Origin of the sequence: Pseudomonas brassicacearum (assembly GCF_000585995.1) — a bacterium.
GTDB lineage: Bacteria > Pseudomonadota > Gammaproteobacteria > Pseudomonadales > Pseudomonadaceae > Aquipseudomonas > Aquipseudomonas brassicacearum_A.
Window position 1 is genome coordinate 3,715,929 of sequence record NZ_CP007410.1, and the last position, 115,343, is coordinate 3,831,271.

Annotated in this window: 100 protein-coding genes and 3 pseudogenes (1 of these 103 only partly in view); 52 read left to right on the forward strand and 51 right to left on the reverse strand. The window is 60.6% G+C overall.

The window, feature by feature from the left end:
- Positions 1–200: 200 nt before the first annotated feature.
- Complete coding sequence (locus CD58_RS15605; protein WP_025213929.1) at positions 201–5,813, forward strand: putative Ig domain-containing protein; 5,613 nt, start codon at positions 201–203, stop codon at positions 5,811–5,813.
- Between the two features lie 670 nt (positions 5,814–6,483).
- On the opposite strand, the gene CD58_RS31130 is transcribed toward CD58_RS15605, so the two are convergent.
- From CD58_RS31130 to CD58_RS15630, 5 genes are all read right to left on the reverse strand, one after another.
- Positions 6,484–6,639 carry a hypothetical protein gene (locus CD58_RS31130; protein ID WP_158482157.1) on the reverse strand — a complete coding sequence of 52 codons (156 nt, stop codon included), beginning with the start codon at positions 6,637–6,639 and terminating at the stop codon, positions 6,484–6,486.
- A gap of 143 nt (positions 6,640–6,782) precedes the next feature.
- Positions 6,783–8,132: a TolC family outer membrane protein gene (locus tag CD58_RS15615; protein WP_025213930.1), complete on the reverse strand. Its 1,350-nt coding sequence runs from the start codon at positions 8,130–8,132 to the stop codon at positions 6,783–6,785.
- A gap of 2 nt (positions 8,133–8,134) precedes the next feature.
- Positions 8,135–9,505, reverse strand: a complete 1,371-nt coding sequence (locus CD58_RS15620; RefSeq protein WP_025213931.1) for an HlyD family type I secretion periplasmic adaptor subunit — start codon at positions 9,503–9,505, stop codon at positions 8,135–8,137.
- Positions 9,498–11,219, reverse strand: coding sequence for a type I secretion system permease/ATPase (locus CD58_RS15625; RefSeq protein ID WP_025213932.1), 1,722 nt, complete (start codon positions 11,217–11,219; stop codon positions 9,498–9,500). The genes CD58_RS15620 and CD58_RS15625 overlap by 8 nt, the downstream gene beginning before the upstream one ends.
- 359 nt (positions 11,220–11,578) lie before the next feature.
- Positions 11,579–12,979, reverse strand: a complete 1,401-nt coding sequence (locus CD58_RS15630; protein WP_025213933.1) for an amino acid permease — start codon at positions 12,977–12,979, stop codon at positions 11,579–11,581.
- Between the two features lie 379 nt (positions 12,980–13,358).
- Here CD58_RS15630 and CD58_RS15635 point away from each other — a divergent pair, with 379 nt between their 5' ends.
- On the forward strand, positions 13,359–13,970 hold the full coding sequence (locus CD58_RS15635; RefSeq protein WP_025213934.1) for a TetR/AcrR family transcriptional regulator: 612 nt from the start codon (positions 13,359–13,361) through the stop codon (positions 13,968–13,970).
- 48 nt (positions 13,971–14,018) lie between these two features.
- Here the strand turns inward: CD58_RS15635 and CD58_RS15640 are convergent, their stop codons facing one another.
- From CD58_RS15640 to CD58_RS15650, 3 genes are all read right to left on the reverse strand, one after another.
- The gene (locus CD58_RS15640; protein WP_025213935.1) at positions 14,019–15,122 is read right to left on the reverse strand and encodes a polyamine ABC transporter substrate-binding protein; all 1,104 of its coding nucleotides are present in this window, start codon (positions 15,120–15,122) and stop codon (positions 14,019–14,021) included.
- A 38-nt stretch (positions 15,123–15,160) separates the two neighbouring features.
- On the reverse strand, positions 15,161–16,495 hold the full coding sequence (locus CD58_RS15645; RefSeq protein WP_025213936.1) for an alginate export family protein: 1,335 nt from the start codon (positions 16,493–16,495) through the stop codon (positions 15,161–15,163).
- A gap of 119 nt (positions 16,496–16,614) precedes the next feature.
- Positions 16,615–17,877, reverse strand: a complete 1,263-nt coding sequence (locus CD58_RS15650) for a serine hydrolase domain-containing protein (RefSeq protein ID WP_025213937.1) — start codon at positions 17,875–17,877, stop codon at positions 16,615–16,617.
- Between the two features lie 277 nt (positions 17,878–18,154).
- On the opposite strand from CD58_RS15650, the gene CD58_RS15655 reads away from it, so the two are divergent.
- Positions 18,155–18,535, forward strand: a complete 381-nt coding sequence (locus CD58_RS15655; protein ID WP_025213938.1) for a response regulator transcription factor — start codon at positions 18,155–18,157, stop codon at positions 18,533–18,535.
- A gap of 205 nt (positions 18,536–18,740) precedes the next feature.
- Complete coding sequence (locus CD58_RS15660) at positions 18,741–19,844, forward strand: sigma-54 interaction domain-containing protein (RefSeq protein WP_025213939.1); 1,104 nt, start codon at positions 18,741–18,743, stop codon at positions 19,842–19,844.
- A 49-nt stretch (positions 19,845–19,893) separates the two neighbouring features.
- Here CD58_RS15660 and CD58_RS15665 read toward each other — a convergent pair whose 3' ends face one another.
- The 8 genes from CD58_RS15665 to msuE form a co-directional block, all read right to left on the reverse strand.
- Positions 19,894–20,655 carry an ABC transporter ATP-binding protein gene (locus tag CD58_RS15665; RefSeq protein WP_025213940.1) on the reverse strand — a complete coding sequence of 254 codons (762 nt, stop codon included), beginning with the start codon at positions 20,653–20,655 and terminating at the stop codon, positions 19,894–19,896.
- A gap of 57 nt (positions 20,656–20,712) precedes the next feature.
- Positions 20,713–22,038 carry an ABC transporter substrate-binding protein gene (locus CD58_RS15670; protein WP_025213941.1) on the reverse strand — a complete coding sequence of 442 codons (1,326 nt, stop codon included), beginning with the start codon at positions 22,036–22,038 and terminating at the stop codon, positions 20,713–20,715.
- Between the two features lie 71 nt (positions 22,039–22,109).
- Complete coding sequence (locus CD58_RS15675; protein WP_025213942.1) at positions 22,110–23,177, reverse strand: branched-chain amino acid ABC transporter permease; 1,068 nt, start codon at positions 23,175–23,177, stop codon at positions 22,110–22,112.
- A gap of 12 nt (positions 23,178–23,189) precedes the next feature.
- Complete coding sequence (locus tag CD58_RS15680) at positions 23,190–24,071, reverse strand: branched-chain amino acid ABC transporter permease (protein ID WP_025213943.1); 882 nt, start codon at positions 24,069–24,071, stop codon at positions 23,190–23,192.
- Between the two features lie 67 nt (positions 24,072–24,138).
- Complete coding sequence (locus CD58_RS15685; protein ID WP_025213944.1) at positions 24,139–24,921, reverse strand: ABC transporter ATP-binding protein; 783 nt, start codon at positions 24,919–24,921, stop codon at positions 24,139–24,141.
- 13 nt (positions 24,922–24,934) lie between these two features.
- Positions 24,935–26,089: an AMP-binding protein gene (locus CD58_RS15690; RefSeq protein ID WP_025213945.1), complete on the reverse strand. Its 1,155-nt coding sequence runs from the start codon at positions 26,087–26,089 to the stop codon at positions 24,935–24,937.
- Positions 26,090–26,103: 14 nt separating this feature from the next.
- Complete coding sequence (gene sfnG, locus CD58_RS15695; protein WP_025213946.1) at positions 26,104–27,201, reverse strand: dimethylsulfone monooxygenase SfnG; 1,098 nt, start codon at positions 27,199–27,201, stop codon at positions 26,104–26,106.
- A 38-nt stretch (positions 27,202–27,239) separates the two neighbouring features.
- Positions 27,240–27,803, reverse strand: a complete 564-nt coding sequence (gene msuE / locus CD58_RS15700) for an FMN reductase (RefSeq protein ID WP_025213947.1) — start codon at positions 27,801–27,803, stop codon at positions 27,240–27,242.
- Between the two features lie 375 nt (positions 27,804–28,178).
- On the opposite strand from msuE, the pseudogene CD58_RS15705 reads away from it, so the two are divergent.
- A pseudogene (locus tag CD58_RS15705) lies at positions 28,179–29,423 on the forward strand (acyl-CoA dehydrogenase family protein).
- A 132-nt stretch (positions 29,424–29,555) separates the two neighbouring features.
- Here CD58_RS15705 and CD58_RS15710 read toward each other — a convergent pair.
- The gene (locus tag CD58_RS15710) at positions 29,556–30,431 is read right to left on the reverse strand and encodes a LysR family transcriptional regulator (RefSeq protein ID WP_025213948.1); all 876 of its coding nucleotides are present in this window, start codon (positions 30,429–30,431) and stop codon (positions 29,556–29,558) included.
- Positions 30,432–30,551: 120 nt separating this feature from the next.
- Here CD58_RS15710 and CD58_RS15715 point away from each other — a divergent pair, with 120 nt between their 5' ends.
- The 6 genes from CD58_RS15715 to CD58_RS15740 all read left to right on the forward strand — a co-directional run bounded on the left by CD58_RS15715 (position 30,552) and on the right by CD58_RS15740 (position 34,512).
- Entirely contained in the window at positions 30,552–31,601 is a 1,050-nt protein-coding gene (locus tag CD58_RS15715) for an SDR family oxidoreductase (RefSeq protein ID WP_025213949.1), read from the forward strand.
- 42 nt (positions 31,602–31,643) lie between these two features.
- Entirely contained in the window at positions 31,644–32,231 is a 588-nt protein-coding gene (locus CD58_RS15720) for a histidine phosphatase family protein (RefSeq protein ID WP_049866960.1), read from the forward strand.
- Between the two features lie 69 nt (positions 32,232–32,300).
- Entirely contained in the window at positions 32,301–33,023 is a 723-nt protein-coding gene (locus CD58_RS15725; RefSeq protein WP_025213951.1) for a CPBP family intramembrane glutamic endopeptidase, read from the forward strand.
- Positions 33,024–33,065: 42 nt separating this feature from the next.
- Positions 33,066–33,443, forward strand: a complete 378-nt coding sequence (locus CD58_RS15730) for a hypothetical protein (RefSeq protein WP_025213952.1) — start codon at positions 33,066–33,068, stop codon at positions 33,441–33,443.
- A 21-nt stretch (positions 33,444–33,464) separates the two neighbouring features.
- On the forward strand, positions 33,465–33,977 hold the full coding sequence (locus tag CD58_RS15735) for a GNAT family N-acetyltransferase (protein ID WP_025213953.1): 513 nt from the start codon (positions 33,465–33,467) through the stop codon (positions 33,975–33,977).
- 82 nt (positions 33,978–34,059) lie between these two features.
- Complete coding sequence (locus CD58_RS15740; protein ID WP_025213954.1) at positions 34,060–34,512, forward strand: thiol-disulfide oxidoreductase DCC family protein; 453 nt, start codon at positions 34,060–34,062, stop codon at positions 34,510–34,512.
- Between the two features lie 32 nt (positions 34,513–34,544).
- On the opposite strand, the gene CD58_RS15745 is transcribed toward CD58_RS15740, so the two are convergent.
- On the reverse strand, positions 34,545–35,672 hold the full coding sequence (locus CD58_RS15745; protein WP_025213955.1) for a saccharopine dehydrogenase NADP-binding domain-containing protein: 1,128 nt from the start codon (positions 35,670–35,672) through the stop codon (positions 34,545–34,547).
- Positions 35,673–35,948: 276 nt separating this feature from the next.
- The gene (locus tag CD58_RS15750; protein WP_025213956.1) at positions 35,949–37,136 is read right to left on the reverse strand and encodes a XylR family transcriptional regulator; all 1,188 of its coding nucleotides are present in this window, start codon (positions 37,134–37,136) and stop codon (positions 35,949–35,951) included.
- Positions 37,137–37,289: 153 nt separating this feature from the next.
- Between CD58_RS15750 and xylA the strand changes: the two genes are divergently transcribed.
- The 4 genes from xylA (at position 37,290) to CD58_RS15770 (ending at position 42,705) form a co-directional block, all read left to right on the forward strand.
- A complete protein-coding gene (gene xylA / locus CD58_RS15755) occupies positions 37,290–38,606 on the forward strand; it encodes a xylose isomerase (RefSeq protein ID WP_025213957.1) in 1,317 nt (438 codons plus the stop codon).
- A gap of 216 nt (positions 38,607–38,822) precedes the next feature.
- Positions 38,823–39,824 carry a D-xylose ABC transporter substrate-binding protein gene (gene xylF / locus CD58_RS15760; RefSeq protein ID WP_025213958.1) on the forward strand — a complete coding sequence of 334 codons (1,002 nt, stop codon included), beginning with the start codon at positions 38,823–38,825 and terminating at the stop codon, positions 39,822–39,824.
- 187 nt (positions 39,825–40,011) lie between these two features.
- On the forward strand, positions 40,012–41,568 hold the full coding sequence (gene xylG / locus CD58_RS15765; RefSeq protein ID WP_025213959.1) for a D-xylose ABC transporter ATP-binding protein: 1,557 nt from the start codon (positions 40,012–40,014) through the stop codon (positions 41,566–41,568).
- Positions 41,569–42,705 carry a sugar ABC transporter permease gene (locus tag CD58_RS15770; protein WP_025213960.1) on the forward strand — a complete coding sequence of 379 codons (1,137 nt, stop codon included), beginning with the start codon at positions 41,569–41,571 and terminating at the stop codon, positions 42,703–42,705.
- 7 nt (positions 42,706–42,712) lie between these two features.
- On the opposite strand, the gene CD58_RS15775 is transcribed toward CD58_RS15770, so the two are convergent.
- Positions 42,713–43,321 (reverse strand): LysE family translocator, encoded by a 609-nt coding sequence (locus CD58_RS15775; protein ID WP_025213961.1) that lies wholly within the window; start codon positions 43,319–43,321, stop codon positions 42,713–42,715.
- Between the two features lie 107 nt (positions 43,322–43,428).
- Here CD58_RS15775 and gcvA point away from each other — a divergent pair, with 107 nt between their 5' ends.
- From gcvA to CD58_RS15805, 6 genes are all read left to right on the forward strand, one after another.
- On the forward strand, positions 43,429–44,349 hold the full coding sequence (gcvA, locus tag CD58_RS15780) for a transcriptional regulator GcvA (RefSeq protein ID WP_025213962.1): 921 nt from the start codon (positions 43,429–43,431) through the stop codon (positions 44,347–44,349).
- 31 nt (positions 44,350–44,380) lie between these two features.
- Positions 44,381–44,842, forward strand: coding sequence for a GNAT family N-acetyltransferase (locus tag CD58_RS15785; RefSeq protein ID WP_025213963.1), 462 nt, complete (start codon positions 44,381–44,383; stop codon positions 44,840–44,842).
- Positions 44,843–44,859: 17 nt separating this feature from the next.
- Positions 44,860–46,011 (forward strand): epoxide hydrolase family protein, encoded by a 1,152-nt coding sequence (locus CD58_RS15790; RefSeq protein WP_025213964.1) that lies wholly within the window; start codon positions 44,860–44,862, stop codon positions 46,009–46,011.
- Between the two features lie 473 nt (positions 46,012–46,484).
- Positions 46,485–46,766, forward strand: coding sequence for a hypothetical protein (locus CD58_RS15795; protein WP_025213965.1), 282 nt, complete (start codon positions 46,485–46,487; stop codon positions 46,764–46,766).
- A gap of 389 nt (positions 46,767–47,155) precedes the next feature.
- The gene (locus tag CD58_RS15800) at positions 47,156–47,674 is read left to right on the forward strand and encodes a cysteine hydrolase family protein (RefSeq protein WP_025213966.1); all 519 of its coding nucleotides are present in this window, start codon (positions 47,156–47,158) and stop codon (positions 47,672–47,674) included.
- Positions 47,675–47,734: 60 nt separating this feature from the next.
- A complete protein-coding gene (locus tag CD58_RS15805; RefSeq protein ID WP_025213967.1) occupies positions 47,735–48,055 on the forward strand; it encodes an isochorismate lyase in 321 nt (106 codons plus the stop codon).
- A gap of 176 nt (positions 48,056–48,231) precedes the next feature.
- On the opposite strand, the gene CD58_RS15810 is transcribed toward CD58_RS15805, so the two are convergent.
- The 5 genes from CD58_RS15810 to CD58_RS15830 all read right to left on the reverse strand — a co-directional run bounded on the left by CD58_RS15810 (position 48,232) and on the right by CD58_RS15830 (position 54,373).
- Entirely contained in the window at positions 48,232–48,453 is a 222-nt protein-coding gene (locus CD58_RS15810) for a formate dehydrogenase subunit delta (RefSeq protein WP_025213968.1), read from the reverse strand.
- Positions 48,450–51,326, reverse strand: a complete 2,877-nt coding sequence (gene fdhF, locus CD58_RS15815; protein WP_025213969.1) for a formate dehydrogenase subunit alpha — start codon at positions 51,324–51,326, stop codon at positions 48,450–48,452. The genes CD58_RS15810 and fdhF overlap by 4 nt, the downstream gene beginning before the upstream one ends.
- Positions 51,323–52,882 carry a formate dehydrogenase beta subunit gene (locus tag CD58_RS15820; RefSeq protein ID WP_025213970.1) on the reverse strand — a complete coding sequence of 520 codons (1,560 nt, stop codon included), beginning with the start codon at positions 52,880–52,882 and terminating at the stop codon, positions 51,323–51,325. Before CD58_RS15820 ends, fdhF begins: the two co-directional genes overlap by 4 nt.
- Positions 52,876–53,358, reverse strand: coding sequence for a formate dehydrogenase subunit gamma (locus tag CD58_RS15825; protein ID WP_025213971.1), 483 nt, complete (start codon positions 53,356–53,358; stop codon positions 52,876–52,878). The genes CD58_RS15820 and CD58_RS15825 overlap by 7 nt, the downstream gene beginning before the upstream one ends.
- A 445-nt stretch (positions 53,359–53,803) precedes the next feature.
- A complete protein-coding gene (locus CD58_RS15830; RefSeq protein ID WP_025213972.1) occupies positions 53,804–54,373 on the reverse strand; it encodes a carboxymuconolactone decarboxylase family protein in 570 nt (189 codons plus the stop codon).
- 73 nt (positions 54,374–54,446) lie between these two features.
- Here CD58_RS15830 and CD58_RS15835 point away from each other — a divergent pair, with 73 nt between their 5' ends.
- Positions 54,447–54,782 carry a winged helix-turn-helix transcriptional regulator gene (locus CD58_RS15835; RefSeq protein ID WP_025213973.1) on the forward strand — a complete coding sequence of 112 codons (336 nt, stop codon included), beginning with the start codon at positions 54,447–54,449 and terminating at the stop codon, positions 54,780–54,782.
- Between the two features lie 51 nt (positions 54,783–54,833).
- The gene (locus CD58_RS15840) at positions 54,834–55,874 is read left to right on the forward strand and encodes an alpha/beta hydrolase family protein (protein WP_025213974.1); all 1,041 of its coding nucleotides are present in this window, start codon (positions 54,834–54,836) and stop codon (positions 55,872–55,874) included.
- A gap of 21 nt (positions 55,875–55,895) precedes the next feature.
- On the opposite strand, the pseudogene CD58_RS15845 reads toward CD58_RS15840, so the two are convergent.
- Positions 55,896–56,436 (reverse strand): annotated as a pseudogene (locus tag CD58_RS15845) (cytochrome b).
- 203 nt (positions 56,437–56,639) lie between these two features.
- Here CD58_RS15845 and CD58_RS15850 point away from each other — a divergent pair.
- From CD58_RS15850 to CD58_RS15880, 7 genes are read left to right on the forward strand one after another with little or no spacing between them, the layout of a single operon-like run.
- Positions 56,640–57,317 (forward strand): thermostable hemolysin, encoded by a 678-nt coding sequence (locus tag CD58_RS15850; RefSeq protein ID WP_025213975.1) that lies wholly within the window; start codon positions 56,640–56,642, stop codon positions 57,315–57,317.
- The gene (locus CD58_RS15855) at positions 57,307–58,788 is read left to right on the forward strand and encodes an AMP-binding protein (protein WP_025213976.1); all 1,482 of its coding nucleotides are present in this window, start codon (positions 57,307–57,309) and stop codon (positions 58,786–58,788) included. Before CD58_RS15850 ends, CD58_RS15855 begins: the two co-directional genes overlap by 11 nt.
- A complete protein-coding gene (locus CD58_RS15860) occupies positions 58,785–59,459 on the forward strand; it encodes a TenA family transcriptional regulator (RefSeq protein ID WP_025213977.1) in 675 nt (224 codons plus the stop codon). The genes CD58_RS15855 and CD58_RS15860 overlap by 4 nt, the downstream gene beginning before the upstream one ends.
- Positions 59,446–60,255, forward strand: a complete 810-nt coding sequence (locus CD58_RS15865; protein ID WP_025213978.1) for an SDR family oxidoreductase — start codon at positions 59,446–59,448, stop codon at positions 60,253–60,255. The genes CD58_RS15860 and CD58_RS15865 overlap by 14 nt, the downstream gene beginning before the upstream one ends.
- Positions 60,252–60,896, forward strand: coding sequence for a tetratricopeptide repeat protein (locus tag CD58_RS15870; RefSeq protein ID WP_025213979.1), 645 nt, complete (start codon positions 60,252–60,254; stop codon positions 60,894–60,896). The genes CD58_RS15865 and CD58_RS15870 overlap by 4 nt, the downstream gene beginning before the upstream one ends.
- A gap of 11 nt (positions 60,897–60,907) precedes the next feature.
- Entirely contained in the window at positions 60,908–61,570 is a 663-nt protein-coding gene (locus CD58_RS15875; protein WP_025213980.1) for a response regulator, read from the forward strand.
- The gene (locus CD58_RS15880) at positions 61,567–62,934 is read left to right on the forward strand and encodes an ATP-binding protein (RefSeq protein ID WP_025213981.1); all 1,368 of its coding nucleotides are present in this window, start codon (positions 61,567–61,569) and stop codon (positions 62,932–62,934) included. Before CD58_RS15875 ends, CD58_RS15880 begins: the two co-directional genes overlap by 4 nt.
- A gap of 38 nt (positions 62,935–62,972) precedes the next feature.
- Here the strand turns inward: CD58_RS15880 and CD58_RS15885 are convergent, their stop codons facing one another.
- Entirely contained in the window at positions 62,973–63,608 is a 636-nt protein-coding gene (locus CD58_RS15885; RefSeq protein ID WP_025213982.1) for a YopT-type cysteine protease domain-containing protein, read from the reverse strand.
- A gap of 209 nt (positions 63,609–63,817) precedes the next feature.
- On the opposite strand from CD58_RS15885, the gene CD58_RS15890 reads away from it, so the two are divergent.
- Positions 63,818–64,687 (forward strand): AraC family transcriptional regulator, encoded by an 870-nt coding sequence (locus CD58_RS15890; RefSeq protein WP_025213983.1) that lies wholly within the window; start codon positions 63,818–63,820, stop codon positions 64,685–64,687.
- A 53-nt stretch (positions 64,688–64,740) separates the two neighbouring features.
- On the opposite strand, the gene CD58_RS15895 is transcribed toward CD58_RS15890, so the two are convergent.
- The gene (locus CD58_RS15895; RefSeq protein WP_025213984.1) at positions 64,741–65,748 is read right to left on the reverse strand and encodes an aldo/keto reductase; all 1,008 of its coding nucleotides are present in this window, start codon (positions 65,746–65,748) and stop codon (positions 64,741–64,743) included.
- 92 nt (positions 65,749–65,840) lie between these two features.
- On the opposite strand from CD58_RS15895, the gene CD58_RS15900 reads away from it, so the two are divergent.
- Both CD58_RS15900 and CD58_RS15905 read left to right on the forward strand, forming a co-directional pair.
- The gene (locus tag CD58_RS15900; RefSeq protein WP_025213985.1) at positions 65,841–66,752 is read left to right on the forward strand and encodes a LysR family transcriptional regulator; all 912 of its coding nucleotides are present in this window, start codon (positions 65,841–65,843) and stop codon (positions 66,750–66,752) included.
- 34 nt (positions 66,753–66,786) lie between these two features.
- On the forward strand, positions 66,787–67,092 hold the full coding sequence (locus CD58_RS15905) for a hypothetical protein (RefSeq protein WP_080712638.1): 306 nt from the start codon (positions 66,787–66,789) through the stop codon (positions 67,090–67,092).
- Here the strand turns inward: CD58_RS15905 and CD58_RS15910 are convergent.
- Positions 67,049–67,606, reverse strand: a complete 558-nt coding sequence (locus tag CD58_RS15910) for a DUF488 family protein (RefSeq protein ID WP_025213987.1) — start codon at positions 67,604–67,606, stop codon at positions 67,049–67,051. The genes CD58_RS15905 and CD58_RS15910 overlap by 44 nt on opposite strands.
- A gap of 222 nt (positions 67,607–67,828) precedes the next feature.
- Here CD58_RS15910 and CD58_RS15915 point away from each other — a divergent pair, with 222 nt between their 5' ends.
- Together CD58_RS15915 and CD58_RS15920 are read left to right on the forward strand one after the other, a co-directional pair.
- Entirely contained in the window at positions 67,829–69,472 is a 1,644-nt protein-coding gene (locus CD58_RS15915) for a methyl-accepting chemotaxis protein (protein ID WP_025213988.1), read from the forward strand.
- Between the two features lie 114 nt (positions 69,473–69,586).
- Positions 69,587–70,810, forward strand: a complete 1,224-nt coding sequence (locus tag CD58_RS15920) for an HD-GYP domain-containing protein (RefSeq protein ID WP_025213989.1) — start codon at positions 69,587–69,589, stop codon at positions 70,808–70,810.
- Positions 70,811–70,885: 75 nt separating this feature from the next.
- Here CD58_RS15920 and CD58_RS15925 read toward each other — a convergent pair whose 3' ends face one another.
- The 4 genes from CD58_RS15925 to CD58_RS15940 form a co-directional block, all read right to left on the reverse strand.
- Entirely contained in the window at positions 70,886–71,329 is a 444-nt protein-coding gene (locus tag CD58_RS15925) for an HIT family protein (protein WP_025213990.1), read from the reverse strand.
- 132 nt (positions 71,330–71,461) lie between these two features.
- Positions 71,462–73,516 carry a pyridoxamine 5'-phosphate oxidase family protein gene (locus tag CD58_RS15930; protein ID WP_025213991.1) on the reverse strand — a complete coding sequence of 685 codons (2,055 nt, stop codon included), beginning with the start codon at positions 73,514–73,516 and terminating at the stop codon, positions 71,462–71,464.
- A 1,039-nt stretch (positions 73,517–74,555) separates the two neighbouring features.
- On the reverse strand, positions 74,556–74,918 hold the full coding sequence (locus CD58_RS15935; RefSeq protein ID WP_025213992.1) for a response regulator: 363 nt from the start codon (positions 74,916–74,918) through the stop codon (positions 74,556–74,558).
- Positions 74,915–76,717: a PAS domain S-box protein gene (locus CD58_RS15940; RefSeq protein WP_025213993.1), complete on the reverse strand. Its 1,803-nt coding sequence runs from the start codon at positions 76,715–76,717 to the stop codon at positions 74,915–74,917. Before CD58_RS15940 ends, CD58_RS15935 begins: the two co-directional genes overlap by 4 nt.
- Positions 76,718–77,231: 514 nt before the next feature.
- Here CD58_RS15940 and CD58_RS15945 point away from each other — a divergent pair.
- From CD58_RS15945 to CD58_RS15955, 3 genes are all read left to right on the forward strand, one after another.
- On the forward strand, positions 77,232–77,882 hold the full coding sequence (locus CD58_RS15945; protein WP_025213994.1) for a response regulator: 651 nt from the start codon (positions 77,232–77,234) through the stop codon (positions 77,880–77,882).
- A gap of 371 nt (positions 77,883–78,253) precedes the next feature.
- Positions 78,254–78,769 carry a hypothetical protein gene (locus CD58_RS15950; RefSeq protein WP_025213995.1) on the forward strand — a complete coding sequence of 172 codons (516 nt, stop codon included), beginning with the start codon at positions 78,254–78,256 and terminating at the stop codon, positions 78,767–78,769.
- Between the two features lie 235 nt (positions 78,770–79,004).
- The gene (locus CD58_RS15955; protein ID WP_025213996.1) at positions 79,005–80,639 is read left to right on the forward strand and encodes a hybrid sensor histidine kinase/response regulator; all 1,635 of its coding nucleotides are present in this window, start codon (positions 79,005–79,007) and stop codon (positions 80,637–80,639) included.
- A gap of 53 nt (positions 80,640–80,692) precedes the next feature.
- Here CD58_RS15955 and CD58_RS31880 read toward each other — a convergent pair whose 3' ends face one another.
- The 5 genes and pseudogenes from CD58_RS31880 to CD58_RS15975 form a co-directional block, all read right to left on the reverse strand.
- Positions 80,693–81,289, reverse strand: coding sequence for a methyl-accepting chemotaxis protein (locus tag CD58_RS31880; protein WP_419178842.1), 597 nt, complete (start codon positions 81,287–81,289; stop codon positions 80,693–80,695).
- Positions 81,281–82,048: pseudogene (locus tag CD58_RS31885) on the reverse strand (PAS domain-containing protein); the annotation flags it as partial. The gene CD58_RS31880 and the pseudogene CD58_RS31885, both read right to left, overlap by 9 nt.
- Before the next feature lie 127 nt (positions 82,049–82,175).
- Positions 82,176–83,006 (reverse strand): amidohydrolase family protein, encoded by an 831-nt coding sequence (locus CD58_RS15965; RefSeq protein WP_025213998.1) that lies wholly within the window; start codon positions 83,004–83,006, stop codon positions 82,176–82,178.
- A 24-nt stretch (positions 83,007–83,030) separates the two neighbouring features.
- Complete coding sequence (locus tag CD58_RS15970) at positions 83,031–84,323, reverse strand: MFS transporter (protein ID WP_025213999.1); 1,293 nt, start codon at positions 84,321–84,323, stop codon at positions 83,031–83,033.
- A 134-nt stretch (positions 84,324–84,457) separates the two neighbouring features.
- Positions 84,458–85,189 (reverse strand): GntR family transcriptional regulator, encoded by a 732-nt coding sequence (locus tag CD58_RS15975; RefSeq protein ID WP_025214000.1) that lies wholly within the window; start codon positions 85,187–85,189, stop codon positions 84,458–84,460.
- Positions 85,190–85,447: 258 nt separating this feature from the next.
- Between CD58_RS15975 and CD58_RS15980 the strand changes: the two genes are divergently transcribed.
- Positions 85,448–87,163 (forward strand): amidase, encoded by a 1,716-nt coding sequence (locus tag CD58_RS15980; RefSeq protein ID WP_025214001.1) that lies wholly within the window; start codon positions 85,448–85,450, stop codon positions 87,161–87,163.
- Between the two features lie 51 nt (positions 87,164–87,214).
- Here CD58_RS15980 and CD58_RS15985 read toward each other — a convergent pair whose 3' ends face one another.
- Positions 87,215–87,880, reverse strand: coding sequence for a polysaccharide lyase family 7 protein (locus tag CD58_RS15985; protein WP_025214002.1), 666 nt, complete (start codon positions 87,878–87,880; stop codon positions 87,215–87,217).
- 340 nt (positions 87,881–88,220) lie between these two features.
- Between CD58_RS15985 and CD58_RS15990 the strand changes: the two genes are divergently transcribed.
- Positions 88,221–89,582, forward strand: a complete 1,362-nt coding sequence (locus CD58_RS15990; protein WP_025214003.1) for an OprD family porin — start codon at positions 88,221–88,223, stop codon at positions 89,580–89,582.
- 6 nt (positions 89,583–89,588) lie between these two features.
- Here the strand turns inward: CD58_RS15990 and CD58_RS15995 are convergent, their stop codons facing one another.
- On the reverse strand, positions 89,589–90,443 hold the full coding sequence (locus CD58_RS15995) for a LysR family transcriptional regulator (RefSeq protein ID WP_025214004.1): 855 nt from the start codon (positions 90,441–90,443) through the stop codon (positions 89,589–89,591).
- A gap of 74 nt (positions 90,444–90,517) precedes the next feature.
- Between CD58_RS15995 and CD58_RS16000 the strand changes: the two genes are divergently transcribed.
- Positions 90,518–91,480 carry a DMT family transporter gene (locus CD58_RS16000; protein ID WP_025214005.1) on the forward strand — a complete coding sequence of 321 codons (963 nt, stop codon included), beginning with the start codon at positions 90,518–90,520 and terminating at the stop codon, positions 91,478–91,480.
- Here the strand turns inward: CD58_RS16000 and CD58_RS16005 are convergent.
- Complete coding sequence (locus tag CD58_RS16005) at positions 91,472–92,398, reverse strand: transcriptional regulator GcvA (protein WP_025214006.1); 927 nt, start codon at positions 92,396–92,398, stop codon at positions 91,472–91,474. The two genes, CD58_RS16000 and CD58_RS16005, sit on opposite strands and share 9 nt — an antisense overlap.
- Before the next feature lie 148 nt (positions 92,399–92,546).
- Between CD58_RS16005 and gstA the strand changes: the two genes are divergently transcribed.
- Complete coding sequence (gene gstA, locus CD58_RS16010; protein ID WP_025214007.1) at positions 92,547–93,158, forward strand: glutathione transferase GstA; 612 nt, start codon at positions 92,547–92,549, stop codon at positions 93,156–93,158.
- Between the two features lie 36 nt (positions 93,159–93,194).
- On the opposite strand, the gene CD58_RS16015 is transcribed toward gstA, so the two are convergent.
- Positions 93,195–94,103, reverse strand: coding sequence for a LysR substrate-binding domain-containing protein (locus CD58_RS16015; RefSeq protein ID WP_025214008.1), 909 nt, complete (start codon positions 94,101–94,103; stop codon positions 93,195–93,197).
- A 93-nt stretch (positions 94,104–94,196) separates the two neighbouring features.
- On the opposite strand from CD58_RS16015, the gene CD58_RS16020 reads away from it, so the two are divergent.
- Positions 94,197–95,180 carry a DMT family transporter gene (locus CD58_RS16020; protein ID WP_025214009.1) on the forward strand — a complete coding sequence of 328 codons (984 nt, stop codon included), beginning with the start codon at positions 94,197–94,199 and terminating at the stop codon, positions 95,178–95,180.
- Positions 95,181–95,221: 41 nt separating this feature from the next.
- On the opposite strand, the gene CD58_RS16025 is transcribed toward CD58_RS16020, so the two are convergent.
- Positions 95,222–95,992, reverse strand: coding sequence for an EAL domain-containing protein (locus tag CD58_RS16025; RefSeq protein ID WP_025214010.1), 771 nt, complete (start codon positions 95,990–95,992; stop codon positions 95,222–95,224).
- Between the two features lie 164 nt (positions 95,993–96,156).
- Complete coding sequence (locus CD58_RS16030; protein WP_025214011.1) at positions 96,157–96,411, reverse strand: Lpp/OprI family alanine-zipper lipoprotein; 255 nt, start codon at positions 96,409–96,411, stop codon at positions 96,157–96,159.
- A gap of 241 nt (positions 96,412–96,652) precedes the next feature.
- On the opposite strand from CD58_RS16030, the gene CD58_RS16035 reads away from it, so the two are divergent.
- Together CD58_RS16035 and ftsH are read left to right on the forward strand one after the other, a co-directional pair.
- Positions 96,653–97,300 carry a BON domain-containing protein gene (locus CD58_RS16035; protein WP_025214012.1) on the forward strand — a complete coding sequence of 216 codons (648 nt, stop codon included), beginning with the start codon at positions 96,653–96,655 and terminating at the stop codon, positions 97,298–97,300.
- Between the two features lie 60 nt (positions 97,301–97,360).
- A complete protein-coding gene (gene ftsH / locus CD58_RS16040; protein ID WP_025214013.1) occupies positions 97,361–99,190 on the forward strand; it encodes an ATP-dependent zinc metalloprotease FtsH in 1,830 nt (609 codons plus the stop codon).
- Positions 99,191–99,230: 40 nt separating this feature from the next.
- On the opposite strand, the gene CD58_RS16045 is transcribed toward ftsH, so the two are convergent.
- Positions 99,231–99,920 carry a phosphoribosyltransferase gene (locus tag CD58_RS16045; protein WP_025214014.1) on the reverse strand — a complete coding sequence of 230 codons (690 nt, stop codon included), beginning with the start codon at positions 99,918–99,920 and terminating at the stop codon, positions 99,231–99,233.
- 339 nt (positions 99,921–100,259) lie between these two features.
- Here CD58_RS16045 and fnr point away from each other — a divergent pair, with 339 nt between their 5' ends.
- The 3 genes from fnr to CD58_RS16060 all read left to right on the forward strand — a co-directional run bounded on the left by fnr (position 100,260) and on the right by CD58_RS16060 (position 103,268).
- Positions 100,260–101,012, forward strand: a complete 753-nt coding sequence (fnr, locus tag CD58_RS16050; protein ID WP_025214015.1) for a fumarate/nitrate reduction transcriptional regulator Fnr — start codon at positions 100,260–100,262, stop codon at positions 101,010–101,012.
- A gap of 141 nt (positions 101,013–101,153) precedes the next feature.
- Positions 101,154–102,647, forward strand: a complete 1,494-nt coding sequence (arcD, locus tag CD58_RS16055; protein ID WP_025214016.1) for an arginine-ornithine antiporter — start codon at positions 101,154–101,156, stop codon at positions 102,645–102,647.
- 87 nt (positions 102,648–102,734) lie between these two features.
- Complete coding sequence (locus CD58_RS16060) at positions 102,735–103,268, forward strand: Hsp20/alpha crystallin family protein (RefSeq protein ID WP_025214017.1); 534 nt, start codon at positions 102,735–102,737, stop codon at positions 103,266–103,268.
- A gap of 231 nt (positions 103,269–103,499) precedes the next feature.
- On the opposite strand, the gene CD58_RS16065 is transcribed toward CD58_RS16060, so the two are convergent.
- From CD58_RS16065 to CD58_RS16075, 3 genes are all read right to left on the reverse strand, one after another.
- Positions 103,500–104,855 (reverse strand): MBL fold metallo-hydrolase RNA specificity domain-containing protein, encoded by a 1,356-nt coding sequence (locus CD58_RS16065; RefSeq protein WP_025214018.1) that lies wholly within the window; start codon positions 104,853–104,855, stop codon positions 103,500–103,502.
- Between the two features lie 100 nt (positions 104,856–104,955).
- Positions 104,956–105,846 carry a universal stress protein gene (locus CD58_RS16070; RefSeq protein ID WP_025214019.1) on the reverse strand — a complete coding sequence of 297 codons (891 nt, stop codon included), beginning with the start codon at positions 105,844–105,846 and terminating at the stop codon, positions 104,956–104,958.
- 67 nt (positions 105,847–105,913) lie between these two features.
- Positions 105,914–108,286 (reverse strand): phosphoketolase, encoded by a 2,373-nt coding sequence (locus CD58_RS16075; RefSeq protein ID WP_025214020.1) that lies wholly within the window; start codon positions 108,284–108,286, stop codon positions 105,914–105,916.
- A 183-nt stretch (positions 108,287–108,469) separates the two neighbouring features.
- Between CD58_RS16075 and CD58_RS16080 the strand changes: the two genes are divergently transcribed.
- Positions 108,470–109,453, forward strand: a complete 984-nt coding sequence (locus CD58_RS16080; protein ID WP_025214021.1) for a zinc-dependent alcohol dehydrogenase family protein — start codon at positions 108,470–108,472, stop codon at positions 109,451–109,453.
- On the opposite strand, the gene CD58_RS16085 is transcribed toward CD58_RS16080, so the two are convergent.
- On the reverse strand, positions 109,443–110,336 hold the full coding sequence (locus tag CD58_RS16085) for a universal stress protein (protein WP_025214022.1): 894 nt from the start codon (positions 110,334–110,336) through the stop codon (positions 109,443–109,445). The two genes, CD58_RS16080 and CD58_RS16085, sit on opposite strands and share 11 nt — an antisense overlap.
- A gap of 245 nt (positions 110,337–110,581) precedes the next feature.
- On the opposite strand from CD58_RS16085, the gene CD58_RS16090 reads away from it, so the two are divergent.
- Complete coding sequence (locus CD58_RS16090; RefSeq protein ID WP_025214023.1) at positions 110,582–111,145, forward strand: GNAT family N-acetyltransferase; 564 nt, start codon at positions 110,582–110,584, stop codon at positions 111,143–111,145.
- 52 nt (positions 111,146–111,197) lie between these two features.
- Here the strand turns inward: CD58_RS16090 and CD58_RS16095 are convergent, their stop codons facing one another.
- Both CD58_RS16095 and CD58_RS16100 read right to left on the reverse strand, forming a co-directional pair.
- Positions 111,198–112,109 carry a universal stress protein gene (locus tag CD58_RS16095; RefSeq protein ID WP_025214024.1) on the reverse strand — a complete coding sequence of 304 codons (912 nt, stop codon included), beginning with the start codon at positions 112,107–112,109 and terminating at the stop codon, positions 111,198–111,200.
- A 107-nt stretch (positions 112,110–112,216) separates the two neighbouring features.
- Positions 112,217–113,461, reverse strand: a complete 1,245-nt coding sequence (locus tag CD58_RS16100; protein ID WP_025214025.1) for an MgtC/SapB family protein — start codon at positions 113,459–113,461, stop codon at positions 112,217–112,219.
- A 246-nt stretch (positions 113,462–113,707) separates the two neighbouring features.
- Here CD58_RS16100 and CD58_RS16105 point away from each other — a divergent pair, with 246 nt between their 5' ends.
- Both CD58_RS16105 and CD58_RS16110 read left to right on the forward strand, forming a co-directional pair.
- Complete coding sequence (locus CD58_RS16105; RefSeq protein ID WP_025214026.1) at positions 113,708–114,631, forward strand: universal stress protein; 924 nt, start codon at positions 113,708–113,710, stop codon at positions 114,629–114,631.
- A gap of 101 nt (positions 114,632–114,732) precedes the next feature.
- Positions 114,733–115,343: the 5' end (the start) of a cation-transporting P-type ATPase gene (locus CD58_RS16110; RefSeq protein ID WP_038436650.1), read on the forward strand. The gene runs 2,101 nt beyond the window's last position; only the first 611 of its 2,712 coding nucleotides appear in the window; its start codon is at positions 114,733–114,735; the stop codon falls past the right edge of the window.

The following is a 115,343-nucleotide window of genomic DNA, read 5'->3' on the forward strand; positions in this document are numbered from 1 at the left end:
CATGGTTGACCTCCCAAGAAAGCGTCAACAAAACGTTACATCCCGCTTCCCCCATACAACCACTTATCCGGTAGTCAGTTTTTTTGACACTTTCTCCGACATTCGGTCACAACTTTTGCGCTCCGCTGAGTCATAACACCGAGGTTGCCGATGGAATATTGGCATCTAGCGCGGTTAAAGCCAGATACGGAGATAAGCTCATGATTTTCAACGTACAAGATTTTGGCGCCAAAGGAGATGGCATCACCGATGACACGGCGGCGATACAAAGTGCGATTGATGCGGCGGCCGCGGCAGGTGGAGGTCAGGTGTACATGCCGACCGGAACTTATATCGTTTCGGCAGGCGAGGAACCGTCCGACGGCTGTTTGATGCTGAAAAGCAACGTCTACCTGTACGGCGACGGCATGGGCGAGACCACGGTCAAGGTGGCTGATGGCTCCGACACCAAGATCACCGGCGTTATCCGATCGGCCTATGGCGAGGAAACCCACGATTTCGGGGTCAGCAACCTCACCATCGACGGCAACCGCGACCACACCACCGGCAAGATCGACGGTTGGTTCAACGGCTACATTCCCGGCGAAGAAGGCTACGACTCCAACGTCACCCTCGACAGCGTCGAGATCAAGGATTGCTCCGGGTACGGTTTCGACCCGCACGAGCAGACCGTCAACATGGTTATCAAGAACAGCGTGTCCCACGGCAACGGCCTGGACGGTTTCGTCGCGGACTTCCTCAGCGACAGCACCTTCGAGAACAACGTCGCCTACGACAACGACCGCCACGGTTTCAACGTCGTCACCAGCACCCACGACTTCACCATGACCAATAACGTCGCCTACGACAACGGCGGCAATGGCATCGTGGTCCAGCGCGGCAGCGACGACATTCCCTCCCCCAGCAACATCACCATCACCGGTGGCGAGGTGTACGGCAACGGTGCCGAAGGCGTGCTGATCAAGCTCTCTAGCGAAGTCACCGTCACCGGTATCGACATCCATGACAACGCCAGCGCCGGGATTCGCATCTACGGCAGCAACCACGTCGAGGTCATCGACAACACCCTCAACAACAATTCCCTGGGCAGTGCCGTACCGGAAATCATCATCCAGTCCTACGACGACACCCTGGGCGTGTCCGGCAAGTACTTCAACGGCAGCGATAACCTCATCCAGGGCAACATCATCAGCGGCAGCGACCTGTCGACCTACGGCGTCGCCGAGCGCAATGAAGACGGCACTGATCGCAACGCGATCATCGCCAATACCATCAGCCACACCAGCAAGGGCGCCACGCTGGTCTATGGTGACGGCAGCTATGTCAGCGCCACGGTGCCGATGACCACCGTGCAAGGCACGGCTGGCAATGACACCCTGCTGGGCAGCAGCGCCAGCGAGATTTTCTACGGCGCGGCCGGCAACGACACCATCAACGGTGGCGCCGGCAACGACATTCTGGTGGGCGGCGCGGGCCTCGATAAACTCACCGGCGGCACGGGCGCCGATACGTTCCGGTTCGTCGCTCAGTCGGATAGTTACCGCAACGCGACCACCAGCTTCGATGACACCATCACCGACTTCGATGTCACCCAGGACAAGATCGACCTCGCCGGCCTCGGCTTCACCGGGCTGGGCAATGGCCGTGGCGGCACCCTGCAGGTCAGCTACAGCGCCAGCAACAACCGCACCTACATCAAGGACTTCGACGCCGATGCCAGCGGCAATCGCTTCGAGCTGATTCTCTCGGGCAACCTGGCCAGCACCCTGACGGCCAGCAACTTCATCTTCAACCGGGTGATCACCGGCACCAGCGGCAGTGACTCGCTGTTAGGCAGCGATGCGGCCGACACCTTGCTCGGCCTGGCGGGCAATGACAGCCTCAGTGGCGGCGCCGGCGACGACAAGCTCGACGGCGGTGCCGGCATGGACACCCTCACCGGTGGTGCGGGGGCGGATACCTTTGTGTTCGCCAATCGCCTCGACAGCTACCGCAACTACAACACCGGTGGCGCCAACCTCGGCGACCTGATCACCGACTTCAACGTCAGCGCCGACAAAATCGACCTCTCGGCCATGGGTTTCACCGGCCTGGGGGATGGCAAGAACAACACCGTGTACCTGGTACTCAACAGCGCCGGCACCAAGACCTACATCAAATCCCTGGAGGCCGACGCCAATGGCAACCGCTTCGAAGTGGCGCTGGACGGTAATTACCTCAACACCCTGACCAGCGCCAACTTCGTCTTCGCCACCACGTCGCCGACCAACCAGGCGCCCGTGCTGGCTACGCCGCTGGTGGATCAGAACGCCACCGAAAACACCCCGTTCAGCTACGTGGTGCCGGCCACCAGCTTCACCGATCCAGATAACGACAGCCTGAGCTACACCGCCAAGCTCGCCAATGGCAGCGCCCTGCCCAGTTGGCTGACCTTCGATGCCGCCACTCGCACCTTCAACGGCACGCCGCCCGACACCGCGTCGGGCACCTACTCGATCCAGGTCACGGCCACCGATGGCAGCAACGCCACCGTCAGTGACAGTTTTACGCTCGCCGTGCAGGACGTCCCCGCCGCCATTGTGATCAATGGCACGCCGAACAACGACACGCTGACCGGCACTGCGGCCAATGAACAACTGTTCGGTGGCGCGGGCAACGACACCCTCAATGGCGGCGCCGGCAACGACATCCTGGTCGGCGGCACCGGGGTCGACAAACTCACTGGTGGCACTGGCGCCGATGTGTTCCGCTACACCTCGAAACTCGATAGCTACCGCACTAGTTCCACCAGCGCCAGCGACCAGATCCTCGACTTCGACGTGACCGCCGACAAGATCGATGTGTCGGCCCTCGGCTATACCGGCCTGGGTAACGGGCTCAACGGTACTCTTCAGGTCACTTACAGTTCGTCGACCAACCGCACCTACCTCAAGGACCTCACGGTCGACGCCAACGGCAACCGGTTCGAGATCTCGATGGCGGGCAACTTCGTCAGCAGCCTGACGGCCAATCACTTCGTCTTCGCCGACCAGACCAACCCCACCAACGTGGCCCCGGTCGTGGCCACCCCACTCCTGGACCAGAACGCCAGTGAAAGCACGCCATTCAATTACACCGTGGCGAGCAACAGCTTCACCGACGCCAACCAGGATGTGCTGACCTACACCGCGACCCTCGCCAACGGCAACGCCCTGCCCACCTGGCTGAGTTTCAATGCCACCAGCCTGACCTTCAGCGGCACGCCAACCAGCACCGCTGCGGGCAACTACGATGTACTGGTCAAGGCTACCGATCCCTCAGGCGCCTCGGTCAGCGACAACTTCAGCCTGGTGGTGGCCGATGCGCCCGCCAACACCATTACCGGCACCAACAACGCCGAAACCCTCAACGGCACGACAGGCGCGGACCTGATCCTCGGCCTCGGCGGCAACGATACGATCAAGGCCGGTACCGGCGCGGACATTGTCGACGGCGGCGCCGGACGGGACTCGTTGTACGGTGGCGATGGCGCTGACACGTTTCGCTACAACAACCTGTCCGACAGCTACCGCGACTACGACACCGGTGGTGTCACGGCCACCGACACGATTTACGACTTCACCGTTGGCGTCGACAAAATCGACGTGTCAGGGCTGGGCTTTCTCGGCCTCGGCGATGGCAGCAACGGCACGTTGTACATGACCCTGAACGCGGCTGGCGACAAGACCTACATCAAGTCCGCCGAAGCCGACGCCGATGGCAATCGCTTCGAGATCGCCCTCAACGGCAACTACCTCAACACCCTCACCGCCAATGACTTCGTCTTCGGCGAACGCGCCCAGCAGGACATTCTCTACCTGCCAACCCTCGGCCAATCCAATGCGCGCCTGTTGCGCATGACCGAGGACGACGACCAATCCGGCACCTCGATGCTGGTCAATGACCTGAACCGCTACACCACCTACGACGTGCGCAGCCAGTTCACCGATGCCGATGGCAACGGTATCGACATCGCGGTCGGCGGCAGCACCGTCAACGGCCTGTCCACCCTCAGCCCCGAGGAACTCCAGCTGTGCTGGTGGCTGACCGACACCAACCAACCCGGGCCGGCACTGTTGCGGGCGGTGACGTTGCTGCGCGACCAGCGCACCGAACTGCAGTCGATCGACAACGTGACCATGGGCATCATCTGGGGCCAGGGCGAGGAAGCCGCCCAGGAAATCGCCCGCGCCACGGACAAGGCCGCGGCGGCAGCGGCCTACAAGGCTGCAACCTTGAAGGTGTTCGATTACCTGCACGCCCAGTTCGGCAACTTCAGTGTGTACATGATGGAGACCGGGCACTACGAGCAGGACGCGGCGCGTGCCCGCGGTTACTCGGAAGAGAAGATTGCCTCCATTGTCGAGGGCGTCGGCTATGTCCGCGCCGCCCAGGAAGCCATCGCCGCCGAACGCGCTGACGTCAAGCTGGCGGTGGACTACACCGACCTGCCCTTGCGCTACGAAGTCGATCCGCTGGTGTATCCCGACGACGTCTGGCACCTGCACGAAGAATCAGCGGAAATCGTCGGCCAACGCCTGGCCGACTACATCGCCGATGACCTGGGCTTCCAGGGCAATCCCAACGACAACAACAGCGTGCAGGACATTTTCGACAACGCTCAGAACCAGGGCGGACAGATCTCCGGCACCGACCAGGACGATACCCTGGTGGGCAGCTCCGGCAACGACAAGATCGATGGCGACCTGGGCGCCGACACCATGACCGGCGGCGATGGCAACGACATCTACGTGGTCGACAACGCGTTCGACAGTGTGGTGGAAACCAACACCTCGGCCTCGCAGATCGACACCGTGCAGGCTTCGGTCAGTTGGACCCTGGGCGCCAACCTCGAGAACCTGGTACTCACCGGCATATCGGAGATCGACGGCACCGGTAATGAGCGGCGTAACTTCATCACCGGCAACGCCGCCCATAACGTGCTCGATGGCGCCGCCGGGGCCGATAGCCTGAGCGGTGGCGATGGTGACGACACCTATTACGTCGATAACACCAGCGATACCGTGATCGAGACCAACAGCAATGCGGTGACGGGAGGCATCGACAGTGTGCACAGCAGCCTGGCCGCCTATACCCTGGGTAGCAACGTCGAGAACCTGTATATCGACAGCACTGGCGCTGCCAATGGCACGGGCAACGCACTCGACAACACGCTGTTCGCCGGCGCCGGCAACAACATCCTGGATGGGCGCGATGGCAACGACACGGTGTCGTTCGAACGAGCCCTGGCCGCTGTTACCGTGAACCTCTCGACATCGGCGCAACAAAACACGGTGGGTTCCGGGCTCGACACCTTGAAATTCATCGAGAACCTGACGGGAAGCGCCTATGCCGACAGTCTGTCCGGTAACAGCGCGGGGAACATCCTGGATGGTGGTGCAGGCAACGATACGCTGGTGGGCGGTTCGGGCGATGATCGGCTGATTGGTGGTGCAGGCACCGATAACCTTACCGGCGGCACGGGCGCGGATACCTACGCGTTCAACGCGCTGTCGGACATGGGCGTCGGGGCTTTGCGCGATGTGATCAGCGGTTTCAAGAGCGCGGAGTTCGACAAGCTGGACCTCACTGGGTTGGACGCTAATCCGTTGACCGCCGATGTCGATGCCTTCACTTTCATTGGCAGTAATGCCTTCGACGCTACCAACGCCACCGGCCAGTTGCGCTTTGCCGATGGCATTGTCTACGGCAGTACCAATGCCGACGCCACGCCCGAGTTTGAATTCGAGCTCGTGGGCGTCAAGGAGCTGCATGCCAGTGACTTTACCGCCTGAGTCTTGAGCGCTGCTACGGCGAGCTAGCTTCCTCGCTACAGGCAGTGCTGTTCACTTAAGAAAACGGTGCTTCTTCCTGGGGGGGCGCCGTTTTTTTTTGGGGGGGGTTTGGACTTTTGATTTGTGTGTATATCCGTTTTTTTGGTAACGGCGACTTATGGTTCCGCTCTTACAGCGGCTCACTTTTGAGAAGCGCAAAAGTAAGCAAAACGCTCTTGCCCCACCACTCGGCACCTCGCCTAGGCTCGGTGTGCCCTCACTCCGGCATTGCTCCGTGGGCCGCCGCGAAGGGCCATCCATGGCCCAGCGCGGCTAACCCGGCATCCATGCCGGGTTGCCCACTGCGCAATACCTGCGTTCGGCCAGCGTGGTTTAACGGGGCGCCTAAGATCAAAAGCCGGGCGAGGCGGCCTGATAGCCGACCTGGTTCAGGTGGGACCGCGTTCTTCCTGTGGGAGCGGGCTTGCTCGCGAAAGCGGAGGGTCAGTTTGTGGTGATGTTGGCTGTGCTGACGCCATCGCGAGCAAGCTCGCTCCCACAGGTTTTTTGTGTTGTTTGCAGATGCCATGAACGCCCACAACCCCATGTGGGAGCGAGCTTGCTCGCGATAGCGGTGGTACAGCCACATAGATGCTGGATATACCCCACTCTTGCTTTGCTTTGCTTTGCTTTAGATCTTGATCTTGATCTGGGCGCCCCATAAAACCACGCTGGCCGAACGCAGGCATTGCGCAGTGGGCATCCCGGCATGGATGCCGGGATAGCCGCGCTGGACCATGGATGGTCCTTCGCGGCGGCCCACGGAGCAATGCCTGCGTTCGGGCATGCCGAGCCTAGGCGAGGCACCGAGTGGTGGGGCAAAGCGCTTTTGGTTACTTTTGGCGCTCTTCCAAAAGTGACCCGCTGTAAGAGCGGAACCGCCAGCAGCCGTTACCGCAGAAACGGATATACACACGCCCCCCAGACGTCTCAAAACAGATTCTGCACCTGCTCCAGAACCGCGCGATTCATCTGGCCAGTGTGGGTGTGCAGGCTCACATAGCTCTGCAACATGTCGAGCTTGGTGTTAAGCAAATCTCGACGCGCCTGGAATAGCCGCTGCTGTGCATCAAGAATATCCACCGTAGAGCGTACACCACCCTGGAAGCCTTTTTCCGTGGAAGTCAGGGCCCGTTGATTGGACTCCACCGCCCGTTGCATCGCCTTGCTCTTGGTGAACCCGGCCACCACCCCCAGATAATCGGCTTCGATATCCTCGGCCAATTGTTGACGCTGCACATCATAGTCGGACTGGGCACCGGCCAATTGCGCTTCCGCCTTGGCCACCGAGGCCCGCACCGCACCGCCTCGATACAACGGAATATCCAGCTGGACCCCCACGTAGTAGGTGTCCTGGCGCGGGTCCAGTTCCTGGTACTGGCGGGTTTCCCGGCGGGTCAGCTGAGTGGTCAGCGACAAGGTTGGATAATGCCCGGCGCGCTGGCTGTCGGCCTGCGCCTCGGCGACTTTCACCGCCGCCAGCCGGGCCGCCAGTTCGGGGCTGGCCTCACGGGCGATCGCCGTCCAATAGGACAAATCCTGCTCCGGCGGGATCGGACTGCCGGCGGCAAGCTCCTCGCGCATCGGCTGGATGTCATCGATGGGCACGCTGGCGCGGCCGGATAACGCCCGCAGCGCCGCCACTCGACGGGCCTGGGCTTCGGTCTCCTGGGCCTCTACCAGGTCGAGCCGGGCCTGGGCCTCATCGATATCGGTGATTGCTCCCTGGCCGCCCTGATAGAGCTTTTTGCTCTGGGTGACCAACCCACTGATGACGGCTTTCTGCTGAGCGATCAACTTGATCTCGTTCTCGGCCCGGGCGACGTCGAAATAGCCCTTGGCAACCCGGTCGTACAGGGTCTGGCCGGCGACATCGAACAGCTGGCTGCCCAGCTTCCCCCGGGCCTTGCCCTCCTGATACGCCGCCCAGCGCCCCTTGTCGTAGAGCGGCTGTTGCGCCGCCAACGTGACGTTGTTCGCCTGGTAATCGTTACTGTTGACGTAGCCGCTATCGTCGCCGCCGTCGGTACGCCCGCCGTAGCCGTAACGCGATGTCAGCGACACTTGCGGATAGAGGCCGCCACGACCGATGTCCTCTTCATGCCGTGAAGCTTCGAACGCGTGGGCGGCCGATTGCACGGTCGGATCGTTGAGGCGTGAGGCATCATAGGCAGCGGTCAGGCTCAAGCCACCGTCGGCGGCCCACACAGGATTGATCACGGCCCAACTGGTACACAGGCTTAGCAATAGACGAGAGCGATAGCGGCAACGGTCGGTCATGCTCATTCCTCCTTGAAGGCCGCAAGCAAGCGTTCGCGCAGGGGTTTCATCAGGTAATTCATCAAGGTGCGCTCGCCCGTCACCACCGTGACATCGGCGAGCATGCCCGGGCGCACCCACAACCCGGCGGCCTGCAGCGAGGCCACCGTATCGGCGGGAATCTCGACCTTGGCCGAGAAGTACGGCTGGTGCGTCTGTTCGTTGATCAACTGGTCCGCCGACACCGTGGTCACGGTACCGGTGACCGTCGGTGTGTCCACCCGCTGCAGCGCGGTGAAATGCACATGCACCGGCAACCCCGGGCGCAATTTGTTGGCCATCAGCGGCTCGAAACGCGCGGTAATCGCCATCGGCGCATCCAGCGGCACCACCTGCATCAGGTTTTGTCCGGCTTGCACGACGCCGCCCACCGTGTGAATGCTGACGTCCATCACCTGCCCGGCCACGGGCGCACGGATCGCCCCGTTGTCGACTTCGAACTGCAAGGCGCGGATCTGATCGACATAGCCGGCCGCCTCGGCGGACACCTCGCTGAGCTGGGTTTCGGCATCGCGACGAAACTCCTGTTGCGCCTGCAGGGCCTTGAGCCGACTTTCGTTGATCGCCTGGCGAGTCCTGCCGACATCGCCCACGCCGGAAGCAATCTGACCGGCCAGTTGAGCCGCATTGCGCTCGGCCTCGAAGAGCTTGTTGCGCGGCACGTAGCCTTCCCGCGCGAGGTCCCGCAGGCCTTCGAGTTCCTGTTGCTGGAACCGCATTTGTGCGTCGTAGTTACGCTTGACGCCTTCATAGCCGAGCAACTGCTGCTGCAACGCGGCGGCTTCGTGCTCGATGATCTGCAAACGACTGCCCAGCTCCGCGCGGCGGGTCATGAACAACTGGGTCTGCAAGGCCATGGCGGCCTTGACCCGTGGCTCGTCGGCGCGGGCCAGCAACTCGGCGGGCCATTGGATCTCGGCGCTGCCCAGGCGCTCGGCAATCAATCGCGCCTCGACACTGCGATCGTTAAGCAACTTGCCCAGGGTCACGTCCCGTTGTGACTGCGCCTGCACCGTGTTGAGCTGCACCAGCAACTGGCCCTGGCTGACGCGATCGCCATCGCTGACCAGCAGCTTTTCCACCACCCCACCCACCAATGACTGCACCGCCTTGCGCTCGCCCGCCACCACCACGGTGCCACTGCCCACGACGCCCTGGTCGAGCGGTGCCAGACAAGCCCAGAGCAGCGCACCGCCCAGCGCCACGACCAGGAAAGCCACGCCATAGCGAGCGGCACCGCCCGCGTCGGTACTGGCGCTCGGCAGCGTATTGCCGCTGCGCACACTCAGCCCTTGCTCGCTGTACGCTTGGGTACCCGGGGTCAAATCACGCATCTCCGCCAGCCTCCCTTACCGCGGCCGATCTGGGGCCTGGCATCAAGGCCTTGAGCACCCGGTCCCGGGGGCCGAAAGCGTGTTGGGTACCGTCCTTGAGCACCAGGATGTGATCGACCACCGCCAGCACATTGGGCCGATGGGTAATCAGCACTACCGTGCTGCCAGCGGCCTTGAGCGCACTGATGGCCTGCACCAGCGCCAGCTCGCCGGCCTCATCCAGATTGGAGTTGGGCTCGTCGAGCACGATCAGCGTCGGGTGGCCATAGAGTGCGCGGGCCAGGCCGAGGCGTTGTTTCTGCCCACCGGACAAGCCAAGTCCACCGGGTCCCAACGGTGTGTCGTAGCCCTTGGGAAACCTCAGGATCATCTCGTGGATACCGGCGTGACGGCTGGCGGTGATGATTTTGTCGGCGTCCTGCTCGCCGAAACGGGCAATGTTGTCGGCAACCGTGCCATCGAACAGCTCGATGTCCTGCGGCAGGTAGCCCAGGTGCGGGCCGAGGGCATCGTGGGACCATTGGCCGATTTCGGCACCGTCCAGGCGCACCGATCCGCCCATGGCCGGCCAGACCCCGACCAGCGCCCTGGCCAGGGTCGACTTGCCGCTGGCGCTGGCGCCGACAACGGCGAGCACTTCACCTTTGGCCAGGCTGAAATTAATGCCGCGCAGGATCGGCTGCGTGGCACCGGGCGGACCGACATACACCTGCTCCAGGCGCACTGCGCCGGTCGGCGGCGGCAAGGGCATGCGCAGGCGGTCGCGTGGATGCTGGATCAAGAGCTGGCTCAGTCGCTGGTAGCTCTGGCGCCCGGAGTTGAATTGCTTCCATGAGCCGATGGCAATTTCCACCGGTGCCAAGGCGCGCCCCAGCAGCAGCGACATCGCAATCATCATGCCCGCCGACAATTGGCCTTCGAGCACCAGCAACGCCCCGAGGCCCAGGGCCAACGATTGTCCAGAGATACGCACGAAACGGGTGGTCGAAGTGATACGCGCGCTGCGGTCGCTGGCATGGGCCTGGGCAGCAATGATGCGTTGTTGCAGCAAGCTCCAGCGCTGGCGCAACGGTCCGAGCATGCCCAGGGCCTGGATGACCTCGGCATTGTGCAGCGTGCTGTTGACATAGATCGACGACTGCACGCCCAGCCGATTGGCCTCCCCCAGGCGTGTCCGAGTCGCCAGCTCGCCCCACAGCGCCAGGCCGATCAGCACCAGGGCGAGCACCAGCGTCAGAATCCCGAACCAGGGATGGAAGATGAACGCCACCAGCAGGAAGATCGGCAACCACGGCGCATCGAGCAAGGCAATCAGCCCCTGCCCCGTGATCAACTGCCGCAGCGTGGCCAAGTCGCTGAGTACCTGCGCCGGGTTGGCGTTGTGCTCGCGCAGGCTGCGGGCGAAGGCGGCGTCGAAAATCCGCTCGCCCAAGGCATCGTCCAGCCCCGCGCTCATGCGAATCATCACCTGGCCGCGCACCCACTCGATCAGACCGCTGAACATGAACAGTCCGAGGGCGATCAAGGTGAGCATGAACAAGGTGGTTTCGTTGCGGCTGGTCAGCACCCGGTCATACACCTGCATCATGTAGAGCGAGGGCACCAACACCAGCAGATTGATCACGCCGCTGAACAATGCCAGGGACCAGAACACCCGGCGATAACTGAGCAAGGCAGCATCAATGTCATGACGCGGATCGAGTAGAAAACGCATAGAGAATCAACCCGCAATGGAATAGTCGGTCCCGGCGCAATCCATCGCGAGTTATTTGCCCTAAGGCGTCAAAAAAAAGAGCGTCATGTTGCTGACGTGTCGCGATCGGAGCCGATCGTCGCCGCTACAGACGCCAAGTACTGACAACGTAACCAAAGGTTAGTTGCCAGCATGGAGCCAGTGTTTTTTACCCGATAACGGGCAGGAAGCGGCACGTCAAGACAGACGGCTGGGCGGGCTGGACAGGCTTTGCAGAAAAGCCGTGTCGGCGCAAGGCGCTGTCGCGCCGACAAGGCTAAGGGAGACGGGTGTACGGGTGGGCGATGGACGGGGGCAATTTGAATCAGGGACGGCCTGGTCTAACCCAGGGAAGCCGCCCTCTCAGCCGGCGACGGATGGCGCGAGGTGATCAGTCCGATAAAGGAAATGACCAGGGCCAATCCAAGAGTGGTGCTGACCTCGCTGCGGTGCTCCGGCGTCACCATCATGACGGTCAGGGCGCCAGTGATGAACACAATGACCAGCCAGGTGAGCCAGGGAAACAGCCACATGCGCAAGGGCAACTCGACATTCTGGCGCGACAGCATCCGACGCATGCGCAACTGAGACACCGCAATCACCAGGTACACCAGCAAGGCGATGGCGCCGGAACTGGCGAGCAGGAACTGGAACAAGCCTGCGGGCATGAAGTAGCTGAACAAGGTGACACCCAGCCCCAGCACGGTGCTGGCAATCACGGCCGCCCTTGGCACGCCGACCGATGACGTCACTTTCGCCGCCTTCGGTGCATCACCCCGCCGACCCAACGAGTACAACATGCGCGAGGCAATGTAGATCGAGGAGTTCATGCAACTGGCCACGGCAATCAACACCACCACATCCACCATGAATTTGGCGTGGGGAATGTTCATCAATTCCAGCGCCCGCTGGTAGGAACCCACCGAAGCCAGGAGCGGATCGTTCCACGGCACCACCGAAATGACCACGAAGATCGACAACAGATAGAACACGCCAATGCGCCAGATCACCGAGCGCGTTGCCTTGGCGATGTTCTGCGCAGGGTTGCTGGATTCGGCCGCGGCGATGGTCACCGCCTCCGTACCGATGAAACTGAACATGATGGTGATGAAGGCGCCCACGACGGCCGACAGGCCATTGGGCGCAAACCCGCCATGTTCCTCCATCAGTCGAGTCAAGCCACTGGCCTCACGCTCGGGAATCCAGCCCATCAACACGGCGAACCCCAGGGAAATGAAACCGATGATCGCCACGACCTTGGCCATGGCGAACCAGAACTCGAACTCCCCGTACTTGGACACGCTGAACAGGTTCGTCACGGCCAGGGCAATGATCGACACTGAGGCGAACAGCCAGGCATCGATGGCGGGAAACCATTGGTTCAGTACATGGCCGGCGGCGAGCGCTTCGATGGGGATCACCAGCACCCAGAACCACCAGTAGAGCCAACCGATGGTGAAGCCTGCCCAGCGTCCGATGGCCTGGTCGGCATAGGTGGAAAATGAGCCGGTGTCCGGGTTGGCGACCGCCATCTCACCCAGCATGCGCATGACGAGCACCACCAGCAGGCCCGAGAACAGATAGGCCAGCATGACGGCCGGGCCCGCGGCTGCGATGGCGTGGCCTGATCCGACAAACAGGCCTGCGCCGATAATCCCGGCAATGGAAAGCATGGTGACGTGACGAGGCTTGAAGCCCTGTGCCAAGTGGCCGTTCGAATCCTTGAAGTTCGGGCTGGTCATTTTCTTATTCTCTTGTGAATCGACATTGAGGCGCGCTGAGGGACAGTGGGTGTTCTGCGTTTTCGCCCCCTCCTGAAAGCGGCACATCTTGAATGTTTGATCCACCCTCAAGCACTGGCGCCCTGCGGTGAAAAGTTGCGCCACGTTACCCGTCTTCCCTCTCGAGTCAGTTACCTGAGCGCGCCGTCCGAGTGCCTGATCTCGCCAGGCAAGACATGGCGTTTTGCCTCGTTTGGGCGTCTGGGCTGCGCCCGAAAGCCCCTCGTCGACCAGGCCCGCGGCGAAATAAATGCTTTAAAGATTTTACTCAGTTAAGTATTTTGCATGGACCCTGAGGGGCTATGCGATGCCCTCCTCTTTCCAACGACAAGGACCTCCCGTGAGCGGACTGCGTGAACGTCAAAAAGCCGAACGACGCCAAGCCATCAGTAAGGCGGCGGTGGAACTGTTCGAGCGCCAGGGTTTCCAGGACACCACCATCGAACAAATCGCCAGTCAGGCCGGGGTGTCGGCGCCCACTGTGTTCAAGTACTTCGGCAACAAGCAGGAGATCATCCTTGAGATCCTGCACGAGGCCGACCAGCGTGCGCTCAAGGACACCCGCAGCCAGATCCCGGAAATAGAGGATCCTGTCGAAGCGCTGTGCTACCTGGAACGGCTGCTCACCGGTTATGCCTTGGAAGTCATGCACCCCAGCCTCTGGCGTGAGTTGCTGCCACTGATCCTGTTTGGGGGTAACAACGGACTGCCTGAAGGTTATCGCGCCATGAACGATGCGCTCAGGGCTGAAATCAGCGGTTTGATCAGAGAGTTGCAGCAGGCTGGCAAGCTGCGCGACGACCTCGACGTCGAACTGGCCGCGTTCCTGCTGAACGACTACTCGCACCTGCAGCTGTACAGGCTGGTGAACCAGGAACAGCCGGATATCGAAGCCCATTCCACGCAGGTCCGGCGTATCACCGAGCTGCTGTTCCATGGCATGCGCGCCTGAGCACATCCACCGATGAGCGCCCGGCGTCGTGACGCCGGGCCACCCTGATCAGCGATTGGTCTTGATGGCGGTCCAGGTGCGGGTGCGGATCCGCTCCACGGCAGCCGGCACGGGCTCCAACATAAACAGGGTTTTGCGAGCTTCGTCCGGTATGTACATGGCCGGGTTGCTACGAATCTCTGCATCCACCAATGCCGTGGCGTCCTTGTTCGGATTGGGGTAACCGATCTTGTTGCTGATCCGGGCAATCACATCCGGACGCAAGATGTAGTTGATGAAGGCGTAGGCCTCCGCGGTATGAGGGGCATTGGTAGGCACCATCATTACGTCCGCCCACATCGGCGCACCTTCCTTGGGTAAGGCCATCGCCACCTTGACGCCTTTGCCAGCGGCATCGGCCAGTCGCGTCGCCAAGGCTACGCCGCCAGACCAGCCCACCCCGACGCAGATCTCACCGTTGGCCAGGTCCATGCCATAGCGTGACGAATTGAAATAGGTGATGTACGGGCGAACAGTGCGCATCGCCTCCTGGGCCTGCGGGTAGTCCTCGCGCTTCTGGCTGTTAGGATCCAGGCCCTTGTAATGCAGGGCGATGGGCACGATCTCGTTGGCCGCATCGAGAAAACCGACGCCGCAACTGGCCAGCTTGGCCATGTTCTCTTCCTTGAAGATGATGTCCCAGGTGTTCATCTGCACATCCGCACCGAGTACCTGCCGGACCTTGTCGACGTTGTAGCCGATCAGGGTCGTGCCCCAAAGATACGGTGCCGCGTAGCGATTGCCTTCGTCGCCGACGGCTTCCAGGGTTTTCATGAACTCGGGGTCCAGGTGCTGCCAGTTGGGCAATTGGCTGCGGTCCAGGGGCTGGACGGCGCCGGCGGCAATCAGGTGGCTGACGTTGGAACTGCTGGGGTAGACCACGTCATATCCGGAGTTACCGGTCAGGAGTTTGGACTCCAATGTCTCGACGCTGTCGAAGACGTCATAGATCGGGCGGATGCCGGTTTCCTCCTGGAAGCTCTTGAGGATTTCCGGCGGCAGGTACTCGATCCAGTTGTAGATCCGCACTGTCCGCTCTTCGGCCAGGCTCACGCCACTGACCAGCATTGAAACGACAGCACCCAGCAAGGTGTTACGCAAAAACAGGTTCATGATGAAAACTCCAGCGCGGCCGCGAAGGCTCGCGGCACTTAATAGCGGTAGGTGAAGTAGAGTTCCAGCGCGCTGAATTTTTGATCGTCGCCAAAGACCTGCTTGGCCGCAGCCATGGGTTTGACCCAGTTGTAGGACAGCGAGGTGCTCAACGACTTCGAGGCAGCCCAATCGAGGAAGATTACGCTCTCATCGGCAAAACGTCGGTCACTGACGGCTGCGCCCATGTAGTTTTTTTCGTCCAGCCAGAACTGGTAGTGAATTGCGCCGAGCGTGAGGGTTTCGTTGAGGTGGGTCTTGAGGGAGAACTGCTGGACGTTTTCGTTGCTGTTGAACAACAGGTAGTTGCCCACGACGTCACCCACCAGCCAGGTGCCCCAATCGATGAACCCTTTGCTGAGGGGGTCCCAGGATTCCTGGCGGTTGTCGCTGAGGTCAGCGTCGCCGGAAAAACTGGCGTAGCGATAACCGAGAATCGGCGTCAGCGGCAACGTATCGAAGGCATAGTCCGCCTGGCCGTACCAGGCCTTGGCATCGTAGTCGACCCCGGCACCACTGCCCCGCTGCAGTGCATATTCAGCGCTCAACGTCAGTGCCGGCAGGCCCGGCACCTTGGCATTGAGCGCCCGGAGGTTATACACCTGCATCCCGTCCCGGCTTAACGGCGTAGTGCCCTTGGGCGCGAGGGCATCAACCTTCATCGCCATGGCGCCCAGCGTCACCTGGCCGTCGAGGTTGTAGTCCAGGTTGACGCCGGTCATCCGGAAATCACCCAGGTCATCGTCGGTACGCAAGGTGAAGGCCTGGGTCTTCAGCGCGCCATGATCCCAGGCCAGGATGGCGGAATCCTTGAACGCGGTTCTCGGTGCGAGCCAATAGGCACCGTCGTCGAACTGATCAAGGTTACCGTCCATGACGATGAAGCCAGTGCCGATCATGTAGTTCTGGCGGCCTGCGGTGAATTTCCACTCCCCGGCCCGGAAACCACCGTAGAGCTCTTCCACGGCTACGTCGCCATCGGAGCTGCGCGTGAAGCCGCCGGCATCGCCATCGCCCACGGTGGTCGCCGCCACGAACGAACCACCGGCCAGCAGGCTGAAGTCCGGTTGCAAGGCGTAGTCCAGCGTGACACCGGGTTTGATGTAGAACTCCTGCCAATCGATTTTCGTCCCGTCATTGCGGCGACTGCGCAGATCAACCCGGCCAGCGCCGAAATTGACGTTGCGCGTGAAGACCGTCGACGCACCGGCCGTGAGATTGACCTCACCCTTGAGGGCTCCGTCTTCGAAGGTATAGCCCGCCAGCGCCGCCTGGGCGGTCAGGGGTAAGCCGAACGCTAAGAGCGCTCGAGACCAACGTGTCATGCAAACCATATGAAGCTCCTGTGTGATTATTGTTGTTACAGGGCAGTGAATGGCGGCGCAGAGCGTCGCCAACACCTGGCCGGGCCAGGTGAACGGAACGCAAATCTCTTGTTTTTTATCGGGCAACGTCAGCGGGCAAGATCCGCCGCGATGGCACGCAGCATGCGCACGCTGTCCCCGTCGAATGGGCTGACGGCTTCGCCCAGGGACGACTGCTTGACGATCACCACGCCAGAGGGCTTGTCGACGAACAGGTATTGGCCGTGAATGCCCCCGGCCATGAGTGCCTGGGAGTGGTCATTGAAGACGTACCACTGGCTGCGGTAGGACGCGCCAGGGGTCCACGCCGAGAAATCGGGGCTCGTGGCGTAGATCGCTGGGTCCGAACCGGCGGCGATCCGGGCGATCGTCTCGCTCGAGAGCAGTTGCCTCCCATCCAGGCGGCCATCGTTGGCGAGCAGTCGACCGAAGCGCGCCATGTCTCGCAAGGTCGCACTGAAACCGGCACCGGCAACGCTGCGCCCCCAAGGGTCGGCCATGAAGTAGCCGTCGCGCTCACAGCCCAACTGGCTCCAGATATCTTGCAGCAACTCGTGACAGGCCTTGCCGCCAGCACGTTCCATGACCCAGGCCAAGGCTTCGGTGGTGGCGGTCACATAATGAAAAAACCCACCGTGGCTGCCACGTTTTCTGAGAGACGGCAGGTATTGGTACAGGGATTCGAACTGGGCGTATTGCGCCGGTGCCGGCTGGAAACCACAGGCGTAGCCGTACTGGGAGCTCTCGGAATTCGGATCCTCATAGACCTCGCTGTAGTCGATGCCCACGGCCATGTCGAACAGCTGTCGTACGCTGGCGTCCGCAAATGCGCTGCCCGCCAGTTCCGGCACGTAATGGACGGCGGGCAACGCTGGATCCAGGACGCCCTCACTGACCAGCTGTTCGCCGAGGGTGCCGATCAGCGACTTGGTCACCGAAAACATCACGTGTCGGTCCTGGGGCCGCTGACCGTTGAAGTACCGTTCAAACAGCACCGTGTCGCCTTGCAACACCAGGAAAGCGTCGGTCTGACTGGCGATCAGGTGCTCGATAACGCTGATGCTCAAACCCGACTCGCTGTCGAAGTGCAGCTCATCCAGCGGCCGAGCGGCCTGTTTGAACGCGTTGGCCGGTCCGGTCCCCGCCTGCACATCAATGGAGGGACGCAGGCGCGCCAGGTTGCGGAACCCCCATTGATTGAACGGTGGTTGCATCCAGTTGTGCCAAGTGACGCGGCGGTGAGGTTCGGCTGGAAAGCCTTGCATAAGCAATGGCGCGATGCGTGGATCGGATGACGATTCAATCGCCCCGACGTAAAGACTGGCCAACGAAGGCAGGGTGTTCTGACTCATCGGGTTGCCCCTGAAAATGACTCTGCGTGAAAGCAGATGCAGGAGAATAATTACCCGATGTAATTTTTTAGTCAATAAATCTTTTTATCAGAAAAACGTCTCTGTCCTGAGCCCTCCCTACTCAATAATCCTACCTATGCCTGAGGGATGCGCTTGCGCCAGCATCCTGGCCAGACTTCGACCCTTTCGTCTTAGTGAGCTATACGCAGGTATAGTTTTTCGCCTTATGAGACCGCGTATCTTGTCGGTACGACAGGCGCTGTTGCGAGCTGACCCCATGACGCAAAATATCCACAAGCGCACCACAACGACTATTGCAGTGGTTGATGATGACGAGTCCGTCCGGGCAGCCTTGGATAGCTTGTTGCGCTCCAGTGGCTATAGCGTTCGAACCTACCGCAGTGCCTTGGAGTTCCTTGGCGCAAACGCCACCGCCGAAACCCACTGCTTGATTTCCGATATCCAGATGCCCGGGATGAGTGGCATAGAACTGCACGAGCGGCTCAGCGCAATGGGCCTGCGGATTCCCACCCTATTCATCACGGCTTACCCCGGCCTCGGCGCCGACACGCCGGGGCTGGTCGCCTGCCTGCCGAAACCTTGTGAAGCCGACGAGCTGTTGAGCTGCATCGTAACCGCCCTGCGCCAACGGCACTGAGGCCGCGCGGCACAGGTCTGCCAGTGCGGATTCATGGTGCTCGCTGCGAGTTAAAGACTTAAACAAATAACCAAAAGTTATTTGTTATACATTTTTTATATCATTTAGATTAAGCCTTAAGCCGAATGGCTCGCGCGGTGCTGCCATCAAGGAGCGTTGGCACTCACCTCCCTTAGTCATTGCAATTCATTAACGGGCCACCGTCATGCAGCTTCTAACGCTTCCCCCCTCTCCCGGCTTGGCTACCTCCATACGTGCCACGGCCCAGGTCTTTGAAGACCCTACTTCCCGCGCCTTGCTGGCCCATCTGCAACAGGTGGCGCCCAGTGATGCCAGTGTGTTGATCATCGGCCAGACCGGTACCGGCAAAGAGCTGGTGGCGCGCCACGTACACAACCTCAGCGCCCGGCGTGACAGGCCGTTCGTGGCGGTCAACTGCGGGGCGTTTTCCGAGACGCTGGTAGAGGCCGAACTGTTCGGCCACGAGAAAGGTGCCTTTACCGGTGCGTTGACGGCCAAGGCCGGTTGGTTCGAAGAGGCCGACGGCGGCACGCTGTTTCTCGATGAAATTGGCGACTTGCCGCTGCCGATCCAAGTCAAGCTGCTGCGAGTGCTCCAGGAACGCGAAGTGGTCCGCCTGGGCTCGCGCAAGAGCATCAAGATCAATGTTCGGGTACTGGCAGCCACCAACGTGCAGTTGGAAAAAGCCATCAACGCCGGGCACTTTCGCGAGGATCTGTATTACCGACTCAATGTGGTCAGCCTGGTGCTCAAGCCGCTGCGCGAACGCCCCGGCGACATCCTGCCGTTGATACGCCACTTCATTGCCGAGTACAGCCGTCGGCTGGGTCACGGCGAGGTCTCGCTGGATGCCCAAGCGCAGCGCAAATTGCTCGACTATTCCTGGCCGGGGAATATCCGCGAGCTGGAAAACGTCATCCATCACACGCTGCTGATCTGCCGCAGCAAAGTGATCGGCGAACAGGATCTGCACCTGTCAAATTTTCGTATCGAGCGTCAGGACAACCCGCCGCCATCTGCCCCTGAAACCGCAGAAGCGCTCCTGCAAAAAGCCTTCGAGAGACTGCTCGAGCAGGAGCATGGCGACTTGTATGAGAAGGTCGAAGCCGAGCTGCTACGGGTCGCCTACCGCTACGCCAACTGCAATCAGGTCCACACTGCCAGCCTGTTGGGCCTGAGTCGCAATGTCACCCGCACGTTGCTGATCAAGATTGGCGAACTGGTGGTCAACAAACGCCGTCCGACGCTCAGTACGCGGGACGGCCAGGTCATCAACCTTTCAACCTGAGTTCGCCACAGGAGCCAGGTGTGTCCCCTCGCCACAGGTTCAGCGGTGCTCACAGCGCTGCTGCCCGCGCGCCCAGGTAAAAGTCCTGGAGATCGCTGCGGGCTGCCAGTTGCTCGGCGCTGCCTTCACTGACCACACGACCGCTTTCCAACACGTAGCCATGGTGGGCGTAACGCAGCGCGGTGTTGATGTTCTGTTCGGCAATCAAGAAGCTCACACCATCACGCTGATTGAGTTGCCGGACGATCTCGAAGATTTCCTCGACAATCTGCGGCGCCAACCCCATCGACGGCTCGTCCAGCAAGACCAGTTGCGGTTCGGCCATCAGCGCACGGCCTATTGCGATCATCTGTTGCTCGCCTCCCGAGGTGTAGCCGGCCAGGCTTTTGCGGCGCAATTTCAGGCGCGGAAAATGCGCGTACACCCGCTCCAGGGCGGACAGGAGCTGGCGTCGCGGAACCCGCCGCGCCAGCGCGCCAGTCAGGAGGTTTTCCTCCACGCTCAACTGGGCAAAGCAATGCCGCCCTTCCAGCACTTGCACCAGGCCATTCGCCGCCAAGGTGTGCGGGGCACTGTGGGTCACCTCCTGCCCCTGATAGACAATCCGCCCCCGTACCACCTCACCGCGTTCGGCGCGTACCAGGTTGGAAACCGCCTTCAGCGTGGTGCTTTTACCCGCGCCATTGGCGCCCAGCAGCACCACGACCTGTCCTTTGGCGACGTTCAGCGACACGCTGCGCACGGCCAGGATGGTCTGTTCGTAGAGCACTTCAATATCGTCGACCTGCAGGATTGGTGTGTTCGTCGTCATGCGGTTTCGCCTCTTCGGGTAGCGACCGGACGCTTGCGCCCGGGTCGCCGCGATGCCTCAGGATTCCTTGCTGCAATCGCGCGGGGTAATGCCTCTTTCCCGGGCGTACTGGTGCGAAGAAGCTTCGATGATCGGCCGCAACAAGGCGCGGTCGGCCTGGACCCAGTCACTGATCAACTTCCACTGAGTACCGTCCCATTGCTGGAAGCGCACCGCGCCACCGCCTTCATGGTCCGAGCAGGACAACTGCAACGGCTGAACCAATCCCAACGCCCCCAGTTCCTTGAGTCGGGCGTCGTCGAGCTTGAGGTGCTCGAAGCCCCAGCGCACCTGCTCACCGGTCAGCGGCTGCTTGCCGAACTTCTGCTGGGCGATGCGCACGGCTTCGACGTTGAGGATGCCGTTGACCACGCCGAGGTTGTAGTACACGGTGCCGAAACGCTTGGGGTCGGCCAGGTCGCCCTTGCCGGCATCGACCACTTGCTGCTTGATGCCCTGCAACACCGGGAAATCGGTGCCCGATGGGTGCGTGGTGATGGCGATGAAACCCTTGGCCGCGGCACCGGCCGGCGCGGCGTCATCCTCGGAGTTACTCCAGATATTGCCGATGATGTGGTCAGCCGGGAAGCCGACCTTCTGCGCGGTTTTCAGCGCCACCGGGTTCATCACGCCCCAACCGCGCAAGATCACCCAGTCGGGTTTTTCCCGGCGGATATTCAGCCATTGCGACTGCTGCTCGTTGCCCGGGTGCGGGACCTCCAGCAGGGTCAGCGCAAAGCCGTACTTGTCCGCCAGGGTCTGCAACACCTCATTGGTTTCCTTGCCGTAGGGTGAGCCGTGATACAGGGTGACGATCTTCAAGCCCTTGAGTTTGTCCAGCCCACCCGCCCGCTGGCCGATGTAGTTGATGATCGCCGACACTTCGGAATAAGGGTTCAGCTGCAACGGGAAGACGTAGGGAAACACACTGCCATCGGTGGAATCCGTGCGCCCGTGGTTGATGGTGATCAGCGGCAGTTTGTCGGCCGTCGAACGCTCCAGCGTAGCGTAGGCGATGCCCACCGACAGCGGGTTGGTGGCCGCCGCCGGTGCGCCGTTCAAGCCTTTCTTCAGGCGCTCGTAGCACTCGACACCTTTCTCCACCACGTACTCGGTTTCACATTCGCTCCAGGTCAGCTTGACGCCGTTCACCCCGCCGTTGGCGTTGACGTACTTGAGGTAGTCGATGAAGCCGCCGAAAAAACCGGTCCCACCGGCCGCATAAGGACCGACGCGATAGCTTTGCAACGGGAAGTATTGTTCATTGTCCGCCTGGACCGTGAAGGCGGCGGCGGTGAGGCTGAACACTAACGCCAGACTGCTGGCGATTGATCGTTTGAACATCGGATTTTCCTTGTAATGAAGCCAGTGATAAGCCAACAGAATGGAAGTGAAACCTGCGTGGTGCGGTTCGCTCAGTAGCGCAGCGGCCACAGCCGTGCACGCTCGCGAAATGTCTGCCAGAGGCGCGCAAGGCCCTCTGGTTCCTTGATCAAAAACACAATGATCAAGGCGCCGAATATCATCTTCTGCAGGTTCTCCACCTGGCCGGCATCGACCAGGCCGCCGGGCAGCAGCGACACCAGGTTAGAGAGCAGGACAGGAAACAGGACGATGAAGGCTGCCCCGAGGAAGTTGCCCAGCAGGCTGCCGAGGCCACCGATAATGATGATGAACAGGATCTGGAACGACCGGTTGAGATCGAAACCATGGGGCTCCACGGTGCCCAGGTAAGCGAAGGCCCACAGGGCGCCCGCCACCCCAAGGAAAAACCCGCTGATGGCGAACGCCAGCAACTTGGTTTTCGCCAAGGGAATGCCGATGATCGCGGCGGCGGTGTCCATGTCACGCACCGCCATCCAGTTGCGCCCCAACTCGCTGCGCACCAGGTTTTTGCCCAGCCAGAACAGCGCCACGACCACCGTCAGGGTCAACAGATAGCGCCCGACGGGTGCGTCCAGGTTCACCCCGAAGACCTCCAGGCGTGGCGCGCTGATCACGCCCGAGGCGCTGTTATTGGAAAACCAGCTGAAGCGGGTCAACGCCCAGGTCACGAAGAACTGCGCCGCCAGGGTCGAGACCAGCAGGTAGAAGCCCTTGATGCGCAGGCTCGGCAAGCCGAACAGCACCGCCACCAAGGCCGCCGTCAACCCGCCCAGGGCAATGCTGAGTAACAACGGCAAGGCCGCGACACGCACTTCGAGGTTGTAGGTGGCAAAGGCCCCGACCGCCATGAACGCCGCGGAACCGAGGGACAACTGCCCGGCATAACCGGTCAGCAGGTTGAGCCCCAACCCGGCCAGGGACAGCACCAGGAAGGGAATCAGGATCGCACTGAACCAGTAATCGTTACCCAGCCAAGGCACCACGACGAAGGCAAACAGCAAGAGCGCGACAAGCCCCTGACGGTCCTGGCGCAGGGCGAAGACCCGGCGATCCTGGGCATAGCGTGTGCTGAACTGGCCTGCTTCTCGATACAACATGATGCGCCTCCCCTAGACCCGCTCGATGGCCCGTTCGCCAAACAACCCCGCCGGACGCACCAGCAGGAACAGCAGCGCCAGCACGTAGGGAAACCAGTTCTCGATGCCGCTGCCGATAAAGGGCCCGAGGTACACCTCCGCCAGCTTTTCCGAGGCGCCGATGATCAGCCCACCGACAATCGCCCCGCTGATGGAGGTAAAGCCGCCAATGATCAGCACCGGCAAGGCCTTGAGCACCACCAGCGAAAGCGAGAACTGCACGCCCAGGCGCGCGCCCCAGAGCAGGCCGGCGACCAGCCCGACAAACCCCGCCACCGCCCACACCACCACCCAGACTCGCTGCAAGCGAATGCCCACGGCCAACGCCGCCAGTGGATCGTCGGCCACCGCCCGCAACGCCAGCCCCAGCCGGGTCTTGTTGAACAGCCAGGACAACAGCAACACCAATCCGGCCGCCGTCAACGCGGCAAAAATGTCGAACTGCGACAACAACATCCCGCCCAGTTCCAGCGGTTCGTCGCTGATGCCCAGGTCCAGGCCGTGCACCTGGGCGCCCCACAGCGCCTGGGCGAAGCCTTCGATGACGTAGGAGAGTCCGAGGGTGGCCATGAACAGGGTGATGGGCGAGCGGTTGACCAACGGGCGCAGCACCACACGCTCCACCGCCACCGCGATCAGCACCATCGCCGCCAGGCTGATGAGGAACGCCAGCCAGAACGGCACCCCACGCTCCAGCAGGCTGACGAAGGTCAGTGCCGAAAACAGCACCATCGCCCCCTGGGCGAAATTGAACACGCCGGAGGCCTTGTAGATCAGCACAAACCCGATGGCCACCAAGGCGTACATCACCCCCGCCAACAGCCCGCCAATCAATACTTCAAAGAAAAATTCCATGCCTGTTCCTGTTTTGCGGGCGCAACTTGCCTGCCCTCCCTGACGGGAAAGCGCCGAATAATCAATGTCAGTGTCGAGTGCCCAGGTAAGCCGAAATGACCTCGGGATTCTGCCGTACCTCTTCGGGCGAGCCATCGCCGATCTTGCGACCGTAATCGAGCACCACCACGTGATCGCTGATGCCCATGACCACGCCGATATCGTGCTCGATCAACACCACGGTAGTGCCCAGCTCCCGATTGATGTCGAGGAGGAAGCGGCTCATCTGCCGCTTCTCCTCGGCATTCATCCCGGCCATGGGTTCGTCCAGCAGCAACAGCCGAGGCTCCGCCGCCAGCGCCCGGGCCAGTTCCACCCGTTTCTGCAAGCCATAGGGCAATTGGCCGACCAGCACATCGCGCCAAGGCTGCAAGTGCAGGAACGCGATGACCCGCTCCGCCGCTTCGCGCTGGATATCATCCTCGGCCCGAGCGCGACCGATTCGCAGGGCCTGTTCAACCCAGGTGCTGCGTCGCTTGAGGCTGCGCCCGGTGAGTACGTTGTCGAGCACGCTCATGCCCTTGAACAGCGCGATGTTCTGGAACGTGCGGGCGATACCGCGCACCGCCACATCGTGGGCACGCATCCTGCGCCGCTCTTGCCGGTCAAACCGTATGCGCCCGTCCTGGGCGTGGTACACGCCGCTGATGACATTCAACAACGAACTCTTGCCGGCACCGTTGGGGCCGATCAAGGCGCAGATCTCACCCGCGGCAACACGAAAGCTGATGTCGGTGACCGCCTTGACGCCTTTGAACGACAGTGAAATATGCTCCAGCTCCAGCAAGTGCGTGGCGGCCGTCCGTGTCATGGGTCGCCTCCTCTCAGGCCAGTTGCGAATGGCGTTCGAGCCAATCATCGGTGGTTATTTTCGTGGTCATCGTGGGCGCATCCCACTGGGTCGAATCGCGCCAATGGCGGACCTTGATCCCCAAGGCCTCGAAAAATGCCTGGGTGTCGGGCAACAGTGGTTCACCCACCAGCAACGGCACGCGAGTGCGAGAAAATCCCAGGACGTCACACAAGGGCCGTCGAACCAGCCAGTGGCCCAGATGCCGTTGCAACAGGCTCGGATGCGTTGCCAGGGCCCAATCCACTAGCCTGCGCTGGCGACTACCCGCTTCCGGTAAACGTTCCAGCGCATCCCCGTGTAAACGCGCATAGGTTTCCCGCGTCCCGGCCACCAGCGTTGGGCCCAACTCACGTCGGTCGCGATCACGGGTGGCCAGGTTCTCTGGAAAATTCAGGCAAAAACCGGCGATCAGCCAAGGTGCCAACAAGTAGCGGGCCTGGCCGCCAGAGGCGAAAGCCCGGGCTGCCAGCGCTTCTTCCTGCCGTCCCAGCCCTTCGCGCCGGACCAACCGCCGACCTTCCTGCAACAGCTCGGCGTGGCTGATGCGTTGCTGCTCGATGGCCTGGGGGCCCCGGCGGTAGAAGACAAACGCCGTATGGAGCGATCGCGCTTGCGGTGCCAGTTCGGCGGGTGGCGGCTGGGCAACCAATGCCGAGTACTCGAGCATTTGATCGAAAGGTATTGAATCAGAAAGGCCACGCCCGTCGACATAAATCAGCACGCGCGGGATGACCTGGGCATCGCGCAAACGAAGGATCTCCGCTTGTCCTTCGGCCAGTACGAAATCCGGCTGCAACTCACCGAGCAGCGGCGTGGTCGAAGCCTCCAACGGATCGAGCAAACTCGCCACGCCCCCCAGCCACTGCGCAGCCAACGCAGCCAGCAGCGCCTGCGGCCGGGGACGGCTGATGATCGTCAGGGTCGCGCCCACCGAAAAACCGAGGGAGTGCAAGGCGTTCGCCAGGCTATGCACCTCGTCGGCCAGTTGCCGCCAGCTTCGCGTCTGCCAAATACCCAGGTGCTTATGGCGCAGAGCGACGTCCCTGCCATGCCAGTGCGCCTGCTGCTGCAGCCACTGGGGCAGACTGGCCGCAATCTCGTGCGATGTGTCGATGAGCGTGCCCATGATCCCTCCCGCCCTTAAGCGACGGCTGCCGTTCTGGCCGCCACTTTGCGTTGCTCCAGTTCACGCACCAGCGGCAGGACCTTGCGGCCGAAATATTCGACTTCCTCCTGGAAGTGCAGGAAGCCGGCAAGCACCAGGTCGACCCCTACGGCCTTGAGCGCGACGATCCGCTCGGCGATCTGCTGCGGCGTACCGATCAGGTTCGTCTTGAAGCCATCGTTGTACTGCACCAGGTCCTCGAAGCTGGATTTGGCCCAGTTGCCCTCGCCTTCCGGGCTGGACTTGCCGGCCTGTCTAGCCGCATCGCCGAAGGCATTGACCGCTTCGGGATCGGCCTGGTCGATGATCTGGGCCAGCACCGCGCGCGCTTCTTCCTCGGTGTCGCGGGCGATGACAAACGCGTTCACCCCGACCTTGACCTTGTGGTTGTTGGCGGCAGCTTTCGCCTGGATATCGTCGACCTGGGCCTTGATGCCTTCGACCGTATTGCCGTTGGTGAAATACCAGTCGGAAACACGGGCGGCCATGTCCCGCGCCGCACGGGAGCTGCCGCCCTGGAAGATTTCCGGGTGCTGCTGCAACGGCTTTGGCTTGAGGGTGTAGTCATGGAAGCGGTAGAAATCCCCGCGAAAAGTGAAGTTGTCGGTGGTCCAGATGCCCTTGAGCGCCGTGATGAACTCTTCGGAGCGGCGATAGCGCTCATCGTGCTCGAGCCACGGTTCGCCAATGGCGGTGAACTCGCCCTTGAACCAACCCGACACCACGTTGACCGCCACCCGGCCGCCGGTCAGTTGATCGATGGTCGCGATCTGCTTGGCCAGCACCGCAGGCGTCCACGGCCCCGGCAACACCGCCGCGATGACTTTCAAGCGTGTGGTGGCGGCCAGCAAGGCGTGACTGAATGCCACGGACTCGTGCTGGTATTCGGCACCATAACCGGCGGTAAAGCGTACCTGGGACAAGGCATAGTCGAAGCCCGCCGCCTCAGCGATTTGCGCAAGCTTGCGGTTGTAGTCGATTCCCCAATCGGTGCGCTGTTCGATCTTGCTGACCACCAGCCCTCCGCTGACATTGGGCACCCAGTAAGCAAATTTGATCGTGTCCTGGCTCATTGCATGTACTCCACGGCTCGTTGAAATGAAGAGATTGATCAGGCGGCGCTGGCACTGCGCCGGGCGTCCGGGGCAAGGCTCAGCAGCGCTGACTCGACCGCCCGCTCGATGCGTTCCAGCACCTGCGCGCTGGAAACCTGGTAGTGAGTGAAATCGGCTTCAGAGGCATAGACCCCCACCGGCAGACTGAGGGCCTGGAAGAACCCGAACAGCGGCCGCAACTGGTGATCGATGATCAAGGCATGACGATCCGCCCCCCCTGTCGCGGCCAACAGCACCGGTACGTTTTTCAGGGCTTCGTGATGAACGAAATCAAATAGATGCTTGAACAGGCCGGTGTACGACGCCCGATAGACCGGGCTCGCCGCAATCAGCAGATCAGCGCTTTCAATGGCGCGCAGGTCCTCTTGCACGGCGGCAGGCAACGCTTCGCGACGCAGCACGCCGGCGAACTGCGGACCGATCCTGGCCAACTCGATCAAACGCACCTCGATCGGCAGTTGCTGCCCGAGCCTTTCCACCAGTGCCTTGAGCAGGACCAGGGTGCGCGAGGGTTGCTGCACGCTGCCTGACACCGCTACCACTTTGAATTGCTTGCTCATCACTTACCTCATGCCGGTAGACGCCGTCTCAGCGTCCGCACAAGGGTTAGAGCAGCAACCGTGCCACCTTGATATTCCCTTAATAATCAATCAGTTGATAACACAGGCTATTTCCGAGCTGTCGCCCGACAGACAAGCTGTTGGTCCACTGTTGCCTGGCCAACACCTAAGGGCGTCGTTGCCCCGGCCAGCGACTGTTGCCCAGCACACAGCCACGCAACAGATTGTCCGCGGACCGACAGTCCGTTCGTTGATGAGTACTGCGCACACCCAGGTTTTACGGGCCTTCGGCGGCAGGCATGGACCGTGCAATGGCTCCAGGCAACGGCAGGTCTTTGCCCTGCTCGCCCTCTCGTCATAAAAAGGAACATCGCCATGACCGCACAGCAACAACACCTGCCGCCGATCCTGTCCACCGGCACCGACTACCAGGCCTTGGCCGAACGGTTTCGGCCGATCTTTGCGCGCATCCAGGCCGGCGCGCTGGCGCGTGAACAGACCCGCAGCCTGCCCTTCGAACAAGTGAAATGGTTAAAGGAAGCCGGCTTTGGCGCCGTGCGCGTACCGGTCGAATTCGGCGGTGCCGGGGCTTCGCTGCCGCAGCTGCTGCAATTGCTGATCGAGTTGGCCGAAGCCGACTCCAACTTGCCCCAGGCCCTGCGCGGACACTTTGCCTTTGTCGAGGATCGCCTCAACGCCCACGCCAGCAGCGCACAGGACATCTGGTTCAAGCGCTTCGTCGAGGGTGACCTGGTGGGCAATGCCTGGACTGAAATCGGCACCGTGAAAATCGGCGAAGTCGGCACCCGGGTTTCCCGCCAGGGCGATCAATGGGTCGTCAACGGCACCAAGTACTACAGCACCGGCAGTATCTTCGCCGACTGGATCGACCTCTATGCCCAGCGTGACGACAACGGCACCGACGTGATCGCCGCGGTCCATGTGCACCAGCCGGGCGTCAAGCAAAGCGACGATTGGGACGGTTTCGGCCAACGCACCACGGGCAGCGGGACGTCGGTGTTCGAGAATGCCGTGGTCGAGGCAGAAAACCTCATCGACTTCGCCACCCGCTTCAAGTACCAGACGGCGTTCTATCAACTGGTCCTGCTGGCCGTACTGACCGGCTCCGGCCGCGCGGCCGTACGCGACATCACCGAGCAGGTGAACAAGCGCACGCGGATCTTCAGCACCGGCAACGCCAGCCAAGTGAGCCAGGACGTACAAGTGCAGCAAGTAGTCGGCAAGGCCTCGGCCTAGGTCTACGCCGCCGAAGCCACCGCCCTGCGTGCGGCGGGCGCCTCGCAACGCGCCTACGAAAGCCGCTTCGGCCGCAACGCCGAGACCGAGCACACCGCCAACATCGCCGCCGAACTGGAATCCGCCCAGGCCCAAGTAGTGATCTCAGACCTGGTGCTGCGCGCCACCAGTGATCTGTTCAATGCCCTTGGCGCGTCTGCCACCAGCACCAGCAAGGCCCTCGACCGCCACTGGCGCAATGCCCGCACCGCCGCCTCGCACAACCCGCTGATCTACAAGGAGCGCATCATTGGCGACTGGGAAATCAATGGCACCGAGCCGCCGTATGTCTGGCAGATTGGTGGAGGGTCGAAGCAAGGATAAGGGCTGAATCTGCAAGGTAGATCATTGAGGCTTGGTTGATTCATGGTGGCGAGGGGGCTTGCTCGCGCTGGGTTGTGCTCGCGAAGGGGGCTGCTGCGCAGCCCAGCGGGAGCAAGCTCCCTCGCCACGGGGTTATCTGCTGTCCATGGAAACGGCTTCGATCAGCACCTGTTCCAGGATGGCAAAAAAACATTTGATGTGGGCCTGTTTCAATGCCTGCGGCCGGGTCACCAGATAAACCTCCATGTCTGGAAGTTCGATCTGCGGGAACACCTCGACCAGGTCCTTCGCCAAAATACGCGGCAACACGCCCACGCCCATGCCACGCCGCACCGATTCAAGCTGTACGGTGAAAGAATTCACGCTGATCTGCGCCCGCTCCAGGCCCGCGGCTTTGGCCGCACGCATTTGCGGCAACATGTCCAACGGCGGAAGCAGGGCAATGTTGCCCGCACTGGCCAGCGTCATGCCGGGGAACCGCTCCAGGTAACTGGCAGTGGCGAAGACACCGTAGGCGAACCTGCCGATGAGCCGATAAATCAGCGACGGTTCGCCCAGGTGAGCTGTGCGTACCGCAATGTCTGCCGCCCCGCGGACGATCTTGTGGAAGTCAGCCGTTGCCAGCAACTCCACCGAGCATTGCGGGTGCAGCGAGGTGAAGCGACTGGCAGCCTCCAGCACACTGGAAGAAAACCCCTCTCCAGCGCTGACCATGACATTGCCTGATAGCTCGGTGTGCGGCTCAGACATGCTTGTAACGGTCTGGCGCCTCAAGCCCGCCTCCGCAGCCAGGGCAACCTCCTGCAATGATTGGCCGCGTGGGGTCAACCGGCACCCTTCAACGCCCCGCTCCACGAGTGGCTCGCCCAGGGCCCGCTCAAGTTGGGTCAAACGACGGGACACCGTGGACGGCGCTACACCCAGCAACTGCCCGGCCTGAAGAAAACTGCCACGCCGCGACACCGCCAACAGCAGACGAAGATCATCCCAATTTGCTTGCAACGCCATGCGTCATCCCTTCCCTTGGTTTGCATATATGCAAAGCCATTATGCAGTAGGCGCTGTTTTTCGCGAGGAGCCTGGTCGGTATATCTACACGCCCTCGAAACAACTGGAAGAATTTGAACCATGTACAGCGTCTTCGTCACGGGTGCCACGGGCTTGCTGGGCAACAACCTGGTGCGGGAATTGATCGCTCGGGGCTACGCGGTCAAAGCCCTGGTTCGATCAAGGGCCAAAGGAGAACTGCAGTTCGGCAACCTGCCGCGTGTAGAACTGGTCGTCGGGGACATGGCCAATGTCGAGGCATTTGCAGCGGCGTTGCACGGCTGCGATACGGTGTTTCATACCGCGGCGTTCTTTCGCGACAACTACAAGGGCGGCAGCCACTGGAAAAAGCTCGAAAAGATCAATGTCATCGGTACACGGGAGCTGATTCACCAGGCTTTCCGTGCCGGCATCCGACGCTTCATCCATACCTCATCCATCGCCGTGCTCGACGGGGCGCCCGGTACGTCCATCGACGAAACCTGTTTGCGGGCCGAGGCCGACGCCGATGACTACTACCGCAGCAAAATCCTCGCCGACCGCGTCATCTTGTCGTTTCTGGAAGAACATCCTGAAATGCATGCCTGCATGGTCCTGCCTGGGTGGATGTGGGGTCCCGCCGACATTGGCCCAACGTCCTCGGGACAATTGGTCAACGATGTCGTGAACGGTAAGTTGCCTGGGCTGATCCCCGGCAGTTTTTCCGTGGTCGATGCCCGCGATGTAGCATTGGCACAGATTGCCGCTGCCGATCATGGACGCCGAGGTGAACGCTATCTCGCGGCGGGCCGGCATCTGACCATGGCCGAGCTGGTGCCTGTCCTTGGCCGCATAGCCGGCGTCAAGACACCTGCTCGACAAGTGCCCCTGCCTCTTCTATACACCTTGGCAGCTGTGCAAGAACTCTATGCACGTATGACCCGCAAACCGATTCTGCTGAGCATGGCCACCTTGCGCCTGCTGGTACGAGAAGAAGGTCGCACCCGTTTCAATCACAGCAAAAGTGAACAAGAGCTCGGCGTGCGTTTCCGAACGCTGGAGCGCACCATTACCGACACCGTGACGTGGTACCGCGATCACGATTGGTTTGAAAACCACAGGGCGTTTGCCTCACAAAGAAAACGCACCTAGCACAAGGACGTCAAAAAGACCGTGCCCAGAGAAATAATCCTGATGCGTCACGGCCAGCCAAAACTGGTCGAGACCGATAAAGTGTCAGCGCTCGATATGAAAGACTGGATCGAACACTACGACCGGTCCGAAATTACCCACCACCCCGCGCCGCACGCCAGCCAGCAACTGGCCGCCACCGCCACGGTGATCGTTTCAAGCAGCGCGCCCCGCGCGCTGGCTTCCGCCCAGGCTCTTGGCCTGGAACCCAGCGTCATCGATACGCTTTTCTGTGAAGCGCAACTGCCTTATGGCCGCTGGAAACGGCCCAGGCTCTCGCCTTTTACCTGGGCGTTTATCCTCCGGGTCTTATGGTTATGCGGTTACTCACGCCGGGTTGAATCCGCGTCTGCTGCGAGGGTGCGCGCCAACCGGGCCGCTCAACGCCTGCTGGCACTTGCCGACAATGGCCCGGTCCTGCTGCTGGGGCATGGCTGGATGAATCGAATGATCGCCAAGCAATTGGAGGCCGAGGGGTGGACTCGGCAAAAGCGTAGCGGCAGCCAGTATTGGAGTGCGATGGTTTATCAAGACAGCGGCCAACGTTCAGCGTCCAGAACAAATCTGCCGACTTTTCCACAAAGCCTGTAGGAACCCATACCCGGCGCTCAAAAACACTGGCACCATGCCCTTTTTCTACTTCGCACTCATGGAGTGACTGTGACGAATCTAAGTGCCGCTCCTGAGTTCACACCTGTGCCAACCTTCGAGAGTTACCGGTTCTTTCGCCGGGTCGGGATGTTCGTGCTGGCCGCCTTGTTGTTTTTCCTGGCCGCCATACCCAGCGTGCTCTTCCTCCCTGCCGAGCTGCATTCATACCTATCGTTCGCCTCCACCGCGGGTATCGCTGCGCTCCTGCTGGTCGCCCTTTTTGCCTGGCAATACCGTGCTGATGCGGGCAGCCAATTGCGCGGCGACTCCATCAAGTTCCTGAAGGTTGGCGCGCTCGCCATCATCGCGTCCTACCTGCTTTGCGGGGTCGCCATTTTCGTGCTCGGGCTGCCTCAAGAGGCGTTCATGGCCGAGCTCCTGACAGGTCTCACCGGTTGGCAAGGCGCGATCAAGATCGCTTCGTTGATCCTGTTTCCACCCATCACCGAGGAGCTGTTTTTCCGCCACTACCTGCTGCGTCTGTTTCCCTATGAAAACAGCCCTGCCTGGAAATGGATCGCGATCATCGCGACATCGGCAATCTTCGCCGGCATTCACATCCAATATGGTAACTGGACAACCGTCGTGCTGATCTTTGCATGTGGGTGCATATTCGCCATCGCGCGAATCGCCAGCGGCGGCCTGCTGGTTCCGATACTGCTGCATTCGCTGGCTGAGATTGTCGCGCTGAGCAGCGACTGGTCTTTTCGCCTGATGGGGCTTTACAGTTGATCGATGCCATTCACGGCTGACTATTTCCAGGCAAGGGCAATGATGAAGATCCGAGCAATGGCTTACGTCCTGTTTGCGTTGACGCTTCCGATGCTGTGCACGCCAGTCCAAGCGGCAACGTGGCAGATTTGCCGCATGGAGCTTCGTATCCTTGAGGTACTGAAACAACCCTACCCGCAGCTACAGGCGCGGATCGAGAAAGTCAGTTCGACCTCTGCTACGGCAGAATGCCCGGAGGAAGGGACAACGATGACGTTCACTCCGGAAACGCCTGATTACCAATCCACCCTTCCGCGCCGGCAATGGCCCAAGAAGGGGCAGTCAGTACAGGTCAATTACCAATATCTGGATGGTATGTGCAAGGGCGATGGCAACAGCTATGCGTGTCGTATCAAGCACTACCCGTTAGTGGGTCAATAAATCGGAAAAGAGAGCGATCTTATGAAGCCCATCAGCATTCGTACCCTGCACAAGACTGATACTGAGGCGCTGCTGGCTTTCGAGCTGGACAACCGCGAATGGTTCGAACGCCACATCGACCCTCGCGATTCTGCTTTTTACTCGGTGCAGGGTGTCAGTGACCACATCACGACGTATCTGGCTGATTTCGCCGCCGGTACCTGGCACCCGTTTGTCATCGAAGATCCTGACGGAAAGATAATCGGTCGAGCAAACCTCAAAGGTATCGACATGGCCGAGCGGTCAGCGGAAGTTGGCTATCGGATTGCCCAAGACGCTTGCGGACAGGGGCTGGCAACGCTGGCAGTGCAGCATCTGATCCAAGAGGCCCAGGTGCGTTGGAACCTTAAACGATTGGTGGCCAACGTCTACGCTGAAAATATCGGCTCGGCCAAGGTACTCAAGCGGTGTGGTTTCTTGATCGAGCAATTATCGCTGCACGAAGGGACAGAGCGCGATTATCGGTTTGGCCTTTCGATAGGCCAATACGAATAATCCAAGCGCTGCGCCCGGCTTAGCCGATTCCCGAACAACCGGGTATGATCCGAATCATCAGGTGCCTATTGGACCCACGTTGATGCCAGCCTCCCAAATCCGTCCCTCTCCCGCACCATTACTCAAGCCAGGCGAGACGGTGGTCCTGTTCGACGGTGTGTGCAAACTGTGCAATGGCTGGGCAAGGTTCCTGATCCGCCATGACCACGACCGACGCGTGCGGTTGGCCGCCGTACAGTCGCCCGAGGGTCAGGCGCTACTGGCCTGGGCAGGCTTGCCCCTGGATCAATTCGACACCATGGCGGTGATTCGCGACCGGCATTATTGGGTGCGCTCGGATGCATTTTTCGAAGTCGCCGCCCAACTGCCCGCCCGCTGGCTACCGGTGAAGCTTTTACGCATTTTCCCCCGAGCGCTTCGGGATTGGGCCTACGATCGCATTGCGCTGAATCGCTATCGACTCTTCGGAAAATACGACACGTGCCTTCTGCCGGACCCAGATCATGAGCGGCGTTTTTTGAAGGCGCCCCTCTGACCGCCCTCCTACCCCAATAGCCCAACCAATGGTCAGCGCTGCTCGTCAGAAAAGTGCACGGACAGGCTCAGGTTTTCCGGATCGTTGATGGCGGTCAGGTATTCATCGACGGTGATTTCGCCTACGCACGCCCGGGCGCCAGGTTCGGGCAAGTACCCTTGGGCGAGTTTTGCAGCCAAGGCAACGGCGGCGCAGCTCGGGATTTCCGGGCCCTTGTCATTCGTCGCCGTGAGCTGCGCCGTCATGAACAGGGGTTTTCCTTCCAGCCCGATGCCCTGGACATCGATGTACATCGCGCTTTTACCATCGCCGAATCGCTCGAACCAGAGCCCCCAGCGATGAAGTCTTGCGGCCCAAGGGGCATGGTCACGCACCAGCCCGACCTTGATTGCCTGGGCCAGCAGGTAGTTGGCGACACCGCCAAGCTTCAGGCCTGCGCCCGCCTTGAAGCTCAGGGTATGGGCGCCATAGCGGCCGGCGAAGATATCCAGGTCCGGTACATCGACATTGGCCAAGACTCGAGAGCCCATGGACTGCATGTTGCGAAGCGTCAGGTCCTGCCAGCCCAACACTTCATGCACGTGGCCGTCCTTGAGTTGCTTGATCGGTTTGCCCGCGTAGGCAAGAACGCCTTCGACGGTGGACAGCCCGGGCATCTTGGCCGACGAGGAAATACCATGTTCGATCGAGTCGATGCGCTGGAAGCGATGGCGCTGCTGATCGATGATCGCCGCCGATAGCGTCGGCACCGAACTGCAGCCACTGAGGATCGCCACACCCGCCTGCCTTGCCCGGGCATCGAGTACACCAATGCCAGAGACAAAAGCCCTGGAGTCGGACAGGTCGCAGTAGCTCACGCCCGCCTCGATGCAGCTCTCGGCGACGGCATAGGATTGCCCCTGGAACGGCCCGCCGGTGTGGATGACCAGCTGGATGTTCATCGAGCCCAGGACAGACTTGAATCCAGGGCCCATGGCGTCGCCGCACCAACTTTCACACACGTTGCCCGATTGGGTTTTCAACTCATCGACTTTGCCCTGCAACTTGTGGGGGGCGCGCCCCGAGATCACCAGGTCCACGCCTGGCATCACCGCCAGATGTCGGCAAACGATACTGCCGAAGTTTCCATATCCGCCGATCACCAACACTCTGAACGCCATTCAACTCTTTCCCTACAATTCGATCATGCAACCTGCTCATCCGAGACAGGCCTTGGATCCTTCACTGCGTTTATGCAGTTCACTTGAAGAACATACAGAACCTGTGGCGAGGGAGCTTGCTCCCGCTGGGCTGCGAAGCGGCCCCAAACCAGTCACCGCGTTTCACCAGAGACACCGCATTTACCGGTTTTACGACGGCTGCGCCGCCGAGCGGGAGCAAGCTCCCTCGCCACAGGGGCAGTGCCACTTAAACAAGCGCAAGCCGGCCATAGCGGCTCAACGAACCGCTGCACCAGCCCCCTGCTGATACTCCCTCGGCGTACAGCCGAACTCCCGCCGAAACACCGTGTGCAGGTACTGCGCCGATTTGAAGCCGCAATTCTGGGCGATGTCGGCAATCGGCGCAGCGGTATTTTCCAGGCCATTGGCGGCGGCGGCCAGTTTGAAGCGCAGGATCTCGTCGTGAACGCTGCAGCCGCGCGCCTTGCGAAAGTGCGATTCCAGCGATGAGCGCGACACGCCCACATACGCCGCCACTTGGGCGGTCTTGATGCCCTGGCAGGCGTATTGGCGGATGAAGAGCAATGCCTGCATGACATAGGGATTGCCCAACGGTTGATGCAGGCTCGAAACCTGTACGTTGATCGCATCCGGCGGCACCAGGATCTGCGTGCCCGTGGACGGCATGCCGTGCAGCATCTGGTGGAGCAGGCGCGCGGCGGTCCGGCCCATGGTTTCGGTGCCCTGGATCACCGAGCTCAGCGGCACCCGCGTCAGGCTGCGGGTCAGCGGGTCGTTGTCGATGCCGATCAAGGCCACTTGCTCCGGCACGGCGATCCCGGCGGTCAGGCAGGCTTGCAGCAGTTGTCGGGCGCGGGCGTCGCTGACGGCGATGATGCCGATGGGTTTGGGCAGGCTTTGCAGCCAGGCGATCTGCTGTTCGACGGCGCTGTCCCAGAGCGGTGCGCTGGTGCCCATGCCGCGATAGACCTCGACGTGCAAGCCATCGCGTTGCAACAGCCGGCGAAAGGCTTTTTCCCGCTCCTGAGCCCAACGATTGGCTTGCGCTTCCGGCAGGCTGAAACAGGCAAAGCGCGTCAGCCCGGCTTCGATCAAATGCTCGTACGCCAACTTCATCAGCGCGTCATTGTCAGTGGCGACATAGGGAATGCCCTTCGGATAGGCGCGTTCATCCTGATAGGAGCCGCCCACCGCCACGACCGGCAGCTTGATTCCGGCCAACGCCTCGCCAATCAGCGGGTCGTCGAAGTCGGCGATGATCCCGTCGCCCTGCCAGCGCTCGATGCCTTTCAAGCGACAGAGAAAATCCTCCTCAAGGAACAAGTCCCAGGACGCACGGGTGCTGCTCAGATAGTTGCCGATGCCACTGATGATGCCGCGGTCGTAGATCTTGCTGCCGTTGAACAACAGGGCAATGCGGTGGACGGGCGGGACGGTTTTCATTGGTTTTACCCTAGGCCAGTGAAGACAGACTAGGCCTCGGAACGTCGAATCTCAATACTCAAAATCGAACTGCCTGTTGGTGATTTTCATAATCAGCAGCCACAGGGCCGGCGTTAGTATCGAGACACCGCCAAGAACAATAAGGAAATCGCCATGCCGTACTTCCCCGGTGTCGACAAGATTCGCTACGAAGGGGCGGCCAGTGCCTCGTCCCTTGCCTTCCGCCACTACGACGCCGACAAGCTCATCCTCGGCAAACCCATGCGCGAGCACCTGCGCATGGCGGTCTGCTACTGGCATACCTTCGTCTGGCCGGGGTCCGATGTGTTCGGCGCCGGCACCTTCAAGCGCCCGTGGCAGCGCACCGGGGATCCCATGGAATTGGCCATCGGCAAGGCCGAAGCGGCCTTCGAGTTCTTTTCCAAGCTGGGCATCGACTATTACTGCTTCCACGACACCGATGTCGCCCCCGAGGGCAACTCGTTGAAGGAGTATCGCAACCACTTCGCGCAGATGGTCGATCAGCTGGAACGCCATCAGGAACAGACCGGCGTCAAGCTGCTGTGGGGCACCGCCAACTGCTTCAGCAACCCGCGCTTTGCCGCTGGTGCCGCCAGCAACCCGGACCCGCAAGTATTCGCCTGCGCCGCCGCCCAGGTGTTCAGCGCCATGAACGCCACCCAACGCCTCAAGGGCTCCAACTACGTGCTGTGGGGCGGTCGTGAAGGTTACGAAACCCTGCTCAACACAGACCTCAAGCGCGAGCGCGAACAACTGGGCCGCTTCATGGCCATGGTGGTCGAGCACAAGCACAAGATCGGCTTCAAGGGTGATTTGCTGATCGAGCCCAAGCCGCAGGAGCCGACCAAGCACCAATACGATTACGACAGCGCGACGGTGTTCGGCTTCCTGCAACAGTACGGCCTGGAAAAAGAAATCAAGGTCAACATCGAGGCCAACCACGCGACCCTGGCCGGGCACAGCTTCCACCACGAGATCGCCACGGCCGTCTCATTGGGGATTTTCGGCAGCATCGACGCTAACCGTGGCGACCCGCAGAACGGCTGGGACACCGACCAGTTCCCCAACAGCGTCGAAGAAATGACCCTGGCCACCTACGAGATTCTCAAAGCCGGCGGTTTCACCAACGGCGGGTTCAACTTCGACTCCAAGGTCCGGCGCCAGAGCGTGGACGACGTCGACCTGTTCCACGGCCACATCGCCGCCATGGACGTCCTCGCCCTGGCTCTGGAGCGCGCGGCGGCCATGGTGCAGAACGATCAACTCCAGCAATTCAAGGATCAACGCTACGCCGGTTGGCAGCAACCGTTCGGCCAAGCGGTATTGGCCGGTGAGTTCAGCCTCGCCTCACTGGCCGAGCATGCCTTCGCCAACGAGTTGAACCCGCAAGCCGTCAGCGGTCGGCAGGAGATGCTCGAGAACGTGGTCAACCGGTTTATCTATCCCTGACAATAGACTGAGCTGTGGCGAGGGGATTTATCCCCGTTGGGCTGCGAAGCAGCCCCGCGGAAAAAACAACCTTGATTTATCCGATTCGCCAAAGTGGTTGTTACATTCTCGCGACAAATCTCTGCCCACAGCGCTCGGCGACTCTCTACAGTTCTATCCGCACCACGCTCATCGTCAGGCAGTGTCTTTCAAACAACAATAAAAGGACGCACCACCATGAAAACATTCAAACGCACGTTACTCGCTGGCGCCCTCGCCCTGCTCTCGCTTCCGGTCATGGCCGATGCGGCGCACCCGAAAATTGGCTTTTCCATCGACGACCTGCGTCTGGAACGCTGGTCGCGGGACCGTGACTACTTCGTCGCGGCGGCGGAAAAACTCGACGCCAAGGTCTTCGTCCAGTCGGCCGATGCCAACGAGCAGAAGCAGATCTCGCAGATCGAAAACCTGATCTCCCGTGGCGTCGATGTGATCGTCATCGTGCCGTTCAACGCCACCGTGCTGACCAACGCCGTCGCCGAAGCCAAGAAAGCCGGGATCAAGGTCGTGTCTTATGACCGACTGATCCTCAACGCCGACATCGACGCCTACATTTCCTTCGATAACGAAAAAGTCGGCGAGATGCAGGCCAGCGGCGTGCTCAAGGCCGCGCCGAAGGGCAATTACTTTTTGCTCGGTGGCGCCCCTACGGACAACAACGCCAAGGTCCTGCGCGAAGGCCAGATGAAAGTGCTGCAACCGGCCATCGACAAGGGTGATATCAAGATCGTCGGCCAGCAGTGGGTGAAGGAATGGAACCCCACCGAAGCCCTGAGCATCGTGGAAAACGCCCTGACCCGGAACAACAACAAGATCGATGGCATCGTCGCCTCCAACGACGCCACCGCCGGCGGCGCAATCCAGGCCCTGGCCGCACAGAAAATGGCCGGCAAGGTGCCAATCTCGGGCCAGGATGCCGACCTGGCAGCGGTCAAGCGGGTGATCGATGGCACCCAGACCATGACCGTCTACAAGCCGCTGAAACTGATCGCCTCGGAAGCCGCCAAGCTCTCGGTACAACTGGCGCGCAACGAAAAACCCACCTTCAGCTCGCAATACGACAATGGCAGCAAAAAAGTCGACACCATCCTGCTCACGCCAACTCCGCTGACCAAGGACAACATCGACCTGCTGGAAAAGGACGGGTTCTATACCAAGGCGCAGATCGCCGGGCAGTGACCTCTGTGGGAGCGGGCTTGCTCGCGAAAGCGGTGTATCAGCCTGCATTGATGTGGACTGACCCACCGCATTCGCGAGCAAGCCCGCTCCCACAAGGACTTTGCTTAACTCTGGAATCTAGGGTGAGTCCGGCCCGAGGGCTGTCCTCACCTGCTTGCGTGTGAGCCCTTTTTCACGAGCCTTCGCCATGTCCGACTACCTGCTGCAAATGAACGGCATCGTCAAAACCTTTGGCGGTGTCAAAGCCCTGAACGGCATCGACATCAAGGTCAGGCCGGGGGAATGCGTCGGCCTGTGCGGTGAGAACGGCGCGGGCAAATCCACCCTGATGAAAGTCCTCTCGGCGGTCTATCCCTACGGCACCTGGGAGGGTGAAATCCTCTGGGACGGCCAGCCACTCAAAGCGCAGTCCATCAGCGAAACCGAAGCCGCCGGGATCGTCATCATTCACCAGGAACTGACCCTCGTCCCCGACCTGTCGGTGGCGGAAAACATCTTCATGGGCCATGAGCTGACACTGCCCGGCGGACGCATGAACTACCCGGCGATGATCCACCGTGCCGAAGCGCTGATGCGTGAGCTCAAGGTGCCGGACATGAACGTCTCGCTGCCGGTTTCGCAGTACGGCGGTGGCTACCAGCAGCTGGTAGAAATCGCCAAGGCGTTGAACAAACAGGCGCGGCTGCTGATTCTCGACGAGCCCTCCTCGGCCCTGACCCGCTCGGAAATCGAGGTGCTGCTGGACATCATCCGCGACCTCAAGGCCAAGGGCGTTGCCTGCGTGTACATCTCCCACAAACTCGATGAAGTGGCCGCCGTGTGCGACACCATTTCGGTGATCCGCGACGGCAAACACATCGCCACCACCGCCATGACCGACATGGACATCCCGAAGATCATCACCCAAATGGTCGGACGGGAAATGAGCAACCTCTACCCCACCGAACCCCATGACATCGGCGAGGTGATTTTCGAGGCCCGCCACGTCACCTGCTACGACGTCGACAACCCCAGGCGCAAACGGGTCGATGATATTTCCTTCGTCCTCAAGCGCGGGGAAATCCTGGGCATCGCCGGGCTGGTCGGCGCCGGTCGTACGGAACTGGTGTCGGCGTTGTTCGGCGCCTACCCCGGTCGCTACGAGGGCGAAGTCTGGCTGGAAGGCAAGCAGATCGACACGCGCACGCCCCTCAAGTCGATCCGCGCCGGCCTGTGCATGGTCCCCGAAGACCGCAAGCGCCAAGGCATCATCCCGGACCTGGGCGTGGGCCAGAACATCACCCTGGCCGTGCTGGATAACTATTCGAAAATGACCCGCATCGACGCCGAAGCCGAACTGGGCAGCATCGACAAGGAAATCTCGCGCATGCACCTCAAGACCGCGAGCCCGTTCCTGCCGATCACCAGCCTGTCCGGTGGTAACCAGCAAAAGGCCGTGCTGGCGAAGATGCTGCTGACCAAACCCCGCGTGTTGATTCTCGACGAGCCGACCCGCGGCGTGGACGTCGGCGCCAAGTATGAAATCTACAAGCTGATGGGCGCGCTGGCGGCCGAAGGCGTGTCGATCATCATGGTGTCCTCGGAGCTGGCCGAGGTGCTGGGGGTCTCCGACCGCGTCCTGGTGATCGGCGACGGCCAGTTGCGCGGCGATTTCATCAACCACGAACTCACCCAGGAACAAGTACTCGCCGCCGCACTCAGCCATCCCGATGGCCATAACAATAATGATCGGAAGTCCGCGTAGATGAATCAGGTCAAACAGCTCTTTTCCCGCTACAAAATGCTCGCCCTGGTGATCGCCGTGGCAATCATCTGGCTGTTCTTCAGTTGGCAGACCGACGGCGGGTTCGTGACCCCGCGCAACCTCTCCAACCTGCTGCGGCAGATGTCCATTACCGGGATTCTTGCCTGCGGCATGGTGCTGGTGATCATCAGCGGCGAGATCGACCTGTCGGTGGGCTCATTGCTTGGGCTGCTCGGCGGCCTGGCGGCGATTCTCGACGTGGTCTATCACATCCCGCTGTTGGCGAACCTGAGCCTGGTGGCCTTGTGCGGTTTGGTGATTGGCCTGGGCAACGGCTACATGACCGCCTACCTGCGCATCCCCTCGTTCATTGTCGGCCTGGGCGGCATGCTCGCCTTTCGCGGGATCCTGCTGGGGGTGACCGGCGGCACCACCATTGCCCCGGTGTCGCCGGAACTGGTCTACGTCGGCCAGGGTTACTTGCCGCACACGGTGGGAACCGGGCTCGGCATCCTGCTGTTCGCCCTGACCCTGTTCCTGACCTGGAAACAGCGGCGCAATCGAGCTCTGCATGGCCTGACGGCGCACTCACTGGTGCGTGACGTATTGCGCGTGGTGCTGATCGGCGCGGTGCTGGCCGGGTTCGTCTACACCCTCAACAGCTACGACGGCATCCCGGTGCCGGTGCTGCTTCTGCTGATTTTGCTGGGCGTGTTCAGCTACGTCACCAGCCAGACTGTGTTCGGCCGGCGGGTCTACTCGGTGGGCAGCAACATGGAGGCCACGCGCCTGTCGGGCATCAACGTGCAGGCAGTCAAGCTGTGGATCTTCGGCATCATGGGCGTGATGTGCGCCCTCGCCGGCATGGTCAACACCGCGCGCCTGGCCGCCGGTTCACCCTCGGCCGGCAACATGGGCGAACTCGACGCCATCGCCGCCTGCTTCATCGGCGGCACCTCCATGCGCGGCGGTTCCGGCACGGTCTACGGCGCCCTCCTCGGCGCGCTGGTCATCACCAGCCTGGACAACGGCATGTCCATGCTCGACGTGGACAGCTACTGGCAGATGATCGTCAAGGGCAGCATCCTGGTGCTGGCGGTGTGGGTGGATGTGAGTACGCGCACGGGGCGGCGATGAACTGTCGTCACTTGCTGGCAGAGGCCATCAACACGCCAAAACCCAGGAAAGTAATGCCCGACAGTTTGCCGACGATCCTCGCCCCCTGGCTCGATGAGAGCCAGCCCCTGGCCCCATTCGCCATCAGCGCATAGCCGCAATGGATGAGTACGACCAGCCCGGCGTAGGACGACACCAACAAGAAAAACTGGCTGTAGTAATGACCCGCCGGCTTGATGAACTGGGGAAAGACGGCAAGAAAGAAAAATCCTGCCTTGGGGTTGAGCAACTGAATTGACAACGCCTCGACGAATCGCCGCCAGGGACGCGGCGAAGTGACGGTGAGTTCGGGAATGAAGCGCTGGGTACGCCACATCTTGATCCCCAGGTACAACAGATACAGGGCCCCGATGTATTTGAGCACCGTGAAGGCCGTCGCCGAGGCGGCCAGGATCAACCCGAGGCTGCTGGCGCAGAGCCCTGCAACGATAAACGCGCCTGAGGCGATGCCACAAATGCCGGGCAACGAACCGCTCCAGCCGTGACGCAGGGCATTGGAAATCGTCAGTACCACGCCAGGGCCTGGGCTGAGCACCGTCAGGGTCGCCAGAAGCAGGAAAAGTCCATAACCGGCCATGAATCACTCCACGTTGAAGGGCGCATTGATACGGCCTTCAGCTTGGCGTGACGCTGCAACGCTGACAAACGCTTTAATTGCGCCTCATATGTGACTAAATTAGACACATGATCGCCGACCTCCCCCCGTTGAACGCCGTCCGCGCCTTCGCCGCTGCCGCTCGCCACCAGAGCTTCAGTCGCGCAGCCGAAGAACTGCACGTCAGCCATAGCGCCGTCAGCCGGCACGTAAAGCTGCTCGAAGAGCGCCTGGGCGTGTCGCTGTTCGAGCGTCGAACCCGTCAGTCTTTGCTCACGCCCGAGGGGAAAGCGTTTTACGAACAAGTCAGCGAGGCGCTGACACAGATCGCCAACGCCGCTGCCACCCTGACCCGCCGTGCATCCCAGCGCAAAGTCACCATCAACGTGCGCCCGTCCTTCGCGGTGCGCTGGTTGATCCCTCGGCTACCGGATTTCGTCGTGCTGCACCCGGACATCAAGCCTGAAGTGGTCACCAGCACCAGGGCACCGGACCCGTCACGGGAACCCTTCGATGTGGTCATTCGCCGTGGACATTCCGGCTGGTCAGCCAGCGTGAAGCCCACCGTGCTGCTGGAAGACGACTTGTTGCTGGTCGCCGCGCCATCGTTGCTGCAAAACGTGCCACTGGACAGCACCCACGATCTGGCCCGGCACACCTTGCTGTCGGGCAAGACCCGTAGCAGCGATTGGCAAGACTGGGCGGAACACGCAGGGAACGAGCCATTGAACAACCTGCCGACCCTGCAATTCGATCACATGCACCTCGTGCTGCAGGCCGCCGTCGATGGGCTGGGCGTGGCGTTGTGTCCGGCTTCGCTGCTGGGTAGGGATTTGTCCAACGGGCGCCTGACCTGTCCACTGCCGGCGTTGCGCCTGCCGTTGTCCCGTTTCTATTACGGTGTTTCTCGGGATGCGGTGGGTGAAACGCAGGTTTTTGTGGATTGGTTGTTTTCTCAGATCCAGCAGAATGCAGCCGCCGCGACATCTAGAACCGATGCCGTTTTTTGATGCTCGATTTGTTCAGTCAGATGGATCTCCAATGATTACACCAAGGGATGAACTCGCGATACGTCAGATCTCAGCACTGCCCCCGGAAATTCTGCGGCTAGAAGCGCAGGCAATAACGGAAGGTTTCAGGTTTCTCACGCGCCTGATTGCTGATTGGAAAGACGGCTCCAATCGATTCGATCAACCCGGGGAAGGTCTTTTTGGAGCTTTCAGCAATGGGCAGCTTGTTGCCATTGGTGGTCTGTCAAATGATCCCTATGCCGGGGCGGATATCGGCAGACTGCGTCGGGTATACGTCTGGCGTGCAGCAAGGGGTCAACATGTGGGAAAAGCGTTGGTGCAGCGGCTTCTTGCGCATGCAGCGCAAAGCTTCAGTGTGGTGCGTTTGTCAACGGATACGCCAGAGGGCGCAGCCTTTTACCTGCGCTGCGGATTTCGGCCAGTAGAGGACGATTTTGCGACCCATGTCATGTCATTTTCAGATGTCAGGTAATCAGGACGAAAACACGCATGCTCATCGAGCCTTTCTCCATCGACATCCCCAACAGCGCCCTTGAAGACCTTCGGCACCGCCTGCTGAACGCAAGGCTGCCAGAGCCCTTGGCCGAGCAAGGCTGGAGCGAAGGCATGGACATGGATGTGCTACGAGAGCTTCTCGCACATTGGTCGACCGCGTTCGATTGGCGGGCCCAGGAAGCCGCGCTGAATCGCCTGCCGCAGTTTGTCACCCACATCGGCGGGCAAAGGGTCCACTTTATTCATCAACGTGGCACCGGTCCGAAGCCGATGCCGCTCATCCTCACCCACGGCTGGCCCGGCTCGTTCATTGAGATGCAGCGCATCATCCCTTTGCTGACGGACCCGGCCCGCCATGGCGGCGATCCTGCGGATGCCTTCGATGTGGTGGTGCCCTCTCTGCCCGGCTATACCTTTTCCGCGCCGTTCAAGCAACCCGGCAGGGGGCCGTATGCAATTGCCGGGTTATGGAACGAGTTGATGAGCGGGCTGGGTTATGAACGGTTTAGTGCCCAGGGCGGGGACATTGGCGCGGGGGTGTCGACCTGGCTTGGCGTGCGGTTTCCCGAGCGAGTGACGGGTATTCACCTCAATTACATTCCGGGCTCTTATCACCCTCCCCTTGGCGAAACCGAGCCTGCGCTGACAGAAGCGGAATCGGACTTCCTGCAACGCGCGGCGGCATTTGCCGACGCCGAAGGCGCCTATGGGCACATTCAGCGAACCAAACCCCAGAGCCTGGCCGTGGGCCTGAATGACTCCCCGGCCGGGCTGTTGGCGTGGATGGGGGAAAAGATCCTGTCCTGGAGTGATGCAAGCGCTGGCCCGGTCATTGACCGTGACTGGTTGCTGACCAACGTGACGCTCTACTGGCTGACGAATTGCATTGGCTCGTCGTTTCGTCAGTATGTGGAAGGCAGCAAGCGGCCATTGCTGTTCAACAGCGGCGAGCGGGTGAAGCCTGCGGTTGGGGTGGCGCTGTTTCCCAAGGAACTGCCCATGCCGCCGAGGAGTTGGGTGGCGCGTTGCTGCGACGTGCAGCGCTGGACGGCAATGCCCCGGGGTGGTCACTTTGCCGCGTTGGAACAGCCGGAGTTGTTGGCGGAGGATATCAGGGCGTTTTTCCGGCCGTTGCGTCAGGTGTGATGGCCCGAACTGGCCGTCCTAAAATCTCGTAGGAATTTACCTCCCGTGGCGAGGGAGCTTGCTCCCGCTGGGTTGCGAAGCAGCCCCAAATCGGCCACTGCGTTTCGCCAGGTACACCGCAGGCACCGGTTTTACGGCGGCTGCGCCACCGAGCGGGAGCAAGCGCCCTCGCCACAAGGGGCTGGGGCGTCCTACAGGTCGGTTGTGGGTGCCGGGATCGACTTCTATAGTTGGCTCGTCACTGGCTTTGGCCGGTGATTGGGTTTCGCAGCCCGAATGAACAAATCTAGATACCGTCAAATGAAATTCAGGCAAACTTGCCCGCTTTCATTTTATGGCGGTTGCGCGCGGGAGGCTTTCGGGTCTGCCGAGTTTTGGATTCGTTCCTCGGTCTGCGAACCCTCGCGCAACTGCCACCCAAATGATTCGCAGCAGAAAGGTGGCGATTCTTTCTATCGAACGAGTGCAACCTTATGACAACGAATCAAGCATCTGCCCGCTTCACCCCCCTCACCCAAACCGCCACCACCCACCCCGTCCTGCTGATCGACACCCAAGCCCCGCTGCCCGAACTCCATGCCTGTGCCAGCGAACGCCTGCACGCCACGCTCGATTACCTGACGCTGGTCGCTTGCACCAGCCTGCGGGATTCGGCAGAGAACGACATCGCCACCATCACCAATGTCGCCCGAATCCTGGTACAGGATGTGGCGGATGTGTTCGGCGTGATCGAACAACGCGGACTAGAAGGCTAACCACCTCCTGTGGCGAGGGAGCTTGCTCCCGCTGGGCTGCGAAGCAGCCCCAAACCAGTCACCGCGTTTCGCCAGGCACACCGCAAACACCGGTTTTACGACTGCTGCGCAGCCGAGCGGGAGCAAGCTCCCTCGCCACAGTGTCCACCCATCCAAACAGGGGCCGCATATATCTGCGCAAGCAAGGCTTGCCAATCCGGATCGCCTCCAGTTACTGTCAGGCCATGAATTTTTCTCAGATGACCTCGACCACCACAACCACGACCGCCCAAGGCGGGTCGTGCGAGATGTCGTGAGTCACTGACACACGAATCCCAAAGGCCCGCCAGTGATGGTAAGGGCCTTTTCTTTTGCCCTTGCGTCACTGGCCCAAACGCAAGGAAAGCACCATGCATGCTCTGTTGATTCTCGATATGCAGGTCGGGTTGTTTCACGGCCCGGATAAACCCTGGGCAGGCGAAGCGCTGCTAGAGACCCTGAATGACCTGATGGGCAAAGCTCGGAGCGCCGGTGCCCCGATCTTTCTGGTTCGTCATGTAGGTCCACCTGGCTCGCCTATCGAACCTGGAAGTCCATTGACGCACTTGGTACCGGAACTGCGGCTGGCGGGCGATGAAGTGATCTTCGAAAAAAATCGGCCCAATGCATTTGCGATGACGGGTTTGGCCGAGCGGCTGAGGGCGTGTGGCGCTGAGGGCGTGGTTATCGCCGGGATGAAAACCCAGTATTGTATCGACAGCACTTGCCGCGCGGCCCGGGACCTAGGGTTCGATGCCGTACTGATCGCCGACGGTCATACTTGCGCCGATACGCCTGTCTTGAAGGCGCAAGTTATCATCGCGCATCACAACACAACGTTGGCCGGCCCTTTCTGCAACGTCGTTCGAGCCGAGAACTGGAGTTTTTAATCCACAACGCAGATCGGCTCAGGCTGGGCCGATCCTATTCAAAGAAGTGGAGTGATCTACATGAACGCCAGCAACTCGCTCCCCCCCTCAGAGTGCGCCAACATGGAGGACATCCGAGGCGAAATCGATGCCCTTGACCAGGCCATTATCAAACTATTGGGCAGGCGCTATCAGTACGTACTCGCGGCCTCCAAGTTCAAGACCTCGGCACCTTCGGTGCGTGCTCCCGAGCGCTTCAAGGCCATGCTCGCCACCCGACGGAAGTGGGCCGAAGCCGAAGGCCTGAGCCCGGATGCCATCGAGAAGATGTACAGCGACCTGGTGAACCACTTCATTGCCGAAGAGATGAAACACTGGGCGGCTCATCAAGCCAAAACCTGATCACCCAACCGCTTTTTGTGGCGAGGGAGCTTGCTCCCGCTGGGCTGCGAAGCAGCCCCAAACCGGCCACCACGTTTCGCCAGACAGACCGCAGGCACAGGTTTTACGACGGCTGCGCCGCCGAGCGGGAGCAAGCTCCCTCGCCACTGGGGAGCATGCGCCCACGGATCACCGCGCTAGGCGTTCACCTCCGGTTCCACCAGCGCCGCCAACACCAACGGGTGCAGGACAGCCTCCGGATGTTTCTTCTCCCATTCCAACAAATCCCGGCGCATACCCGGGGTCCAGAAGCTCTTGATGTGCTGGCGCACACCATTCACCGCCAGCGCGTGGTCCGGTTCGCTGGTGAAGTACTGCGCGATCTGGTTGGCCATTTTGATCAGGCTTTCAGAGCTCATCGACGTACCTCGGCTTTTTCGGCATGACGGCGTTCCTTCAGCAGACGGCCCTGTTCATCACTGAACGCCTGGTAGCGTTTCTGCCATTCCGAAGGCTGGCTGACCCGCACGATCTCGACCGCCGTCACCTTGTATTCCGGGCAGTTGGTGGCCCAGTCGGAGTTGTCGGTGGTGATCACGTTGGCGCCCGATTCCGGGAAGTGGAATGTGGTGTAGACCACGCCCGGCGCCACGCGCTCGGTCACCTTGGCGCGAAGCACCGTCTGCCCGGCGCGACTGCCGATACCGACCCAGTCGTCCTCGACGATGCCGCGGTTTTCGGCGTCGGTCGGGTGGATTTCCAGGCGGTCTTCCTCATGCCAGGCCACGTTGTCGGTGCGCCGGGTCTGGGCGCCGACGTTGTACTGGCTGAGGATGCGCCCAGTCGTCAGCAGCAGCGGATAGCGGCCGTTGACCTTCTCTTCAGTGGGCACGTAGCCGGTGAGCATGAAGCGCCCTTTACCGCGTACGAACTGATCGATGTGCATGGTCGGCGTGCCGTCCGGCGCTTCATCGTTGCAAGGCCATTGCAGGCTGCCATGACGCTCCAGTTCGGCGTAGCTGACGCGGCTGAACGTTGGTGTCAGGCTGGCGATCTCGTCCATGATTTCCGAGGGATGGCTGTAGTGCATCTTGTAGCCCAACGCGTCGGCCAGGGCGATGGTGGCTTCCCAATCGGCCTTGCCGGCCAGTGGGTCCATGACCTTGCGCACCCGGGAGATGCGGCGTTCGGCGTTGGTGAACGTGCCGTCCTTCTCGAGGAAGGAACTGCCCGGCAGGAACACGTGGGCGAACTTGGCCGTTTCGTTGAGGAAGATGTCCTGGACGATCACGCACTCCAGGGCGCTCAGGGCAGCGGTCACGTGCTGGGTGTTCGGGTCGCTCTGGGCGATGTCCTCACCCTGGCAATACAGCGCCTTGAAGGTGCCATCCAGGGCGGCCTCGAACATGTTCGGAATGCGCAGGCCCGGATCGGGTTGCAGGGTGACATTCCAGGCCTGTTCGAACTGGGCGCGCACCACTTCATTGGAAATGTGCCGGTAGCCAGGCAGCTCATGGGGGAACGAGCCCATGTCGCAGGAACCCTGGACGTTGTTCTGTCCACGCAGCGGGTTCACCCCGACTCCTTCGCGGCCGATGTTGCCGGTGACCATGGCCAGGTTGGCGATGCCCATCACCGAGGTACTGCCCTGGCTGTGCTCGGTGACGCCGAGGCCGTAATAGATGGCCGCGTTGCCGCCGGTGGCGTAGAGCCGTGCAGCCGCGCGAATCTGATCGGCCGGCACACCGCACACCGGGCCCAGCACTTCCGGTGAGTTCTCCGCCAGGCTGACGAAATCGCGCCAGCGGGCGAAGTCCGCCGCCTCGCAGCGTTCCTCGACAAAAGGTTGGTCGACCAGCCCTTCAGTGACGATCACGTGGGCCAATGCGTTGAGCATCGCCACGTTGGTGCCTGGCCGCAGTTGCAGGTGCAGGTCGGCGCGGGCATGGGGTGAATCCACCAGGTCGATACGGCGTGGATCGATGACGATCAGCCGCGCGCCCTGGCGCAGACGCCGCTTGAGTTGGGAGCCGAACACCGGGTGAGCGTCGGTGGGGTTGGCGCCCATCACCAGGATGACGTCAGCCTTCATGACCGAGTCGAAGTTCTGGGTACCGGCGGACTCACCCAACGTCTGCTTGAGGCCATAGCCGGTAGGCGAATGGCACACACGGGCGCAGGTGTCGACGTTGTTGTTGCCGAAAGCGGTGCGCACCAGTTTCTGCACCAGGTAGGTTTCTTCGTTGGTGCAGCGGCTGGAGGTGATGCCACCGATGGAATCACGTCCGTACTTCAGTTGGATGCGGCGCAGCTCGCTGGCGGCGTAGGTGACTGCCTCTTCCCAGCTGACTTCCTGCCACGGGTCGCTGATGTGCTTGCGGATCATCGGCTTGGTGATGCGGTCCGGGTGCGTCGCATAGCCCCAGGCGAAGCGGCCCTTGACGCAAGAATGGCCGTGGTTGGCCTGGCCGTTCTTGTCCGGGACCATGCGCACCAGTTGCTCGCCTTTCATTTCGGCGCGGAAGGAACAACCCACGCCGCAGTAGGCACACGTGGTGATGACGCTGCGCTCCGGCTGGCCGATCTCTACGACACTCTTGTCGATCAGCGTGGCCGTCGGGCACGCCTGCACGCAAGCGCCGCAGGAGACGCATTCGGAATCGAGGAAGTTGTCGCCGCCCGCCGCCGCCACCCGGGAGTCGAAACCACGCCCGGTGATGGTCAGCGCGAAGGTGCCCTGGATTTCTTCGCAAGCGCGTACGCAGCGGTTGCAGACGATGCACTTGCTCGGGTCGTATTCGAAATAGGGGTTGGAAACGTCCTTGGCTTCGGACAGGTGATTGGCGCCCTCGTAGCCGTAGCGCACCTCGCGCAGGCCCACCTGCCCCGCCACGGTCTGCAACTCGCAATTGCCGTTGGCCGCGCACGTCAGGCAGTCCAGCGGGTGGTCGGAGATGTACAGCTCCATCACGTTGCGGCGCAAATCGGCGAGCCTGGAGGTCTGGGTACGCACCACCATGCCCTCGGTCACCGGCGTGGTGCAGGAAGCCGGGTAGCCGCGCATGCCGTCGATCTCCACCAGGCACATGCGGCAGGAGCCGAAGGCTTCCAGGCTGTCGGTGGCGCAGAGTTTGGGAATGGTGGTGCCGAGCAACGCGGCGGCGCGCATCACCGAGGTGCCGGAGGCGACGCTGATTTCGCGACCGTCGATGGTCAGGCTGACCTGCACGTCGCTTTCACGCGCCGGGGTGCCAAGGTCGATGTCGCTGCTGGGGTCGAAGATGTTGATCATAGGTCGGCCTCCGTGGTCGCCAGACCGAAGTCGGCGGGGAAATACTTCAGGGCGCTGGCGACAGGATAAGAGGTCATCCCACCGAGAGCGCAGAGCGAGCCGTATTGCAGGGTGTCGCACAGATCCTTGAGCAGCAGGACCTGTTCCTCACGGGCACCGGCATCGGTGCTCGCCATCAAGCGATCCACCGCCTCGACACCCCGGGTAGAACCGATCCGGCATGGCGTGCACTTGCCGCACGACTCCTCGGCACAGAACTGCAAGGCGAAACGCGCCATGTGGGCCATGTCCAGGGTGTCGTCGGCGACCACCACGCCACCGTGGCCGAGCATCGCGCCCATGGCGGCGAATGCCTCGTAGTCCAGCGGTGTGTCGAATTGCGAGGGCGGAACCCAAGCCCCCAACGGCCCACCCACTTGCGCGGCCTTCAACGGTCGACCGCTGGCGGTCCCACCGCCGTAGCCTTCCACCAGTTCACGCAGGGTCAGGCCAAAGGCACGCTCCACCAGGCCACCCTGGCGCACATTGCCGGCCAGTTGAAACGGCATCGTGCCCAGGGAGCGGCCCATGCCGAAATCGCGGTAGAACTGTGCGCCCTTCTCCAGGATCACCGGCACCGAGGCCAGGGTCACGACGTTGTGGACCAGCGTCGGCAGCCCGAACAGGCCTTGGATGGCGGGTAGCGGCGGCTTGGCGCGAACCGTGCCGCGCTTGCCCTCGAGGGATTCGAGCAACGCCGTTTCCTCACCGCAAATGTAGGCGCCAGCGCCGACGCGAACCTCAATATCGAAGGCGCGGCCGCTACCGCTCACGTTCGCGCCCAGATACCCGGCTTCACGGGTGATGCGCAGGGCATCGTTCAGGGTGCTGATGGCGTCCGGGTATTCCGAGCGCACGTAGATGTAGCCCAGGGTGGCACCGACAGTGGTACCGGCGATGATCATGCCTTCGATCAGCAGGAAGGGGTCGCCCTCCATCAGCATACGGTCGGCGAAAGTGCCGGAGTCGCCCTCATCGGCGTTACACACGATGTATTTCTGCGCGCCGACCGCGTCGCGAACGGTGCGCCACTTGATGCCCGCCGGGAATGCCGCGCCACCTCGGCCGCGCAGGCCGGAATCGAGCACACTGGCCACCACGTCTGCGCCGTCCGTCTGGAGGGCCCGGGCCAGTCCCAGGAAACCGCCCTGGGCACGGTAGTCGTCCAGCGACAGCGGCTGGGTGATGCCGGCACGCGCGAACAGCAGGCGCTGCTGGCTCTTGAGATAGGGAATTTCCTCCACCGGCCCCAAGGCCAGTGGATGACTGCCGGGATCGCCGACCAGCGCATCCAGCAGGCTCGGCACGTCTTGCGGCGTGACGGGGCCGAACCCCAGCCGAACGCCGACGCTTTCCAGCTCAACCAGTGGTTCGAGCCAATAGAGGCCACGGGAACTGGTGCGGCGCAGGGTCAGCGGCAATTGCCGACGTTCGGCCTCACGGGCCAGCGCATCGGCCACTTTATCCGCGCCCACGGCGCGGGCCACTGAATCGCGAGGGATATAGAGCGTCAGCATGCCCCGTCCTCCATACAGCCTTTTACCAACTCGCGCAGGCGCTCGGGGGTGAGCCGTGCGTGCAGCTCGCCGTCCAGTTCCAGGGCTGGCGAACAAACGCAGGCACCCAGGCAATAGACCGGCCGCAGGCTGATGCTGCCATCGGCACTGGTGCCGTGGTCATCCAACGCCAGTTGTTCACGCAACTGCGCCGCCAGGCGCTCGGCGCCCATGCTCTGGCAGGACTCGGCCCGGCACAGGCGCAGGGTATGGCGTGCCGGCGGCGTGGTGCGAAAGTCGTGGTAGAAGCTGATCACGCCGCGCACTTCAGCCTGGCTGAGGTTGAGGGCATGGGAGATTTCCGGGACGGCGGCATCGGGAACGTACCCGCAGCCTTCCTGGATGGCGTGGAGAATCGGCAGCAGGGCACCAGGGGTGTCCTTCTCGCGCTCCAACACGCTGTGAATCAGAGGCAGGTGAAGCGTCTCATCAGGCATAAAGTACCTCGGCATCTCGAACGACACCGCCGCCTAGGCGGCAGCCGTCCGGAGTCTTGGCTGCGGCGTCCGGTCCACGTCACGGTAGCGTGGCTAATCCGATCGCCATTCTCGCTCTCCGGCCAGGTGTCTTTGGCGCACCTGGTCCGGGGCATCCTCACAGCTTGCCACTCCCGGGGGTTGGCGGTTGCACGTGGACGACAAAACGTGTCCTGAAAGCGACTCGGGGTGAAAGTCGTCCTGCCGCGGTGCAAAGGCAAATACACAAGTGATTGTAGGCGAGCCACAGCTATCGATGAGAATGGGCAACTGCCTACCTACTGTATGAGCGATCAAGGATAACTCTCAGCCCAAAGCCGCCCTTCCTGAAGGACCAAATCGGCCAGAAAATGTCGCTCAGGATTCTGGCCGAATGGTCGTTGCGGTTTAGTAACGTCGGGCTGCCTCAAATGCAGGCGTTCGCCTCATTCCGGTATTCACTGAAGCTCGCTGCGTTTTGTTCGAGCGGTAAAGCAAGGCCATTAGCGATGTACGAGACCGTGCGGTAGAAGCCTGCGAGCATGAGAATCTCCAGGATCTGGTCATCGTCGAAATGTGTTCTGATGTTCAAGAACTCCTCATCGCTCAACGCCGCGCGGTCATGAAGTGCATCGATCGTAGCGAGGAGAGCGGCCTCCTCCTCCTTCCAATGCTCCAGCCGAAGCGGGTACTCCAACGTGCCAGCAACCTCCTCCCTGGTAAGCCCGGCAGCTTGAGCGAAGGCCATCACATGTACCCCCCATTCGTATTCGCATCCGGTGCGAGCGCAGACTCTATCGATGACAAGCTCTCTTTGGCGAAGTGTCAGCAATGAGCCATCCAGCAACGAACCGCCACTGAATTTGCGCCACGCGCGATCACTGCTGGCGATGGTCGAGAATAGAACGAGAGGCGGTACGCCTACTCCCATTATTCTGTCGAATGCGGCTCTGACTTCGTCCGGGTAGGGTTCACTAAGTGCTTTGATTCGTGACATGGCGTATCCTCCGCTATTGAATGTGTAGCAAGGATAATCGCTACTAAATGTGTAGCAGGCAAGAGAAATAACGATGAATGATAGTCAGCACTGCGCTTCATCAATACTCAGGGGACGCCGGCCGATCATGGCTCTCCTGGATTTACTGGGACAAAAATGGGCGTTGAGAGTCCTTTGGGAGTTGCGTGATCAAGCCATGAGCTCCAGGGCGTTGAGGAGTGCAGCGGGAGACATTTCTCCTACCGTGTTGCAAAGCAGAATAAATGAGCTGCGCAATGCGGGCCTCGTTGAACTGGTCGACGAGGGCTATAAGCTCACACCACTTGGCCTGGAGTTGTCGCAAGCATTTGCACCGCTCTACCGGTTCGCAGGCAAATGGGCGGACTGCCTGGAGCAGGAACCCCACTAGCCTCCCCAGCGGGTAAGATAATGATTCGAACTATCAAGGAAGATCATGATATTGAAAACAGCTCTTGGCGCACTGCTTCTGATCTGCCTGACCGTCCCCGCACTCGCTGACGATAGCCCTATCGGCTTCCAGGCCTCTACGCTGCCAGACCCGCAGAATGACCGCCCGTTGGAGATGGTCGTCTGGTACCCCAGTGCAACCACCGCCACACCGCAGTTGATCGCCGACAATCCGGTGTTTGTCAGTGCCCTGGCCGTGCGCAACGCGCCACCGGCGGCCGGCGAGCATCCCTTGGTGGTGCTCTCCCACGGTTACGGGGGTAATTGGCGAAACCAGACGTGGCTCGCCAGCGCACTGGCCCATAAGGGTTTCATCGTCGCGGCGGTCAACCACCCCGGCACCACCAGCCAGGACCGCAGCCCTCAAGCCGCGGCGCAGTTATGGCGACGGCCCGGTGACCTCAGTCGTGCCATCGACGCGGTGACGGCCCAGCCGGAACAATTTGGCGTGGTCGCAAAGCGTCAAATTGCAGCTGTGGGCCATTCACTCGGTGGCTGGACCGTCCTGGAAATCAGCGGTGCACGTTTCGACCCCAACCTTTTCACCCAGGACTGCAACGCCCACCCGAAATTGGCCAGTTGCACCGTTTACCAACTGATGAAGCCCGAAAGCACCGCGGAATCGAAGGCCCGGCTGGGCGCTGATTTGAGCGACAAACGTGTCACAGCCATTGTTTCATTGGACCTGGGCCTGTCACGCGGACTGACCGATGCGAGCCTTGCCGCGCTCCCGGTCCCGACACTGGTGATCGCGGCGGGTGTGCCGTCTGAAGTTCTCCCTGCGCAGATGGAGTCGGCAAACTTGGCCAAACGCCTGCCCCCAGCGTCGACGCGCTACGTCGAGATCAGCGATGCCAGCCATTTCAGTTTCCTGGCGCAGTGCAAACCCGGCGGGGCGGCGGTGATCGAAAAGAACACGCCAGGCGATGGCATGATTTGCGCGGATGGCGACGGCGCTCGCCCACGTGAGGTGATCCAGCAACAGATTACATCGCTGGTCAGCGAGTTTCTGGCGCGGCCACCTCCTAACTGAATAGCCTGGGAACCACCGCTATTATTGTCTCGGCAGCATCCGAGCCAGGGTATCGTCACCCACCCAATAGTGATGAATCAGGCCGGCCGCCGCATGCAGGCCAATCAACCAATAGCCGCTGCTGCCCAGCAGCTCGTGCCAATACTTGAGCTGTTTGGCCAGGTCCGGGTCCACCGCTAGGGGGCCGGCAGGAAGAAACCGAAATACGGCACCGGTTTCCCCCGGCGGCCAGCATCAACCAGGCCAGCACCGGCGTCGCTATCATCAGGCCGTACAGCGCCAGGTGCATCAGGTGCGCAAGGCCGGTCTGCCAGGCCGGCGGCGCAGGCGTGATGGGCGGGCGTGGCGTCAGGCGACCGAACAGGCGGACCCAAACCAGTGCAAAAATGCTCAGCCCGAACAGCCCGTGCAACCCCAATAGCAGGCTTCGCCCGGTGCTGCCACGGGGCAAGAAGCCCTTGATCTCGATGCACGCATACACGCCAACGAACAGCGCCAGCATCAGCCAATGCAGGGTCATCGACAGTTTTCCATAACGGTTTACAGCTATATCGCGGGTCATAACGCGCCTCGTGAAAGTCTGGTGGCCTGCCAACTCATTTGGCAGCTGCGATCCGGTTATTCAGAACCGCCCCTGCCAACCTGCCGGTGAAGTCTTAAGGCAGTCTGAAGACCGATATTCAAGAAGCTTTTTCTTACCTTCAGACTTCGTTAAGAAATGCCTCGGATACTCCTCCCCATTCTATCGAGGGAGGCGTTCTGCCCATGCCCGTTGTCAACTGGAATATCCCCCTACCCCTGCACTTCGGCCAGGCTGAAGCGCCGCCGATGACCCTGTCCGCAGCCCTGGCGGACGACGTGCAGCGGCCGTCGTTCGAGGCCTTTATCCAGCAGCGTTTTCGCAAGGCCCACGGCGCCGACATCCGCCATTTCATGCCGCAGTTGTTTGGCTTGAGCAATGCCGACAGCGGGTTGTGCGCTGTGGCCGGGGTGCGCATGGCCGCTGACGAATCCTTGTTTCTGGAGCGTTACCTGGACGAGCCGATCGAGCCTCTGATCGGCGCGGCGGCCGGACATCCGGTGGATCGCGCCGGCATCGTCGAAGTCGGCAACCTTGCCGCCAGCGACACCGGCAGCGCGCGCTTGAGCATCATCGCCATCACTTACTTATTGGCCATGGGCGGCCTGGAATGGGTGGCTTTCACCGGCAACATCGGTTTGGTCAACAGCTTCCACCGGCTTGGCCTGAAACCGGTGACATTGTGCGCCGCTGACCCAGCGCGGCTGGGCGACGAACGCCACAGTTGGGGTAGCTACTACGAAAGCAAACCCTGGGTGCACGTGGGCAACATCCGTGCAGGGTTCATTCACTTGCGTAACATCGGCCTGTTCACCCGCCTGGGCTTGCCGTCATGCCAGGAGGACAGCTGCCATGTCGCCTGAACTACAGCGATTCCAGCAAACCCTGCGTCGCCATGCCGAGCGTCACACCCATCGCATCGCGCTGTGGGGCGACCATCTGAAACTCGACTACGCCACGTTGTACGCCGAGGTGGTGTACCGCCAGCAACGTCTGCGCGATGAGCAGGTGTCCGTCATCGCGTTGGCGCTGGACAACGGCGTCGAAGCGATGCTCTGGGACCTGGCGGCATTGTTCGAAGGCCTGGCCTGTGTAACCTTGCCACCCTTCTTCAGCCCCGCCCAACGGGCCCACTGCCTGGAGCAAAGCCAGGCGGAACGGGTGGTCGCGGAGCCGCAGCTGGACGCCGAATTGCTCGCTGCCGGCTATGAAAAAAGTGGCGAATTCTGGCGCCGCACGTTTACCGGACCGAACCGGATGCCCGTCGGCACCGCCAAACTGACCTTCACGTCCGGCACCACCGGTACCCCAAAGGGCGTATGCCTGAGTGCCGAGAGCCTGCTGCGGGTTGCACGCGAGCTCGATCACGCCAGCAAACTCGCCGACCCGCAGCATCACCTGGCGCTATTGCCGCTGGCGATCCTGTTGGAAAACCTCGGCTGCTATGCGGCGCTGTACGCCGGCGCCACGCTGAGCGTGCCGAGCCAGAAAACCCTCGGCATCCTCGGTGCCAGCGGCGTCGACACGCCACGTCTGCTTGGGTGTTTGGCCCAACGTGGCCCCGAGAGCCTGATCCTGGTTCCGCAGCTCTTGCAGATATTGGTCGGCGCCGCCGAACAGAAAGCGTTCGTCCCACAGAAGTTGCGCTTTGCCGCCGTGGGGGGCGCGCGGGTCTCGGAGAGCCTGCTGCAGCGCGCCCAGGCCATCGGCCTGCCGGTCTACGAAGGTTATGGCTTGTCCGAATGCGCCTCGGTGGTGTGCCTCAATCGCCCCGGCGCACAGCGTCCGGGCAGCGTCGGCAAGCCCCTGCCCCACATTCAGATACGCCTGGCCGATGACGGCGAAGTGCTGATCAAGGGGTCGACCCTGCTCGGCTACCTGGGTGATCCGCCCTACACCGGAGAATGGTGGCCCAGCGGGGATCTTGGCGAGTTCGACCCTGAGGGTTTTCTTTACCTCAAAGGTCGCAAGAAACACCAGTTCGTCACCAGTTTCGGGCGCAACGTCAACCCGGAATGGGTCGAGGCCGAACTGACCCAGCGTCGACACATCGCCCAAGCCTTTGTCTATGGCGAAGCGCTGCCACGCAATCACGCATTGCTGTGGCCTCACCGCCCGGACTGCACCGACGCAGAACTGGCCGCCGCCGTAGCCGAGGCCAACGAAAACCTACCCGATTATGCCCGGGTCCACCGTTGGACCCGTCTGCCCCAACCGTTCACCGCCGCCAACGGTCTGCTGACCGCCAATGGCCGCCCGCGCCGCGACGCCATTGTCGCGCAGTACCGCGCGCAACTGACTGCATCCACCCATTGCGAGGAATCCGCATCATGATGTTTTTCGACGCCCTGCAAGAAGCCACGAAAGAGCAACGCCACGAGCTGTTCAACGTGCCGATCATCCGTGACGCCCTCGAAGGCAAGGTCAGCCTGGAGAGTTACCGGGCGTTTCTCGCCCAGGCTTATTACCACGTGCGCCACACCGTGCCGCTGATGATGGCCTGCGGCGCGCGCCTGCCAAGCCATCTCGAATGGCTGCGCAAGGCGGTGTGCGAGTACATCGACGAAGAATACGGCCACGAACAGTGGGTGCTCGACGATATCGTCGCCTGTGGCGGCAATCGCGATACCGTGAGCAACGGCCAGCCCTCGTTGCCGATCGAACTGATGGTCAGTTTTCTCTACGACCTGATCGCCCGGGGCAACCCGGTAGGGCTGTTCGGCATGGTCAATGTGCTGGAAGGCACCAGCATTGCCCTGGCCACCCACGCGGCGGGCAGCATCCGCGAACACCTGGGACTGCCAGAAAGTGCCTTCAGCTATTTGAGCTCCCACGGTTCCCTGGACATCGAGCACATGCAGACCTACCGCGGCCTGATGAACAAACTCGATGACCCGGCGGACCAGGCAGCGGTGATCCACGCCTCAAAAGTGGTGTACCGGCTCTACACCGACATGTTCCGTGGTTTGCCACGGGACACGGAGGCTCACCATGCAGCTGCGTGAAGCCCGCGTGGTATTGACCGGTGCCAGCGGCGGCATCGGTCAGGCCATCGCAGCAGCGCTGTGCGCCGCCGGGGCCCGGGTGTTGGCAGTGGCGCGACACCAGGAATCGCTGCTGCCGTTGCTGGCGCGCTATCCACAGAATCTGTGCTGGGTGGCCGCCGACCTGACGTCAGCCTGCGACCGACGCAAGATCCTGGCTGCCGCCAAAGCCCTGGACGGCGTCAACCTGCTGATCAACGCCGCCGGCATCAACCACTTCGCCATGCTCGAACAGCTTGATGACAGTGAGATCGACGCGATGCTGGCGGTAAATATCAGTGCGCCGATCTGCCTGACCAAGCTGCTGCTACCACTGCTCAAACAAGCCGACAGCGCCATGGTGGTCAACGTGGGCTCAACCTATGGCTCCATCGGCTACCCCGGCTATGCCGGCTATTGCGCCAGCAAGTTTGCCCTGCGCGGTTTCTCCGAAGCCCTGCGCCGGGAGCTGGCTGATACGCGGGTCGGCGTGCTCTATGTGGCGCCCCGCGCCACCCGAACTTCGATGAACAGCCCCGCTGCCCAGGCCCTGAACGACGCACTCAAAGCCAACGTCGATGATCCACAAGCGGTGGCCAACGCGGTGATCCACGCCATCGCCGGTGACCGTCGTGATCTCTACCTGGGTTGGCCGGAGCGCTTCTTCGTTCGCCTCAACAACCTGCTGCCGAACCTGGTGGACCGGGGCCTGCGCAAGCAATTGCCGCTGATCCGTCGTCTGAGCCATAAACCTGAAAACGAGCACCTGAAACCATGAAAAGACTTCTCGCCGGCCTGATGATCGTCGCCGTGGGCCAAAGCGCCTGGGCACTGGACACGGCTGACCAGCAACGCCTCGTGGGCATCCAGCAAAGTTGGGCGCACATTCAATATGAACTGCCGGAAAAGCAACGCGAAGCCGCCTTCGAGCAATTGGCAACGCAAGCCACGACGTTCACCCATGAACGCCCGGAGCTGGCCGAAGCCTGGATCTGGTCAGGCATCGTCACCAGCAGTTGGGCCGGAGCCCAAGGCGGGCTCGGCGCCCTGGGCAAAGTCAAGGAGGCCAGGACCGACCTGGAAAAAGCCCTGGCCCTGGACCCCAAAGCCCTGCAAGGTTCGGCCTATACCAGTCTCGCGGCGTTGTACGACCGGGTCCCCGGCTGGCCGATCGGTTTCGGTGATGCCGACAAAGCCGAACAACTGCTCAAGCAAGCGTTGCAATCCAACCCCGACGGTATCGACAGCCTGTACTTCTGGGGCGATCACCTTTACCGTCAGAAACGCTACGCTGAAGCCCAAGGCGCCCTGCAAAAAGCGCTCAATGCCGCACCACGCCCCGGGCGTGAACTGGCCGATGCCGGACGGCGCAAAGAAATCCAGGCACTTTTGCTTGAAGTGAACAAAAAACTCAACTGACAGGGGGCTGTGTGCGGGTACTACTGATCGAGGATGACGTGGCTCTTGGCGAAGGCATTCATCAAGCCTTGGGCCGCGAAGGCTACACCGTCGACTGGCTCAAGGACGGCAAAAGTGCCTTGCACGCCCTGCTCAGCGAAACCTTTGACCTGGCCGTGCTCGACCTCGGTCTGCCGCGCATGGACGGGCTCGAAGTCCTGCAGCGTCTGCGCGACAGTGGCTCCAACCTGCCGGTGCTGATCCTCACCGCCCGCGATGCGACCGAAGATCGCATCGCCGGGCTGGACGCCGGTGCCGACGATTACCTGGTCAAGCCGTTCGACCTGGCCGAACTCAAGGCCCGCTTGCGCGCCCTGCTACGACGCAGTGCCGGGCGCGCACAAATGCTGATCGAACACGCTGGTATCAGCCTCAACCCCGGTACCCAGCAAGTCAGCTATCTCGGCAAGCCCGTGGTGCTGACGCCCAAGGAATATCAATTGCTGCACGAATTGCTCTCGCCCCCCGGTCGCGTCATGACCCGCGATCACCTCATGCAGCTGTTGTACGGCTGGAGCGAAGAAGCCGAAAGCAACACCCTCGAGGTGCATATCCATCACCTGCGCAAGAAATTCTCCACCGACCTGATCCGCACCGTTCGGGGCGTGGGGTATCTGGTAGAGGAACATCGATGACGTCGATTCGCCGCCGCACGCTGACCCTGATCATCGGCCTGATGCTCGCCGGTCTGGCGGTGATCAGCGTACTCAACCTGCACGACAGCAATCATGAAATCGCCGAGGTCTACGACGCGCAACTGGCACAAAATGCCCGTCTGCTCCAGGGCGTAATGCACATGCCGCTGGCGAGCCAGGCACACGCCGATCTGTACCGGGCTTTCAATACGGCGCTGAGCGAGGCCGCGCCGCGAAGCGACGGCCATCCTTACGAAAGCAAAATCGCCTTCCAGGTATGGAACGCCAAGGGCGAAGTGCTGGTGCATACCGCCAGCGCCCCCTCCTTCCGCGCACCGCCGACCGAGCCCGGTTTCAGTGACGTGGTGGATCTGAACAACCGTCACTGGCGCGCCTTTGTCCTCAAGGACAAACAGAACGACCTGAATATCTGGGTCGGTGAACGGGATGATGTACGGGCCGACCTGGTCGACCGCATCGTGCGCCATACGCTGTGGCCGAACATCCTGGGCAGCCTGGTCCTGGCGGCAATGGTCTGGTTGGCCATCGGCTGGGGGCTCAAGCCATTGGCTGACATGGCGGCCACCCTGCGTGCGCGCCACAGCGGTTCCCTGGAGCCCCTGCAACTGACGCCACTGCCCAGCGAACTGGAACCGATGCAGGCCGCGCTCAATCGCATGCTGGCGCAAATCCAGGACGTACTCGAGCGCGAGCGGCGCTTCATCGCCGATGCGGCCCACGAACTGCGGACTCCGCTGGCCGTGCTGCGGGTCCATGCGCAGAACCTGTTGGAGGCCGGGACCGAACATGAACGTCGCGAATCACTGGAGCACCTGATCGCCGGCGTTGACCGTGCCAGCCGCCTGGTCAACCAACTGCTGACCATGGCTCGGATCGAACCGAAGACAGGCGCACACATCCCACCGCTCATCGATCTGGCAGCCACTGTCCGAGAAGGCCTGGTTCAGCTGACACCCTGGCTTTTAAGCAAGGGGCTTGAACTGGTATTCGATGCCAGCGACGACATCGAACCGGTCAGGGTGGACCCGGCCGACATCCACGTTGCCTTGAACAATCTGGTGACCAATGCGGCCAACTTCTCCCCTGCCCAAGGGCAGATTACGGTGCGCTTGGCCAAAAACGGCAATCACTATGAGTTATCGGTCGAAGACGAAGGGCCGGGTATCGACGAGTCCGAATCCAATCGGCTCCTCGAGCGCTTCTACAGCCGCGGCAATGATCAAGGCGCCGGATTGGGCCTGGCCATCGTGAAAGCCATCGCCGATCGGCTGGGAGGGCAAGTCAAGCTGGAAAATCGCAGTCCGACGGGAACGCGCGCCACGTTAGCGATCGGGCGCGCATAAGCCTTTCTCGGGCGACGCCAGAACGAAGCGGCGTCGCGTCAGCTCACTCTGACCGCGATCCAGTGCGTAATGAAACCATAGCTATCGCAACCTTTCTTGACATCGGCGTGATATTGCACCATCTCCCACGGAGCGTAATTATCTACTGAATACTGACCATAATTGGGATCAAAAAACACCAGGTCCCGCCCCTTGTTCAACGCTGCCACGGCATGAGCCCCGCCACCCGAGAAAATGAAGGCAATGACATAGTACCCTTCCGATTGGGTGACCAAATCAAGCCAGCCATTGTGGTCACTCAAGATAGACCCGACATCCTTGCCTACCTCATCTGCAGAAACACAGAATGCTGCGGCCATCGCTTGGTAATAGGCCTCGCCCAACATGCCCTCTGCGCCGTAGGCACCTTTTTTGTTCTGTCGTACCTGCTGCGACTGCATCGCTTGCGCCGCGACCATGAGTGGCATGTGCGTAATTAATTCACTCTTGCTCTGAAGCTTGCGGCCCAATTTGATGCTCTGACGGCACCAGAGCATCGAATAGGCGAAACAATTGCCGCTTTTTACCTCATCCTTCAGCGCCTTTTGAAGGAAAGGGTTATTACTGGCGCCAAACTTGGTTCCAAAAGAGTGCTCTACGTTATTCAAGCCTAGCGCCGGCCAGTCTTCATTCATGCTTACTCTCCTTGTAACGCTATGAAGGTTGAGGATTAACGGCTGAACAATGCACTCTCCCTAAGCCCGACGCCGCATCAGGCGCGTGGTGCTGAAAATGGTAGTCAAGCAAGCCGGGACCTGCCAGCTGCTTTGAGCAAACGCGGCTAGGCGCGTTCACCCCGCTATAGTCGACGCTATGCCGACCGTACTTCCGAGAGCCTTTTCCAGTGTCTGACATCCCGACCCACCTCGCCTACACCCAACGCTTCGATGCCGTACTCGCCTACATTGATGCCAATCTCGAAGGTGACCTGTCGGTGAAGACGCTGAGCTGTGTGGCGAACTTCTCGGCCTTTCACTTCCACCGACAATTCACTGCGTTCGTCGGCGTACCGGTCTCACGTTATGTGCAACTGATGCGGCTACGCCGGGCGGCACATCGTCTGGCCGCCCTCGCGGATCATTCGATACTGGACGCCGCATTCGGCGCTGGCTTTGAAAGTCCCGAGGCATTTTGCAGGGCGTTCAGGCGGGCATTCGGCATGACACCGAGTGCGTTCAGGAAGGAACCGAACTGGCAGGTCTGGAATGCGGTATTCGCCATCCCTCATTTTTCCAGGACGATCATCATGCAAGTAAAAATCGTGGAATTCCCTGAAACCCGAGTCGCAACGCTTGAGCACTGTGGACCGACCGGACTCGTCGACGAGAGTGTGCGCACGTTCATCGAATGGCGCATGCAGAGCGGACAGTCGCCCGTGGCATCGAGTCGTACCTTCGGTATTCCCTATAACAATCCCGATACGACACCTCCCCAAGACTTCCGCTTCGCCATCTGCGGCGAGATTCACGAGGCCGTGGCGCCCAATGCGTTCGGCGTGCACGAGATCGCCATTCCTGGTGGTCGCTGCGCCGTGGTTCGACACGTAGGGTCACCGGATCACATCGGCGAAACGATCTATCCGGTTTACCGGGATTGGCTGCCTGCCAGTGGCGAAGAACTGCGTGACCACCCGCTGTTCTTCCATTACTTGAGCGTGTATCCCGAGACGCCGCAGGATCAATGGCAAACGGACGTGTATGTTCCGCTGCAATAACCTTTCGCCCCTGAGCGAACACGGACAAGTGTCCGCTCAGGGTGCCTGCCGGGTCAGGCAGCTCCCGGGACATTGGTGCCCATGCCCGACGGCAGGAACGGTTGGATCTCGTCGATTTCCTCAGCGCTGAGGCGCAGCTGCGAACCGGCGATCAGCCCGTCCACTTGTGCGGGACGACGGGCCCCGACAATGGCGCCGGTCACCACCGGTTTGCGCAGTACCCAGGCAATGGCGACCGCCGCCGCACTGACGCCGTGCCTTTCGCCAATGCCCGCCATGACCTCGACCAATGCCAGGTTGGCACTCAAACGGGGTTCCTGGAAGTCCGCACTCCGAGCCTTGCGCCAATCGTCTTCGGGCAATTGCGAGATGCGCTCACGGGTCATGCTGCCGGAAAGCAATCCCGATTGAAGCGTGGAATAGGCCAGAACCCCCATCCCGGCCTGCTCGCAGAATGGCAGGACATCCCTCTCGATATCGCGCATCAACGCAGAGTACGGCGGCTGGAGCGACACGATCTCGGTCACCGCCTGGGCCCGCTGGAGTTGAGCGACGTCGAAATTCGAGACGCCGATAGCGCGGATTTTTCCTTGGGCACGCGCGGTTGCCAGCGCCGAAAGCGCCAGTTCAATGCCTTCACTGCTGCCGTCGGCAGGAAACGCAGGCCAGTGGATCTGGTACAGATCGATCGTCTCGACTTGAAGCCGGCGCAAACTGGCATCGACCTCGGCGAGCAACGATTGCGGCGCCAGCGAGTGGGAAATGGCTTTGCTGAGCGGGTCCCAGACCAGGCTGCCCTTGGTGAACACCAAAGGACGCCGCGAAGCCGGCACCCGACGCAACAACTGCCCCACCAGTTGTTCCGCATGGCCCAAGCCATAAACCGCAGCGGTGTCGATCCAGTTCACCCCCCGTTCGACGGCATATTCCAGTGCATCCAGGCTGTCCTTGTCATCCTGCGCGCCCCAACTGTATTCCCAACCGGTGCCGGCGATTGCCCATGTCCCCAGGCCAATCGGCGAAATCAGCAAATCCGATGATCCAAGACGATTCTTTTGCATAGCGACCTCTCCATGAATGATGACGCCAGTATCCGGGAGCGATCTCCTGCCGATAAGATAGGCAATCCTCTTTGAACTACTGAACCATATTCATGAGTCATCACCCCGATCTTTCTGAACTCGATGCGTTTGCCGCCGTCGCTCGCCATCGCAGTTTTCGCAAGGCAGCGGACGAGCGTGGCGTCTCGGCGTCCGCCTTGAGTCACGCGATGCGAGCATTGGAGGCGCGCCTGGGTGTCAGGCTGCTGAACCGAACCACCCGTAGCGTGACCCCGACCGAAGCCGGCCAGCAGCTATTGGCCACGCTGGCCCCGACCCTGCATCAAGTGGCCGCTGCGTTGGCGCAATTGACGTCGATGCAGGAAGTGCCCGCCGGCAAACTTCGCCTCAACGTGGCGCGCCCAGCGGCGCGCATCCTGTTTGCACACATGCTCGCGCCTTTCGTGGCCAGGTATCCCCGCATCCAGTTGGAACTGGTCACCGATGATGGATTGGCCGATATCGTGGACGGCGGGTTTGATGCGGGCGTGCGCTTTGGTGAAAGCCTGGCCGGCGACATGATCGCCGTCCCGGTCGGGGCCCCTCAGTCGTTCGTGACCGTTGCCGCCGAGACCTATCTGGCCGCCAAGGGAATCGCGAATGTACCTCGTGACTTGCTGGACCATGCGTGCATTGCCAGGCGCTTCCCCAGCGGCAAACTGTACGCTTGGGAGTATCAGGCAGACGGCCAGCCGATACGCCTATCGGTCACAGGCCCGCTCATTCTGGAAGACGATGTACTGATGATCCAGGCAGCGAAAGATGGTGCCGGCATTGCCTATGTCTACGAGGAACTGGCCCGCGACGCTATCCGCAACGGGCATCTCAGGGAAATACTCACGGATTGGAAAGCCCCGCCAAGCCGTTTCTTTCTTTATTATTCCAGCCGACGCCATGTGCCACCGGCCCTCAAAGCGCTCATTGAATTCCTCAGGGCCGATGACTTTCGAAGCCAAAACGCTTAGGCACACCGGCCACTCAACCGAGATCGAAATCACCATGAATGAATGCCAAGAAATGATTAAGAACAGGATCAACGCCATGGTGACTGGCAGCGACTCTCACGAGATAACCTATCAATCCGAGTGGCTCGGTTACCTCCCCTTCCCGGTTTACCATTGGGTTGAACACCTGGGTAAGGAGTTTTCCAGCGACTTCCCTACTGAATGGACCCTTGAGGATTTGGCTAGCCTTGAGCAGTCAGGGTTCCTGGAAAAACTCGAAGCTTACGAAAACCCGGAAGACTCGTTTGATCGACATATCAGGTATCGCGTTTGGGTTGAACGCGTGAGCCCGGGTAAGTGAGCGTGAGCCCCCGGACCAACGCAGCGGGATTCAAGACGGCTTTATTCGCTTTGCCTTTGTCCATGATATGAATGACTTCAATGCCCCGAAGCAACAGGTAGTCGGCAATGATCCGGCGATGGCAGCGCCACCAGACCGCCTCCGCACACATGAGCACGCAGCGTTGGGCTTGGCTTAACTCAACGAGTCGCTCCAGCCCCGCTTCAAACGCCTTCGAGAGCGCATAGTCGGCGTAGTTATGAAAGCTGCGGTTCTGCCAGTACGAATTGACCTCATCCGCAACGGTCTTGGATTTTTTGCGCAACCCACCCAGCTCTGGAATCTGCACATACCACAGCCCCCATTCGGCCAATTGCGCCGGTAGCGTGTCCAGGTTGTATTGGGGGTTTGTCCGGGATCGCGGCACCGTCCTGACATCGACAATCGTCTCGATTTCAAAACCTTTGACTGTCTCGACGAATGCGTCGAGGGCCCTGGTCGAATGGCCGATCGTGTAAATACAGGCATTTTCCATGGATGAAGATCCGCGCATTTATTCAGTTAGGTGCGTTTGGGATCACCTGCCTGAAGCATTAGTTCGCGGCACAGCCCCATGGTGATGACTTCATAGGCAATAAATTCTTGTACAAATACTTATACAAATGTTCGACCTTTGTACAATATTAAGTGCTAGCTTAATGCCATACAAATGAACGCACGGCCACCTTCGGTGTTCCGCCTCAACGAGCGACCTGCCATGAACCTATCCGTAAAAATGAAGCTCGGCATGAGCTTCGCTGCCCTGACTGCCCTGGTGCTACTCGTCAGCGTCCTCGCGATGGTAGCGCTGGCCAGGTTCAACGACGCCTTTTCACTCTACGTTGGCGGTGTGAATGCCCGCGAAGAACTGGCATCTGGACTGCTCATCGCCGCACAGCGACGTGCCGTCGCGGCGCGCAATATGGTGTTGGTTTCTTCCGAGGCCGATCTGAAGCTGGAACACGCGGAGGTCCTTGAAGCACACCAGGACGTCAAGGCGCGCCTCCAGGATTTGAAAAATGCGCTCGGCGCGGTTCCCGAGGCGCAATCACGCACAGAAAAACAGTTGCTGGCTGATATAGACCGCATCGAGGGTCTCTACGGCCCGGTTGCACTGGGAATTGTGGAGCGCGCGGCAACCGGTCAGCGGGAAGAAGCCATTGTGCGAATCAACCGCGATTGCATTCCGTTGCTACGGCAACTCCTGACGGCGGGCCAGGCTTACATGCAGCACAGCAGGGACGCGGCCAATGAGGCCGTGATCAGCGGCCACAATGAGTACCAAAGCCAACGCAACCTGATGATCGCGGTCAGCCTGGGCGCATTGTTGCTTGCCCTTGGACTCGGCATTGCCATCGTGAGAAGCCTGCTGCGTACCTTGGGCGCCGAACCATCTGACCTGTCCGCAGCAGCGCAGCGCGTTGCCTGCGGTGACATGCGCAACCTCCCAGGGGCAAAACTGGCCCCGAAAGGAAGTGTCATGGCCTCCCTGGGCGAAATGCAACTGGGCCTTGGCAAGCTAATCGGCCAAGTGCGCACCTCGGCTGAAACCATTTCCGGGGCGGCAGCTGAACTATCCAGCGCGACTGAACAGGCCAGTCATGGGGTCGCGATTCAAAACCAGGAGGTCGATCAGGTGGCAACCGCCGTCCACGAAATGGCGGCGACGGTCCAGGAGGTGGCTCGAAATTCCGAACAGGTGGCCAGCGCTGCGCTTCGCGCCGATCAGCAAGCCCAAGCCGGTGAGGCAAAGGCTCGCCAGGCTATCAGCCAAATCAAGCACCTCGCCACGGAAGTCGCTGGGTCTAACGACGCGATGTCGCGCCTGAAACTCGAAACCGGGCAAATCGGCGGTGTGCTGGATGTCATCAAATCGGTAGCAGACCAGACCAATCTGCTGGCACTGAATGCGGCCATCGAAGCGGCGCGCGCGGGTGACGCCGGTCGTGGTTTCGCCGTCGTGGCCGATGAAGTTCGTCTGTTGGCACGCCGCACCCAGGATGCAACGGTAGAGATTCAATCCCTCATTGAAGGGTTGCAACGCATCGTCGATGAGGCCGCGACCAGCATGCAGCTGTGCAGCGACCTGACCGAACGGACGGTTGCAGGGGTTGATGATACCGGGTCCGCCGTCATGGACATTTCCCGCATGATCGCCGCAATTCAGCAAATGATGCAGCAGATCGCAACCGCCACCGAAGAACAAAGCGCGGTAGCCGAAGAAATCAGCCGAAGCATCACGCGAGTCAGGGAGGTTACCGATGAGTCAGCGGCATCGACCAAGCAGACGGCGGCCTCGAGTGTTGAACTGGCCCACCTTGGGGGAACACTGCAACAACAAGTCGGGCACTTCCAGGTTTGATGCTATACCCAGCGTAACCATGGACGGGAATGGTCCCTGTACTTTGGCTGCGGCGCCGGGTTTTCAGTAGGTTGATAAACCTGATCAGCAGCATGGAATCTGAGGTAAATCACCATGTTGAAGCGTATTGCGGTCTCGGATCTGCGCCTGGGTATGTACATTACCGAGTTTTGCGGAGCCTGGGCCGATCATCCATTCTGGAGAGAACGCTTCTTGCTCAAGAACAAAACCGATCTGAAGCGTATATCCGATTCAGCGATTCACGAAGTCTGGATTGAAACGGACAGAGGATTGGATATTGCAGCAGACGTGCCGGCCATTACGGCTGCCCAGGCCGACAGCTACGCTCAATCGGTAATGGCCGTCGTTGCCGAGGACAAAACGAAGGTCGTCGTGAGCGTATCCGTCGAAGAGGAAGCCAAGGTTGCCCGAAAGCTCTGTGAACGCTCGAAAACAGCCGTTATGGAAATGTTCAACCAAGCCCGCATGGGTGCCACGATTGAGCTGCAGGGCGCCGATCAACTGATTACTACGATTACCAACTCCATCACGCGCAACCCACATGCGCTTATCAGCCTGGCTCGCCTGAAAAGCATCAACGAATACACGTACATGCATTCCGTTGCAGTCAGTGGGCTGATGATAGGTCTGGCCCGCCAATTGAACCTCTCATGCACCAATGTGCATGAGGCCGGTCTAGCCGGCCTGCTGCATGACATCGGCAAAATGGCTATCCCACAAAAAATACTCGACAAACCTGGCAAGCTGACCAGTGAGGAGTTTCTCACCATCTACCAACACCCTGAGCTCGGGGGACAGATTCTGTTGAACAACCGGCATATCAGCGCTCTGGTGCTTGATGTGTGCCTGCATCATCACGAAAAAATGGATGGCACAGGCTACCCCCATCAATTAGCCGGCGAGCAAATCAGTCTGTTTGGACGAATGGCATCCATTTGTGATGTCTATGATGCCGTTACGTCGGATCGCCCTTACAAAAAGGGTTGGGGGCCGGCAGACGCGATGCACAAGATGGCCGCGTGGGAAGGACATTTCGACCCGGTTATTTTCCAGGCCTTTGTAAAATACATGGGGATATTCCCCATTGGCTCGCTGGTTCGATTGGAAAGCGGCCGACTCGCCGTTGTCATTGAACAGAATGACTCGTCGTTGTTGACGCCCAACGTAAAAGTGTTTTTTTCGACTCAAAACAACCATTCAATCCCGCGCGTGATTGTCGACTTGAGCGATCAAAAAAATGCCGACCGGATCGTCAGTCGTGAATCTTATGAGAAATGGAATTTCAAGCATCTAAACGTTCTCTGGGCGGGGCAGTGAAAGGCTTCGCCTGAACCCTTGCATAAGCTTGGCATTCCCTACCCCTGGTCGAACATCGGGAGAATCCCGCCAGCGTCAGTCCATGGAACGAATGCGCTCAACCAAACGCGCCTGCAGGACTTTGAGTTCCTCAGGATCGGCCTTCCCTCTCCCATGTTCGCCAGGCGTTTCGCCCTCCCAACGCGGGATGATGTGCACATGAATGTGATAGACCGTTTGCCCGGCCACAGCACCATTGAACTGGGCGACCTGTACACCGTCCGGCTTCAATTCATCCACGATGACGCGCGTGAGCCGCTGCACGGCAGACATCATCGCCCCGAGGACAGTGGGTTCGACCTCCAGAATATTACGAGCCTGGGAGGCCTTGGGGATCACAAGGACGTGACCGCGAGATTGCGGAAAAACATCCAGGAAGGCCATGACGTCGGCGTCTTCATAAATCTTGTAGGACGGCGCTTCGCCCCGAAGGATCAGCGCAAAAATGTTCTGCGAATCGTACTGGCCGTGGAGGCTCATGATCAGTCCCTTATTAAGTCGCTTCTAGACAAGTTGGCGGCCAGCAGGCTGGCATCGACCGATCAGGAGGTTTAGCACAAACACAGCCTCAGCGCCCGCGCCCGCGAAACATACCTCTCCAGAAGCACGCCCTCAAACCTCCAGCACCACCGTCTCACTGCCCTCGGCCGGCACCGCGCAACAGATCAGCACCTCATCGTCAGCCAAAGGCTCCGCCGGGCTGTTGAGGTAATGCACCTGGCCGCGTTTCAGGCGGGTTTTACAGGTGCCGCAGGAGCCGCCGCGGCAACTGAACTCCGGATTCAGGCCGCGCGCCTCTGCCAGTTCGAGCAACGTGCCACTGCCTGGCTCCCAACGGGCCTCCTTGCCGGAGCTAGAGAACAACACCTTCACCGCTTCGCTCGCCGCAGGCGTTTGCGGCGCAGCGGGTACGCTGACTTCGACGTCCCGGACCAGCGTTGACGGACCGAAGGTTTCGGCGTGAATACGCTCGTCAGGGATGCGCAGTTTGCGCAGACCGTCATACAGCGCCTGGGTGAAACTGCCCGGCCCGCACAGGTAGTAGTCGTAGTCGTTGAGCGGAAGGAGTGTCTTGAGCAGCTCCACGTCAATCCTGCCCGCTGCATCGTAACCTTCGCCCGCGCCCGCCTCGGTGGGTGGTTGGCTGACCATCCGCAGTATCCGCAACTTGTCCCCGGCGCGGGCCGCCAGCGCGTCGAGTTCAGCACGAAACGCCAGGTCAGCCACCGTGCGTGCGCTTTGCACCAGCCAGACCGGGCGCATGCGGCTGATGCGTTGCCCTTGGTAAACCACCTCCCGCAACATCGACAACAGCGGCGTGATGCCAACGCCCGCGGCAAGAAGCACCAAAGGACGTCTCTCGACAGGCTGAACCGTGAAGTGCCCTTGGGGCGCCCGCGCTTCAATCTCGTGCGTCACCTGGATCTGATCATGCAGGTGCGATGACACCGAACCGTCGCGCTTGACGCTGATGCGCAGGAAATCATCCGACGGCGCGCTGGAGACGCTGTAGGTCCGAATCGACGGTGTCTTTTGGCCGTCCAGCAAGATCCGCACAGGCAGATGCTGTCCGGCTTCAAACCGGGGTAAGGCGGCGCCGTCAGTGGCTTGCAGGTAGAAAGAGCGAATGTTGTGGCTTTCGTCCACCACGCGCTCCACCCGCAGTGAACGCCAGTGGGTCCGCAGGGCTTCGGCCTGCAAGCGCTCGGCGGCTTGCGCCCAACTCCCGGTCATCGACGAATTGGGCGATGCTCCCTCGGCCTGGTCCTTCCAGCGCAGCGGGAGCGCGGCCTGACGGTAGACAATGCGCTGCGGCGTGAAGCGCAATAGCCGCTCGGCGCCCTGGAACGCGGTGATTTCGGGGTCGTCCAGCAGCACCTGGGCCGAACCGCTCATTTGCAGGAGGTCGCCGGTCTGAAAATCGATGAACACCAGCCCCGCCCTTGGGTTCAGCAGGATGTTGCCCAAGGTGTTGAAGAACAGGTTTCCGGAGAAATCCGGGATGGTCAGCGTGCCGTTTTCATCCATGCGCACGAACCCCGGTTTGCCGCCGCGGTGAGAGGCATCGACTTGCCGCTCGCCGTCGCGGACCACATAGCTGGCGATATAAAACGAATCGGCCTGTGTGACCAGACGCCGGACCAACGGGTCCGTCGGGGTCAGTTGAACAGGCGCGGCAGCCTGCTCTTCGACAAAGGCGTACTGGCGCAGGTTGATGTAGCGCGGGCAATTGCCATAGGCCTGACTGACTGAAATCTCGAGCCCTTCGTCAAGTTGACGACGCACAGTGCCGTTCATGCGGTTACGTCGGCGGGTGTGCAACTCGATCCCCAACATGCCGATGGCATCCCCCTCGCCCATGCCCTCCTGGGCCGGGTCGCTCGGTTGCGGCTCGATATCGATGTGCAAGGTTTGCGGGTCGGGCGAACGCATGAAGCCCGGCTGCCCCGTACGCAGCGTCGCCCACACGTCGCCTTGACGGTCCACCGTACCCAACACCACGAAGGGCAGCTGGGCGTAGAACTCCCGATGCTGGTCCGGCATCCACGTGCGAGCCAATTGCCGTTGACCGACGCTGGCCATCATGTCGACCGCCCCGACAGCGCGCTGCAAGGTCAGCTCACCTTCATGCCAGGGCGAGGATTGTGGTTTCGTGGCTTCGTTCATCAGCTGCTCCTCGCGCCGCGGCCTTGCAGCCTGCGTCAGTGCGCTACGATTAGGGGAGCTGCGCGACACCTCTTGCAGAGGCGTGCATTGCAGGTGGGGCCATCTTCTTCCCAAAGCGACTTCGCAGGAATACGCACAAACTGGAATCCACTCTTTCATAAAATGAAATGGCGTCTTCCAGGTGGGTCAGTTTGAATCCATGTTGAATGTGCCGACGCCTTCGCGAGCAAGCTCGCTCCCACATTGGATCTTCGGTGGGCCCGAATTTTTTGCACGACACCGACTCCCCTGCGGGAGCGAGCTTGCTCGCGATCGCGGTGGGTCAGCTTGAACGGATGTTGGATGTGCCGACGCCTTCGCGAGCAAGCCCGCTCCCACAGGGGATTGGGGGTGAATGCGACTTCTATGACCGCCTCGGAACCAATGTGGGAGCGGGCTTGCCCGCGAAGACGGTGGTACATTCAGCATCGATGCAAGCTGAGCCACCGCTTTCGCGAGCAAGCTCGCACACATCGGATCTTCGGTGGGCCCGAATTTTTTGCACGACACCGATTCCCTTGTGGGAGCGAGCTTGCTCGCGATCGCGGTGGGTCAGCTTGAATGGATGTTGAATGTGCCGACGCCTTCGCGAGCAAGCTCGCACACATTGGATCTTCGGTGGGCCCGAAATTTTTGCACGACACCGATTCCCCTGCGGGAGCGAGCTTGCTCGCGAAAGCGGTGGGTCAGCTTGAATGGATGTTGGATGTGCCGACGCCTTCGCGAGCAAGCTCGCTCCCACAGGGGATTGGGGGGTGAATGCGACTTCTATGACCGCCTCGGAACCAATGTGGGAGCGGGCTTGCCCGCGAAGACGGTGGTACATTCAGCATCGATGCAAGCTGAGCCACCGCTTTCGCGAGCAAGCTCGCACACATCGGATCTTCGGTGGGCCCGAATTTTTTGCACGACACCGACTCCCTTGTGGGAGCGAGCTTGCTCGCGATCGCGGTGGGTCAGCTTGAATGGATGTTGGATGTGCCGTCTTCGCGAGCAGGGGTCAGCGCCTCAGGGCAAGTGCCACTTTTTGCTGCAAGTCGCTTTGCGAAAACGGTTTGTGCAAGACCGGGTGATCGGCGAATTCGCTCGGTAGCCCGCTGGCGCCGTACCCGGTGCTGAATAAAAACGCGATGCCGCGATCACGAAGAATTTCGGCCACAGGGAAAACACGTTCGCCAGCCAGGTTGACGTCGAGGATGGCCAGGTCGATCTCCGCCAAGCGGGCTGCTTCGCATGCGGTAACGAGCCGTGCCACTGACGCCCGCACCTCGCATCCGAGTTCCTCCAGCATCTCCTCGATCATCATGGCAATCGCGCCTTCGTCCTCGACAACGAGCACCCTGATGCCAGCGAAGGGAGTCATGCCACGGACGCTTCAATCAGAAACGAGAAGCGGCAGAACACACCTTGCGGGGCGAAGGTCAGGTCAAATTCCCCACCCAGATCGCGTTCGATGCAACGTTTCATCAAACGAGACCCTAGCCCTTCTCGTTTTGGCTGGGACACCGACGGTCCTCCTTGCTCACGCCAGTCCAGGGTCAGCAGCATTCCATTCGATTGGGATTGCAGCGCCCAGGTGACAGAAAGCGTACCCGTCTCGACTGACATCGCGCCGTACTTAAGCGCATTGATCGCCAGCTCATTGAGCGTCATCGTGAGGTTGAGCGCGACCCGGGTGCTGACATCGACTGACGCACCGCCCACCACGATACGGCTGGGCTCGTGGCCGAATACCGGCATCAGCACTTCCTGGGCAAGGGAGTCCAGGGGCGTACGGCCCCAATGTCGCCGCGTCAAAAGATCATGGGCCCGGGACAAGGCGAGAAGCCTGGCCTCAAAACGGTAATAGCCGTCCTTCGCGTCCTCGGCGTTGCGCGCCGTTTGCGCGGCCAGGGATTGCACCGTGGCCAGGGTGTTCTTGACCCGATGGTTGAGCTCGTCGATCAACGTCTTCTGCCGATTTTCCGCCTGCTTTCGCTCGGTGATGTCCACCAGCATATTGATCGCCCCCACCAGGTTGCCGTCGGCATCATGCAGAGGTGTGGGGTACGGAGTGAACGGTACACGAGTCCCATCGGGTCGCTCGGCAATTGCCTCGACACCTCGAATCGCGCGGTTTTCCTTCAAGGCTATCGCCATCGGACATTCGTCGTGGGACAGCGGGCTGTCGTCAGTGTTGAACAGCTTCCAGGTCACGCACCACATGTCGCCCAATTGAGGCGTGCGACCTGACAACTCGACGGCCGCGCGATTGTAGAACGTGATGTGGCCCTCTGCGTCAGTGGTGTAAACCGCAGCGGGCAGTGCCTCGAGAAGATTGCGCATATGCCGTTCGCTTTCACGAATCTGGCTTTCCATCCGCTGGGTGATCGTGACGTCGATGGTGAAACAGCGGGTGTTGAACAGCTTACCGTCCTCGAATCGCCCATTGGAGGTGATCGCGACGTACTTGATCGAACCGTCCTTGGCCCTTAGACGCGCCGGATAACTTTCCAGGCAATCGCCGCTGCCCAGTTTATTGAGAATGTCGCCAATAACGGGCGCATCCACATGGAACTCGGTAATGTGGCGGCCTATGTATTCTTGCTCCGAATAGCCCAGCAGCGCCAATTCAGCCTTGTTGGCGCGCAGAATGATGCCCTCGCCACTGACAATGTGAAGGCCCACTGCGCTGTTGTCGAAAAAGTCTTCCAGGTCGGCACTTTTACGTCGAAGCTCTTCGGCGATGGCGTGGTGCGCCGAGATGTCCTGAAAGCAATTGATCGCGCCTTGAACCGTTCCCCAACGATCTTTGAGCGCGCGGATGTTCATCAGTGCAACGAACCGCGAACCATCCGGGCGCTCGATGATGACTTCCCGATTGCGCGCCGCAACGCCTGTGTTGAGCGCCGAGGCCGTCGGGCTGTCTTCAAACGCCAGCGGCGTACCGTCGGTTAGAAAAAGTCGATGCGAACCGCAGAAGCGATCACCTTGCTCTCCGAGTGCCGGAGCCCTGCCCCACAACTCGGCGGCCTCGCTGTTGTACCGGACGAGCCAACCTTCGCGATCACAGAGATACACCGCACCAGGAATGGCATCGAGCGCGCTTGTCCCTATGGCAACCAGGCTGTCGAACTCGCTCGGCGCAACGGTTTCCAGGGCAAGCTCTTCAACATTTGACATTAACCGATCCTCAATCCGCCTGGCTGAAACGTCCCTGCTGTCTGTCGACCCAAAAATTATCATCCTGAGTCGGCGATCCCAGCTCGGATTAACCCCATTGAATGCGGGTAAGGATATTTTTTAAAAACTGCAGTGCTGAACTCTTGATCCTGATTCGTTTTGCGAGTTCATAAAAACCCCGCACATCGTAACCGTTACTTCCACCTTCAGGTAGGCCGAGGCTTTGGGGGCGGGTTGCGCACCGCCAGGACTTCCCGCCGCGCTGCTCGCCAGAGGGAGACATGCCTTCAAAGCCTGAGCCTTCAGTCCATTGGAGCCGCCCTCACCGAGCACACCCACTGCCCACGTCAATGACTCCCCGACCGCCGATCTCAATAGAGCCTGATCGGGATCGCTATTCTTTTCCGTCATATTCATGACGTCAGTCGCGCATAAATGGTTGTTTCAATCGTGAAACCCGCCTTTCCAGTTTAGGTTACGATGAGCGGACGAGAAGATCAGGAGGATCTTGAGCATGACGTGCAGGGTAATAGTGGCAGATGACCACCCACTGTTTCGCGAAGGGATGCTGAAAACCATAGAACGACTTCTCCCGACGGCATCCGTAGAACAAGCCGGCAACCTTAATGAGGTATTGGCGCTCGCCCGGTCGGGCGCGGAAGTCGATTCGCTGATTCTTGATTTGCGCTTCCCCGGCATCCAGTCGCTGCAAGTCATCGGGCATTTGCGCAACGAGTTCAAACGCACCTCGATCATTGTGGTTTCAATGATTGACGACATCGACATTATTTCCCAGGTCATGTCACTGGGGGCAGACGGTTTTATTGGAAAGAATATCGATCCCGCCGGCATCGCCGAAGCCATCATGGCGATTCGCGAAGGCGAAGTGATCGTCAGATATCACTCGGAAAACTCGATCCTGGATGACTTGCAGTCAGCGTCTCTTACCCAACTGACGGCGCGCCAGCGCCAGGTGCTTGGCCTGGTGGCTGATGGCAAGACCAATAAGGAAATCGCCAAGGAACTTGGCATTTCACCTTTCACGGTTCGCATCCATGTTTCAAGCCTGCTCAAAGCACTGGGAGTCCCGACCCGCGCGGCCGCCGCCGCACAACTTTCCCATTTCCCCAGCAGTGACGGCTGGACAGGAAAAAACAAACCGTAGACCCGCTGTGTCTTGCCCACGACGCTCTGTAAAGCGACGGTATAAAAAACACAGGCATGACGGTCGAGAAGTTATATAAAACGTCATCCTCGCCCCCCTATTCAAAGCCATAGCACACTTGTGCTATGGCTTGTGCCAGCTTTTACACTCTACTCTGTGAGTGCTCTATTAAGGCTGACGCGAGCAGTCAAAATACTTAAATGACAATGAGCCAGGCGCCGGGCAGATGACCGCGCGTATCAATGCTTTGTGGCTTGCGGGCCCTATTGGGTTAAACAGTTCGATTGGCTGCGCAACGCTGGGCCAACTTCACCGGTTGTTCGGCTGAAGAATGGAACGGTCCTGAAAACAATAACTCAAGGTAAGTCTCTATGTCCTTCAACTATGGAAAAACACTAAAGAATGGAGTAGCACTGGGCGTGCTGGCTGGGCTCATCAGCGGCTGTACAAACTCGGGCGACTTGATGAATTCCTTGAACTCATTGAATTCCTTGACTGGCTTGAACTCGGACACCAAGAAGTTCGATACCGCTTACCTACAGCAGACGATTTATCCCGGCAAGACAACCAAAAGCCAGATCACCCAGATGTTTGGCGCACCCTCGACCGAAGCGCTCAACTCGACAAGTACCAGTAACGAGTCGAATTGGACTTACGACAAACAAGATGAGGGTCTCAACCGGTATATGAAGTTAGCTAACAAATATGTATCGGACGAGACACGCCTGAAGTTGTATGACACCTCGGCACAACTAGCCAAAGTGCAAAAAGTGGCCAATGACGTAAGCAGTGCAACCGGCACCAAGACGTCCCAGGGCCAAGCCCAGGGGTCAGTATTGACGATCTATTTCGTCGACGACGTGGTGAAATATTACCGAGTCTACTGAGCTCCATGGCCCTCCACCGGTTCGGCTTGCCCGCTGGCCTGAACAGGCCTCGTGGTTAGCCGAATCGGCTTGATCCGCTCGCTCCAGGTAGCTCCGCTCACCGCCCTCCTGTGCGGGCCTCTGCACAATCCTTCCAGCCGCGACTTCATTTATCAAAGGGAGCGTCAAAAGGCCAGGCAACTACACTCGCATTGCACGAAGCCCAGCATCTCCCCGATCATGAGGTTGAAGGTCAGTGGAAAAGAACAGCGAACTCAATCAGGCCACAGTACGCCTGATCGTCAGCGCCTGTGCGCTGTTGTATATCATCGTCCTGGCCAGCATCGAGACCGATGACGCCGCTGCCTACACGCCGATCATCATTTACATCGTGGCGTTCATCATTGCGTCGGTGCTCCTGCGCTCTCTCATCCAGCGCAAGCCGGGGCACTTCTTCTGGCGACGCCTTTTCACCATGCTTCATGACTATGCCGGCATCGCTTTTGCCATGGTGCTGGGGGGTGAAAGCGCACTGCCCATTTACGCAGCACTGCTCTGGGTGACGTTGGGCAACGGCGTGCGTTTCGGTTCCCGCTACCTGGCACTGGCGACCGCCATCGCACTGTCGGTACTGGTGCTGATTTTCTGGCTCAATCCATTCTGGCGGACCCAGCCCTACCTGTTCCTGATGCTAATCGTGACCACCATCGTGGTGCCGGCCTATGCGCATACTCTGCTCAAGCGCACGCGGATTGCCTCCGAGGAGGCAATCATGGCCATCCAGGAGAAATCACGCTTCCTGGCCCAGGCCAGCCATGACCTGCGCCAACCGATCCACTCCATCGGCCTGTTCACCGCCTGCTTGCGTGATGCCAAGCTCGGCCCGGAGGAGTTGCGGTTGGTGGACAACATTGACCGTTCGCTGCACACCGTGTCACAGCTGTTTCGCTCGATCCTCGATATCTACACTCTGGACCACGGCAAACTGGTGCCGCAGGCAGACACGATTCACTTGGGCGCGCTGCTGCAGGACGTCGTCAGACAGAACACCGAGGCGGCACGCTGGGCGGGGGTTGAGCTACGCTTGCGCGCCAGCCCTTACTGGGTAAACGTCAATCCCGGGTTATTGACCACCATGGTCCAGAACCTGCTGTCCAACGCACTCAAATATGCCCCGGGCCAACCGGTACTCATCGGTGTACGTCGCCAGCGCGGTGGCTTGGCCGTGGTGATTTACGACAAGGGGCGTGGTATCGCCGCCGAACATTTGCCCGAGGTGTTCAAGGAGTTTTATCGGGTGCGTCATGTACGCGACAAAGATGTCGAAGGCCTGGGTCTTGGGCTGTCCATCGTCAAGCGCATCAGCCAGTTACTCGAGGTTGATGTGCACATCGATTCCAGGGTCGGACGGGGCACCAAGGTGGCGATCAGCGGCCTGGAGCAAGCAACGCCAAGGGTCACGACGCCCAAGCTGAAGACGGTCCACAGCCGCCTGAACGGATTGCGGGTGTGCCTGGTAGAAGACGATGCCAATGTCTTGATGGCCACCTCGGTGCTGCTGGAAAAATGGGGTTGCGAGGTGCAAACCCACAGCGACGGCCAAGGGTTGACCAGCGATTGCGACATCATCATCGCCGACTTCGACCTGGGCACGAAGGTTTCTGGCTCCGAGTGCATTGCGGTCATACGCGAGCAACGCGGCTGGGAAGTCCCGGCGCTGGTCATTACCGGGCATGAAATAGCGCGGATACGCGAGTCACTGCAAAGCCTGAATATCTCGGTCCTGGCCAAGCCGGTGCGACCGCCGGAACTGCGCGCGGTATTGCTGGAGTTGGTCAAGGCAGATGGATCCTGGGGGCGGCTCGACGTTTCAAAAATCCCCGCCAACTGACCCAGCGTTTTCACGAGCAACCCGCTCCCAAAGGGGAGCGGATTTCAACCGTCTCAGCCGACCCAGCCGATCGCTGTCTTCGGTATCACCTCGGACTCATCGAGCTTGGAAGCGAACATGCTCACCGCTTCGAGTGCATCGGTCGTCCCCGCCCGGATCTGCAGGATGACCGAGCCCGCCTGATCTGCCAGCGTGACCCCACGGAGTGCGCCTTCATGGGTGACGTTCATGCTCGCGACGGCTTCCCGGGTCTCTGAAAGAATCATGCCGATCATCTCGGCGATCTCGGCGGTCGAACGGCTTGTCCGCCCTGCCAGTTGCCGAACTTCGTCGGCGACCACCGCAAAGCCCCGGCCCTGGTCCCCTGCCCGTGCGGCCTCGATTGCCGCGTTAAGCGCCAGCAGGTTGGTCTGGTCGGCGATACCGCGAATGGTGTTGACGATGGCCGTGATTTCTTCGGAACGAGCCCCCAACTGCCCAACCAAACGCCCGGACGCCCCGATGTTGTCGGCGATCTGGCGCATTTCCTTGGCCGTCTGCTGGATAACCTGCGCGCCCTGTTCGGCGACTTTCTCGGTCTCGGAGGAGATGTGGTAGGCACGTGAGGCGCCGCGTGAATCTTCTTCGAACTTCTCGACTCGCTCGGTGATGTCACTGGCGAACTTGACGATCTTGCTCAGCTTGCCTTCGGCATCGTAGACCGGGTTGTAGCTGGCCTCCAGCCAAACGACCTTGCCGTGTTTGCCGAGACGCTTGAATTGCCCGCTGAAGAACTCACCGTTATTAAGGCGACGCCAGAAATCGCTGTACTCGGAACTGCTGACCAGGTTCGGCTCGCAAAACATCCGGTGGTGTTTGCCCTTGATCTCGGCCAGAGAGTAATTCAGGGTGCCAAGGAAGTTATCGTTTGCAGTCAGGACGTTACCGTTCAAATCGAATTCAATCACTGCCATCGCACGATCAAGCGCTGCCAATTTGCCCCGTGTTTCTGCCTCGCTGACGACCCGAGCGGTGACGTCGAGGGCGTACTTGACGACTTTGTCTACGCGGCCTTGCTCGTCCATCACAGGGTTATAACTGGCCTCAAGCCAAACGTTCTGCCCCTGCGAGGTGCGTCGCTGAAAAGTGCCGGAAACGAATTGGCCGGCCCGCAGGCGGCTCCAGAATTCGCGGTATTCGGCGCTGCCTGTCAGCGCGGGGGTACAGAAATCCCGATGGGACAGCCCCGCCAATTGCTCGGCGCGGTAACCCATGGTTTTCAAGAAATTTTCGTTGGCCCTCAGCACCTTGCCGTCCGGGCTGAACTCAATCACGGCCATCGACCGTTCAAGAGCGCCGACTAATCCCTTGTATGTTGCCAATTCGGCTGTCTTAGCCGTCAGTTCATCTTTTAGAGTTTTATTAAACATGACGTACCCTCGGAACCCGGAAATCAATCGGACCTATAGGGCTATCGGCTGTCAGGTGGAGCACTTGATGTGGCATGGGGTAAATATGTTTTGACGTCGATAAACGGTGCCCAGACAGCCTCCCCATTCAAAACCCGAACAATGAACGGGGGGTGTCTACCAGCACTGCCCGCAGGAGCGGCGCCGAGCACTGCAAGGCTTGCAACTGCGCCATCACCGTATCGAAACCGACATGTCCTTCATGCTGCGTATGCGGCCAGTCGCTGCCCCACACCAAGCGACGAGGACCGAAACTCTGCTCCAGCAGGGGCAATGCGGCGCGGGCGAATGCCAGATTCTGTTGGTCCGTCCCGGCCAATCGATAAATGCCAGAAACCTTAATCCACACTTGCCCGCTCAGGCCCAGCTCCATCAACTCGGCAAAGCCAGGTTGATCGGTGCCCAAACGCGCATCGGGACGGCCGAAGTGGTCGACCACGAGCTTGACGCCAAATGACATCAGTTGCCGAATCAGTCCCGGCAGATCCGGCGCTTGGCGGTGCAATTCGACGTGCCAGTCCAAGTCAGCGATGTGGCCGAAAAAGTCGCGCCAGGCCGCGTCGCGAAAATCAGGCAGGGCTTTGCCCATCAGATTCAGTCGAACGCCAACCACCCCCAGTCGGGCCATGTCGTCCAACACGACACGGCTGACGTCTCGCTCCAGCACCACGACGCCGCGCAATTGCTCCGGAGCCTGCCGCAATGCCGCCAGCAGGTAGCTGTTATCGGTGCCGAGAAAGCTTGGCTGCACCAATACACCATGGCTCAGGCCGTGGGTTTGCAAGTGCTTCAGGTACTGCGTGAGCGTGGCGTCATAACCGGGGGTATAACGCCGTGCTGCGGCCAGCTTTAGCTCGCGACTGAACACATGAGCGTGGGAATCGATGCCGGTGATCGGCGTAGAACAGGTATCAGGCATGGGTTTCATCTATCAAAGTGAAGATCATAAGGCTCGGGCGCTCTCGGTCCCGCTGGCAGAAGCCTGCACCGATGCAGGCGAGGCTTCGAGGCTGCGACCTCGGGTTTCCGGCAGGCACAGTGCCGCGAGCACGGCCACGCCGTAGGCGATCCCGGCATCGATGCCAATGGCCGATCCCAGGGACATCGAATCACTCATGTGCCCCACCAGGAATGGAAACACCGCCGAAAGCACACGACCGAAGTTGTAGCAGAAGCCGACACCGGCGCCGCGTACGTCCGCCGGGTACAACTCGTTGAACAGCGCGCCCAGGCTCGCCGGGATCCCGGCCGCGAAGAAGCCGAGCGGGAACCCCAGGAACAGCATCTGGGTATTGCTCAGAGGCAGGAACACGTAGCACTGCACGGTCACGACGCAGCACAACGCGAACAACACGATGTTTTTGCGCCGGCCAATGCGATCGATCATAAAGCCACTGACCACGCAGCCACACCAGAACGCGAAGATGATGACCGCCAGGTAGCCGCCGGAGTTCAGCACCGACAGGTTCCGCTCGGTTTTAAGGAACGTTGGCAGCCAGGTCATCACCGCGTGGTAACCACCGTGTGCCCCCAGGCCCAACAATCCGCCAAACAACGTGACGCGGATCAGCTCGGGGCGAAAGATACCGCCCAGGGATTTGAAAAAACTCTGCGGGATGGCTTGTTCTTTTTTCAGGCGCTGGTAACTGTCGGGCTCTTCAACGTTGCGCCGCACCCAGATGATCAGGAACGACGGCAGCAGGCCCACGATGAACATCACCCGCCAGGCCATGTCTTGCGGCACCAGGGAATAGATCAACGTGAAAACGCCGACTGCCAGCCCCCAACCCACCGCCCAGGCACTTTGCACGGTGCCCATGACCTTGCCGCGGTATTTAGGATTGATGGTCTCGGCCATCAATACCGCACCGGCAGCCCACTCCCCACCGATCCCGAAACCCTGCAAGGCCTTGACGATCAACAGTTGGTGGAAGCCGGTGACGAATGCAGACAGGAAGGTGAAGCACGAGAACCAGAGGATCATCCACTGCAACGTGCGCACCCGACCGTAGCGATCCGACAGCGTCCCGCCAACCCAACCGCCAAGGGCCGAGGTCACCAGGGTGACGCCGCTGATCAGCCCCGCATCGCCCTTGCTCAAGGCGAACGCGGCAATCAGTGCCGGTATCGCCAGGCCGAACATCTGCACTTCCAGGGCGTCGAGTGACCATCCGCCGAAACAGGCCCAAAACGTTTTGCGCTCCCGCGCAGTGACTTGGCGATACCAACTGAACATGTTTTTTATCCTTGTAGGTGAAACGAAAGGCAGCCGAGAGCGAACCGCGCCGCCGCAGGGCCAGTCAGGGCAAACAAAACGATAAAGACAGCGGCGACCGACTCGCCGCTGTACGCCGCGCTAATCCACCCGGATCAGCGGATTTCCACGCTGTAGCGGAAATGCTCGGCACGCCCGCGAGAGCGTCGCCACTCCAGCGGGGTGCCGGCGTAGTCCCGCGCCAGGCGCTCGATCACCACCACCGGGCTGTTTACCGGTACACGGAGCAATCGTGCGTGCACCTCATTCACCGATTCAGCGGTGAGGGTTTCTTCGGCATAGGCAACCACCTGACCGCAGGTTTCTTCGTAGATGGGGTAGAGCAAGGGCCCTTTTTGGCTCAGGTCGATCTCGAGCAACGGTTGAAAGCGGCTGCGCGGCAGCCAGATCTCTTCGGCGAGCACCGGTTCCACGTCCAGCAGACGCACCCGAACGATGCGAATCACCGGGGCGTCGGGCGCCAGTCCCAACGCCTGGGCCACCGCCGAGGGCGCAGGCACGGGCTCGATCGACAAGATGCGGCTCTCCGGCACCCGGCGCTCACCCGCAGCGGTTTGAAAGCGGAAAAAACGAAACAGTGAGGATTGGAACTGCGGCCGGCGAACGAAAGTGCCACGGCCTTGCTGACGCTCCAGGACGCCCTCGCTGACCAATGCATCGATCGCCTTGCGCACAGTGCCGGTAGACAGTTGGTGCTCGGCCGACAGCGCAGCCTCGGTGGGAATCGCCTCCCCCGGACGCCAGCGATTGTTGGCAATCTGTTCGGCCAATTGGTCGCGCAAACGTTGGTAAAGCGGCAAGCGGACATCACTGGAGAGAGATTTCATCGACCTTATTCACCTTGTTATCTAGTCATCTATATGAATAGTTGTGACGAGTATTTGTCGAGGCTCGACGGTTGTCAAGAATGCCTGGATGTCTCGTTGACGAATGGGTGAAGAATCCATTTCAACGCAGTACCCGGATGGACCCTCGGAGTGCGGACGTAGTACATTGGACAAAAGCCGATAAATATCCGCTTTCCGAGTCAGGACCTGATGTTTGAACGGCCTGCACTGTCATCCCTTTGCCGCGACGGTAATAGCATGATCGAAATCACCGAAGTCTCCATTGCCCAACTGCGTGCGGCCCTCGATTCCGGCCAGACGACTGCGGTAGAGCTGGTCCAGGCCTATCTCGCCAGGATCGATGCGTACGACGGGCCGGACACGCCCACAGCCCTCAACGCGGTGGTGGTTCGCAACCCTGATGCACTCAAGGAAGCGCAGGCATCCGATGCCCGGCGGGCCAGCGGCCAGACGCTGGGGCCGCTCGACGGCATTCCCTATACCGCCAAGGACAGTTATCTGGTCAAGGGCCTCACCGCCGCTTCCGGAAGTCCGGCGTTCAAGGACCTGGTTGCCTATCGCGATGCGTTCACGATCGAGCGGCTGCGCGCCGCCGGGGCGATTTGCCTGGGCAAGACCAATATGCCGCCCATGGCCAATGGCGGCATGCAACGCGGGGTGTATGGCCGTGCGGAGAGCCCATATAACGGCGACTATCTCACGGCGCCTTTTGCCTCGGGCTCCTCGAACGGTGCGGGTACCGCCACCGCGGCCAGTTTTGCGGCGTTCGGCCTCGCGGAAGAAACCTGGTCGAGCGGACGCGGCCCGGCATCGAACAACGGGCTGTGCGCCTACACGCCTTCGCGCGGCGTGATCTCCGTGCGAGGCAACTGGCCGTTGACCCCGACAATGGACGTAGTCGTGCCCTTCGCCAGGACCATGGCCGACCTGCTCGAGGTGCTGGACGTGGTGGTGGCGAATGACCCTGAGACGCGGGGAGACTTGTGGCGCCTGCAACCCTGGGTGCCCATCCCCAGTGTCGAGTCGGTGCGTCCCGTCTCGTATCCAGGCCTGGCTAGCAGCCCTGCTGGACTGGCCGGCATTCGGTTCGGCGTTCCTCGCATGTACATCAATGCCGATCCCGATGCGGGTACGGCGGATGCGCCCGGCATCGGCGGTCCGACGGGACAGCGAATCATCACCCGCCCCTCGGTGATCGCCCTTTGGGAGCAGGCCCGCCAGGCCCTCCAAACCTGTGGCGCCGAAGTGGTCGAGGTGGATTTCCCGCTGGTCTCCAACTGTGAAGGTGATCGCCCTGGCGCACCGACCGTGTTCACCCGTGGTCTGGTTTCCAAGGAATTCCTGCACCATGAGTTGTGGGACCTGTCGGCCTGGGCCTTCGATGATTTCCTGCGGGCCAACGGTGATCCGAAACTGAATCGCCTGGCCGACGTCGACGGACCGAAGATCTTCCCCCACGACCCCGGCACCCTGCCCAACCGCGAGGACGATCTCGCCGCTGGTATGGATGAGTACGTGAAGATGGCCGAGCGCGGCATCACCCCTTGGGACCAAATCCCCACCCTGCCCGACGGACTGCGCGGCCTTGAACAGACACGTCGAGTCGACCTTGAAGACTGGATGGACCGGCTTGGCCTCGATGCCGTGATCTTCCCGACTGTCGCCGACGTCGGGCCGGCGGACGCCGATATCAATCCAGCATCTGCCGATATCGCCTGGAGCAATGGGGTCTGGGTCGCCAATGGCAACCTCGCCATCCGGCACCTCGGCGTACCCACCGTAACGGTGCCGATGGGCGTCATGGCAGACATCGGCATGCCCGTCGGCCTGACGTTTGCCGGGCGAGCCTATGACGATTCGACGTTGCTGCGCCTGGCTTCGGCGTTTGAGTCGATGGGTTCCAAGCGGTTGGTCCCGCCTCGGACGCCGCCGCTGTCAACTGTCGGGAAATAAATCGCGATCCCGATCCGGGAGCTTGCCGATACCAGGCAAGCTCCCATCGACCTAGCGCGTCCGATGGCCGACCTCCAACCGGCTGAAGGTGACCTGGGCGCCTTCGCTTTTATAGCCGGTATTGTCCAGGGCGTAGGCGCCCGCCTTGAAATACAGCAGCTTGTTCTTCCAGCTGGAGCTCAGCTGCTTGCCCCATTGATTCCCCTGGGCACTGACCTTCAAATAGCCGGCCGGGCTCAAGCGCACTTCGTAGGATAATTTCTGTTTCAGGTCCACCCCCTCGGCGATGACAACAGTCCTGTCGGCACTGTTGGGCTTGAGGCGATAGTTCACCACCACCCTGCCGGTTTTCTTCGGTGGATCGTAAAGGTATTCAACTTTTAGCAGCGGGCCCTTGCCTTGATAGATATGTATCTGCCCGATAACAATCCGGCCCTCGGAAGGCATCTGATTGACGATCAGGCTCGCTGAAAGCCGATGCTCTGCTTCGGGATAGGTCCAATTCCGCAGCCGCCCGTCTCGGTATGTCTCCCGAAGCTCACTGCGGGGGAATTCGGATTTGGAAGTCGTCGAGCCCGTCACCGGTGCCCAGAAAAACAAGGTGTTGCCGGACCGAAAATACTTGTCGGAGTAGCCCTTCACCAGCCGCGGGGTTTCAATCACCTTCGCGGGGGCGCCTTCAGGAATCGTCAGATTCCAGGATGACAGATCAATCATGTAGTGAACTCCTTGGCCTCGCGCCAGAATTGATGGAGCTGTGTACAGATCAACCCAGGCTACTCCTCCAAGCCCCGATGTCCACGCCGTCCATCACATCGCCCTTGGCGCACGACGACAGGTGCCTTGCACCCGCCTGCGCAGATAAGCGCAATTAACAACGTTTAACTCGCACGTCCCGCCCCCCTCCATCAAGAATGCAGCCCTGTCAGACCTATTGCCTGAAGCTGGAAACCGCGCCCAGCGCGCGGTGCGCCAGCGCCTATTTCACTGAGACACAACGTTGCCACGGTTCATGCATCGCACACGTTTGTGTCACTTCACACGCGGAAATTGAAGCATGCTGTTTGCATCAAGACACCTCACCGCCCCGGGACACGCACCCTCCTCCCTGAAACCCGTTTGGCTACTTGTGATACTCAGCGGCAGCACCGCACCAGCAATGGCGGCAGAAATCCCACAAAGCGCTCCCGGCTTGCTCGAGGGCGCAAGGCTTGAGGTACTCAGCCGCAACTTCTACCTCAACAATGACTATCGCTCACCGACACCGGCGGGCAAAAGCTACAAACAGGAATGGACCCAAGGCTTCATCGCCTCGTTCGAGTCCGGCTTCACCCCGGGCACGATCGGCGTGGGTGTCGATGCCCATGGGTTCCTGGGTTTGAAGCTGGACGGCGGCAAGGGGCATTCAGGGACGGGCTTATTGCCGTTGAATGATGATGGGCGAAGCGAAGAGGGTTACTCCAGCGCTGGCGGCGCGCTGAAACTCAAGGCCTCACGGACCACCCTGGCGGTCGGCGAAATGACGGTAGAGAGCCCGGTATTCGACACAGCAGACAAGCGCCTGCAACCGGAATACGCCAGCGGCCTGCTGCTCTGCAGCCGAGAATTCGACGGGGTCGATTTGCAGGCGGGCCACTTCAGTGCGTTCAAGAATCAGGACGCCTCGACCGGCAAGGGTGACTTTTCCGGTTACGGGGCGACAACGCGCAACGGCGCCATCGACTTCATCGGCGCCGACCTGTTCACCGGCCAAACCCTGGGCGGTGCGCTCTATGCCAGCCAGCTGAGCGATACCTGGCGTCAGTACTATGCCAACCTGCACACCACCCTTGGCGACCTGTTCCTCGATGGCAACCTGTACCGAACCCGCGACCAAGGCAAGGCCAGCGCCGGGGCCATCGACACCACAGCCTATAGCCTGCTCGGTAAATATCGGATCAATGCCCAGGCGTTCACCCTGGCCTATCAGAAAATCAACGGCGACACGCCCTTCGATTTCGTCGGTGGCGATTCCATCTACCTGGCCAACTCGATCAAATACGCCGACTTCAACGGCCCGGGCGAGCGCTCCTGGCAAGCACGCTACGACCTCGACCTGGGCGCATTGGGCATTCCCGGCCTGAACTTCATGGCCCGCTATGTGACTGGTCGCGGCATAGACGGCAACCATGCCCCACAAGGCGGTGCCTACAACCCGTTCGATGCGGACACTGGCACCTACCGTTCGGCGCAAGGGGACGGCGGACGTCATTGGGAGCGTGACCTGGACCTGCATTACATTGTGCAATCAGGCCCGGCCAAGGACCTGTCGTTGCAACTGTCCCACGTCACCCACCGCGCCAACAGCAGCCAGGGCGGCGATGACATCGACCGGCTGTACATCGTCATCCAGTACCCGCTCAAACTGGGGCCATTCTGACGCTGCCTACAGGCGAAAATACTGCTGCATGGCACGGGAAAGCAGGTTCACCGCTTCATCGGTGCGTGACGCTTGGGAGCGGATGAACACCACCTCGTGCTCTGGAATGGCTGGCAGGTGTTCGAGGATCTGCATGGTGTCCGTCACCCGGGCGCGGTCTATCAGACTGATCGCCAGACCGGCCTCCACACAAGCCTTGACGGCCTGGTTGGAGGGGCTTTCCAAGACGATGCGTATACGCCGACCGCTATGCCTCAGCGCCTCCAGCATGGCCTGACGATAAGGGCACTGTGCCGCATGCACCGCCAACGGCAGGGGTTCCATCGAAGCCACGGCGGGGTTGATCGGCCCCACCCAGACGGGCGTGGTGGAAACCAGCACGTGCGCCTCGGCATCCGGCACGCCCTTGGGCTGGGCGATGACCGCCGCCTGGAGTTTGCCGCGCCGGACCAGCTCACGTAGCGCATAGCTTGGCGCGGTCTTGAGCTCCAGCACCACGTTTGGCCACGCGTCCGCGAAGGTCGGGAGGATGTCGCGGATGACATGGTCGGCGTATTCATCCGGCACCCCCAAGGTGATGCGTCCCGCCAGACGGGTTCCGTGCAGGTCGGCCAGCACCCGATCATGGGTGCTGAGCAGCTCCGTCGTCGACACGAGCAAGCGCTTGCCCAGGGCGGTCAGGGAAACCGACTGATTATCCCGATTGAGCAAGCGCCCCCCGGCGACCGCTTCCAGCCGCTGTATGTGCACGCTCACCGCCGCCGGGCTTTTGTGCAGTTGTTCTGCCGCCGCACTGAATTTGCCGATTCGCGCCACGGCGTGAAACGTACGGATCAGATCGATATCGAGGATGGCCGTCATGATTCAATCTTCGTGAATGACTGATGCAATCTATTTTGATTTATTAGATTACGCCGCTTTCGTAGTCTGGGGTCATGAACCCGACCAAATCGATTTCCTGCACTTCCCTCTCCCGCCCCAACTGGCGCCAGCTCGTTGCGCTGCCCTTGCTTGAAGCGGCATTGCTGCTGACCTGGAGTTCCGGGTTCATCGGCGCGCGGTTCTCCCTCGACTACGCACCGGCGTTGCTGGTGGTGTTCTGGCGCTGCGTCGTGGTCACGCTCATTCTGTTTCCCTTCGTTGCCAGGCAACTGTGGCGCACGTCATTTGCAGTGCTGCTGAAAAATGCCGGCATCGGCCTCCTGGCCATGGCGGGTTATCTGGCCGGCATCACCCAAGGCATCGCTCTGGGGGTACCGGCTGGCCTGGCCGCGCTTTTCGCTGACCTGCTGCCGTTGGGCCTGGCGCTGTTGGCCGCGGGTGTCCTGCGACAGCGACTGGCCTGGCAGGTCTGGGCAGGCTTGGTCATCGGCCTGCTCGGCGTCGTACTGGTGACCCAGGGCGCACTGGCGTGGGGCAATGCACCTTGGTGGGCCTATGGCCTGCCGCTGCTGGGCATGCTTTCCCTCGCCGTCGCGACACTGTGGCAGAAGTACCTGCTCCCTTCGCAATCGCTGGGCTTGCTGCCCAACCTGTGGCTGCAATGTTGTGTGTCGGGCTTCGCGTTCGCCCTGGTCGAGGGGAGTCAGGGCAGCCTGGCGCCGATACCCAGCAGCGGTTTTGCATTGAGCGTCTTGTGGACGGCGGGATTGTCCACGATGGGCGGATATGGACTCTATTGGCTGTGCCTGCGTCGCTCGACAGCCACCCGAGTCGCCAGCGTCCTGTACCTCAGCCCGCCCATTACGATGCTCTGGGCGTGGGCCATGTTCAACGAACCGCTGTCATGGCAAATGGCGGCGGGCATGGCGGTGTCCGGCGTCGGAATCTGGATCGTCGTACGCACGGAAGCCCGCCAGGCTCAGCGGCGAGAGGCAGGCTCTTTCGAATCAACCTAGCACTTCGTTGATGCTCGGTGTGTCCGAGTGATTCACCAAATCCATCAACCAGGTCCTGAACGCCTGCACTTTTTTCGAGTGGGCCAATTCAAGCGGTGTCACGAGATAAAAGCCGAGATCAGACTGCAACCTCAGATTAAATGGCGCGACCAACCGACCCGCTTTCAGATCATCATCGACGTAGCTCGAGCGTCCAATGCAAACACCCAAACCGTCGATGGCAGACTGCACGGCCATCATTGCCAGGTCAAACGTCAGCCGTGAGCCTTCGGCCAATTTTTTCGGTTGTCCCGCGGCACTCAACCAATCACTCCAGTCGTTGTGGGTCATCCCACTGACCTGCAGCAATGTCTGATTGGCCAGTTCAGCCGGGCTTTTCAAGCCCTTGGGGCCTTCCAGCAGCTTGGGGCTGCACACCGGGAAAACCTCATCGGACATTAGCCAATCAGCGCGCAACCCCTTCCAGTCGCCAAAACCGTAACGAATCGCCGCGTCAATGCCACCCTTACGCAAGTCCACCAGTTCGGTGGAAGCGCTCACGCGCACGTCAATATGGGGAAATGCATCCTGGAAAGACGCCAGTCGAGGCAACAACCATTTGGAGGCCAGGGAAACCAGCGTACTGATCGTCAATACACTGTTGTTGCAGGTTTCCAGCAGCTGTTCAGTGGAGTACCGAATCTCATGAAAGGCCGAACGGATTCCGGGCAAATACGCCTGGCCTTCACTTGTCAGGGCCAGGCCGTCCTTGTGTCGCAAGAACAACCGGACGCCTAGCTCATCTTCGAGCCGACGAATTTGATGACTGATGGCTGTTTGCGTGACGTTCAACTCTTCTGCGGCCTTGGTAAAACTCATGTGCCGAGCAGCCGACTCGAACGCTTTCAAGCCATTGAGGGAGGGAATTCTGGCGGCCATATGACTTCGCGGTGCTCATGAGATTTTGTCATAAGCTAGCACTCAATAAGTCCTTTGCGAAAGGCGCCCGCCCTGACGGATGCTAGCGCCGCGGCCAACAACGGTGCGCTGTTGAACGTGTGACTGCATCGATACCTGAGGAGACCCCATGAAACTGTACTTTGCCCCCATGACCTGTTCATTGTCCCCGCACATTGTGCTGCGGGAACTGGGCATCGCTTTTGAATTGGTCCGGATCAACAACAAGACCAAGCAAACCGCAGACGGACTGAACTTCCTGGACATCAATCCCAAAGGCTACGTCGCCGCCTTGGCATTGGACAACGGTAACGTGCTCACCGAGGGGCCCGCCATCGTCCAGTATCTGGCCGACCTTGTCCCGGGCAACCCATTGGCACCGGCCCCTGGCACGTGGGAACGGGTTCGCCTTCAGGAGTGGCTGAACTTCATTTCGACGGAGATTCACAGTGGTTGTGCCCCCCTGTTCAACGCCGATATACCGGTGTCGACCCAGGCCATTTTCAAACAAAAACTGTTCAAGCGCTTTGACTACCTGACCCTGGTGCTCGAAGAGCAGGACTACCTGATGGGCACCTTTGGCCTGGCCGACGGTTACTTGTTCACAGTGCTCAAATGGTTGCCGTTCTTCGATATCGAGATTGAAGACTGGCCCGTGTTGGCGGCATTCATGGCGCGAATCGAGGCACGCCCCAGTGTCAGGGCCGCCATGGCCGCAGAAGCGGCCACTTCACCGATTTAATGGCGATTGGCAGAAACAGGACGGCGGAACATGCCGTCAGCTATCACGTCGCAACTCATCTTCAAGCCAGTCGATCAGCGCGTCCACCTCAACCCGACCTTCCCCACCCGGCCGCCTGAAAACAGAGATCGCGTCCGATAAAGGGACACTTTCCGCGCAAGGTCTCACCAACGCACCGCTTTCAATGAGCCGTGCGGCGGTGCGCTTCCACCCCAGGGCGATACCATGCCCCTCGACTGCCGCCTGGAGCATCAAGGGATAGCTATCGAACACCGTGCCCTGGGAAGCGTCATTCAACGTCTGCCCAAACGCCTGCAGCCAGCCATCCCATTGCATCCAATGAGGCGGCGTGGCGCGATAGTGCAAAAGGCTGTGGGATTGAAGGGCACTGACGGGCAGCCGCTTGCGGGTACGCAGGTAATGAGGACTGCACACAGGAAACACTTCGTCAGCTGCGGTGAACGTCAAAATATGCGCACCGCTCGGACGTCCCGTGCTTTGTAGCGCCACGTCGAAATGTTCATTGAACTCAGTCAAGGGCCTGGTGGATGTGGCCACCTGGATCTCGATTTCCGGGTAGCGCTGGTGAAAGGTCGAAAGGCGCGGCATCAGCCAGTAGAACGCTTCGCACAATTGACACAGTAAAACGACGCGGTTTTTAGCGGGCGATTGGCGAAGGGTAACGGCGCTGTCGCTGATACTTTGCAACGCTGCGCTCACCACACGGCCTAACTCACGCCCTTCCTGTGTCAGGAAGACAGCGCGGTTACGGCGGCAGAAAAGCTTCAGTCCCAGATCCTCTTCAAGCCCGCGGATCTGCCTACTGACCGCCGCTTGGGTGATGTGCAGTTCCTCGGCGGCCTTGGAGAAACTCTCCAACCGCGCAGCCGCTTCGAAAGGCAGCAGACTGGCCAGCGGCGGTAACGACTTTCCAAGGGTATTCATAATCAGAGGTAATGCATCCAGGGCTGAGAACTCGTTTGTAGCATAGCCGCGACGCTGGGCAACATACGTTGAATGCCTTATGGATGTGAATGTATGCCCACCCCTCACTCGAACACCCTCGTCGGAGTAAGCCTTGCCGTCGTCGCTACGCTGAGCTGGGCGTTGAATTTCATTGCGCCTTACGTCACGGGTGACTACACGATCTACGACTTGATGGTCATACGGTTTTTGATTGCCGGTGCGCTGGGGGTGGGTGTCATGATGCTCTGTCGAGCCCAGCTTCGGCTCTTGCGCCGCGATCAGCAGGTGCTTGGTGCAAGCCTGGGTGTCTTCGGATACCTGGGTTACAGCAGCTGTATTGCCGCCGGCGTCATTTTTGCCGGGCCGGTGCTGACGCCGGCGTTTATTGGCATGGTGCCGGTCTTGCAGGCGCTGCTCGGCAATGCCACGAACAAAACCCTTCAATGGCGAAGGCTGGCGATACCGCTGGTTTGTTTAACGGGTGGGCTATTGCTGTCGAACATCAGCAGTCTCAATCAGCCCCTCAACGACCATGGTTCATGGCCGGCAGGCGTATTTTTCTCGATCAGTGCCGTCCTCTTGTGGCTCGTATTCAGTTGGTTGAACCAGGGCGCCCTGGACAATCTCCCGGCCGATGCATCCGGTGCCTGGACCGGTCTGATGATGGTCGGTGCTGGGATAGGAACGCTATGTCTGTTGCCTGCGGTGCACGCGCTTGATCTTCTCAAGCTGCCGAGTCTGGGCTTTGGAATTTCCCTGGCGGGACACCTGTACGCTTGGGGTTTGGTTATTGCACTGATGTCATCCGTCGTCGGGGCCTGGGCCTGGAACGCGGCGTCCCGTCGCCTTCCCATGGTGCTTTCCGGGCAACTGATCTCCCTCGAATCTTTATTCGCCACGCTACTGGGCTTGTTGTTTCATCACCGACTGCCAACACTTCTAGAAGCAGCAGGTCTTGCAGGCGTCCTTGTGGGAGTGGTGATGGCTGTGCGTATTATTCTGACGTCCACTGCCCCTGATAAAAGCGCTTGTGCCGCCGGGCCATGTCGTGACTGAAGCGCACAAAGTGACGCTTCAGTCACCGACAACCTCATGGTTTAGTCAAAGCTACCCACCGCAAGGCGACCGACCTCAGGCCGCGCGTACAAATACCCCTGCATCAGCTCGATCCCCATGCCTAAAAGCATCGAGCTTTCTTCCCGGGTCTCGATACCTTCAGCGATGACCAGGATCTCCAAGCGCTTGGCAACCAGGATGATGCCTTCGACAATCGCTTGTTTGACCGGGTCCTGATCAATGCCTCGGGTCAGTGCCATATCGATCTTCAGCACCTGCGGCTGGAACATGGCCAGCAGGTTGAGGCCCGAATAGCCAGCGCCAAAATCGTCGATGGCGGTGATGAAACCCTGGCGCTCGTACTCCACGAAAATAGACTTGAGGTGGTCAGGGTCCACCACCTTCTCGCTCTCGGTCACTTCGAACATGAGCCTTTCCAAGGGGAAATCCGTCAGTCGCGCCGCTTCCAGGGTGGCCCGGATACACGTCTCTGGCCGGTATACGGCGTTGGGCAGGAAATTAATGCTCAGCAAGCAATCAGGAATGTCCAGGATGCCCAATCTTGCGGCTTCCTCTATGGCCTTCACGCGGCATGCCTGATCGAATCGGTAGCGGTTGCTGTCGTTCACCAGCCCCAGGATGTAGCCTGCCGACTCGCCATTGATGCCCCTGACCAGAGCCTCATAAGCAAACGCAGCGCGTGTTCGGACGTTGAAGATTGGCTGGAAAGCCATAGTGAATTCGAACCCCAACGCCTCGTGGTTGCGGCACTCGGCGCAACCGAGCGATTGGAACGCAGAGCCTTTCATCATGATCAGTCTTCCGTGGCGGCAATGGCGCGCCTTCGCAGTTGCACAGAAGTGTAGCCATTCCCACTGAATCGGCGTGCCCCCGGGTTTCTGAAGTGCCAGGAAAACCAGGGCCGGCAAACACTCCTTGCGCCAGGCGCCTTGATCATGCCGCGTACATCCACGGATTACTTGCGCGTGGCCTTATCGCTCATCCGGGTGGCGCGGATGGTTGCCTCTTCGGCGGTACGTTGCGCCTGCTCGGCCATTATCTCGGCCTGCTCAGCCTTCCTGTAGGCCTCATCCGCCCTGAGTCTTGCCGTTGCCGCATTATTTTCCGCCGACTCCAATCGGGCATCTATTTCCTGGGCATGCTTATGACTGCACCCGGCGGTGGTCGCCAGAAAAATGCTCATCAATACGACCGGCAAATATCTATTCATGGTCATGGTTATTTCCTCGGTTGAGCGCGATAGGAAGAACGTCTAACAACTGGCCCGAGTATCTGGCAACACCCTCTGCCCACTCTGATCTTTGTCAACTGCATGGCTTATCCATCGCCCCTCACCGTGGCTCACTTGAACCTTGTTGATTTAGCTCAATGTCTTTGCCGCCCTCAGGCGTAGAAAAAGTAAACCGGGCGCGTACGCCCCAGCTTTTCCTAATTACCTGGAGGATGCCGTGATGAGCGACTTGACCCTGCGCAAGACCATTCTGGAGGAGCTCGAGTTCCAGCCTGACCTCAACGCTGCAAATATCGGCGTGGCCGTCGACAACGGCGTGGTCACCCTCTCCGGTCACGTCAGCACTTACGCCCAGAAAATCAACGCCGAACGCGCAGTCAAAGGCATCAAAGGGGTGCGCGCCGTGGCTGAAGAAATCGAGGTCCGGCTGGATAAAGGTGCCGGCACGGCAGACGACACCATTGCCGCTCGCGCCTTGAAGATCATCAACTGGAGCTCGGACGTTCCCGAAGGCGACATAAAGGTCATCGTGCAGAACGGTTGGGTCAACCTGGAAGGCGAAGTCGATTGGCAATACCAGAAGGAAACCGTCGAGCGAGCAGTGTTCAAGTTGTCCGGCGTGGTTGGGGTAAACAACCGGCTCACCCTGCACCCTCGAGTGGACGCCGGCAACATCCAGCGTCGTATCGAAGAAGCCCTTAAGCGCAGCGCCGAGGTGGACGCCCAAGGCATCCACGTCAAGGTCGACGGTGACGTGGTGAGGCTTGAAGGCACGGTTCATCTATGGCGCCAGCGCCGGGTAGCAGAACGGGCGGCATGGTCGGTCCCTGGAGTCAGGGAAGTGGACGATCATTTGCGGCTTGTCTGAGTCGCAGCCCGGAGAGCCTGCACGACCTGTTCATCCGAAGCCTTTTATTGAGACGAGGTCATGAAAAAAAACCACCAGTGGAACCTGTCCTATTTCTTCATCGCACTCATTGTGCTCAGCCTCGTGCAGTTTCTGTTTTCTGAACGCTCCAGTGTGCAAGTCATCCCCTATAGCCAGTTTCTGCAGTTGTTGAACAATCAGAAGGTCAGTGATTTACGCGTCGAAAAAGATCACATCAGCGGCAAATTGCAGGAACCGATCGAGGGTCACACGCGGTTCTCGACCGTACGGGTCGATCCCACGTTGGCAACAGACCTCGCCCACTCAGGTGTCGGCTTTACAGGCATCAACGAAAACACCTTTTTAAGCGGCCTGCTGGGCTGGTTGCTGCCCTTCATGCTGATCATGGTGGTCTGGCATTTCCTGTTTCGCGGGCTGGCGGAAAAACAAGGCATGGGTGGGCTGATGAACATTGGCAAGTCCCGGGCCAAGGTGTTCGTCCAGCGGGATACCGGAGTGACCTTTGCCGATGTCGCCGGCATCGACGAAGCCAAGACCGAACTGGTGGAAATTGTCTCCTTCCTCAAGGACAAGGCTAAATACGCCCGCCTGGGGGCGCATATTCCCAAGGGCACGCTGTTGGTCGGCCCGCCGGGCACCGGCAAGACCCTGGTCGCCAAAGCCATTGCCGGAGAGGCCGGTGTGCCGTTCTTCTCGATATCGGGGTCTGAATTCGTCGAGATGTTCGTCGGCGTCGGTGCCGCTCGCGTGCATGACCTGTTCGAACAAGCCCGGCAGGCTGCGCCCTGCATCATTTTTATCGATGAACTCGATGCCCTGGGCAAGATGCGTGGCGTCGGTGCCTTCGGTGGCAATGACGAAAAAGAGCAGACGCTCAACCAGTTGCTGTCGGAGCTGGACGGGTTCGACCCGCGAGAGGGGGTTGTGCTGCTTGCCGCGACCAACCGGCCTGAGGTGCTGGACCCGGCGTTGTTGCGCGCCGGACGGATCGATCGGCAGATTCTGATCGACCGCCCGGATCGGAAAGGTCGACAGGCGATTCTCAAGGTTCACCTGCAGAAAATTGTCACGGACCAAGGCCTCGACAGCGAGCGTATCGCTGATATCACCACTGGTTTTACCGGCGCCGACCTGGCCAACCTGGTCAACGAAGCCGCCATCGTCGCGACCCGCCGTGGTGCCGAAACGGTCAGCCTCGACGACTTTACTGCGGCCGTGGAACGCATCGTCGCCGGCATCGAACGCAAGGGCAGCCTGCTGCACCCGGATGAACGCCAGGTCGTGGCTTATCACGAAATGGGACATGCGCTGGCCGCCAGCAACCTGCCGGCCATGGACCCGGTCCACAAGGTTTCGATTGTGCCGCGTGCCATGGGCTCGCTGGGCTACACCCTGCAACGACCGACCGAGGATCACTTTCTCATCAGCTGCCAGATGCTCAAGGACCGCATGGTCGTGCTGATGGCTGGGCGTGCCGCCGAATCCCTTGCCTATGGCCAGGTCTCTACGGGTGCGGCCGATGACTTGGCCCGTGCGACGGATATCGCCCGTCAATTGATCACCCGGTTTGGCATGAGTGATGAGTTGGGCCAGGCCGTGCTGGAGCGCAAGAGTGCGACATACCTGGGCGAACGCATGCAGGACATCGGCGAGAAAGACTATTCGGAACAAACGGCCAGAGAAGTCGACCTGGGCATTCGTGCCCTGCTCGACGAAGCCTATCAACGGGCCAAGACCCTGCTCGCAAGCCGCCGGGTCGACCTGGACGCCGGGGCACGCCTTCTATTGGAGCGGGAAACCCTGACGCCCGAAGAGTTTGCACCACTCTTACCGGTCCAACGTCCTGCGCTAGCTCTGCGGCGGCTTTGACAGCCCTTGGCGTGCCAGGCAGATCAACGAAAGCGCCGCCCTACGGACGAACGTCGTTTACCGGCTCTCGCTGCCAGGCTTGCTGCAACAAATCAATGACGACGTCATCCGATACCTGGGGAAAATGCTCATACCAGTGCCCGATGGAAATCATCCAGTCCGGAATGAGCGGGCAAATCACCTCATCCACTTCACTGCGCAGTGCCTCGACCGTTTCGAGCGGCCCCACTGGCACGGCGACGACGATGCGAGAAGGCGCCTGGATTCGCACCGCGTGGATCGCTGCCATCATCGAGGCCCCTGTCGCCAGACCGTCGTCGATCAGGATGACCACTTGGTCTTTGAGCGATACAGGCGCGCGAGCGCCCCGGTAGGCCTGCTCACGACGCAGCAGCTCCTGTGTTTCCCGACCAACCACGGCGTCAAAGCTGGCCTGATCGACCGGATGGGCACGAAATGCATCGTCATTCAGGATTTTTACGCCACCACTGGCAATCGCGCCCATGGCAAATTCCGGATTGGACGGAACGCCCAGTTTGCGCACCAGCATCAGGTCCAGGCGTACCTGTAGGGCTGTCGCCACCTCGTAAGCCACCGGAACCCCGCCACGTGGCAGGGCCAGGACGATGACATCGGGTCGCTGCGCATACTTGAGTAAATGCTCCACCAACCCTTGCCCCGCGGCGTTCCTGTCCTTCAAGACCGTTTGCAATGAGGGACTCTGAGCCATTGGAAACCTCCCCAGGCGCTGGCGCCTGTCGTTACGTTGCGGACTGATCCATAGGGCGCGCATTGCCTGGACAACCGTCCGGAAAGTGCACAGCGACGTCCGCAGGAGCACCCAACGGATCATCACATCAGCCTTTGGCCCAGCGTCCTCGGATGTGACTGCGTTGGCGTTGATTTATATCAACTTCCCGATCAACGCACAGGCAAGGGAACAAGTACCTGCTACGGCACTGTTTTCTCTGGCCTTGCGCCAATCGACAGTCGGTATCTATCCGGGTGACAAAAAACAGGCACACCGCGTTTAACCTTCTATCATTGCTCCATCAAAGGAGTTATCGCTATGGCGGAGTCCCCTCCTCAGCTACTGCGCGTACATGCCCTCAAAGCCGCTTGCTCCAATTGCAGCGTGCTTGAACTGTGCCTGCCCATTGGCCTGACGGGCGGTGAAGTCGAGCGTCTCGATACCCTGATTGCCCAGCGGGTGAAGGTCAAAAAGGGCGCCGCGCTGTACCGTACCGGCGATCCGCTGCGCTCGTTGTATGCGGTGCGTCTGGGCTTTTTTAAGACGAGTGTGTTGTCGGTGGACGGTCGCGAACAGGTCACCGGGTTCCAGATGCAGGGCGAAATGCTCGGCCTGGATGCTATCAGTACCGATCATTACGCCTGTAATGCCATAGCCCTGGAAGACAGCGAAGTCTGCCCGCTGCCGTTCAGTCTATTGGAGAAACTTGCCCACGACCTGCCGTCGCTGCAACACAACCTCAACAAACTCCTTAGCCGAGAGATCGTGCGCGACCACGGCATGTTGCTGATGCTCGGCAACATGAACGCTGACGAACGCCTCGCGGCGTTTGTGTTGAACCTTTCTCAGCGCCTTAACATGCGTGGTTATTCTTCCAGGGAATTTGTGTTGCGCATGAGCCGCGAAGCCATCGGCTCCTACCTGGGCTTGCGTCTGGAAACCATCTGTCGAGGTATCACCCACCTACGCCAAGAGGGGCTGGTGGACATGCGTGGACGCAACGTCACGATTCTCGACCTGCCCGGTCTCAAGCAAAAAATCGCCGGTTGCCATCGTCACGCTGAGCTGTGACAGCAATCGCCTCGCTGCCCTGCATCACCTCTGATCTAAATCAATACCCCCCAACGTCTTCACGCCGAGATTAACACTCAGCGTTCGAACCTTCGCGTGAGCGATGGTCATCGAACCTCTCGTCTCATGGAGGCTTTCATCATGGCAACTCACCTGCAAGGCGCTGGACCGGTCATCCCGACCGTCACACCTCACCCTTTGGCCGGCAGTTTGCGAAAAGTCGAACCCAAACGTTTGTCGTTGAGCCTGCTGATCGCCCTCGTGGTCGGTTCGATGATCGGCAGCGGCATTTTCAGCCTGCCCCAGAACATGGCGGCCAGCGCGGGCGCCGGGGCGATCCTGATCGGCTGGCTGATCACCGGGGTGGGCATGCTGTCGCTGGCCCTGGTCTATCAGACCCTCTCCAATCGCCAGCCAGAACTCGATAACGGTGTGTTCGCCTATGCGCGGGCACTGGGCGGCGAGTTCCTCGGCTTCAATTCGGCGTGGGGCTACTGGATCAGCGCCTGGATCGGCAACGTCAGTTACCTGGTGATCCTGTTCGCCGCACTCAGTTATTTCTTCCCGCTGTTCGGCGAAGGCAATAACAAAGCCGCGATTGCTGGTGCCTCCGTGGTGTTGTGGTCGCTGCATTGGATGATCCTGCGCGGGATGCGCACCGCCGCCAAGGCCAACGCCTTGACCACAATCGCCAAGGTGGTGCCGCTGCTGCTGTTCATCGGCCTGGTGATCGCCGCGTTCTCCAAGGACACCTTCATGGTCGACTTCTGGGGCGCGCCGGCCCTGGGCAGTACACTGGACCAGGTCAAGAGCACCATGCTGGTGACCGTGTGGGTGTTCATCGGCATTGAAGGCGCCAACGTGTTTTCCGCCCGGGCCGCTGAACGGGCGGATGTGGGACGGGCCACCGTGATTGGCTTCGTCCTCACGCTGTTGCTGCTGATCGCCGTTTCCCTGTTGTCGCTGGGCATCCTCAAACAGCCCGAACTGGCCGCCCTGAAGAACCCATCCATGGCCGGTGTGCTGGAAGCGGTGGCCGGCCCCTGGGGCGCGGTGCTGATCAGCATCGGCCTGATTGTGTCGGTGGGCGGTGCCTTGCTGGCCTGGACGCTGCTGGCGGCTGAATCGGTGTTCACCCCAGCCAAGGAAAAGGTCATGCCCCGCCTGCTGGCCTCGGAAAACCAGCACGGTGCCCCGGCCAATGCGTTGTGGATCACCAACGGCTGCATTCAATTGTTCCTGTTGCTGACCCTGTATTCGAGCGCCAGCTACCTGGCCCTGATTTCCCTCGCCACCTCGATGATCCTGCTGCCGTACCTGTTCAGCGGCCTGTATGCGCTGAAGATGACCTGGCAGGGCCAGACCTATGCCGGGCATCGCGGCCTGCAACTGCGCGACATGGCCATCGCCCTGGTCGCTACCGCCTATTGCGTCTGGCTGCTTTACGCCGCCGGCCCGCGCTTCATGCTGCTCAGTGCCCTGCTTTACGCCCCTGGCTCGCTGATTTACCTGAGCGCCCAACGGGCCAGGACGGGCCGCGCCTTCACGGGGTTCGGCTGGGGTCTGCTGCTGGTGATCTGGGTGGCGGCGCTCTTCGCCGGCTGGATGCTCTGGTCCGGCCAGCTTTCGTTGTAACACCTGCAAGCGTGCATTGATCCGTTCGAGACCGGTCCCTGGCAATGGCGCCAGGGCCATCCGACCATCACCCAAGAGGAAGATCAAATGTCCAATTCAGTGAAAAAAATGCCGATCAAAACCGAAGAAAAAACCCAGCAACCCGCCAAGGCAGATCCCTGGCATCCCTTGGAAAAACTCCGGCAGCAGGTGGATCACCTGTTCGATGACTTCAGCCGGGGCACGGGCCTGTCGCCCTTCAGTCGCGGGCTATTCGATGTCGAGCCTTTCTGGCGCCGCGAGTTCGCCACCAGCCTGCCGGCCGTGGACATCAGCGAGAAGGAAAAGAGCTTTGAAATCACCGCCGAACTGCCGGGCATGGACCAGAAAGACATCGAAATCCGTCTGGCCAATGGCAACCTGATCATCAAGGGCGAGAAAAAAGAAACCAAGGAAGAAAAGAAAAAGGGTTATCACCTGTCCGAACGCCATTACGGCTCCTTCGAGCGCGTGTTCAACCTGCCTAAAGGCGTCGATAGCGACAAGATCGAAGCCCAGTTCAGCAAGGGCGTGCTGACGCTGACACTGCCGAAAAAACCGGAAGCACTGAAAGCGGAAAAAATCGTGCCGATCAAAAGCTGACTGAACGCTGGATACCTGCGCCCCTCGCCGGCCAACGACGAGGGGCTTTTTTGTGGCTGGGCTTATTTCAAGCTGAATGCAATGAACCTGTGGCGAGGGAGCTTGCTCCCGCTGGACTGCGCAGCAGGCCCTTTTTTGTGAGTGCTGCGCACTCAAGCGGGAGCAAGCTCCCTCGCCACGGGATTGTCGACTGCCTTAAGTGAGCATTACCTTGCTCGCGATAGCGGTCCTTCAGAGCTCAACGCTGTCGCGGTATTCCGGCACCGATACCGACCAGCCCAGTTCATCCCGAATGCGATGGCGCAGCGTGTCGGACGCGTTGGGCTCCCCATGGACGACATAGGTATGCCGGGGCGGAGTCTTGAAGCCGCGCAGCCATTGCATGATTTCGTCGGCATCGGCATGGGCGGACAACGTCTGCATCGGCACGACCTCGGCATTGATCGGCACGTCCTTGCCATGGATACGCACCGAAGGTTCGCCCGCCACGATCCTGGCGCCCCGCGTACCACCGGCCTGGAAGCCCGGCATCAGCAAGGTGTTGATGGGGTTCGGCGCCAGGCTCTTGAGGTGGTGCAGCACCCGTCCACCGGTGGCCATGCCACTGGCAGCGATAATCACCGCCGGCGTGCGTTGCAAGTCCAGGGCCATGGAGTCCTTGGCCGAGCGCACCGGATGCGCGATGTGGCACATGCCTTCGCATTCTTCCCTGGACAGCCGATGTTCGTCGCCAAAGCGCTGGTACAACCGTGTCACGTCGATGGCCATGGGACTGTTGAGGTAAATCGGTATATCCGGGATGGCGTGGCGCTGCTTCAGGCGATACAGGTGATACATCAGCAGTTGTGCGCGGCCAACCGTGAACGAGGGCACCAGGGTAATGCCGCGCCGCAAGGCGGTGCGGGTGATGACGTCGGCCAGTTGATCTTCCGGCGATTCGTGCGGGTGCCGGCGATCGCCATAGGTGGACTCCACCAGCAGATAATCCGCCTGTTCGATGGTCTGGGGCGCAAACATCACCGGATCCTCGGGCCGCCCCAGGTCCCCGGAGCACACCAGCGTGACACCACCGGCCTGTACCTGCACCGTCGCGGCGCCGAGGATGTGCCCGGCGCGACGCAGCAATATCGTCAGTCCGCGGGCAATTTCCACCGGGTGTTCGCACGCTATCGGGCGCAGTAATTTCAGCGCTCGCTCGGCGTTTTCCAGGGTGTACAGCGGTAACGCTGGATCGTGTTTGGAAAAGCCCTTGCGGTTAGCGTACTCGGCCTCTTCTTCCTGCAGCCGGGCGCTGTCGCGCAAGAGGATTTTCACCAGTTCACACGTCGCCGGCGTGGCGTAGATCGGGCCGCGATAGCCGTTGCGCACCAGCACCGGCAGATAGCCGCTGTGATCGAGGTGCGCATGGGTCAGCACGATGGCGTCCAACTCACGCATCGGCAGTTCAAACGAGTCCCAGTTGTGCAAACGCAACTGCTTGTAGCCCTGGAACAGGCCGCAATCGATCAGGATGCGTTGTTCGTCGTGTTCCAGCAGGTATTTGCTGCCGGTGACCGTACCCGCAGCCCCCAGAAAAGTCATGCGCATGGCGGTGCTCCTGAACAATCGATAGAGGCGCTATTGGTCACAGCTTTAGCCCCGGCTGCCGTTGATTTTAGTCAACAACGCAGCACTCAAGCCCACTTCATCACACCGCCAGAACATCGCATGACACCTGGTAGAGAATGTGCTCGGTGGTGCTGCCCAGGAGGCCATGCAGATCATTGTGTTGGAAGCGGCCCATGACGATCACGTCCACTTCATGCTCCAGGGCAAATTCACTCAGGGCCGAGACCGGATGCCCCAGTAAAAAATGCCTACGCTCAGCCGGCACGCCGAACAGGTTCGCCAATTCCAGGAAGGTTTTTTCCAGGCTCCTGCGCAGTTCTTTGCTGAGCTGCGACAGCGACAGGCCACCACCGCCCACATCCCCCAGATAGACTGACGACACCTCATAGGCGTGGACCAGATGCAGCTCAGCGTCGCACTGCAAGGCCAACCCCATTGCCTGGCGGATGATCCGGTCGTTCAGTCCGCTGTTCTGGGCAAATGCGTTGGAAGGATCCACCGCCGCGACCACCTTGCGCGGCAGCGCATGACCGGTGGCCCCCACCAGGTACATCGGCACAGGGCAGTTGCGCAGCAGTTGCCAGTCCAGCGGCGTGAAAAAAGCCCGTTTGAGCAAAGGCTCATGCTGCACCTGCTTGATCAATAAGTCGGGCTGGATCTGCGTGACGTGTTGCAGGATCTGCTTGCGCATGGCATCGGCCCATTCCACCTCAGTGGTAACCCGCAGGCCTCGACGACGCATCTTGTCCGCCTCATCCTCCAACCAATGCAGATGGTCCTGGAGATAGTTCTGCCGCGCCTCTTCCCGCGGCTCCTCTTCAAGCAGCGACAGGATATCCAGTGAGGGGATCAATGCGGTGATATGCAAATGCGCCCCGCTGGCCGCCGCCAGGGCCGCGCCGTGATGAAGGGCGGGAGAATGCCGTTGTGCAGGGTTGAGGATCAGCAGCAGGCGTTGGTACTGGCTCATGATGGGCTCTCCAAAGTCGGGCTCGAACGCTACGGCGCAGCGTCGATGCCACGGGGCGTGTCAGTGGTCATTGCGGCGTCGGCGTCCAGCGCCAGTTCAAGACTTCGGGCAGGTCCTGCCCATGCTCGATGAGGTACAGCTGATGCTTTTCCAGGGTTGCCCAGTAGCGATCCCGGGCGCGCTCCACCAGCGGCTGCAACCGTGGCACGCGCTGGATGACATCAAGCGCCAGTTGGTAGCGATCCAGGTGGTTGATGACCGCCATGTCGAACGGCGTGGTGGTGGCGCCCTCCTCCATGAAACCGCGTACATGGAAGTTGTCGTGGTTATGCCGTTTGTAGACCAACCGGTGGATCAGCGAGGGATAGCCGTGGAAGGCGAAAATCACCGGCTTGTCCACGGTAAACAACCCGTCGAACTCGACGTCCGGCAACCCATGGGTATGCTGTAGCGGGGGTTGCAGGGCCATCAGGTCCACGACATTCACGACCCGCACGCGCAGGTCGGGCACGTATTCACGCAGTAGCGTGACAGCGGCCAGGGTTTCCAGGGTCGGCACGTCACCGGCACAGGCCATCACCACGTCGGGGTCTTCATCGTCCTTGCAGGCGAAAGCCCAGCGGCCGATGCCAATCGAGCAGTGCCGAATGGCCGAATCGATATCCAGCCATTGCCACTCCGGTTGCTTGCCGGCCACGATCACGTTGATGTAGTCACGACTCTTGAGGCAGTGATCGGCAACGGACAACAGGCAATTGGCGTCCGGCGGAAGGTAGATGCGCACCACGTCCGCGCTTTTGTTCGCCACCAGATCGATGAACCCTGGATCCTGATGGGAAAAGCCATTGTGATCCTGGCGCCAGACATGAGACGTGAGCAAGTAATTGAGCGAAGCAATCGGTCTGCGCCAGGGAATCTGGGCGGCGGTCTTGAGCCATTTGGCGTGTTGGTTGAACATCGAATCGACGATATGAATGAACGCTTCATAGCAGGAAAACAACCCGTGACGGCCGGTCAGCAGATACCCCTCCAGCCAGCCTTCACAGACCTGCTCACTGAGGATCTCCATCACTCGACCTTCGCAGTCCAGGTTTGTATCGCCCCTTTCCTGCGCGGCCATCCAGGTCTTGCCACTGACCTCGTACACCGCATCCAAGCGATTGGAGGCGGTTTCGTCGGGACCGAACAGACGAAAGTTGCCGGCCTGGAGGTTGAGCTTCATCACATCACGCACGAAACCGCCCAGCACGCGGGTGGCCTCAGCCTGCACACTACCAGGCTCGGAAAGCGCCACGGCGTACTCGGCAAACCGGGGTAGCTCCAGCGGCTTCAGCAGCAAGCCACCGTTGGCGTTGGGATTGGCCCCCAGGCGCCGATGGCCGGTCGGGGCCAGCTCGGCAATGTCCGGCAGCAGCGCACCGTTGTCGTCGAACAACTCCTGCGGCCGGTAACTCTGGAGCCATTGCTCCAGTTGGGTCAAATGCATAGGCTGGTCGAAATGGCCCAGCGGCACCTGGTGGGCGCGCCAGGTGCCTTCGACCTGCTGGCCATCGACGAATTTCGGACCGGTCCAACCCTTGGGCGTGCGCAACACCAGCATCGGCCAGAGCTGGCGCTCCAGCGCCTGCCCCGACGCACCCATCCGGGCCATGCGCTGGATTTCGCGAATCCTGAGCAACATGCCGTCCAGGGTCCTGGCCAACTGCTGGTGAACAGTTTGCGGGTCATCGCCTTCGACAAAATAAGGATCGTAGCCGTAGCCGTACATCAGGGCCGACAGTTCGTCTTCACTGATGCGCGAAAGCAGCGTGGGATTGGCGATCTTGAAACCGTTGAGGTGCAGAATCGGCAGTACCGCGCCGTCACGCCGGGGGTTGAGAAACTTGTTGGAATGCCAGCTCGCCGCCAGCGCGCCGGTTTCGGCCTCCCCGTCACCGATGACGCAGGCCACGATCAGCTCTGGATTGTCGAACGCCGCCCCGTAGGCGTGGGCCAGGGAATAGCCCAACTCCCCACCTTCATGGATGGAACCGGGAATCTGCGCCGAGACATGACTGGACAATCCGTAGGGCCAGGAGAACTGGCGGAACAGGCGCAGCATGCCGTTTTCGTTCTGCTCCACCGCGGGATAACACTGGGTGAAACTGCCCTCCAGGTAACTCTGCGCGACGATGGCCGGGCCGCCATGACCGGGGCCGGTGACCAGGATCATGTCCAAGTCGTGGGTCTTGATCAGGTGATTGAGGTGCACGTAAATCAGGTTCAGGCCCGGCGTCGTACCCCAATGGCCCAGCAGGCGTGGCTTGATGTGGCTACGTTGCAGCGGCTTGCGCAGCAAGGGGTTGTCCTTGAGGTAGATCTGTCCCACAGCCAGGTAATTGGACGCACGCCAGTAGGCGTCTATACCTTCCAGTTGGTCAGCGCTGAGAAAATCGCTCATCACGTCCTCCGCAGAAAACAGCGTTACCGGTGATGTCCGGCTCGCCATGGTTGATTCTGGAACGCCGGAATGAGCACGACTTGATTTACATCAGAGTCAGGGACATCCGGGTCAGACATCGTTCTGGTTTATTCGTCTGGGGCCGCTTGCCTGTGTGGCGCGCCCCTTCTCAGGAGAATGTTCATGCGTGCCATGGTCCTGCATGCCCCCGGGGCACCTTTGCAACTGGAGGAACGCCCCATGCCGACACCGGCCGCCGGGCAAATGCTGATCAAGGTGCTCGCCTGCGGCGTGTGCCGCACCGACCTGCATCTGTTCGACGGTGAGCTGCCTCAAGCGCAACTGCCCCGGGTGCCGGGCCACGAAATTGTCGGTGAGGTCAGCGCCGTTGGCGCCGATGTGGCCCCGGACTGGATCGGCCGACGGGTCGGCGTGCCCTGGTTGGGATGGACCTGCGGGGTCTGCGAGTACTGCCGCTCGGGCCGGGAGAATCTCTGCGACCGGGCGTTGTTCACCGGCTGTCAGCTGGACGGCGGCTATGCCGATTACACCGTCGCCGACGCGCGTTTCTGCTTCCCCATTCCCGACGCACTGGACGCCGCCGAAGCAGCGCCCTTGCTGTGTGCGGGGTTGATCGGTTTCCGCGCCTTGCAGATGGCGCAAAATGCCCCTCACCTCGGCCTTTATGGATTCGGCGCCGCCGCACACCTGGCGATCCAGGTCGCCGTGGGCCGAGGTCAGCAGGTCTATGCGTTCACTCGCCCCGGTGATGACAGCGGCCAGGCCTATGCCCGATCGCTGGGGGCGAGCTGGGCCGGGGCCTCGGATCAGGTCCCGCCCCACTTGCTCGACGCCAGCCTGATTTTCGCCCCCGCCGGCGAACTGGTGCCGCTGGCCTTGCAAGCCACGGCCAAAGGCGGCTGCGTGGTGTGCGCCGGTATTCACATGAGCGACATTCCTGCCTTCCCTTATCGCCTGTTGTGGCAGGAACGCAGCGTGCGCTCAGTGGCCAACCTGACGCGTGCGGACGGCGTAGCGTTTTTTGAACAGATCCAGCGCACGCCCGTGCACTGCAATGTGACCTGCTACCCCCTGGCCCAGGCCAACCAAGCCCTGGAGCGGTTGAGAAGCGGACAGGTCAACGGTGCCATCGTGCTCATCCCCTGACCGCCAACAGACTGCCCTGCACCGAATACAGGGCCCGCTCCGTCGTGCTGCCGATCAAGCGTTCAAAGCCGGCGCGTTGCGCGGTGCCCATCACCACCACGTCAGCCTGGAACTCCTCGATGAACTCATGGATCACCGGCACGGGCAAGCCGACGACGAAGTGCCGACGCTCGGCCGGTACACCGCAACGCTCGGCAAAGGTGACGAACGCCACGTGCAGCGTTTCTCGCAACGCATCGGCAAAGTCGTCGTCCCAGGCCCCGGCCAGCAACGAAGCTTCCCCATTGAAGGCTGGCGACAGGTCACAGGCATACAGCAAATGCAGCGGCGCATCGCATTGCAGGGCCAATGCCCCGGCGGTCAGGACGATGCGCTCGTTCAAGGCATTGGCCTCGGGGTCCGAGGGGTCCACCGCAGCCACCACTCGACGCGGCAAGCCATGCACCGCCTGGTTGACCAAATGCACCGGTACCGGGCAGTCGCGCAACAAATGACAATCCAGAGGCGTTGCAAAAACACGCTTGAGCAAGGGTTCGAGGGTGACGTCCTTGATCAACACGTCAGGCTGGAACTGTTCGACGTAGCGAAGGATGTCCAACAATGGATGAGTGGTCCACACTACGTGCGTGCTCACCTCCAGCCCTTCTTCCTTGAGCAGCGCCGCCTCCTCCACCATCCAGCGGCGGTAACGGTGCATATAGCGCTGCACGGTGGCTTCGTCGGTTTTTTCACCCCATAGGTGGGTGCGCGCCGGCGGTTGGACAAAGGCACACAAATGCAACTCGGCGCCGCTGGCCCTGGCCAGGGCACAGGCCCGACGCATGGCGGCGGAAGGATGCAGGTCGGGTTCGACGATCAACAGCAGACGCTGGTATTGCCCCATCGCACACCTCCATTGGGTTGTTCACCTCAGAGTCGAGATCTCGCACCCGCGCGTTGCGGCGCGATCTGCAGCGTGCGCCCATCAAGGCCCCAAACGGTTTGATCTGAATCAAGCTGCGGCCAATCGATGAACGAATACATGAGCACTGATCCAGATCAGAGTCGATCGCCGCCGCGAGCGTAGAACAGTATTGAATGCGTAGCTGTTGCCAAACCGCACGCGCCCATCCGACGGAGGATCGCACCATGCTCACTGTCAAAGACCACAACGAACGCGCCGCTGCCCTGTACGCCAGCATCAGCGGCAAACACTGGATCCAGGCGCTCAAGGACGGCCGCCACGTGTTGATCAGGCCCTTGAGGGATGAAGATCGCCAGCGTGAATACGACTTCATCAAGCGCCTGTCACCGGAGTCGCGGCACATGCGTTTCCTGAGCCAAATCAATGAGCCCGGCGCAGCGCTGCTCGATCAGTTGATGGATGTCAATTGCAAGACGCGCATGGCCTACATCGCCCTGGTCCACGACAACGGCCAATTGATCGAGATCGGTGTCAGCCGCTATTGCGCCACCAGCGAACACGAATGCGAGTGCGCCGTGACCGTCGCCGATCCATGGCAGCACCTGGGCCTGGGGACGTTGTTGATGGGACATCTGATCGACACAGCGCGCAAGAACGGCTATCGCCAGATGTACTCCGTCGACGCCGCCAGCAACGCCCCGATGCGGGAGCTGGCCCATAGCCTGGGATTCGAAACCCACAGCGACCCCGACGACACCCGGCAAGTGATCCACCGGATTTATCTATAGCCCTGGAAGCTGGCGCGAGGCCCTGATCCGGCCTCGCCCAGCGTTGACTCCATCATTCCTGCGGCTTGATCGCCAACACACTGCAAGGGGCCCGTTGCAAGATAAGCTCGGCGGTGGTGCCCAAGCGCCTGTCCAGGCCGCGATGCCCAGTAGTGCCCATGACGATCACGTCGATCTGATCATCAGCGGCAAACGTGCAGATGCTGTTCAGTGGCGAGCCTTCAATGAAATGGCGCTGCAGCGGCGCGACCCCATGCCGCTCGGCCAGGGACTCGAACACCTCGTGCTGCGCCTCGCCCAATGCTTCATAGAGCCCTGTGGCCAGGGGAAGCGCGCCCATGCCCATGTCCGAGGCGTAGACCGCCGTCCAGTCGAAGGCGTGCAGCAACTCAACCTGAGCGTTGCATTGCTCGGCCAGCTTCACGGCGGCATCGACGATCCGGTCGTTGAACACCAGGTCCTGATCCTCGCTGCGCAGCACATCGACAATCGCCAGGATCCGTCGAGGCCGGGGGTGGCGTGAGTCCGTGACCAGATGCACCGGTACCGGACAGTCACGCAGCAAACGCCAGTCCAGCGGTGTGAAAAAGATCCGCTTCATCGCCGGTTCCGGCTGCGCGTCCTTGATGATCAGGGTCAATGGCATCTCTTTGACGTATTGCTGCAAGGCTTGGTAAGGATCCTTGCCCCACACCACTTCGCACGTCACCTCGACGCCATGTCGGCGCGCCAATTCAGCCTGTTGCCACAACCAGTGCCGATGTGTCTCCAGATAGCCTTCACGCGCCCTCTTGACCTGGTCTGGCGCGAAGAGACCGGCCACCGAGAGCAGATCCAGATAGTCGATCGCGACGATGTGCAGAGGCAAATCCATGGCCAGGGCCAGTTCGGTGGCGCGGTCGAACGCTGGCGTACGAATCATGGCGTCAGGGGCCAATAACAACAATCGTTGAGTCTGGGACATGGAACACCTCGGGCACGTGGCGGTAGCCACCTAAAGGAATGAGGCTTCCAGAATGGGCGCCTGCCCAAAGCAGGACTTGATCTTCATCAAACTGCTATCACTCTGGCTCACAGATTTGGCAGCGCAAGCCCGGCCCACCACGCCAGCGTCACCAGCACCTGACCGGGAATGACATACCCGGCGAACCCTCGCCCACCGCTGAGCCAGGCCACCACGCATTTGCTCAGGGAATTGGCGCTCAGCGCCATCAAGACCGGCACGGCGATGCCGTTGAAGGGCAACAACCCGGCCTTTGCCAGGGACGCGATGGAGGCTGTCGACGCGTGGGCATCGGCCAGCCCGCTGATAATCGCGGTCACGATCACACCCGCCTGCCCGAATCCGTCGAGCATCGCCGATGACAAAACAGTAATCCCGGTCATCATCAGCGTCACCATCAACGCCAGTTTGAGGCTGAACGCACCGCCCACCTTGATCGGCTCATCGGCCTGCCCTCGAGGAAGGGAGAACATCAGCACACCGGCATAAACCAATGTCATCGAAAGGCCGCACAGCAAGGGGCCCCACATCCAACGCAACAAGGCCGGTTCCACGGTACCGAGGATCAGTGCCATCTGTACCAGGGTCGCCAGGTTGGATAACACGGCGGCAGCACTCAGCACCTTGAGATCGGTCGGCTGCTTGGCGGCGATGTCGCCCATGGCGGCAATGGTCACCGTGGCGGAGGCAAACCCCGAGGCAATCGCGCTAAGGGCGTAGCCGTAGCGAGTACCCAGGGTGCGAACCGCGACGTGCCCCAGCGCCCCCACCGCCATCAACATGACGGTCAGGGTGCAAATGGTGCGCAGGTTGATCGCGTGGTAAGGCCCGAGGAAACGATCCGGCGCCAGCGGTAGCACGACCAGCGCAGCGATCAACAACACCAGGCCATCACGCAGCTCGGCAGTGGTCAACTGGCTGCGGGCAAAGTGGTGCAGCGGCTGGCGGCTGGCGAGCAGCCCGACCATGACCACGCCGATGGCGATCGCCAGTGCCGGGGCACTCACGCAGAGCGCGCCCAAGACCAGGACCGCGAACAGCGCCACTTCACTGGTGATGCCGGGGTCTTTTTCAAGATTTCGCCAATACGCCGTGGTAACCAGCGCCCCCAGTGCAAGCGCGACGAACCCGAGCAATAAAGGCCCGCCGGCTTGAACCGTGACATACCCCAGCAACGAGGTGATAGCAAAGGTCCGCAGGCCGGCAAAGTCGCGCCTGTCGTCCTCGCCTTTGCGCCGCTCGCGTTCGAGCCCCACCAGCAAGCCGATTCCCAGCGCAGCGGCAGCATTGGCAAAGCCCAGGGTTTCGGTCATGACGGCGACTCTAAGACAGTGAAACCCGTTGTACCTGAATTCGGCGTGAAACCCGAGTTTGCTCTGCGCTGGTTCGGCAAAGATTGATCATGATCAACGAGGCGCCTTGTTCGACGCAGCAGCGCATTCGGCTGAGTTTGATACAGATCAAGTGATCGCCACGTGCAGAGGACATGATCAAACCCAGACACCACGCCGAGCGAACGGTCGCCCGGTGCCAACAGGTCCTTGCCCGGGAGGTTTGTCATGTCTACCCAATCACGCTTGATGTTAGTCGTTTCGCCGCTGATGGAACACAGCCCAGCCTTTGATCGGGCGGCCGCCTTGGCCAAGGCCGAAGGCGCCGCGCTGCATATCGTCGCGTTCGACTACCTCGAAGGGCTGGCCACGGCCGGCCTGGTCAACGCACAGGCGCTGGAAGAGATGCGCCTGGGCTACATTGAACGCCATCGGCACTGGCTGGAGGAACAGGCCAGGCCGCTGCGCAAGCTCGGCATCGAAGTCACCACCGAAGTGACCTGGGTCGAGCGGCCGCTGCAGGAGATTCTGATCCACCTCAAGGAGCAGCCGATGGATGCGCTGGTCAAGGCCGTGGACCCTGAATCCTGGCTCTCGCGCCTGATGTTCACCCCTCTGGACGTGCATCTGCTGCGCGAATGCGAAGTACCGCTGCACTTCGTCAACAAGGTCGCCCATGCGCGGCCACGGAAAATCCTCGCCGCCATCGACCCCTTTCATCAAGACGGGCGCTACGAGGGCCTCAACGACCGGATCCTGAGCGAAGCCAACAAACTGGCGCTCAGCTGCGACGCAACGCTGGAGGTCGTCTACGCCTATGATCTTTCGGCCATCACCGCTTCTGAATATGGCTTCGGTAACGGCTCGATGTTTTTTTCCTCGACCCTGGCCCAACAACTCTATGAATCCCAAGGCGACGCCTTCGATGCACTGGCCGAACGCAACGGCATCGCCCCGGAACAGCGGCGCATGATCATGGGCGACCCGGCCAAGGTCCTGGCCAGCTACGCCGCGTCCCATGACATCGATGTGATCGTCATGGGCCGAGTACGCTACGGCACCCTGGACAAACTGATCGGCAGTACCGTGGAGGGGCTGCTGTACAAGATGCCGTGCAGCTTGTGGGTGATTGCGCCGCAGCAGGTCGGCTGATCGCATGATCATTGCAGTTGTCGAGGGCTAGCGGCTTTTCGTGGACATTGGGACAGGGCTGGATGAAGCGACAGGACAACGCCTTACCGGAGCAAGCGCCAATGCCCACGGAAACTTTAGCCTGGTACACGCTAACGACCGAACAGGCACTGAGCCGGCTTGGGACCCATGAGCATGTCGGGCTCAGTGCGGGCGAGGTTCAGGCCCGCCTTGAGCGCGTTGGTCCCAATCGCTTGCCTGCCTCCACCCGACGGCCAGCCTGGCTGCGATTCCTGCTGCAGTTCCACAACATCCTGATTTATGTGCTGCTTGGTTCAGCTGCGATCACCGCAACGCTTGCGCACCTGTGGGATACGGTGGTCATTCTGGCGGTGGTGCTTGCCAATGCGACCATTGGCTACGTCCAGGAAGGCAAGGCCGAAAAAGCGATGGATGCCATCCGGCAGATGCTGGCACCGCGCGCGGCGGTGATCCGTGCCGGTGAACGCTTGAATGTCGCGGGCGAGGAGCTGGTACCGGGCGATATCGTCTTGCTGGAAGCCGGCGACAAGGTCCCCGCTGATCTTCGCTTGCTGCATGCAAACCGGCTGCAGGTCCAGGAAGCCATCCTGACCGGTGAATCCGCTCCCGTAGAAAAGCATACCGAGCCGGTTCGGCGTGAAGCAGCCCTGGGTGACCGTGGCTGTATGGCGTTCAGCGGCACCCTGGTGAC

Coding starts and splice junctions, on each gene's coding strand:
- xylG (WP_025213959.1), top strand. CDS start 40,012: ATGTCCGACTACCTGCTGCAAATGAACGGCATCGTCAAAACCTTTGGC.
- CD58_RS15870 (WP_025213979.1), top strand. CDS start 60,252: ATGAAAAGACTTCTCGCCGGCCTGATGATCGTCGCCGTGGGCCAAAGC.
- CD58_RS15970 (WP_025213999.1), bottom strand. CDS start 84,323: ATGTTCAGTTGGTATCGCCAAGTCACTGCGCGGGAGCGCAAAACGTTT.
- CD58_RS15690 (WP_025213945.1), bottom strand. CDS start 26,089: ATGGGCACGCTCATCGACACATCGCACGAGATTGCGGCCAGTCTGCCC.
- CD58_RS15630 (WP_025213933.1), bottom strand. CDS start 12,979: ATGACCAGCCCGAACTTCAAGGATTCGAACGGCCACTTGGCACAGGGC.
- CD58_RS15900 (WP_025213985.1), top strand. CDS start 65,841: ATGAGTCATCACCCCGATCTTTCTGAACTCGATGCGTTTGCCGCCGTC.
- CD58_RS15795 (WP_025213965.1), top strand. CDS start 46,485: ATGACAACGAATCAAGCATCTGCCCGCTTCACCCCCCTCACCCAAACC.
- CD58_RS15855 (WP_025213976.1), top strand. CDS start 57,307: ATGTCGCCTGAACTACAGCGATTCCAGCAAACCCTGCGTCGCCATGCC.
- CD58_RS15710 (WP_025213948.1), bottom strand. CDS start 30,431: ATGGCGTTGCAAGCAAATTGGGATGATCTTCGTCTGCTGTTGGCGGTG.
- CD58_RS15790 (WP_025213964.1), top strand. CDS start 44,860: ATGCTCATCGAGCCTTTCTCCATCGACATCCCCAACAGCGCCCTTGAA.
- CD58_RS15975 (WP_025214000.1), bottom strand. CDS start 85,189: ATGAAATCTCTCTCCAGTGATGTCCGCTTGCCGCTTTACCAACGTTTG.
- CD58_RS15930 (WP_025213991.1), bottom strand. CDS start 73,516: ATGAACGAAGCCACGAAACCACAATCCTCGCCCTGGCATGAAGGTGAG.
- CD58_RS15925 (WP_025213990.1), bottom strand. CDS start 71,329: ATGAGCCTCCACGGCCAGTACGATTCGCAGAACATTTTTGCGCTGATC.
- CD58_RS15850 (WP_025213975.1), top strand. CDS start 56,640: ATGCCCGTTGTCAACTGGAATATCCCCCTACCCCTGCACTTCGGCCAG.
- CD58_RS16015 (WP_025214008.1), bottom strand. CDS start 94,103: ATGAATACCCTTGGAAAGTCGTTACCGCCGCTGGCCAGTCTGCTGCCT.
- CD58_RS16020 (WP_025214009.1), top strand. CDS start 94,197: ATGCCCACCCCTCACTCGAACACCCTCGTCGGAGTAAGCCTTGCCGTC.
- CD58_RS16100 (WP_025214025.1), bottom strand. CDS start 113,461: ATGACCGAAACCCTGGGCTTTGCCAATGCTGCCGCTGCGCTGGGAATC.
- CD58_RS15835 (WP_025213973.1), top strand. CDS start 54,447: ATGAATGATAGTCAGCACTGCGCTTCATCAATACTCAGGGGACGCCGG.
- CD58_RS15965 (WP_025213998.1), bottom strand. CDS start 83,006: ATGCCTGATACCTGTTCTACGCCGATCACCGGCATCGATTCCCACGCT.
- CD58_RS15735 (WP_025213953.1), top strand. CDS start 33,465: ATGAAGCCCATCAGCATTCGTACCCTGCACAAGACTGATACTGAGGCG.
- CD58_RS15640 (WP_025213935.1), bottom strand. CDS start 15,122: ATGAACCTGTTTTTGCGTAACACCTTGCTGGGTGCTGTCGTTTCAATG.
- CD58_RS15865 (WP_025213978.1), top strand. CDS start 59,446: ATGCAGCTGCGTGAAGCCCGCGTGGTATTGACCGGTGCCAGCGGCGGC.
- CD58_RS16075 (WP_025214020.1), bottom strand. CDS start 108,286: ATGAGCGATTTTCTCAGCGCTGACCAACTGGAAGGTATAGACGCCTAC.
- CD58_RS15830 (WP_025213972.1), bottom strand. CDS start 54,373: ATGTCACGAATCAAAGCACTTAGTGAACCCTACCCGGACGAAGTCAGA.
- CD58_RS15625 (WP_025213932.1), bottom strand. CDS start 11,219: ATGCGTTTTCTACTCGATCCGCGTCATGACATTGATGCTGCCTTGCTC.
- CD58_RS15920 (WP_025213989.1), top strand. CDS start 69,587: ATGTTGAAGCGTATTGCGGTCTCGGATCTGCGCCTGGGTATGTACATT.
- CD58_RS15950 (WP_025213995.1), top strand. CDS start 78,254: ATGTCCTTCAACTATGGAAAAACACTAAAGAATGGAGTAGCACTGGGC.
- CD58_RS15985 (WP_025214002.1), bottom strand. CDS start 87,880: ATGATTGATCTGTCATCCTGGAATCTGACGATTCCTGAAGGCGCCCCC.
- CD58_RS15810 (WP_025213968.1), bottom strand. CDS start 48,453: ATGAGCTCTGAAAGCCTGATCAAAATGGCCAACCAGATCGCGCAGTAC.
- CD58_RS16000 (WP_025214005.1), top strand. CDS start 90,518: ATGAACCCGACCAAATCGATTTCCTGCACTTCCCTCTCCCGCCCCAAC.
- CD58_RS15990 (WP_025214003.1), top strand. CDS start 88,221: ATGCTGTTTGCATCAAGACACCTCACCGCCCCGGGACACGCACCCTCC.
- sfnG (WP_025213946.1), bottom strand. CDS start 27,201: ATGAGCCAGGACACGATCAAATTTGCTTACTGGGTGCCCAATGTCAGC.
- gcvA (WP_025213962.1), top strand. CDS start 43,429: ATGATCGCCGACCTCCCCCCGTTGAACGCCGTCCGCGCCTTCGCCGCT.
- CD58_RS15880 (WP_025213981.1), top strand. CDS start 61,567: ATGACGTCGATTCGCCGCCGCACGCTGACCCTGATCATCGGCCTGATG.
- CD58_RS15750 (WP_025213956.1), bottom strand. CDS start 37,136: ATGAAAACCGTCCCGCCCGTCCACCGCATTGCCCTGTTGTTCAACGGC.
- msuE (WP_025213947.1), bottom strand. CDS start 27,803: ATGAGCAAGCAATTCAAAGTGGTAGCGGTGTCAGGCAGCGTGCAGCAA.
- CD58_RS15670 (WP_025213941.1), bottom strand. CDS start 22,038: ATGTTCAAACGATCAATCGCCAGCAGTCTGGCGTTAGTGTTCAGCCTC.
- CD58_RS16090 (WP_025214023.1), top strand. CDS start 110,582: ATGCTCACTGTCAAAGACCACAACGAACGCGCCGCTGCCCTGTACGCC.
- CD58_RS15660 (WP_025213939.1), top strand. CDS start 18,741: ATGCAGCTTCTAACGCTTCCCCCCTCTCCCGGCTTGGCTACCTCCATA.
- CD58_RS16045 (WP_025214014.1), bottom strand. CDS start 99,920: ATGGCTCAGAGTCCCTCATTGCAAACGGTCTTGAAGGACAGGAACGCC.
- CD58_RS16005 (WP_025214006.1), bottom strand. CDS start 92,398: ATGGCCGCCAGAATTCCCTCCCTCAATGGCTTGAAAGCGTTCGAGTCG.
- CD58_RS15730 (WP_025213952.1), top strand. CDS start 33,066: ATGAAGATCCGAGCAATGGCTTACGTCCTGTTTGCGTTGACGCTTCCG.
- CD58_RS16035 (WP_025214012.1), top strand. CDS start 96,653: ATGAGCGACTTGACCCTGCGCAAGACCATTCTGGAGGAGCTCGAGTTC.
- CD58_RS15945 (WP_025213994.1), top strand. CDS start 77,232: ATGACGTGCAGGGTAATAGTGGCAGATGACCACCCACTGTTTCGCGAA.
- fnr (WP_025214015.1), top strand. CDS start 100,260: ATGGCGGAGTCCCCTCCTCAGCTACTGCGCGTACATGCCCTCAAAGCC.
- CD58_RS15665 (WP_025213940.1), bottom strand. CDS start 20,655: ATGACGACGAACACACCAATCCTGCAGGTCGACGATATTGAAGTGCTC.
- CD58_RS15805 (WP_025213967.1), top strand. CDS start 47,735: ATGAACGCCAGCAACTCGCTCCCCCCCTCAGAGTGCGCCAACATGGAG.
- CD58_RS15770 (WP_025213960.1), top strand. CDS start 41,569: ATGAATCAGGTCAAACAGCTCTTTTCCCGCTACAAAATGCTCGCCCTG.
- CD58_RS15715 (WP_025213949.1), top strand. CDS start 30,552: ATGTACAGCGTCTTCGTCACGGGTGCCACGGGCTTGCTGGGCAACAAC.
- CD58_RS15940 (WP_025213993.1), bottom strand. CDS start 76,717: ATGTCAAATGTTGAAGAGCTTGCCCTGGAAACCGTTGCGCCGAGCGAG.
- CD58_RS15860 (WP_025213977.1), top strand. CDS start 58,785: ATGATGTTTTTCGACGCCCTGCAAGAAGCCACGAAAGAGCAACGCCAC.
- CD58_RS15825 (WP_025213971.1), bottom strand. CDS start 53,358: ATGCCTGATGAGACGCTTCACCTGCCTCTGATTCACAGCGTGTTGGAG.
- CD58_RS15980 (WP_025214001.1), top strand. CDS start 85,448: ATGATCGAAATCACCGAAGTCTCCATTGCCCAACTGCGTGCGGCCCTC.
- CD58_RS15905 (WP_080712638.1), top strand. CDS start 66,787: ATGAATGAATGCCAAGAAATGATTAAGAACAGGATCAACGCCATGGTG.
- xylF (WP_025213958.1), top strand. CDS start 38,823: ATGAAAACATTCAAACGCACGTTACTCGCTGGCGCCCTCGCCCTGCTC.
- CD58_RS15615 (WP_025213930.1), bottom strand. CDS start 8,132: ATGACCGACCGTTGCCGCTATCGCTCTCGTCTATTGCTAAGCCTGTGT.
- CD58_RS15785 (WP_025213963.1), top strand. CDS start 44,381: ATGATTACACCAAGGGATGAACTCGCGATACGTCAGATCTCAGCACTG.
- CD58_RS16080 (WP_025214021.1), top strand. CDS start 108,470: ATGCGTGCCATGGTCCTGCATGCCCCCGGGGCACCTTTGCAACTGGAG.
- CD58_RS15745 (WP_025213955.1), bottom strand. CDS start 35,672: ATGGCGTTCAGAGTGTTGGTGATCGGCGGATATGGAAACTTCGGCAGT.
- CD58_RS16025 (WP_025214010.1), bottom strand. CDS start 95,992: ATGATGAAAGGCTCTGCGTTCCAATCGCTCGGTTGCGCCGAGTGCCGC.
- gstA (WP_025214007.1), top strand. CDS start 92,547: ATGAAACTGTACTTTGCCCCCATGACCTGTTCATTGTCCCCGCACATT.
- CD58_RS15740 (WP_025213954.1), top strand. CDS start 34,060: ATGCCAGCCTCCCAAATCCGTCCCTCTCCCGCACCATTACTCAAGCCA.
- CD58_RS15895 (WP_025213984.1), bottom strand. CDS start 65,748: ATGCAAAAGAATCGTCTTGGATCATCGGATTTGCTGATTTCGCCGATT.
- CD58_RS31130 (WP_158482157.1), bottom strand. CDS start 6,639: ATGCCCGAACGCAGGCATTGCTCCGTGGGCCGCCGCGAAGGACCATCC.
- CD58_RS15650 (WP_025213937.1), bottom strand. CDS start 17,877: ATGAGTCAGAACACCCTGCCTTCGTTGGCCAGTCTTTACGTCGGGGCG.
- CD58_RS16085 (WP_025214022.1), bottom strand. CDS start 110,336: ATGGGGCAATACCAGCGTCTGCTGTTGATCGTCGAACCCGACCTGCAT.
- CD58_RS15910 (WP_025213987.1), bottom strand. CDS start 67,606: ATGGAAAATGCCTGTATTTACACGATCGGCCATTCGACCAGGGCCCTC.
- arcD (WP_025214016.1), top strand. CDS start 101,154: ATGGCAACTCACCTGCAAGGCGCTGGACCGGTCATCCCGACCGTCACA.
- CD58_RS15885 (WP_025213982.1), bottom strand. CDS start 63,608: ATGAATGAAGACTGGCCGGCGCTAGGCTTGAATAACGTAGAGCACTCT.
- ftsH (WP_025214013.1), top strand. CDS start 97,361: ATGAAAAAAAACCACCAGTGGAACCTGTCCTATTTCTTCATCGCACTC.
- CD58_RS16030 (WP_025214011.1), bottom strand. CDS start 96,411: ATGAATAGATATTTGCCGGTCGTATTGATGAGCATTTTTCTGGCGACC.
- CD58_RS15720 (WP_049866960.1), top strand. CDS start 31,644: ATGCGTCACGGCCAGCCAAAACTGGTCGAGACCGATAAAGTGTCAGCG.
- fdhF (WP_025213969.1), bottom strand. CDS start 51,326: ATGATCAACATCTTCGACCCCAGCAGCGACATCGACCTTGGCACCCCG.
- CD58_RS15605 (WP_025213929.1), top strand. CDS start 201: ATGATTTTCAACGTACAAGATTTTGGCGCCAAAGGAGATGGCATCACC.
- CD58_RS15995 (WP_025214004.1), bottom strand. CDS start 90,443: ATGACGGCCATCCTCGATATCGATCTGATCCGTACGTTTCACGCCGTG.
- CD58_RS15915 (WP_025213988.1), top strand. CDS start 67,829: ATGAACCTATCCGTAAAAATGAAGCTCGGCATGAGCTTCGCTGCCCTG.
- CD58_RS15775 (WP_025213961.1), bottom strand. CDS start 43,321: ATGGCCGGTTATGGACTTTTCCTGCTTCTGGCGACCCTGACGGTGCTC.
- xylA (WP_025213957.1), top strand. CDS start 37,290: ATGCCGTACTTCCCCGGTGTCGACAAGATTCGCTACGAAGGGGCGGCC.
- CD58_RS15655 (WP_025213938.1), top strand. CDS start 18,155: ATGACGCAAAATATCCACAAGCGCACCACAACGACTATTGCAGTGGTT.
- CD58_RS16095 (WP_025214024.1), bottom strand. CDS start 112,109: ATGTCCCAGACTCAACGATTGTTGTTATTGGCCCCTGACGCCATGATT.
- CD58_RS16060 (WP_025214017.1), top strand. CDS start 102,735: ATGTCCAATTCAGTGAAAAAAATGCCGATCAAAACCGAAGAAAAAACC.
- CD58_RS15620 (WP_025213931.1), bottom strand. CDS start 9,505: ATGCGTGATTTGACCCCGGGTACCCAAGCGTACAGCGAGCAAGGGCTG.
- CD58_RS15675 (WP_025213942.1), bottom strand. CDS start 23,177: ATGTTGTATCGAGAAGCAGGCCAGTTCAGCACACGCTATGCCCAGGAT.
- CD58_RS15935 (WP_025213992.1), bottom strand. CDS start 74,918: ATGACTCCCTTCGCTGGCATCAGGGTGCTCGTTGTCGAGGACGAAGGC.
- CD58_RS16070 (WP_025214019.1), bottom strand. CDS start 105,846: ATGAGCCAGTACCAACGCCTGCTGCTGATCCTCAACCCTGCACAACGG.
- CD58_RS15685 (WP_025213944.1), bottom strand. CDS start 24,921: ATGACACGGACGGCCGCCACGCACTTGCTGGAGCTGGAGCATATTTCA.
- CD58_RS15820 (WP_025213970.1), bottom strand. CDS start 52,882: ATGCTGACGCTCTATATCCCTCGCGATTCAGTGGCCCGCGCCGTGGGC.
- CD58_RS15645 (WP_025213936.1), bottom strand. CDS start 16,495: ATGGTTTGCATGACACGTTGGTCTCGAGCGCTCTTAGCGTTCGGCTTA.
- CD58_RS15800 (WP_025213966.1), top strand. CDS start 47,156: ATGCATGCTCTGTTGATTCTCGATATGCAGGTCGGGTTGTTTCACGGC.
- CD58_RS16065 (WP_025214018.1), bottom strand. CDS start 104,855: ATGCGCATGACTTTTCTGGGGGCTGCGGGTACGGTCACCGGCAGCAAA.
- CD58_RS16105 (WP_025214026.1), top strand. CDS start 113,708: ATGTCTACCCAATCACGCTTGATGTTAGTCGTTTCGCCGCTGATGGAA.
- CD58_RS15680 (WP_025213943.1), bottom strand. CDS start 24,071: ATGGAATTTTTCTTTGAAGTATTGATTGGCGGGCTGTTGGCGGGGGTG.